At 42.9% G+C, this 115,343-nt stretch carries 114 protein-coding genes (2 of these 114 cut by a window edge); 44 read left to right on the forward strand and 70 right to left on the reverse strand.

The window, feature by feature from the left end:
• The 7 genes from fliF to LEP1GSC192_RS14075 form a co-directional block, all read left to right on the forward strand.
• On the forward strand, positions 1-169 hold the final stretch of the coding sequence (gene fliF / locus LEP1GSC192_RS14040) for a flagellar basal-body MS-ring/collar protein FliF (RefSeq protein ID WP_020770743.1). 1,532 nt of this gene lie to the left of the window's left edge; the window shows 169 of its 1,701 coding nt (coding positions 1,533-1,701); its start codon lies beyond the left edge, outside the window; the stop codon is at positions 167-169.
• Positions 169-1,137 (forward strand): FliG C-terminal domain-containing protein, encoded by a 969-nt coding sequence (locus LEP1GSC192_RS14045; protein WP_020770668.1) that lies wholly within the window; start codon positions 169-171, stop codon positions 1,135-1,137. The genes fliF and LEP1GSC192_RS14045 overlap by 1 nt, the downstream gene beginning before the upstream one ends.
• A 1-nt stretch (position 1,138) precedes the next feature.
• Positions 1,139-2,062 carry a flagellar assembly protein FliH gene (fliH, locus tag LEP1GSC192_RS14050; protein WP_008592071.1) on the forward strand — a complete coding sequence of 308 codons (924 nt, stop codon included), beginning with the start codon at positions 1,139-1,141 and terminating at the stop codon, positions 2,060-2,062.
• A 246-nt stretch (positions 2,063-2,308) separates the two neighbouring features.
• A complete protein-coding gene (locus tag LEP1GSC192_RS14055; protein ID WP_020770833.1) occupies positions 2,309-3,673 on the forward strand; it encodes a FliI/YscN family ATPase in 1,365 nt (454 codons plus the stop codon).
• Positions 3,674-3,676: 3 nt separating this feature from the next.
• Positions 3,677-4,249, forward strand: coding sequence for a flagellar export protein FliJ (gene fliJ, locus LEP1GSC192_RS14060; RefSeq protein WP_020770705.1), 573 nt, complete (start codon positions 3,677-3,679; stop codon positions 4,247-4,249).
• A 157-nt stretch (positions 4,250-4,406) separates the two neighbouring features.
• Positions 4,407-5,048: a periplasmic-type flagellar collar protein FlbB gene (locus tag LEP1GSC192_RS14070; protein ID WP_020770708.1), complete on the forward strand. Its 642-nt coding sequence runs from the start codon at positions 4,407-4,409 to the stop codon at positions 5,046-5,048.
• Positions 5,049-5,054: 6 nt separating this feature from the next.
• On the forward strand, positions 5,055-5,447 hold the full coding sequence (locus tag LEP1GSC192_RS14075; RefSeq protein ID WP_020770644.1) for a TOBE domain-containing protein: 393 nt from the start codon (positions 5,055-5,057) through the stop codon (positions 5,445-5,447).
• On the opposite strand, the gene LEP1GSC192_RS14080 is transcribed toward LEP1GSC192_RS14075, so the two are convergent.
• The 17 genes from LEP1GSC192_RS14080 to fliN all read right to left on the reverse strand — a co-directional run bounded on the left by LEP1GSC192_RS14080 (position 5,413) and on the right by fliN (position 22,140).
• The gene (locus LEP1GSC192_RS14080) at positions 5,413-6,516 is read right to left on the reverse strand and encodes a DUF3089 domain-containing protein (RefSeq protein ID WP_020770871.1); all 1,104 of its coding nucleotides are present in this window, start codon (positions 6,514-6,516) and stop codon (positions 5,413-5,415) included. The two genes, LEP1GSC192_RS14075 and LEP1GSC192_RS14080, sit on opposite strands and share 35 nt — an antisense overlap.
• A gap of 73 nt (positions 6,517-6,589) precedes the next feature.
• Positions 6,590-7,126, reverse strand: coding sequence for a guanylate kinase (gene gmk / locus LEP1GSC192_RS14085; RefSeq protein WP_020770680.1), 537 nt, complete (start codon positions 7,124-7,126; stop codon positions 6,590-6,592).
• An 11-nt stretch (positions 7,127-7,137) separates the two neighbouring features.
• On the reverse strand, positions 7,138-7,419 hold the full coding sequence (locus tag LEP1GSC192_RS14090) for a DUF370 domain-containing protein (protein WP_008597280.1): 282 nt from the start codon (positions 7,417-7,419) through the stop codon (positions 7,138-7,140).
• Complete coding sequence (locus tag LEP1GSC192_RS14095) at positions 7,419-8,627, reverse strand: hypothetical protein (protein WP_036090388.1); 1,209 nt, start codon at positions 8,625-8,627, stop codon at positions 7,419-7,421. The genes LEP1GSC192_RS14090 and LEP1GSC192_RS14095 overlap by 1 nt, the downstream gene beginning before the upstream one ends.
• 65 nt (positions 8,628-8,692) lie before the next feature.
• Positions 8,693-9,058 (reverse strand): hypothetical protein, encoded by a 366-nt coding sequence (locus LEP1GSC192_RS14100; protein ID WP_020770739.1) that lies wholly within the window; start codon positions 9,056-9,058, stop codon positions 8,693-8,695.
• A 5-nt stretch (positions 9,059-9,063) separates the two neighbouring features.
• A complete protein-coding gene (locus LEP1GSC192_RS14105) occupies positions 9,064-11,046 on the reverse strand; it encodes a FapA family protein (RefSeq protein ID WP_020770671.1) in 1,983 nt (660 codons plus the stop codon).
• Positions 11,047-11,199: 153 nt separating this feature from the next.
• On the reverse strand, positions 11,200-12,000 hold the full coding sequence (gene whiG / locus LEP1GSC192_RS14110; RefSeq protein ID WP_008592176.1) for an RNA polymerase sigma factor WhiG: 801 nt from the start codon (positions 11,998-12,000) through the stop codon (positions 11,200-11,202).
• 241 nt (positions 12,001-12,241) lie between these two features.
• On the reverse strand, positions 12,242-12,727 hold the full coding sequence (locus LEP1GSC192_RS14115) for a hypothetical protein (protein ID WP_020770674.1): 486 nt from the start codon (positions 12,725-12,727) through the stop codon (positions 12,242-12,244).
• Positions 12,724-13,629 carry a MinD/ParA family protein gene (locus tag LEP1GSC192_RS14120; protein ID WP_020770813.1) on the reverse strand — a complete coding sequence of 302 codons (906 nt, stop codon included), beginning with the start codon at positions 13,627-13,629 and terminating at the stop codon, positions 12,724-12,726. The genes LEP1GSC192_RS14115 and LEP1GSC192_RS14120 overlap by 4 nt, the downstream gene beginning before the upstream one ends.
• A gap of 40 nt (positions 13,630-13,669) precedes the next feature.
• Positions 13,670-14,944, reverse strand: a complete 1,275-nt coding sequence (flhF, locus tag LEP1GSC192_RS14125; protein WP_020770753.1) for a flagellar biosynthesis protein FlhF — start codon at positions 14,942-14,944, stop codon at positions 13,670-13,672.
• 39 nt (positions 14,945-14,983) lie between these two features.
• Positions 14,984-17,101: a flagellar biosynthesis protein FlhA gene (locus tag LEP1GSC192_RS14130; RefSeq protein WP_020770725.1), complete on the reverse strand. Its 2,118-nt coding sequence runs from the start codon at positions 17,099-17,101 to the stop codon at positions 14,984-14,986.
• A 15-nt stretch (positions 17,102-17,116) separates the two neighbouring features.
• Positions 17,117-18,382 carry an EscU/YscU/HrcU family type III secretion system export apparatus switch protein gene (locus LEP1GSC192_RS14135; RefSeq protein WP_157186913.1) on the reverse strand — a complete coding sequence of 422 codons (1,266 nt, stop codon included), beginning with the start codon at positions 18,380-18,382 and terminating at the stop codon, positions 17,117-17,119.
• Positions 18,382-19,161 carry a flagellar biosynthetic protein FliR gene (fliR, locus tag LEP1GSC192_RS14140; RefSeq protein ID WP_020770785.1) on the reverse strand — a complete coding sequence of 260 codons (780 nt, stop codon included), beginning with the start codon at positions 19,159-19,161 and terminating at the stop codon, positions 18,382-18,384. Before fliR ends, LEP1GSC192_RS14135 begins: the two co-directional genes overlap by 1 nt.
• Positions 19,162-19,170: 9 nt before the next feature.
• Positions 19,171-19,434 (reverse strand): flagellar biosynthesis protein FliQ, encoded by a 264-nt coding sequence (fliQ, locus tag LEP1GSC192_RS14145; protein ID WP_020770865.1) that lies wholly within the window; start codon positions 19,432-19,434, stop codon positions 19,171-19,173.
• Positions 19,431-20,225: a flagellar type III secretion system pore protein FliP gene (gene fliP / locus LEP1GSC192_RS14150; protein WP_052005236.1), complete on the reverse strand. Its 795-nt coding sequence runs from the start codon at positions 20,223-20,225 to the stop codon at positions 19,431-19,433. The genes fliQ and fliP overlap by 4 nt, the downstream gene beginning before the upstream one ends.
• A gap of 56 nt (positions 20,226-20,281) precedes the next feature.
• Entirely contained in the window at positions 20,282-21,070 is a 789-nt protein-coding gene (gene fliO, locus LEP1GSC192_RS14155; RefSeq protein ID WP_020770604.1) for a flagellar biosynthetic protein FliO, read from the reverse strand.
• On the reverse strand, positions 21,067-22,140 hold the full coding sequence (gene fliN / locus LEP1GSC192_RS14160) for a flagellar motor switch protein FliN (RefSeq protein ID WP_020770724.1): 1,074 nt from the start codon (positions 22,138-22,140) through the stop codon (positions 21,067-21,069). Before fliN ends, fliO begins: the two co-directional genes overlap by 4 nt.
• A 324-nt stretch (positions 22,141-22,464) precedes the next feature.
• On the opposite strand from fliN, the gene LEP1GSC192_RS14165 reads away from it, so the two are divergent.
• From LEP1GSC192_RS14165 to ilvA, 7 genes are all read left to right on the forward strand, one after another.
• The gene (locus LEP1GSC192_RS14165; protein WP_020770802.1) at positions 22,465-22,824 is read left to right on the forward strand and encodes a helix-turn-helix transcriptional regulator; all 360 of its coding nucleotides are present in this window, start codon (positions 22,465-22,467) and stop codon (positions 22,822-22,824) included.
• A 61-nt stretch (positions 22,825-22,885) separates the two neighbouring features.
• Positions 22,886-24,454 carry an MFS transporter gene (locus LEP1GSC192_RS14170; RefSeq protein WP_020770851.1) on the forward strand — a complete coding sequence of 523 codons (1,569 nt, stop codon included), beginning with the start codon at positions 22,886-22,888 and terminating at the stop codon, positions 24,452-24,454.
• Positions 24,455-24,568: 114 nt separating this feature from the next.
• Entirely contained in the window at positions 24,569-25,024 is a 456-nt protein-coding gene (locus LEP1GSC192_RS14175) for an SRPBCC family protein (RefSeq protein ID WP_020770596.1), read from the forward strand.
• A gap of 67 nt (positions 25,025-25,091) precedes the next feature.
• Positions 25,092-25,562, forward strand: a complete 471-nt coding sequence (locus tag LEP1GSC192_RS14180) for an SRPBCC domain-containing protein (protein ID WP_020770870.1) — start codon at positions 25,092-25,094, stop codon at positions 25,560-25,562.
• Positions 25,563-25,697: 135 nt separating this feature from the next.
• Positions 25,698-25,916 (forward strand): hypothetical protein, encoded by a 219-nt coding sequence (locus tag LEP1GSC192_RS14185; protein WP_020770842.1) that lies wholly within the window; start codon positions 25,698-25,700, stop codon positions 25,914-25,916.
• Positions 25,917-25,954: 38 nt separating this feature from the next.
• Complete coding sequence (locus tag LEP1GSC192_RS14190; protein WP_020770683.1) at positions 25,955-26,389, forward strand: DoxX family protein; 435 nt, start codon at positions 25,955-25,957, stop codon at positions 26,387-26,389.
• 47 nt (positions 26,390-26,436) lie between these two features.
• The gene (ilvA, locus tag LEP1GSC192_RS14195; RefSeq protein ID WP_020770844.1) at positions 26,437-27,954 is read left to right on the forward strand and encodes a threonine ammonia-lyase, biosynthetic; all 1,518 of its coding nucleotides are present in this window, start codon (positions 26,437-26,439) and stop codon (positions 27,952-27,954) included.
• A gap of 28 nt (positions 27,955-27,982) precedes the next feature.
• Here the strand turns inward: ilvA and LEP1GSC192_RS14200 are convergent, their stop codons facing one another.
• From LEP1GSC192_RS14200 to asd, 3 genes are read right to left on the reverse strand one after another with little or no spacing between them, the layout of a single operon-like run.
• On the reverse strand, positions 27,983-28,480 hold the full coding sequence (locus LEP1GSC192_RS14200) for a hypothetical protein (RefSeq protein ID WP_020770745.1): 498 nt from the start codon (positions 28,478-28,480) through the stop codon (positions 27,983-27,985).
• Positions 28,477-28,806 (reverse strand): DUF971 domain-containing protein, encoded by a 330-nt coding sequence (locus LEP1GSC192_RS14205; protein ID WP_020770703.1) that lies wholly within the window; start codon positions 28,804-28,806, stop codon positions 28,477-28,479. Before LEP1GSC192_RS14205 ends, LEP1GSC192_RS14200 begins: the two co-directional genes overlap by 4 nt.
• Position 28,807: 1 nt before the next feature.
• The gene (gene asd, locus LEP1GSC192_RS14210) at positions 28,808-31,030 is read right to left on the reverse strand and encodes an archaetidylserine decarboxylase (RefSeq protein ID WP_020770661.1); all 2,223 of its coding nucleotides are present in this window, start codon (positions 31,028-31,030) and stop codon (positions 28,808-28,810) included.
• A 138-nt stretch (positions 31,031-31,168) separates the two neighbouring features.
• On the opposite strand from asd, the gene LEP1GSC192_RS14215 reads away from it, so the two are divergent.
• Positions 31,169-32,029 carry a hypothetical protein gene (locus LEP1GSC192_RS14215; RefSeq protein ID WP_020770873.1) on the forward strand — a complete coding sequence of 287 codons (861 nt, stop codon included), beginning with the start codon at positions 31,169-31,171 and terminating at the stop codon, positions 32,027-32,029.
• A gap of 13 nt (positions 32,030-32,042) precedes the next feature.
• Here the strand turns inward: LEP1GSC192_RS14215 and LEP1GSC192_RS14220 are convergent, their stop codons facing one another.
• The 5 genes from LEP1GSC192_RS14220 to LEP1GSC192_RS14240 all read right to left on the reverse strand — a co-directional run bounded on the left by LEP1GSC192_RS14220 (position 32,043) and on the right by LEP1GSC192_RS14240 (position 38,543).
• Positions 32,043-32,681, reverse strand: coding sequence for an START domain-containing protein (locus LEP1GSC192_RS14220; RefSeq protein ID WP_036090397.1), 639 nt, complete (start codon positions 32,679-32,681; stop codon positions 32,043-32,045).
• Positions 32,682-32,959: 278 nt separating this feature from the next.
• Entirely contained in the window at positions 32,960-35,131 is a 2,172-nt protein-coding gene (locus tag LEP1GSC192_RS14225) for a 7TM diverse intracellular signaling domain-containing protein (protein WP_020770600.1), read from the reverse strand.
• Positions 35,132-35,219: 88 nt separating this feature from the next.
• On the reverse strand, positions 35,220-36,401 hold the full coding sequence (locus LEP1GSC192_RS14230; RefSeq protein ID WP_020770652.1) for an acyl-CoA dehydrogenase family protein: 1,182 nt from the start codon (positions 36,399-36,401) through the stop codon (positions 35,220-35,222).
• A gap of 156 nt (positions 36,402-36,557) precedes the next feature.
• Complete coding sequence (locus LEP1GSC192_RS14235) at positions 36,558-37,742, reverse strand: sterol desaturase family protein (RefSeq protein WP_020770727.1); 1,185 nt, start codon at positions 37,740-37,742, stop codon at positions 36,558-36,560.
• Positions 37,743-37,760: 18 nt separating this feature from the next.
• Complete coding sequence (locus tag LEP1GSC192_RS14240) at positions 37,761-38,543, reverse strand: SDR family oxidoreductase (RefSeq protein WP_020770808.1); 783 nt, start codon at positions 38,541-38,543, stop codon at positions 37,761-37,763.
• 177 nt (positions 38,544-38,720) lie between these two features.
• Between LEP1GSC192_RS14240 and LEP1GSC192_RS14245 the strand changes: the two genes are divergently transcribed.
• The gene (locus LEP1GSC192_RS14245; RefSeq protein ID WP_020770693.1) at positions 38,721-39,374 is read left to right on the forward strand and encodes a glutathione S-transferase family protein; all 654 of its coding nucleotides are present in this window, start codon (positions 38,721-38,723) and stop codon (positions 39,372-39,374) included.
• 120 nt (positions 39,375-39,494) lie between these two features.
• The gene (locus LEP1GSC192_RS14250; protein WP_020770757.1) at positions 39,495-39,731 is read left to right on the forward strand and encodes a hypothetical protein; all 237 of its coding nucleotides are present in this window, start codon (positions 39,495-39,497) and stop codon (positions 39,729-39,731) included.
• A 6-nt stretch (positions 39,732-39,737) separates the two neighbouring features.
• On the opposite strand, the gene LEP1GSC192_RS14255 is transcribed toward LEP1GSC192_RS14250, so the two are convergent.
• Positions 39,738-41,705, reverse strand: a complete 1,968-nt coding sequence (locus tag LEP1GSC192_RS14255; protein WP_306819198.1) for a M3 family metallopeptidase — start codon at positions 41,703-41,705, stop codon at positions 39,738-39,740.
• Positions 41,706-41,803: 98 nt separating this feature from the next.
• On the opposite strand from LEP1GSC192_RS14255, the gene LEP1GSC192_RS14260 reads away from it, so the two are divergent.
• Both LEP1GSC192_RS14260 and LEP1GSC192_RS14265 read left to right on the forward strand, forming a co-directional pair.
• Positions 41,804-42,403: a hypothetical protein gene (locus LEP1GSC192_RS14260; protein ID WP_020770681.1), complete on the forward strand. Its 600-nt coding sequence runs from the start codon at positions 41,804-41,806 to the stop codon at positions 42,401-42,403.
• Positions 42,404-42,477: 74 nt separating this feature from the next.
• On the forward strand, positions 42,478-43,653 hold the full coding sequence (locus LEP1GSC192_RS14265) for a MaoC family dehydratase (RefSeq protein WP_020770653.1): 1,176 nt from the start codon (positions 42,478-42,480) through the stop codon (positions 43,651-43,653).
• Between the two features lie 90 nt (positions 43,654-43,743).
• Here LEP1GSC192_RS14265 and LEP1GSC192_RS14270 read toward each other — a convergent pair whose 3' ends face one another.
• Genes LEP1GSC192_RS14270 through metK form a run of 3 tightly spaced genes read right to left on the reverse strand, consistent with a single transcriptional unit; the run spans position 43,744 to position 46,219 of the window.
• Complete coding sequence (locus LEP1GSC192_RS14270) at positions 43,744-44,058, reverse strand: ATP-dependent Clp protease adaptor ClpS (protein WP_036090316.1); 315 nt, start codon at positions 44,056-44,058, stop codon at positions 43,744-43,746.
• A 41-nt stretch (positions 44,059-44,099) separates the two neighbouring features.
• Entirely contained in the window at positions 44,100-45,059 is a 960-nt protein-coding gene (locus LEP1GSC192_RS14275) for a transketolase family protein (protein ID WP_020770684.1), read from the reverse strand.
• Positions 45,059-46,219: a methionine adenosyltransferase gene (metK, locus tag LEP1GSC192_RS14280; RefSeq protein WP_020770880.1), complete on the reverse strand. Its 1,161-nt coding sequence runs from the start codon at positions 46,217-46,219 to the stop codon at positions 45,059-45,061. Before metK ends, LEP1GSC192_RS14275 begins: the two co-directional genes overlap by 1 nt.
• Positions 46,220-46,414: 195 nt before the next feature.
• Here metK and LEP1GSC192_RS14285 point away from each other — a divergent pair, with 195 nt between their 5' ends.
• The 3 genes from LEP1GSC192_RS14285 to LEP1GSC192_RS14295 all read left to right on the forward strand — a co-directional run bounded on the left by LEP1GSC192_RS14285 (position 46,415) and on the right by LEP1GSC192_RS14295 (position 49,979).
• Positions 46,415-46,813 carry a ParB N-terminal domain-containing protein gene (locus LEP1GSC192_RS14285; protein WP_020770623.1) on the forward strand — a complete coding sequence of 133 codons (399 nt, stop codon included), beginning with the start codon at positions 46,415-46,417 and terminating at the stop codon, positions 46,811-46,813.
• A 262-nt stretch (positions 46,814-47,075) separates the two neighbouring features.
• Positions 47,076-47,882 carry a major surface lipoprotein LipL32 gene (gene lipL32, locus LEP1GSC192_RS14290; RefSeq protein ID WP_008592267.1) on the forward strand — a complete coding sequence of 269 codons (807 nt, stop codon included), beginning with the start codon at positions 47,076-47,078 and terminating at the stop codon, positions 47,880-47,882.
• A 342-nt stretch (positions 47,883-48,224) separates the two neighbouring features.
• Positions 48,225-49,979 carry an acyl-CoA dehydrogenase family protein gene (locus LEP1GSC192_RS14295; RefSeq protein WP_020770694.1) on the forward strand — a complete coding sequence of 585 codons (1,755 nt, stop codon included), beginning with the start codon at positions 48,225-48,227 and terminating at the stop codon, positions 49,977-49,979.
• A 98-nt stretch (positions 49,980-50,077) separates the two neighbouring features.
• On the opposite strand, the gene LEP1GSC192_RS14300 is transcribed toward LEP1GSC192_RS14295, so the two are convergent.
• The gene (locus LEP1GSC192_RS14300; protein WP_020770819.1) at positions 50,078-50,767 is read right to left on the reverse strand and encodes an oxidoreductase; all 690 of its coding nucleotides are present in this window, start codon (positions 50,765-50,767) and stop codon (positions 50,078-50,080) included.
• A 233-nt stretch (positions 50,768-51,000) separates the two neighbouring features.
• Here LEP1GSC192_RS14300 and LEP1GSC192_RS14305 point away from each other — a divergent pair, with 233 nt between their 5' ends.
• Entirely contained in the window at positions 51,001-52,278 is a 1,278-nt protein-coding gene (locus LEP1GSC192_RS14305) for an adenylate/guanylate cyclase domain-containing protein (protein WP_036090400.1), read from the forward strand.
• A gap of 5 nt (positions 52,279-52,283) precedes the next feature.
• Here LEP1GSC192_RS14305 and amt read toward each other — a convergent pair whose 3' ends face one another.
• The 3 genes from amt to LEP1GSC192_RS14320 all read right to left on the reverse strand — a co-directional run bounded on the left by amt (position 52,284) and on the right by LEP1GSC192_RS14320 (position 56,712).
• Positions 52,284-54,557: an ammonium transporter gene (amt, locus tag LEP1GSC192_RS14310; protein ID WP_020770741.1), complete on the reverse strand. Its 2,274-nt coding sequence runs from the start codon at positions 54,555-54,557 to the stop codon at positions 52,284-52,286.
• A gap of 228 nt (positions 54,558-54,785) precedes the next feature.
• Positions 54,786-55,121 carry a DUF962 domain-containing protein gene (locus LEP1GSC192_RS14315; RefSeq protein WP_020770677.1) on the reverse strand — a complete coding sequence of 112 codons (336 nt, stop codon included), beginning with the start codon at positions 55,119-55,121 and terminating at the stop codon, positions 54,786-54,788.
• Between the two features lie 103 nt (positions 55,122-55,224).
• Positions 55,225-56,712, reverse strand: coding sequence for a deoxyribodipyrimidine photo-lyase (locus LEP1GSC192_RS14320; RefSeq protein ID WP_020770715.1), 1,488 nt, complete (start codon positions 56,710-56,712; stop codon positions 55,225-55,227).
• Between the two features lie 236 nt (positions 56,713-56,948).
• Between LEP1GSC192_RS14320 and groES the strand changes: the two genes are divergently transcribed.
• Positions 56,949-57,236, forward strand: coding sequence for a co-chaperone GroES (gene groES, locus LEP1GSC192_RS14325; RefSeq protein WP_020770638.1), 288 nt, complete (start codon positions 56,949-56,951; stop codon positions 57,234-57,236).
• Between the two features lie 18 nt (positions 57,237-57,254).
• Positions 57,255-58,892: a chaperonin GroEL gene (gene groL, locus LEP1GSC192_RS14330; RefSeq protein ID WP_020770883.1), complete on the forward strand. Its 1,638-nt coding sequence runs from the start codon at positions 57,255-57,257 to the stop codon at positions 58,890-58,892.
• A gap of 54 nt (positions 58,893-58,946) precedes the next feature.
• Here groL and LEP1GSC192_RS14335 read toward each other — a convergent pair whose 3' ends face one another.
• The 6 genes from LEP1GSC192_RS14335 to lipB form a co-directional block, all read right to left on the reverse strand.
• Entirely contained in the window at positions 58,947-63,896 is a 4,950-nt protein-coding gene (locus tag LEP1GSC192_RS14335; protein ID WP_020770738.1) for a hypothetical protein, read from the reverse strand.
• Positions 63,889-64,110 carry a DUF167 domain-containing protein gene (locus LEP1GSC192_RS14340; protein WP_036090404.1) on the reverse strand — a complete coding sequence of 74 codons (222 nt, stop codon included), beginning with the start codon at positions 64,108-64,110 and terminating at the stop codon, positions 63,889-63,891. Before LEP1GSC192_RS14340 ends, LEP1GSC192_RS14335 begins: the two co-directional genes overlap by 8 nt.
• A gap of 20 nt (positions 64,111-64,130) precedes the next feature.
• Complete coding sequence (gene murJ, locus LEP1GSC192_RS14345; protein WP_020770700.1) at positions 64,131-65,720, reverse strand: murein biosynthesis integral membrane protein MurJ; 1,590 nt, start codon at positions 65,718-65,720, stop codon at positions 64,131-64,133.
• A 38-nt stretch (positions 65,721-65,758) separates the two neighbouring features.
• On the reverse strand, positions 65,759-66,463 hold the full coding sequence (locus LEP1GSC192_RS14350) for an STAS domain-containing protein (RefSeq protein ID WP_020770778.1): 705 nt from the start codon (positions 66,461-66,463) through the stop codon (positions 65,759-65,761).
• Positions 66,464-66,469: 6 nt separating this feature from the next.
• Entirely contained in the window at positions 66,470-67,486 is a 1,017-nt protein-coding gene (locus LEP1GSC192_RS14355) for a hypothetical protein (RefSeq protein ID WP_020770821.1), read from the reverse strand.
• A gap of 65 nt (positions 67,487-67,551) precedes the next feature.
• A complete protein-coding gene (gene lipB, locus LEP1GSC192_RS14360) occupies positions 67,552-68,205 on the reverse strand; it encodes a lipoyl(octanoyl) transferase LipB (RefSeq protein WP_020770878.1) in 654 nt (217 codons plus the stop codon).
• A gap of 14 nt (positions 68,206-68,219) precedes the next feature.
• On the opposite strand from lipB, the gene LEP1GSC192_RS14365 reads away from it, so the two are divergent.
• The 3 genes from LEP1GSC192_RS14365 to LEP1GSC192_RS14375 all read left to right on the forward strand — a co-directional run bounded on the left by LEP1GSC192_RS14365 (position 68,220) and on the right by LEP1GSC192_RS14375 (position 70,151).
• Positions 68,220-68,753 (forward strand): type II toxin-antitoxin system antitoxin SocA domain-containing protein, encoded by a 534-nt coding sequence (locus LEP1GSC192_RS14365; protein ID WP_036090410.1) that lies wholly within the window; start codon positions 68,220-68,222, stop codon positions 68,751-68,753.
• Positions 68,754-68,758: 5 nt separating this feature from the next.
• Positions 68,759-69,115 carry an aspartate 1-decarboxylase gene (gene panD, locus LEP1GSC192_RS14370; protein ID WP_020770793.1) on the forward strand — a complete coding sequence of 119 codons (357 nt, stop codon included), beginning with the start codon at positions 68,759-68,761 and terminating at the stop codon, positions 69,113-69,115.
• 187 nt (positions 69,116-69,302) lie between these two features.
• Positions 69,303-70,151: a hypothetical protein gene (locus LEP1GSC192_RS14375; protein WP_020770828.1), complete on the forward strand. Its 849-nt coding sequence runs from the start codon at positions 69,303-69,305 to the stop codon at positions 70,149-70,151.
• Positions 70,152-70,602: 451 nt separating this feature from the next.
• On the opposite strand, the gene LEP1GSC192_RS14380 is transcribed toward LEP1GSC192_RS14375, so the two are convergent.
• Both LEP1GSC192_RS14380 and LEP1GSC192_RS14385 read right to left on the reverse strand, forming a co-directional pair.
• Complete coding sequence (locus LEP1GSC192_RS14380) at positions 70,603-70,845, reverse strand: hypothetical protein (protein ID WP_020770807.1); 243 nt, start codon at positions 70,843-70,845, stop codon at positions 70,603-70,605.
• An 80-nt stretch (positions 70,846-70,925) separates the two neighbouring features.
• Complete coding sequence (locus LEP1GSC192_RS14385; RefSeq protein WP_020770764.1) at positions 70,926-71,213, reverse strand: hypothetical protein; 288 nt, start codon at positions 71,211-71,213, stop codon at positions 70,926-70,928.
• Positions 71,214-71,273: 60 nt separating this feature from the next.
• Here LEP1GSC192_RS14385 and LEP1GSC192_RS14390 point away from each other — a divergent pair, with 60 nt between their 5' ends.
• A complete protein-coding gene (locus LEP1GSC192_RS14390; protein ID WP_306819203.1) occupies positions 71,274-72,809 on the forward strand; it encodes an HDOD domain-containing protein in 1,536 nt (511 codons plus the stop codon).
• Positions 72,796-73,596 carry an ABC transporter ATP-binding protein gene (locus LEP1GSC192_RS14395; protein ID WP_020770812.1) on the forward strand — a complete coding sequence of 267 codons (801 nt, stop codon included), beginning with the start codon at positions 72,796-72,798 and terminating at the stop codon, positions 73,594-73,596. The genes LEP1GSC192_RS14390 and LEP1GSC192_RS14395 overlap by 14 nt, the downstream gene beginning before the upstream one ends.
• Before the next feature lie 89 nt (positions 73,597-73,685).
• Here the strand turns inward: LEP1GSC192_RS14395 and topA are convergent, their stop codons facing one another.
• From topA to LEP1GSC192_RS14420, 5 genes are all read right to left on the reverse strand, one after another.
• On the reverse strand, positions 73,686-75,530 hold the full coding sequence (gene topA, locus LEP1GSC192_RS14400; protein ID WP_020770795.1) for a type I DNA topoisomerase: 1,845 nt from the start codon (positions 75,528-75,530) through the stop codon (positions 73,686-73,688).
• A 38-nt stretch (positions 75,531-75,568) separates the two neighbouring features.
• Positions 75,569-76,417, reverse strand: a complete 849-nt coding sequence (locus LEP1GSC192_RS14405) for an oxygenase MpaB family protein (protein WP_020770746.1) — start codon at positions 76,415-76,417, stop codon at positions 75,569-75,571.
• A 323-nt stretch (positions 76,418-76,740) separates the two neighbouring features.
• Positions 76,741-77,670, reverse strand: a complete 930-nt coding sequence (cysK, locus tag LEP1GSC192_RS14410; protein ID WP_020770710.1) for a cysteine synthase A — start codon at positions 77,668-77,670, stop codon at positions 76,741-76,743.
• A 123-nt stretch (positions 77,671-77,793) separates the two neighbouring features.
• Positions 77,794-78,864: a hypothetical protein gene (locus LEP1GSC192_RS14415; RefSeq protein ID WP_020770756.1), complete on the reverse strand. Its 1,071-nt coding sequence runs from the start codon at positions 78,862-78,864 to the stop codon at positions 77,794-77,796.
• Between the two features lie 51 nt (positions 78,865-78,915).
• Entirely contained in the window at positions 78,916-79,473 is a 558-nt protein-coding gene (locus LEP1GSC192_RS14420; protein ID WP_020770852.1) for a gamma carbonic anhydrase family protein, read from the reverse strand.
• A gap of 249 nt (positions 79,474-79,722) precedes the next feature.
• On the opposite strand from LEP1GSC192_RS14420, the gene lepB reads away from it, so the two are divergent.
• The 9 genes from lepB to LEP1GSC192_RS14465 all read left to right on the forward strand — a co-directional run bounded on the left by lepB (position 79,723) and on the right by LEP1GSC192_RS14465 (position 88,039).
• Positions 79,723-80,280, forward strand: coding sequence for a signal peptidase I (gene lepB, locus LEP1GSC192_RS14425; RefSeq protein ID WP_020770648.1), 558 nt, complete (start codon positions 79,723-79,725; stop codon positions 80,278-80,280).
• A gap of 202 nt (positions 80,281-80,482) precedes the next feature.
• A complete protein-coding gene (gene gap / locus LEP1GSC192_RS14430; RefSeq protein WP_020770702.1) occupies positions 80,483-81,490 on the forward strand; it encodes a type I glyceraldehyde-3-phosphate dehydrogenase in 1,008 nt (335 codons plus the stop codon).
• A 3-nt stretch (positions 81,491-81,493) separates the two neighbouring features.
• Positions 81,494-82,681, forward strand: a complete 1,188-nt coding sequence (pgk, locus tag LEP1GSC192_RS14435) for a phosphoglycerate kinase (protein WP_020770774.1) — start codon at positions 81,494-81,496, stop codon at positions 82,679-82,681.
• Positions 82,682-82,702: 21 nt separating this feature from the next.
• Positions 82,703-83,455 (forward strand): triose-phosphate isomerase, encoded by a 753-nt coding sequence (gene tpiA / locus LEP1GSC192_RS14440; RefSeq protein WP_020770742.1) that lies wholly within the window; start codon positions 82,703-82,705, stop codon positions 83,453-83,455.
• A gap of 134 nt (positions 83,456-83,589) precedes the next feature.
• The gene (secG, locus tag LEP1GSC192_RS19590) at positions 83,590-83,970 is read left to right on the forward strand and encodes a preprotein translocase subunit SecG (RefSeq protein WP_020770695.1); all 381 of its coding nucleotides are present in this window, start codon (positions 83,590-83,592) and stop codon (positions 83,968-83,970) included.
• On the forward strand, positions 83,906-84,670 hold the full coding sequence (locus LEP1GSC192_RS14450) for a hypothetical protein (protein ID WP_232421028.1): 765 nt from the start codon (positions 83,906-83,908) through the stop codon (positions 84,668-84,670). The genes secG and LEP1GSC192_RS14450 overlap by 65 nt, the downstream gene beginning before the upstream one ends.
• A 5-nt stretch (positions 84,671-84,675) precedes the next feature.
• Positions 84,676-85,800, forward strand: coding sequence for a nitrogen regulation protein NR(II) (locus LEP1GSC192_RS14455; RefSeq protein ID WP_036090326.1), 1,125 nt, complete (start codon positions 84,676-84,678; stop codon positions 85,798-85,800).
• A 1-nt stretch (position 85,801) separates the two neighbouring features.
• Positions 85,802-86,797: a response regulator transcription factor gene (locus tag LEP1GSC192_RS14460; RefSeq protein WP_020770735.1), complete on the forward strand. Its 996-nt coding sequence runs from the start codon at positions 85,802-85,804 to the stop codon at positions 86,795-86,797.
• A gap of 231 nt (positions 86,798-87,028) precedes the next feature.
• Positions 87,029-88,039 carry a lipoprotein gene (locus LEP1GSC192_RS14465; RefSeq protein ID WP_020770800.1) on the forward strand — a complete coding sequence of 337 codons (1,011 nt, stop codon included), beginning with the start codon at positions 87,029-87,031 and terminating at the stop codon, positions 88,037-88,039.
• A 5-nt stretch (positions 88,040-88,044) separates the two neighbouring features.
• Here LEP1GSC192_RS14465 and LEP1GSC192_RS14470 read toward each other — a convergent pair whose 3' ends face one another.
• The 14 genes from LEP1GSC192_RS14470 to rpsF form a co-directional block, all read right to left on the reverse strand.
• Positions 88,045-89,133 carry a hypothetical protein gene (locus LEP1GSC192_RS14470; protein ID WP_020770609.1) on the reverse strand — a complete coding sequence of 363 codons (1,089 nt, stop codon included), beginning with the start codon at positions 89,131-89,133 and terminating at the stop codon, positions 88,045-88,047.
• Positions 89,130-90,386: a nicotinamide-nucleotide amidohydrolase family protein gene (locus tag LEP1GSC192_RS14475; RefSeq protein ID WP_020770657.1), complete on the reverse strand. Its 1,257-nt coding sequence runs from the start codon at positions 90,384-90,386 to the stop codon at positions 89,130-89,132. Before LEP1GSC192_RS14475 ends, LEP1GSC192_RS14470 begins: the two co-directional genes overlap by 4 nt.
• Complete coding sequence (gene argS, locus LEP1GSC192_RS14480; protein WP_020770766.1) at positions 90,383-92,149, reverse strand: arginine--tRNA ligase; 1,767 nt, start codon at positions 92,147-92,149, stop codon at positions 90,383-90,385. The genes LEP1GSC192_RS14475 and argS overlap by 4 nt, the downstream gene beginning before the upstream one ends.
• Positions 92,150-92,191: 42 nt before the next feature.
• The gene (locus LEP1GSC192_RS14485) at positions 92,192-92,422 is read right to left on the reverse strand and encodes a hypothetical protein (protein ID WP_020770787.1); all 231 of its coding nucleotides are present in this window, start codon (positions 92,420-92,422) and stop codon (positions 92,192-92,194) included.
• Positions 92,415-93,188, reverse strand: coding sequence for a DNA repair protein RecO (gene recO, locus LEP1GSC192_RS14490; protein ID WP_020770632.1), 774 nt, complete (start codon positions 93,186-93,188; stop codon positions 92,415-92,417). The genes LEP1GSC192_RS14485 and recO overlap by 8 nt, the downstream gene beginning before the upstream one ends.
• Positions 93,161-93,580 (reverse strand): rRNA maturation RNase YbeY, encoded by a 420-nt coding sequence (gene ybeY / locus LEP1GSC192_RS14495; RefSeq protein ID WP_306819219.1) that lies wholly within the window; start codon positions 93,578-93,580, stop codon positions 93,161-93,163. Before ybeY ends, recO begins: the two co-directional genes overlap by 28 nt.
• 64 nt (positions 93,581-93,644) lie before the next feature.
• Complete coding sequence (locus tag LEP1GSC192_RS14500) at positions 93,645-96,053, reverse strand: HD family phosphohydrolase (RefSeq protein WP_020770825.1); 2,409 nt, start codon at positions 96,051-96,053, stop codon at positions 93,645-93,647.
• The gene (locus LEP1GSC192_RS14505; RefSeq protein ID WP_036090330.1) at positions 96,053-97,021 is read right to left on the reverse strand and encodes a PhoH family protein; all 969 of its coding nucleotides are present in this window, start codon (positions 97,019-97,021) and stop codon (positions 96,053-96,055) included. The genes LEP1GSC192_RS14500 and LEP1GSC192_RS14505 overlap by 1 nt, the downstream gene beginning before the upstream one ends.
• Before the next feature lie 4 nt (positions 97,022-97,025).
• Positions 97,026-98,831, reverse strand: coding sequence for an aspartate--tRNA ligase (aspS, locus tag LEP1GSC192_RS14510; RefSeq protein ID WP_036090417.1), 1,806 nt, complete (start codon positions 98,829-98,831; stop codon positions 97,026-97,028).
• A 123-nt stretch (positions 98,832-98,954) separates the two neighbouring features.
• Positions 98,955-100,277 carry a replicative DNA helicase gene (gene dnaB / locus LEP1GSC192_RS14515; RefSeq protein ID WP_020770672.1) on the reverse strand — a complete coding sequence of 441 codons (1,323 nt, stop codon included), beginning with the start codon at positions 100,275-100,277 and terminating at the stop codon, positions 98,955-98,957.
• Between the two features lie 12 nt (positions 100,278-100,289).
• Entirely contained in the window at positions 100,290-100,754 is a 465-nt protein-coding gene (gene rplI, locus LEP1GSC192_RS14520) for a 50S ribosomal protein L9 (protein ID WP_020770849.1), read from the reverse strand.
• A 10-nt stretch (positions 100,755-100,764) separates the two neighbouring features.
• Complete coding sequence (gene rpsR / locus LEP1GSC192_RS14525) at positions 100,765-101,079, reverse strand: 30S ribosomal protein S18 (protein ID WP_020770767.1); 315 nt, start codon at positions 101,077-101,079, stop codon at positions 100,765-100,767.
• Positions 101,080-101,093: 14 nt separating this feature from the next.
• Positions 101,094-101,534 carry a single-stranded DNA-binding protein gene (locus LEP1GSC192_RS14530; protein WP_020770685.1) on the reverse strand — a complete coding sequence of 147 codons (441 nt, stop codon included), beginning with the start codon at positions 101,532-101,534 and terminating at the stop codon, positions 101,094-101,096.
• Positions 101,527-101,802 (reverse strand): 30S ribosomal protein S6, encoded by a 276-nt coding sequence (rpsF, locus tag LEP1GSC192_RS14535; RefSeq protein WP_036090335.1) that lies wholly within the window; start codon positions 101,800-101,802, stop codon positions 101,527-101,529. Before rpsF ends, LEP1GSC192_RS14530 begins: the two co-directional genes overlap by 8 nt.
• A gap of 316 nt (positions 101,803-102,118) precedes the next feature.
• On the opposite strand from rpsF, the gene LEP1GSC192_RS14540 reads away from it, so the two are divergent.
• Together LEP1GSC192_RS14540 and LEP1GSC192_RS14545 are read left to right on the forward strand one after the other, a co-directional pair.
• The gene (locus tag LEP1GSC192_RS14540; RefSeq protein WP_036090419.1) at positions 102,119-102,397 is read left to right on the forward strand and encodes an antitoxin; all 279 of its coding nucleotides are present in this window, start codon (positions 102,119-102,121) and stop codon (positions 102,395-102,397) included.
• Positions 102,381-102,785 (forward strand): type II toxin-antitoxin system VapC family toxin, encoded by a 405-nt coding sequence (locus LEP1GSC192_RS14545; RefSeq protein WP_020770747.1) that lies wholly within the window; start codon positions 102,381-102,383, stop codon positions 102,783-102,785. The genes LEP1GSC192_RS14540 and LEP1GSC192_RS14545 overlap by 17 nt, the downstream gene beginning before the upstream one ends.
• Here LEP1GSC192_RS14545 and LEP1GSC192_RS14550 read toward each other — a convergent pair.
• The 3 genes from LEP1GSC192_RS14550 to purU all read right to left on the reverse strand — a co-directional run bounded on the left by LEP1GSC192_RS14550 (position 102,782) and on the right by purU (position 106,467).
• Entirely contained in the window at positions 102,782-104,002 is a 1,221-nt protein-coding gene (locus LEP1GSC192_RS14550) for a CapA family protein (RefSeq protein ID WP_020770826.1), read from the reverse strand. The two genes, LEP1GSC192_RS14545 and LEP1GSC192_RS14550, sit on opposite strands and share 4 nt — an antisense overlap.
• A gap of 155 nt (positions 104,003-104,157) precedes the next feature.
• Entirely contained in the window at positions 104,158-105,564 is a 1,407-nt protein-coding gene (locus tag LEP1GSC192_RS14555; RefSeq protein WP_020770639.1) for a DASS family sodium-coupled anion symporter, read from the reverse strand.
• Between the two features lie 39 nt (positions 105,565-105,603).
• Complete coding sequence (gene purU / locus LEP1GSC192_RS14560) at positions 105,604-106,467, reverse strand: formyltetrahydrofolate deformylase (RefSeq protein ID WP_020770867.1); 864 nt, start codon at positions 106,465-106,467, stop codon at positions 105,604-105,606.
• Positions 106,468-106,734: 267 nt separating this feature from the next.
• Here purU and LEP1GSC192_RS14565 point away from each other — a divergent pair, with 267 nt between their 5' ends.
• The 3 genes from LEP1GSC192_RS14565 to LEP1GSC192_RS14575 all read left to right on the forward strand — a co-directional run bounded on the left by LEP1GSC192_RS14565 (position 106,735) and on the right by LEP1GSC192_RS14575 (position 107,981).
• Positions 106,735-107,142, forward strand: a complete 408-nt coding sequence (locus LEP1GSC192_RS14565) for an Hsp20/alpha crystallin family protein (RefSeq protein ID WP_020770722.1) — start codon at positions 106,735-106,737, stop codon at positions 107,140-107,142.
• Between the two features lie 10 nt (positions 107,143-107,152).
• On the forward strand, positions 107,153-107,548 hold the full coding sequence (locus LEP1GSC192_RS14570; RefSeq protein WP_020770811.1) for an Hsp20/alpha crystallin family protein: 396 nt from the start codon (positions 107,153-107,155) through the stop codon (positions 107,546-107,548).
• 91 nt (positions 107,549-107,639) lie between these two features.
• Positions 107,640-107,981, forward strand: a complete 342-nt coding sequence (locus tag LEP1GSC192_RS14575) for a DMT family protein (RefSeq protein ID WP_052005237.1) — start codon at positions 107,640-107,642, stop codon at positions 107,979-107,981.
• A 151-nt stretch (positions 107,982-108,132) separates the two neighbouring features.
• Here the strand turns inward: LEP1GSC192_RS14575 and LEP1GSC192_RS14580 are convergent, their stop codons facing one another.
• The 7 genes from LEP1GSC192_RS14580 to LEP1GSC192_RS14610 form a co-directional block, all read right to left on the reverse strand.
• Positions 108,133-108,741: an SCO family protein gene (locus LEP1GSC192_RS14580; RefSeq protein WP_020770758.1), complete on the reverse strand. Its 609-nt coding sequence runs from the start codon at positions 108,739-108,741 to the stop codon at positions 108,133-108,135.
• Complete coding sequence (locus tag LEP1GSC192_RS14585; RefSeq protein WP_020770599.1) at positions 108,738-109,772, reverse strand: multicopper oxidase domain-containing protein; 1,035 nt, start codon at positions 109,770-109,772, stop codon at positions 108,738-108,740. The genes LEP1GSC192_RS14580 and LEP1GSC192_RS14585 overlap by 4 nt, the downstream gene beginning before the upstream one ends.
• Before the next feature lie 16 nt (positions 109,773-109,788).
• Positions 109,789-110,103 (reverse strand): PLDc N-terminal domain-containing protein, encoded by a 315-nt coding sequence (locus tag LEP1GSC192_RS14590; RefSeq protein WP_020770698.1) that lies wholly within the window; start codon positions 110,101-110,103, stop codon positions 109,789-109,791.
• Between the two features lie 51 nt (positions 110,104-110,154).
• Entirely contained in the window at positions 110,155-112,161 is a 2,007-nt protein-coding gene (locus LEP1GSC192_RS14595) for a plastocyanin/azurin family copper-binding protein (RefSeq protein WP_020770866.1), read from the reverse strand.
• A gap of 188 nt (positions 112,162-112,349) precedes the next feature.
• A complete protein-coding gene (nhaC, locus tag LEP1GSC192_RS14600; protein WP_020770843.1) occupies positions 112,350-113,798 on the reverse strand; it encodes a Na+/H+ antiporter NhaC in 1,449 nt (482 codons plus the stop codon).
• Entirely contained in the window at positions 113,795-114,694 is a 900-nt protein-coding gene (locus LEP1GSC192_RS14605) for an RluA family pseudouridine synthase (RefSeq protein ID WP_020770801.1), read from the reverse strand. Before LEP1GSC192_RS14605 ends, nhaC begins: the two co-directional genes overlap by 4 nt.
• A gap of 64 nt (positions 114,695-114,758) precedes the next feature.
• Positions 114,759-115,343 carry the 3' portion of a PilZ domain-containing protein gene (locus LEP1GSC192_RS14610; RefSeq protein WP_020770876.1) on the reverse strand. Its footprint extends 627 nt past the window's final position, so the window shows 585 of its 1,212 coding nt (coding positions 628-1,212); its start codon lies beyond the right edge, outside the window; it ends in the stop codon at positions 114,759-114,761.

The raw sequence follows: 115,343 nt of genomic DNA on the forward strand, positions 1-115,343 counted from the left end.
AGAAGCTGCTCTCCGAGTCATGGACGACGGAAGCGCAGAAGTCGAACTCTCTCTGGACGAAAAACTCAGAAGAGAACTTCTCGAAAACGCGATCAACCTGGCCAGGGAAAAACCGGAAGAAGTGGCCCAACTTCTCCGCACCTGGCTCTCTGAAGAGGAAGCAACCTAATGAGTATCCTGTCCGGAAAAAGAAACCGGGCGGGACAGCTCCTCCGAATCTTGGGGGAGCATCTTCCCCCGGAAGTGTTTCGTCATCTTGGCCCTCAGGATACGTCCAAACTTTTAGAAAGTTTTCACAAGTCCGGAAAACTGGAAGCGAAACAAGAAAGAGAACTTTTAGGGTCCTTCTTAGAAGGACTCTCCAGCGTACCGAAAGAAGGGATCGATCGAGACACCTTGGCGTTGATCCAAGAACTCGAAACCATCTTAAAAGAAGATCTGGTTGCCGAACCGGAATGGTCCGAGGAACTTAAGTCCTATACCAAGGAAGAACTTTCCAAAATTGTAGCCGGAGAATCATCAGACAGGATCGCGCTCGTATTCTGCCATGCGGATCCGGATACTTCTGCCAGAGTATTGGAAGAATTCCCGGAAGAGACCCAAGAGGAGATCCTACTTTCCATCCGGAATTTGGACCTTTCATCTGCGGGACTTTTGGACTCCTTGGAAAGGTTCTTACGCTTCAAACGGGAAGTCCTGAAATCTCCCCAGTCTGGAGTTCCTACCAGGGACAAGGGCGGAAAGAGGGCCGCGGAACTTTTGGGCAAATTGGACCCCCAAGATTCCCAGAAATTATTCTCGCGGATACGCGAAAAGAGCCATTCGTTTGCCGAAAATATAAATAAGCATTTCTTCCGAATGGAAGACCTGATGGATCTGAGCCGAGATGCCCTAAACAAGTTTTTGTCCGAGATCCATCCGATCGTGACCGCGACCGCTTTTAAAGGCACCGAACCGGAAACGAAACAGGTCTTACTGGAGAGGTTGGACCCAACGCTCGCCTCCTCCATCCGATTGGAAGAAGATTCTATGGGACCGGTTTCCCTGGCAGAGATTGAAACCGCCCAGAACGGACTACTTGAAATTTTTAAGGAATCCGTAGAATCAGGAAGAATCAAGTTCCGGAGAAAGAACTAATATGGCAAAACTAGTCTTCAAACCTATCCAAATCGCGGATATGCAGGATCAAGTAGAGCTGCAGATCCCGGATAAATATAAAAAATTCCATAGGGACGAAGACGCTGAAGAGTTCGAAGTCGACCAAGAAGGAAATATAATCGAGCAATACCAAGGTCCTTCTATCGAAGAGATCGAGGCCGAGCTCAACCGTTATAAAGAAGAAACGGAAGAAAATATCAAAACCATGCTCGAGGACTCCCGCCGCAAGTCGGAGGAGATCGAGGAAGAAGGTCGTAAAAAAGCCTTCCAAATGATCCAGGATTCAAAAGAGAAGATCAAACTCGAAGAGGATTCCGGCAAAGCCAAAGCGGAACAGATCTTGGAAAGAGCCAAGATGGAAGCCGAAAGAATGATCAAAGAAGCCGAAATGAAAACGGCGGAGATCGAACATGAGGCCTACTTAAAAGGATTTGAAGCAGGACGAGAAGTTGGTTTCAGAAAAGGCCAAGGAGAAGTCCGACGCCTCATCGACCGTCTCGGGACCATCGTGGGTAAAGCGATCGATATCCGTGCGGAACTTATCCAAGCATCCGAGAAACAGATGGTGGAGATGATCCTGATCATCGCTCGTAAGATCATCAAAGACGAGATCATTGAACGTAAAGAAATCGTACTCAATAATATCAGAGAAGCCCTGAAACGGATCAAAGACAGGGACCGTGTGGATATCCGGGTCAACTTTGCGGACTTGGAGATCACCACGGCTCACAAAGACGAACTTATCAAACTTATGGAGTCTCTTCGCAAGGTCAATATCTACGAAGACTCCAGAGTCGACAGAGGTGGGGTCATCATCGAGACGGACGTTGGAGCCATCGATGCAAGGATCTCCACACAGCTCAAAGAAATCGAAGAAGCAATTCGAAATGCGGAGCCGATCTAATCCACCATTCACGTCCAAACTTAGTCTCCTACCCGGCCGCCGTTCCAGGCGGTCGGGTCAGGGGGGTTTTCTTTGTAGGCACTCAAACCCGACAATAGCTGACGGGAACTTTGGAAGGGGATTTTGTAGTAGCTTCGACGGATTTCTCTCTTCATTCAGATGTGACATAATTCAGTTATATTCTCATTATCACTTGACTCGGGGTAAAATCCTAGGGACAGTATCCGGTATCTAAGAGCCAAGATTATGATAGAGAAGAAGTTCCACGAAAAGGTAGACGTCATCTCCAAGTATTTCCTGATCTTGGACCGCACGGAGACCATCCGCAAATCCGGAAGGGTCGTTCGTGTCTCCGGAAACGTAATCTATTCGGAAGGACCTCCCGATTCTAAGATCGGAGAGATCATGGAAGTACAAAAAGCAGGAACGGAAGGGTACCTGCAATGTGAGATCGTAGGCTTCGAAAATCATGTATATACACTCATGCCTTTGGGTCCTGTAGAAGGTGTGTATCCTGACGCTTTTGTGTTTTCTTCGGGAAGAAGTTTGAATGTTCCCGTGGGAAGAGAACTTCTCGGCCGAGTTCTTAATGGTGTAGGACGTCCCATCGACAAAAAAGGACTCATCATCACTTCCGAAGAAAAATCGCCGGAGGGAGAAAGTATCAATCCTCTGGATCGACCTGTGATCCGGGACATTCTTCTTACAGGTGTTCGAGCCATAGATGGAATTTTAACGGTAGGTAGAGGACAAAGATTAGGGATCTTCTCCGGATCCGGTGTGGGAAAATCCAGCTTACTCGGTATGATCGCAAGATTTACGAATGCCGATGTTAACGTGATCGCACTCGTGGGAGAACGAGGCAGAGAGGTGAACGAATTTTTGGAAAGAGACCTCGGGAAAGAAGGTCTTGCCAAATCTGTCGTATTTGCCGCCACATCCGACGCGCCTAAGATGGAACAGATAAACTGCGCCCTACTCGCCACTTCCGTTGCGGAATATTTCAGAGAGCAAGGACTTCATGTAAACTTAATGATGGATTCCTTGACGAGATTCGCCCATGCAAATCGCGAGATCTCGGTTTCCAACCATGAGCCTCCTATCACCAGAGGTTTTAGTTCATCCGTTTTTACTAAATTAGCAAAACTTGTTGAACGTTCCGGTACCTCCAAATCCGGAGGAAGTATCACCGGATTTTATACGATCCTTACGGACACGGACGAAATGGAAGATCCCGTCGCGGATGCTGTCCGAGGTTATATAGACGGTCACATCGTTCTTTCTCGTAAATTAGCGGAAAGAAATCATTATCCTGCGATCGACATCCCCGCTTCTCTCTCCCGGGTAATGCAATTCATAGTGGAAGAAGACCAATTTATGCGAGCCGGAATGGTCCGAGAACTTATCTCCACTTATAACTCAGTGGAAGAATTGATCTTATTGAACGCTTATGTAAGAGGTTCGGATCCTAAAGTGGATCTTGCCATCCGGAAAAAAGATAAGATCGATTCTTATCTCAAACAAAAACTTATGGAAAGAAGCCTTTTTCCCCAAACAATCAGCGGCTTAAAGGATATCTTAAAAGAAGAAAGAGAAGAAGAGGAATTTTAATCAATGAAAAGATTCCAATTCAGACTCGATCCGGTGCTTCGTCTAAAAAAGATCAAAGAGGATCAAAAACTCAAAGAACTTTCGGAACTAGTGGCCCAAGTCAACCAGCGTAAATCCGAAATAGATTCCAACGAATCAAGGATACGTTCCCTATCTTCTACTGAACTCTCAGGAAGTACGGACCTTAGGGAGTATTCCTATTTGCAAACGTATATGAGACAACTTCTGACCCGGAACACGGAGTTAGAGACCGAGATCCGTTCCTTCGACGAACCCGTGGAGAAAAAAAGAACGGAAGTATCGGAGGCAAGAAAAGAGAAGAAGGTACTGGAACTTCTCAAGGAAAGCCGCTTTAAGGAGTATTTACATACCTATCGAAAGGCGGAAAAAATCCAGGCAGAAGAGCAGTTTTTAGCAGATCTTTATAGGAAAACTAGGGAGGAAATTTATGGGGATGATAGATCTAAACGGGATCCGAAAGTATTTACCTATGATACGGGAGGTATCGAGCGCACCGGTACAGAAGATGCGGGACTTTCTGAACTCAGAAAACTTTACGAGCGTTATAAAAAGTGACCTCCCCTTTTTAGAAGTACGTAAAACGGTAGAATCTTCCGATCCTTTAATCGGGAGCATGGCAAATCTCCAAGATAAGATTTCCCATTTAGAGAATAAGGCTGGGGAATTGGAAAAAAGAATTTCAGGATCCAGGCTGGACATTCGGGTATAAGAAGTGGCAAGTTTAACCGATAAAGCAAGAGCAGTATATTTAGTACTTCTGATCTTCTTCTTAGTGTTGATCGGATTTTTTGCGTTTCATTATTTTCAGATCATAGACGCTGCCGAAATTTTTCCTTTTTTAAGGACTGAACCCGGCTTAGTTAACCCCGATTCAGAATCTCCTTCCGAATTAGAGAAGTTGGAATTCCGTAAAGAAATGGAAAGACTCGCAAAAGACCGAGACGAGATCTCTCAAAGAGAAGAAGAGCTTAAAAAAGAAAAAGAACGTCTCGAAGCGGAATTGGAAAAGATCGAGGAACTGAAACGAGGTCTTACTTCCAAGGAGAATGAGCTCAAGTCCTCCGAATCCGAAAGAAATAGTAGAGGTAAATTGGTTAAGGTCATGGCAGAGAAGGTAGCGAATATGCCTCCGGACAATGCCGTGCAGATGTTGACCAATTGGCCTGACAAGGACATCATAGACGTATTTATCCAAATGGACAAGGACGCGGAACAGGACGGTAGACAAACGATCACTACTTACCTTCTCACCTTATTCCCAGCGGAACGTAGGGCGAATATTACGAATAAATGGTTGTCCAGATCCGACGTGATAAAGGCTCCCGAATCCAATTCCGAATCAGAAGAACTTTAAAATTTTATGAAGAAGAAAACCATCCTCTTTTTTTCTATACTAGTACTATCTTCAGGAGCCGTTTACTCTAAGAGTAAAAAAGCCGCTCCTGTAAAACCTAAATATGTTTCCGGCGAAGAACTGGTCAATAATCCGGGCAAAGCTGTAGGAGAAACCGTTCGAGTTGCCGGAACAGTGACCCATGTTTTGTACAAAGGAAATTCTATCCGATTTGTAGTCCATTTTTCCGGAAAACCGGTGGTCTTAGATTCAGACGATTATAGTTTAATGAACCGAGTCTCCGTAGGTTCCTATGTGGAAGTTTGCGGATTTTATCTAAAGAATAAGAAGTTGGATCTGGACGGCAAAAGAACGGATATGCCTTCTATCGTGATAGAACAGACTTACTGCACAAACTAGTATTTCGCACGAAGCAAACAGAGACTCCCTTAGAGTTTCGATTTTTTAAAAAAACTTCCAATCTCTCTTTTGCGTTTTTTCTAATATTCGAATAGAAAAAATGAAAATCTCCTGTGTGTAGATTCCCGTCCTTTCCTAAATTCGGCGTCCGAGAAATCTCAGGCTCGTGTATCCATAAAACTCCGGAATTACATTTTGCATCTGCAGTTCCAGGGATCAATTGATCAAAACTTCTGTTCACACTTCCTAAATTTTCGGACTTCGGAGAATATTCCTCGTCCTGCTTCCAACTCAACGGATTCACACAAACGGTATCTTTTCCATATCTGTCCAACAATCTGCCTGGCGAATATCCCCAAATATAGGAATTCCACCCCACCACACATCCCGTTTCTTTCGGACCGGAACACACCGGTAGACCTGTCTCTTCCTGTTTAAAAGGAAATCCGATCGAATAAGAGACAATCAAGTTTTTCTTATATTCGGGATTAGTAGATATCACTTCCTTTAGTAAACGGATAGAATGTCTGGTACCTTGGCTATGAGAAGCTATAATAAAGGGTCTTCCTTGATTCCAGTGTTTCATATAATACAAAAAGGAATTTTTCACGTCTTCGTAGGCAAAATCCAAAGCGGCCTGTCCTTCGGAAGCATCTTTTGTAAAAACAAAAAATGCAGCCTGTCTATACCGAGGAGCGTAAACTTTACAACATTCGTTAAACGCACTTGCCTGGGTCCGAACTGGATGTTTGTCCGTTCTTTCGTTTAAACTCTCATCCTTTAGATCTCCATTCCAGTATTTGGGTCGTAGGAGCAAGGTGGTTGGATGGATATAAAAAGTATCCGCCTCTGCGATAGACTGGTTTTCTTTTAAACCTGAATTTTCTGGAACAAGATCGGCATTATCTTTTTTGTCGGGATGTGCGGCCCAAAATTCCGACTTAGAATAGTCTGGAGCGAGTAAGTTCTTACTTTTTTCGAAATCTTTCCTGGGTTCGATCAGGAACATACATTGGAAGCTGAAAGTGGTTAGTAGCAGAATGAAGATAGAAGAAGGTAAGAATTTCATATTTATCCGATCCTTAGTCAACGAATAAGACAGGAGTAATTGATCCGGGTTTCCGGGATTTGTCCGAAATTTACTAAAATAGTATTTCTTCCAGACGGGACAACGCGAGTTCCAGTTTATCGTTTATAATGATATGATCGAATTCGTCTTTATGAGCTAATTCTTCCTTTCCGTTCTTGATCCTCTTCAGGATACTTTCCTCGGAGTCAGTCCCTCTACCGCGAAGTCTTTTTTCCCATTCTTCTTCGTTAGGCGGAAGTATGAAGATTGTGATCACTTCTTCCCCAAGCTTTCGTTTTAGCTGTGCGGCTCCCTGCACGTCTAGATCCATAATGACCGATTTGCCCGAAGACATACATAGGTTTACGAATTTGGCGGGAGTTCCGTAATAATTATCGTGGACCTTGGCCCATTCTAAAAATTCTCCCCGATCGATCCCGGACTCGAATTCTTCCTTCGTTAGAAAAAAATACGTTACACCTTCCTTGTCACCCGGACGTGGAGGCCGAGTAGTACAGGAAACTGAAAAAGCCAAATCCGGATGTTTGGCTCTTATCATTTGGATGAGTGTGGATTTGCCTCCTCCTGCTACGGAGGATAGAACGATCAACTTGGGAGATTTCAGTCCTTTTCTTCCTCTTCTTCAGCGATGGAATTATCTCTGCTTTCTATCCTTCTTGTGAGGGCTTCCACTCTTAAGTTGGAAAGGATCAGATGGTTAGAGTCCGTGATTATGATGGACCTGGTCTTTTTTCCCTGAGTCGCGTCTACCAAACTGTTATTACTTTTGGCTTCGTTTCGGATTCTTTTTGCGGAAGCTGAATCCGAATGAATGATACCCACGATCTTGGAAACCATAACTATATTTCCAAAACCAACGTTCAAGACGCTAAATTGGGACATTAGGTCCTCCTATTTCTCTCCAACCTAAATCTTTCGATAATGTCCACCTCACCGGTGGCGAGATCCAAGGCTTCTGAGATTTCCTCATGGGAGTATCCTTTTTTCAAGAGGAAAACGACCTTCTCTATTTTACTCGCCCCTTCTCCCAGGTCTTTTAGCGCAGTTTCGGATGAAATTTTTACGGAATCCGGTTTTTGAGGAGTGTAACCCGTCATCTTCCTTTCCAGGATTTTTCCGAAATTCTCTTCCACAGGAATTTTATTGTCGGTCCTTTTGGATTTAGAACTCGTTTTCTTAGGATCCAGTTCGGGCGTATACTCCGGCTCCGCTTTTAAAGATCCTCCGCTAATATTTTCCGGAAATTCGATTTTATTCTCTTCGAACGGATCTCCATCCAAAGAAATATCGAATGTAGAACTTGGGTTGTACATAGGTTGAGGAGTCCTTGTAGGAGAAATTTCGGACATCAATTCCTGAGCATCTTTCCAACCCATCACGTCCTTGATCTTCTTGCCGAAGGTTTTCAGAATTCCCAAAGTTCCTGAATCCACTTCGGAAACGGAAGATGGCTCTTTTTTCAGATTTTTTCTTTCCGGATCCAAGAAGGGTTTAGGATTTTCCGGAGAATAATTTTCTCTCAGATTCTGTTTATAGAGCCTTCCGACTCCTTCTCCCGCTTTTGCAGCGAGTTCTTGTTTTCTTTTCTCGAAGGATTCGGTCGGAGCGGCTTTTAATTCTTTTTGTTTTTCTCGAATTAGAGTCAGATACTCGTTCTTAAATTTTTCCTCATCGGAGCTTTGGACCTTTTCTTGGTGAGTAAGGATAGAAGGCTCTTCCGCTTCCAATTTTTCTTCGACACTCTCGAATTCCAAAATCGGTTCGGGAATTATATTCTGTTTTTCTAATTTTTGCCCTTCGGTAGAAAGTATTTTTTCCGGAAGTGATTCCAATTTTTGGAGAATGGATCTGTATTTTTCTTCCAAGGAATCGGAACGTTGTACCAATATTTTATAGGCTTGGATCTTGGAATTTAGAAGTTCTATCTGGCTTTCCGTTTCCGTCTGGATCTCGTCCACCAAGGTCCGTATCTCTTCGTTGATACGACGGATCATATGAGAACGGATCCTCTTTGTTACTTGCGCGGATATACCTACGTACAAGCCTACAGCTATAATAATGTTTAAGAATAGGACTGTGAATAATTCCATCGCACGAGCGTCCTTTTCGAGGATTTCCAACAACATTCCTCGGGAAAACCCGGTGCGAGTTTTTATTACGCTATATAGTCCACTGTAGAACGAGTAGGTGTCCGAATTTCGGTTTTTCTACCGCTCTTATCGTAGGAGAAAATTCTCTCCTTACCACCCTCGGGTTTTGGCCCTTTAAAAGAACGGATTTCCTTTTCTATTTCTCCGATCCTTTGGGTGTATGAATTGCGAAGTCTTTCCCTATATTCCGGAGATAAAGAGAAAGTTTCGGTGTACATCTGCACCGCATACTTTTTATCTATGGAATATTCACGGATCGATTTTTCGTTCTGAGCGATCACATTGGAAAGAGTATGTGGGTTCTCCACCATAGCCCTTCGGACGAGATCATTCGCCGCGCCGTATCCGGAAAGAGGTTCGTTCAGCCTCATATCCTTTATTTTCCTCTAGATCTGTTTTTTCTCCAGTCTTTTTTATCCGGTTCAGGATCTTGGAACGGCAATTGTCGGATCACCCCGTTTTCTTCCACAAAGGTCTTATGTTTGATCTCGTTACGAGTCTTGAAGTCCGCACTTTTAATCTTGATGGTGACCCCGCCATATAAGGTCTTTTCGACACTGATCTTGCCGTTTGCGGCCCTTTCCTCTATATATGTCTTAAGGTTTTGGATCTCGTTTTCGTATTCTCTGACCCGGATCTCCAGCTTTTCAGCGGCCTTACTGGTTTTAATCAACTGTTGCTCATGGTCCTGGGTAAAGGAAGCAGGGTCGTTCTCCTTTCTCGCCTTAAGCGTCTTAAGACTTTTAGAGATTTGTTCGAACTTGTCCTGATTTTCAGCCAGTTTTTCTTCGTATTCGGAGATCTGTTTTAATACCTTAGGATCTGTTCCTACAATCAGTTCCGTAGGTGGGTTGGCGGAGGATCCTATGACCTTTGCAGAGATCGTATCGGAAGCGCGAATTGTACCTCCTACAATCTGTCCCCTCTTACCATTTGAGATCACTTTTCCACCCGCGCTCACAAAGCAGTGAAGAATTCCCTCTTGGACCACCACGTCTTTTTCCGTAACTACGGTCGCGTTCTGGATAAACTTTGCGATTACGTTCCCACCTGTGGATTCAATACGGGCCTCGTCCCTTCCGGAAACCCCTTGGCGAATGATAATATCTCCGTCAGCTTCCACATTTGCTTTCTGGACTGTGCCGTAGATCTCTATATTTCCGGCAGCCTTAACTGAGTAATTGTCTTCTACGTTTCCTGTGATAATCACCGAACCTAAGAAAGTAACGTTACCGGTCTTGATTCCTACATCACCGTTGACCCTATACACGGTTTCCACAGAGAGTCTACCGCTTGCATAAACTACCTGACCGTTCACTTCCGCAGTGAGTTTGGTCCTGTCTTCGGAAAGGATGGTTCCTTTTCCTTGTTTGAGTTCCGTGTCTAATCCGTCTTTTGCGGGAAGAAGTTCGTTAAATAATGTGCGGCCGTATTTCCCTCTTTCCGCAGGAATTTTTTCCGCGAGAAGTTGTCCAACGACTACGTTCTCGATCAAGTCCATGTCTTTATAGTCCACTTTTCCGGATTCGTCTTCCCGGAAGACTACCTTCTTACTGATACGAACATGATAGATGACCTGTGCATTCTTTCCGTTTACAGGAGGATCTCCTTCGGCGGCGGTGAAAGGTTGGTTATAGAATTCGTCTTCCAACCTTTTTTGGATCTCTTCTTCTTTTACACCGTATTTGATCCCGGCGTTCTTGAGATAATTGACTACATCTTTTACTTCCAGATCTCTTCCGCCTGGTTTTGGAGGAATGAAAGTGATCTTGGCTTTCATCTTATCCGGAGCAATATCCAATACCATTTTCGCCTCGGCACCCTGCCTTGGTTTCATATTGGAAATATAGATGGGTTCACCCTTGGCCTCTTTTACGATCTTCTTGATCTGGCCGTCGTCTACTTCGTTTATTCCTCGAACGGAAAGTCTGCGAGAAACTTCCGAAAGTTCGATTGCTTTTCCATCACCGGAAGGCGGATAAATTGTGAGATATGTTCCGTTTCTGAAAATTTGAACGACAGCTCTTCCGTCTCTGTCCTTAGGCTGTAGGAACTCCTTCAGATCTTTGGAGACTAGCTTGCCTGAGCCACCCGTTAATTTTTTGTCTAATTCCGAAAGTTCGTCTAAGAAAGTATCTTCCGGTAGGATAGATGCTCTGATATGCCAAGGTTCGGAGCCGAAAAGTTTTTTCTTTCCGCGTTTAATTACTATATAGTCGATTTCGTGCGATTTTCTTTTGAGATGAGCGGCGGCTAGCTGAAGACATTTTTCCAATGTAGGAGCTATGACTTCTACCTGCTCATTTTCGAGCTTGTCTAGTTCTTTGGATTGGTCTTTTAGAAAGGATGTAAGACTCAAGAACCTTTGTCCTCCTACAAATCGGGTCCGGGTGTTTTGAAAATCAGATTCCCCGGAGAACGGGTGTATCGCGCCCCATAGGAAGCGATACATATTCCAAACTTCCCATTCCCTCCATTTATAAAAAACGAGGGTTCTTGCGCGTATAGTTTATTACTTTTTACTAATAACCGATTTCACCTTTCCTAATTTACTACGAAGTCTTGCCACGGCTCTCGTATGAAGTTGGGAAATCCTGGATTCGGTTACTTCTAATACTTCTCCGATCTCCTTTAAGGTTAGATCCTCGTAATAATAAAGAACGATTACTTTTTTTTCTTTGTCCGGAAGGGTTTTGATCGCTTCCACGATCACGTTTTTGATCTCTTCTTTTTCGATGATGGTGTCCGGGTTCATATTCATCGGAGATTCTAACGTCTCCATGAAAGAAACCTCGTCGTTCTCATCGCCAAGGAACCAAATATCATTTAAAGAGACGAGTGAGGTACCGCTGATCTTAGTAAGAAGCGAGTTGAACTCCTCGACGGAGATCCCCATTTCTTTTGCGATCGCTTCATCCTCAACATGAGCGCCTTCTTTGTTCTCGAGCATCCCGATAATTTGCTCCAACTGTTTCGCTTTTTGGCGAATGGAGCGAGGGATCCAGTCGATGGAACGAAGTTCGTCGAAGATAGAACCTCGGATCCGGGTCATCGCATAGGTTTTAAATTTGATCTGTCTTTCCGGATCGAATTTTTCGATCGCATCTAGAAGACCAAATACACCGTACGAAACAAGATCATCGAACTCAACGTTTTGAGGCATACCGATCGCAATACGACCGGCCACATGTTTGACTAGAGGAGAGTATTTTTCTACAAGATAACTGCGAATATTCTGGTCTTTAGAGTCTCTATAGGACTTCCAAAGCTCGGTTTCATCCGTATTATTGTATTTTTCGAAAAGTTTGGACATAACAACGGAATAGGGTGGTCCTCTGCTTAAGAGTGTCGTGGACCAAACCGATTTGCAATAGCATTTTTTGTCTCAAAAAAGGGAAATCAAGCAGTTTTTTGTCTCATTGGGTTTCTGTGCGGAAATCGGGTATTTTACTCGATGTAAGAGATCCTACATTCGGAGAATTTGATACTCGGTGGGTGGAAATCGTACCCTAGGAATTCCGGCCGAGGTAGGATCCCGGTCGGAAAGATTTTTACTATTTTTCCTGGTTACCGTCGTCTTTGGCGAGCATTGTCCGGATCGCTTCTGCCATCAACTTCGGCTCATTTTTGATCGCGATATTTTCTACGATAATATGATCTCCGAATTTATCCGCTTTTTTACGAGGGATTCCGCTTGCAGCGGCCCGGATCTCGTCTGCACTCGTCGGAGAATCAAAATGAGCGGTAGCAGTATCCATATCCGCATGCTCCGAATAGGAAGGGCGATTTCCGCCTTCGAGCCCATCCTCTTCTCCGCTGGCAGATGCACCGGTGAAATTTCCGAGTAGTTCTAAAAATTCAGGGACCTTGGAAGCTAAAACGGAATATACACCAAATCCGAAAACGGCCATTCCGACCGTGGACAAAAATGTAACGAGGGCAATATGGCCGAAGTAATTTCCGACCATGATTCCACAAACCAGACTTATGATGAGTCCTAAAAAGGAGAAAAAACCGAGAAAACCGATTTGCAGGTTCACTCTTCCTCGCTCTGTTGTTTTTCTCGAACGTCCACGAAATTGAAGAATTTTTTGAAGAAGCCGGTGATCCCGGAATCATCTCCACCATCCATTTCCTGGTTCAGAAGAGAATATGTGATACGATTCAAACAAGCTGCTGCTTTACTCTTAGGCGAATGAATGATATACGGTTTTTGTTCCCGGATACTTTTTTCCACCTCGTCGTCTTGGAAGATAAATCCTAAATTTTCAACTCTCACTTCCAGGAACTGACCGGAGATATCGATCACACGGTCCGCAACCTTCTTCCCTTCGATGGCGGAACGTACACGGTTCACCACCATCTTAAGATTTTTGTCTCTGCTTTGGGAAACGATCGCTTTGATGAGTCCGTATGAGTCTGTGATCGCCGTAGGTTCAGGTGTAGTAACTACGATCACATCATCCGCAGGAAGTGTGAGTCCGATCACGTTAGAGCTGATCCCTGCTCCCGTATCTATGATCATATAATCATAAGAATCCAGATCTGCGAATCCTTTGATCAAATTATTTCTTTGGGTATCATTTAGGTTCGCAAGTTGAGAATAGCCGCTTGCACCTGCGATAATATCCACCCCTTCCGGAGCTTGGATGATAATGTCCTTTAGGCTTTTATGTCCCTTGACTACGTGATATAAATTGTATTTAGGGATAATCCCTAAGATCACATTCACGTTAGCAAGTCCTAGGTCTCCGTCGAATACTAGGACCTTCTGTCCCGCCTTAGCCATGGAGATGGCGAGATTAACTGAGATAGTACTTTTACCGACCCCACCCTTTCCGGAAGCGATCGCTATAATCTTAGTCATAGGTTTGGTTGAAGACACGAGTTTTAAACTCGTATTACCCTCGGTAAGTTTCCGCAACTGAGTCGCTTGGTCCATCCTAACCTCTTTCTCTGGGACTTAGGTTTTTACCGAAACCCTAAGCGGAGAATACTTCTCCACGGATCTCGATTATTTTTTCCGGATTTACTGCGCATTCAGCGAGTTGGTGTTTTTCCGCTGGGATCATATCAAAGGGAACTTCTTGACCAACACTTAAATGGGTAAAACCCTTATTAAGTGTATCGGCTAGTTCCAGAAATCCACCCAAAAATTCCGCTTCGTCCAGTTTAGTTAATAAAATTCTACGGAATCCAAGGGGTTCGTAGGCTTTCATTACGGAGTGGGTGTGATGATACGAAGATGTGGCGGATAATACAAGGATATTTTCAACGTTGTCCCTTTCTCCGAAAGCCGAAAGGTATCCGTACATTTTACTCAGCTGGTCCACATTCCGATGGCTATAACCCGCAGTATCGATGAGGATCAACTCGGAGCCATCTCTTGCCAAGGTTTCCTGAAAACGTTTCAGATCTTTTACCGCATAAAAAGGCATTTCCATGGTATCCGCGTAGCGTTTCAGTTGCTCGATCGCCGCGATCCTATAATTGTCGGTTGTGTATAAAGACACGGATTTTCCCATATGAAGATGGTACTTAGCGGCTAGTTTTGCGATGCTTGTCGTCTTTCCGCTGCCTGTAGGTCCGACAAAAAAGACCACTTTTCTCTGTCCTCTTCTGGTTCCTTTAAAAATATCCGGCTCAACCTGCACTCTTTCGGACAGTACTTCTATAATTTTTTCCTGAACTGCCACCGTACGAGAACGATCCAAAGGAGAAAGTCTCTCTTCCACTTGGGAAATAATTTCTTCCGCGTATGCCCCGCTCATTCCATCTCGAACAAGCTTATCCCTCATTTTAAGGATATTGGAATCCTGCTCTTTACGGATCGGCCTTCCGATTTTAGGCTCGAACTCTTTGGAAAAAGAAAGACCTAAATCCTCATCCGATCTGGTTTCTTCGGAGGTGACTTCTATTAGTTCTTTTGGCAAAGAAGAAGTCCTCGGACGAGAAGTTCTTTCTTCCCAGCTCGGTAATTCTTCCAGACTTCTTCTTTTTTCGGAGCCCAGAGTGGACTTTTGTTTTAATAGTTCTTTTAGGTCTTGGAGTTTTTTCTCCACTTTCTCTCTGGAACTTGCCTTTTCCGGGATACCGACTTGGATCTCCACGACCTTACGGGCCATGAGTCCTGTCCCGAATACCCCACCTTCGGTCAAAATCCGATGCTCGATGACATGGGCTTCCGGGCCGTATTTCATCTTCATCTGCATTAGGCAATCCTGTAGATCCTTGCCCCTAATCTTTGCGAAATCCATGCTATCCTCCTGTTTTTTCGATTAAAATATTACGTTTTCTTAACTCACTTCCGCCGGTTCCGCCGCCTGGGCTTGTGTCACCTTAAGTTCCCCGGCAATCACGGTAGGAACGGAAGAATGAACCTCTTCTAATGCGAGTACCGCAAAGTTCCTAGGCGGAAATTCCTTCGCTAAAAAATAAGCGAAAGGCATTCTGACTTCTCTGTTCACCACATAGATCGGGAATCCTCTTCCTTCTTGGACCCTGCGATTCATATCCGCCACGGATTCCAAAAGTCTTCTTTGGAAATCGGGAGGGAGGACTAAAATATCCCTTCCTTCCAAACGATCCTGCGCAAGAGATTTGTTCAATCTGTCGAGCACACGACCTTCTACCACGATGACCTGAAGTTTTCCGTCCACCATATAATCTTTTACGATCGTATTGGAGATTGCCTGCCTTACGAATTCCGTAAGAACATAAGGGTTCGGATACTTGCTCATCTTGTTTGCGACCGTTTCCAAAATCGGGACAAGATTGCGGATGCCCAAACCTTCTCTGAGAAGATTTTGAAGAACTTGCTGTAACATTCCCAAATTCCCTGGTTTGTCCGCTTCCAATTCTTGGATAAGCGTCGGATATTGGGCTCTGTAATGATCCAGAAGTTTTTTGACTTCTTCTCTTCCGAGCAAACTGGAAGCATGAGTCGCAAGTAATTCTCTTAAGTATGTGATGATAACAGTAGAAGAATCCACTACGATAAAACCTTTGGATTCCGCATCTCCTTTGGAATCAGCAGAGATCCATTTTGCAGTCCTTCCGTAGGCAGGTTCCAAGAAAGATTCCCCTTCGATGGAAGAAAGGTCCTGGCTTTCCGCAGAAGGCATAGCCATAAGTTTTTCCGGACGGATCGTGCTGGAGCCGACTTCCACTCCGTTGATCTTGATCGTAAATTGATCCGGAGGTATTTCCAAATTATCTAATATACGAATAGGAGGAATGACGATCCCGCTTTCACGTGCAAACTTTCCTCTTAAGTTGGAAATCTGGTCCATCAATGTCCCGCCCTGGGAAGCATCCACTAAAGGCACCAGATGATAACCGAATTCGATCTCGATCGGCTCGATCCTAAGTTCATCGTAATAATCCCGAGGTTTGCGATCCCCGACAGCCTCTTTTTCCTTCTTCTCCAAAACCTCGAGTTGTTCCTGCACGGTTTTTTCTAGAGAATATGCTAAGTAAGCGAGTCCACCTGCAAGAAGTACCATCGGAATAAAAGGTAAACCGGGGATAAATGCGCCGAGTCCCATAGAGACCGCGACAACATATAGAACTTTGGAGTTCGCAAATAGTTGTGTCTTAAATTGTTTCGCTAGATCCGATTCGGATCCGGAGCGGGTGACGATGATACCCGTAGCTACAGTAGTGAGAAGTGCAGGGATCTGGGAAACAAGTCCGTCTCCGATGGTGAACTTTCCATACGTTTCGATCGCAGATATGAAAGATTCTCCGCGGATGCTTGCACCGATGACAACACCTCCGATCAGGTTGATCGCGGTGATGATAAGTCCTGCTCGCACATCACCTTGCACGAATTTACTCGCTCCATCCATGGAACCGTAAAAATCCACTTCTTGTTCTATCTTCTTTCTTCTTTTACGAGCTTCCGCCTCGTTTATATTTCCAGTGGAAAGTTCCATGTCGATTGCCATCTGTTTACCAGGCAATGCATCCAATGTGAACCTTGCTGCCACTTCGGATATACGGGTCGCTCCTTTAGTGATCACTAATACCTGAACGATCACTAAAATTAAGAAGATAATAAATCCGACCACATACTTACTTAAACCGGATTCGCTTCCCACGATGAAAGAACCGAACGCATCTATGATCGCACTATTTATTGCGGGACCCTTGGACAAAATTTGTCTAGTTGTGGAAACGTTCAGCGCCAGCCGATAGATAGTCGTGATCAATAATAAACTAGGAAAAATCGAAAATTCGGACGGCTCCTTGATGGACAAGGACGTCAAAACGATGAGTAGACTCAAAGCCAAGCTGAATAAGATCAGAATATCCAAAACAAATCCAGGCAAAGGAACAACGAGCATTCCAACCACTGCAACGGCTCCCGCACCCAGGATGAAGTCGGATTGTGTATACCATTTCTTATCCATAATATTCTCCTAGGTCTAAGAAGCGTTTCTGAACGCTCTCCGGAAAGATTCGAGTTTCGTAAAGATCACACTGAGTGCGGTATAGAATTTAGCCGGGACTTCCTGACCGATCTCCACCTCGTCGTAGAGTGTTCTTGCCATTGGGCGGTCTTCCACGGTGGCGATATCGTTCGCCTTTGCGACACGGATTATACGTAATGCGAAATCATCTACTCCTTTCGCTATAACGATAGGGGCCTTGTGTTTATTCGGTTTATATTCCAATGCTACCGCAAAGTGAGTGGGATTCGTAATGACAACGTCCGCTTTGGGAACTTCCGCCAGCATCTTGCTTTTTTTGATCTGATCTCTGGCCATTTGTCTTCTTCTGGCCTGCAAAGAAGGATCTCCGTCCTGCTCCTTCATTTCTCTTTTGGATTCCGAAGGAGTCATTTTAAGCGCTTCTTCATATTCGTATTTTTGGAAGAAGTAGTCCCCGATGCTGATCGCGAGCAACAGTATCCCTACTACGATAAAAATTTTGAATGCCGTATAAGTGATTAATGCAACGGATTCTTCGAGGCCCATATTCCCGAGCATCAGGATCTTGAAAAAGTCCTTCTCGATGACAAAATAAGAGACCCAAGCGATTGCGACAACTTTGACCAAGGACTTGATGAGTCCAAATAATGTTTGTCGGTTCGGAAGTACCTTTTTGAAATTCGGGCGGATCCTCCCGAAATTTAATGCAAGAGCCCTAGGAGCGAATAAAAACCCGGTCTGGACAACGTTACCCACAATTGCTGCAACCACTGTGATCCCCATCAAAGGAAGAAGTAACTGTGTAATATCCACAAGTGCGTTATTTAAAAGTTCGCTCACCGTTTCGGAACTGACCACATTCGCCGAACGTATTCCGAAGAAATATTTTCTTAAGAGATAATAAGATCTCATAAAAAAATACTCCCCCATAAGATACATGAGAACGATCCCTGCGAGAAGAACGATGGCGGAGGCAACCTCGGGACTTTTAGGAACATTTCCCTTTTCTCTTTCTTCTCTTCTTCTTCTTTCGCTGGCCGGTTGGGTACGTCCCTCATCTTCCGCTGCGAATAATTGTAGGTCGATGCGAAACGGGACAGCGGCGAGTTTTGGCTGTGTTTGTGGAGTTACGTGTAGGAACTCCACTATCGGATTAGAGTAGAATATTCCTAATTTTCGCAACTTCGCGTGTAGGAACTCCAACATGCGGACATACGACCGATGTAGGAGTTCCAACAGACTTTTCGAAAAGACTACCATCAGTTCGGCCATCCCTTCAACATCAGGTTCATCTTTTCGAAAGAAAGTTGGAAAGCATTGTCCATCTGAGTGATCAAGAATGGAACGATCAGGATCATCACGATTAGTCCGATCGCGATCTTGATCGGAAAACTCAGTTGTAGAATATTCAACTGAGGAGCTGCCTTTCCCATCAATGCTTCGGAAACAGTAACTAAAAATAAAACTCCGAGTATCGGTAGAGAAATTTTGAAAGCGACCAGGAACATCGCACCGACCGCTTCTTCCATCGCCTTGTAAAGTCCGTCTTGGATCTCAGGCACAAGTTTCAAAACCTGCACCTTCTCAAATGAATATACCAGACTTTCGAACAGAAAACGATATGCTCCCAAAGAGAGAAATAGAAGCATACCCAACATATTTTTAAGAGTACTGATCACAGGAAGACTCGTTTGCGAGATCGGGTCCAATATCTCCGCGTAACCGAAACCGAGTTGGACGTTAAAAAATTCTCCAGCCATTTGGAAGGAAGAGAATACCAAACTGACCAAAAATCCCATGAGGACTCCGATCAAGGTTTCCGCTACGGCAACTAAACCGTAATCAACCATATTGCCCGGGATCGGAGGAACAAACGAAGCGCTCACAGGAAATAAAATTACGGAGATCAGAAATCCAAGAGTCATCCTCTGCGGGAAGCTGATCGAGGCAAAGGAAAACACAGGAGCAACGGATAGAAGCCCCACGATCCTTGCCAGGATCAAAAGAAAAACTTGGAAATTTCCTACAAAGTATTCCATTTTTAAAATCTAAAACTTCTCTATCATCAGGAAAAGATCCCTGGTATAATCCGTCATCGTCTGAAGCATCCATCCCGCAAAGATCACGATTACGGCAAAAATGGATAATAACTTAGGAACAAAAGCAATCGTTGGCTCTTGGATGGAAGTTGTGGTCTGTAAAATTCCGATAACAAGTCCTACTACCATCGCAGTCAGCAAAATGGGAGAAGAAAGTTTGAGAGTCACAAACAGCGCGTCTCGGATCAGAGTGATTGCATCTACTTCCGTCATTTATAGCTCCTTACGAGCTCGTAGACGATTAAATTCCAACCATCCACAAGAACGAATAAGATCAATTTAAACGGCAAACTTACCATCACGGGAGGAAGCATGTTCAAACCCATGGAAAGAAGTGCGGAAGCAACCACAAGATCCACTACGATAAACGGAATAAATATGATGATACCGATCCAAAACGCCTTCTTGATTTCCGAAAGCATGAATGCGGGGATGAGAACGTAATTCGGGACATCGTCGAAGGATTCTACATTCTCCACTTTTCCGATCTTTAAAAATAAGGCCACGTCCTTGGCGCCGCTTGTCCCGATCTGTCTCATCATAAATTCTCTAAGCGGGACCATGGACTTATCAAAAAATTCGTTTGTATCGATCTTACCTTCCATGTACGGATTCAAACCTTTCTCGTACACAATATTCAAAGTAGGTGCCATGATAAAGAATGTCATAAATAACGCGAGTCCCACCATTACCTGGTTAGGCGGAAGGTTCTGGATAGAAAGAGCCCTTCTCACAAAATCCAAAACGATCACTATCTTGGTGAAAGAAGTCAGAGACATCACAATGGCAGGTGCTAAGGAAAGAATTGTGACTAAGAACAAGATCATGAGAGAAAGACTTGTCTCTCTCGGACCTTTCGCTTCGTTCACATTGATATTCAAATTCGGGATCGGGATCCTAGGGGCATTTGCCTGCGCGTAAGTTTCCTCCGGGATTGCCAAGATCAAAACGGCAAAAAGAAGAATGCACGAAAGTATCTTCCACATAACTCTATTATGTCTCATACTATCGGAAAACTTTTTCCCTGCCAGTGTAGCGAACCCCTCTCCCACTTTTCCCCCTAATTCGAATCGAATAATCCGTTTTCCAGATTATTCCTTTCCTTCTTAATTTCGTCTAACTTCTCTTTGAGTTTTCTCTGTTTCTCTTTTCTTTCTCCGGGAGTTTGGCGAAGAGTTTGTTCCTCTTCCTCCGACTTCCCGGTCAGACGAATATTCAAATCCTTTAACTGTTCCAGAGCTGTGACGAGAAAGCCGCCTTCCGGAGGTTTAAATTCGTCTCTCATTCTCTGCAGTCTTGCCTTGGTCTCCGTATCCGTAATTTCGGAGATTAGATTAATACCGTTATCTGCCACACCCAATACGAAAATTTGCCCGGTTACTTCTACGATCTGTAACTGTTTGTTCGTGCCTAAGCTCAAACTACCGAGAAGATTCATTTCTCCTCGAACGGGAAGGGAGCCTTCTCTGGATTTTGCGAGAGTCCTCAAGACCCAATACGCTGCTCCACAAAGAATTCCAAGTACTAGAACGATCCTAAAAAGTATTCCCGCAAGACTCGGCCCATCCGAAACAGGTTTGTATCTTTCTTCCACGGGGTTCGGTGTCGACTCCGGGACAGTTTCCTTCTTCTCTTCTTGTTTAGGAGTAGAAGGTGCCGTAGACTCGGAGGCCTTTTTATCAGCTGTGCCTAATTCTTTTTTGAGAACTTCGTCCATTTGTTCTCTTTCGGAACCTTGAGAGTATAATCCTCCGGCAATACCCGATAAAATACAAAAGACTCCGAACGCCAAAGCGAGGGAGCCGAATCCTGAAAAAAACGAATGGATCGTTTGAAAAATTCGGCTCATCCGCCTCCCGACTCCGGCTTGATCCTATCGGCCGGACTTACGATATCCGTTACACGTACACCGAAGTTTTCGTCGATGACCACGACCTCGCCCTTCGCGATCAACTTACCGTTTACCAAAAGATCCACAGGCTCACCTGCCAACTTGTCCAACTCGATGATGGAACCTTCCCCCAAACCTAAGATATCTTTAATATACATCTTGGTCCTTCCGAGTTCCACAGTCACAGACATCTGCACGTCCATGAGAAGGTTCAGGTTCGGAGTGCCTTGGGCGCCGCTTGCCGTCGCAAGATTCGGGAAAGAAACTCCCTTCATTCCGACTTGGGAAATTCCTCCGCCACCGCCCATTCCGCCTTGGTAGCCGCCGGAAGCATAATCGCCTCCCCCTCCTCCGGATCTTTTGGAAAGAGAGAGAATATCATTCGCCATAGATAAAGAAAGAATGAACTGAATTCTAAAAGAAGGAAGTCCTTCTATCGCTAAATTGAAGAAGGTCCGAACGAGAGGGTCTCCTTCCGGCAGAACTAATGCGGCAGGAGAAGTTACATGTCGAGTCTCTGCAGGAGAACCGTTCACTCCACCACCGGTTTTAGCAGCGATCTGCGATTGAAGCGCTCCCATGATGGGAGTTAAACTATCTCTGAGAGTCTGGAGTTGGCCTTCGTCCAGACCACCTGAATCAAATCCACCCATCATCATGTTCGCAATACGAGCCGCATTGTCCGCGGCCATCGCAAGCACAACTCTTCCGTTCAGATTTCCTGAATAGGTAGAATATAATAAAAACGTGTTGGACTTGAGTTCCGCTTCCACATCCTTCCGGGATTTGGCCTCGGAGGTAGGATTCATAAAATTGGAAGTTTTGGAAAGAATGGCTGCTAAAGTATTTCCCGCAGTCATAAAACAATGAGAAAGAAAATCGGACAGAAGGTCTCGATCTACCGGAGAAAGACCGGCAGCTTCCTTGGACCCGCCTCCGGCAGCCATGCTGCTGCCTGGATCGAATGTGTCATTTGCACCCGCTAAAAGGGCGTCTATTTCTTCCTGGGAAAGGGATCCTTCACCCATCTGGGGCACTCTCTCTTAGTTTTGGATTAGGAGACATAATAAAAAGAAATTTGTCGACCCTTTTTTTTCTTGCTCAGAAAATCGGTGGGAAAAGGCCGGGGAACTTAACCACTATTCCAGCTCGAATTTTTCCGATAGTCAATTCGTTTCCCAAAAAAATCTTACTCTCTGCGACTTTGCGCCTCTGTGATCTTCGTGCCTCTGTGCGCAACCCCCACCTTTCCCAGACCGGCATCCTATACCAGTTTTTTTCGAATTTTTATGTAGATTAGGCTTGACTGGCGATCTGATGTCCCGTATTTTACCAAACGGTAAATTAACTAAATGGTTAAATATGACACTGAATCCGATCGATTGAGCAATACCTTCTCCGCTTTGGCAGATCCAACTAGAAGGAAGATCCTTCTCTATTTGGTCTCCGGAGAGGCAACTGTTAAGGAATTGGCGGAACCTTTTAATATGAGCTTACCCGGAATTTCCAAACACCTGAAGGTTTTGGAAAAAGCCGGACTGATTGAAAGGGGAAGAGAGGCCCAATGGAGACCCTGCAAGATACGACCGGAGGGGCTAAAGGAAGCTTCCGGTTGGTTGGATCATTACCGCCATTTTTGGGAAGAAAGTTTGGATCGTTTGGATGCATATCTCCAGCAACTCCAAGGAAAAAACCTAGAGTCGGGAAAATAGGCCGTTATTTCCGAATTTGTCCCGGTGTTATATTAGAATTATATAAAAAGGTACGTTCAGAATGTCTGAAATAAAAACTGAAAACACTTCCAAAGCCACTAAAAAAGAGTGGATTGGCTTAGCGGTGATCGCACTGCCCTGCCTACTATATGCGATGGATTTAACGGTTCTTTATCTTGCGGCTCCTCAATTGTCGGCGGATCTTAACCCGACTCCTTCTCAACAATTATGGATCATGGATATCTACGGTTTTTTGGTCGCAGGTTTTCTTGTGATCATGGGGAATCTGGGAGATAGGATCGGTCGACGTAAACTTTTACTTTATGGGGCGGCAGCGTTCGGAGTAGCATCCGTGTTAGCGGCATTCTCTCCTAGTTCCGAAATTTTGATCCTGACCCGTGCGATCTTAGGGATTACCGCGGCTACTCTGGCTCCTTCTACTCTATCTTTAATTCGTAATATGTTTTTGGATCCCGAAGAGAGGACTTTTGCGATCGGTATCTGGGGAATGAGTTTCTCTCTCGGTGGAGCGATCGGTCCTCTTGTAGGCGGAGTCCTTCTGGAATATTTCTGGTGGGGTTCCGTATTTTTGATGAGCGTTCCGGTTATGGTACTTCTTCTGATCGTTGGGCCTAAACTTCTTCCTGAATTCAAAGATCCGAATGCGGGCAAAATGGATCTGCCAAGTGCCGTTCTATCCCTGATATCGGTACTTTCAATCATTTACGGTTTGAAACAGATCGCAGAGAACGGCTGGGGAATGATCCAGATTCTTACTATACTTGCCGGACTTTTAGTCGGAGCGATTTTTATCAAAAGACAAACCACTTTGGCCGATCCGATGATAGATCTTGAATTGTTCAAACTTCCCGCATTCAGCGCTGCGGTCGCAGGAAATACGATGACCATCTTCGTGGCATTGGGAACCTTCTTGTTCATATCCCAATATTTACAATTGGTTTTAGGACTTTCTCCTTTGGAAGCTGGACTTTGGACACTGCCTGGAGCTGTGGGCAACGTGATCGGTTCACTTACCATCCCTATCGTAGTTCGTTATATGCGTCCTTTATACGTAATGTTAAGCGGTTTACTATTACTTGCGATCGGAATGTTTTTATACACTCAGATTCATTCGGAAAACGGGATCTGGATGATCATTTTTGGATCTCTGATCATGTCTCTCGGGATCTGTGCAGTTGTGATCTTAGGAACGGATATCATCGTTAGTTCAGCACCTCCGGAAAGAGCGGGTGCAGCCGCTTCTATTTCGGAAACAGCAGCCGAATTCGGCGGCGTTCTTGGAATCGCAGTGCTTGGAAGTATAGGTGTAGCCATCTTTAAGTCCAGGATCAATTCCATTGATCTTCCGGGGTTGACTCCGCAACAATTCGAAAGTTCTCATAATACTCTGGCTTCTGCGGTAGCCGTGGCAAAAGAACTTCCGGAGCCGAGTAAACAGATACTGCTAAGTACGGCTCGAGGTGCATTTACCGACTCTTTACATTTTGTTTCATTACTGAGTGTGGGGATCTCGATCGTTTTGGCATTTACGATCTTTTACCTACTAAAAGACAAAAAAGAAGCCAAAGCGGTTATAGAACCGGCAGAATTGGAAAAATCAACCGGATAATATTATAATAAATTAATATAATGGCTCCAAAGATTTAGAACATTAAGACCCGTAACAGATTACACTTACGATAAAATTTGAGATTTGATACTGATAATAAATAAGGATACTAAAATGAAGGTAGAAATTTCCCTGGTTGGAAAAGAAATTATAGGGGTTAAAACTTTTGACGCCCCAAGAGAATTGGTTTGGGAAGCTTGGACAGACCCGAAACAAGTAGCGATATGGTGGGGACCGAACGGTTTTACGAATACCATCCACGAAATGGACGTAAAACCGGGAGGGATCTGGAGATTTATGATGCATGGTCCGGATGGAACGGATTATCCGAACCATATCCAGTATATCGAAGTAGTGAAACCTGAAAAACTGGTTTACGACCATGGAGACGATGCCAACCCGAAACAATTTCATGTTATCGTTCTTTTCGAGGAAGAGGGCTCCAAAACGAAACTTACCATGAGAACCATATTCCCAAGCGAAGAAGAAGCTAAAGAGATCTCCAAATACGCGGTGGATGGACTTGGCCAAACTCTCGGACGTCTACGAGAATTCCTGGAAAAGAAATAAGGAACTTCGGACCGATCCCGAAGTATTTTCGAATATAATAATTTTTTAAAAAGCGGAGGAGAAGCCAATGAGCGAGACCAAAGGATCTGAATTTAAAGAAATGATACTCACTAGGACGATCAACGCTCCTAGAGACCTGGTCTGGAAGGCTTGGACGGATCCGAATATGGTATCACAATGGTGGGGCCCGCATGGATTTACCGCTCCCCTTTGCCAACTGGATCTTCGTCCAGGTGGAAAAATGCTGATCCACATGAAAGATCCTGAAGGTGGGATCAATCCGATGAACGGGACCTATAAAGAGATCGTTCCTTTGGAAAAGATCGTGTTCTCCTCTTATATCGCATTCGAAATGGACGGGAAAAAACCTGCCGCTGAGATTTTGATAACAATTCTTTTCGCAGACAAGGGTTCAAAAACCGAACTTCAAGTGCGAGCACTTCCGATCAAAGTGGATCCGGAACTGATCCCTGCAGTGGAAGGTATGGAAGAAGGTTGGACCCAAACTCTGGAAAAACTTACGGCAATTTTCGAGTAATCCATCCGGATCGGCCATTCGTTAAAACGAAAGAAATATTAAGGAAATAGAATATGAAAGCAGGTCTGTTGCAAATACTGAATTTTTGGATCATCATTTTTCCTTTTCAAAAGAGGAAAAAAAATAGGATTTAAGATGGACGAAAAAGTGGGAGGTTACTCCCGCTATTTTCATAAACCGCCGAATTCGGAAGATATCCGGACTAAAGAAACGAAGAATGATATTTTTCGTAAAAAAAAGATCTTCTTTACTAGTTTGTTTTCGGTTCCGGACGAAAAAAAGGAGATAAACCAATTTTGGCAGGAGGCCTTGGACAAATTAGCGGAACTTCTCCGCAGGATCCAAGAATCTTAATACTTCAGAATATTACTAAAATTTAAAGGACATATTGGATGAATTTCGACATTTTTAAGAATGAGACTTTGAATATTAAAGCGGATATAGCCATTTTAATAGCAAGGGTTATCTGCGGTTACGCGTTTATATTACACGGTTGGGGAAAGATACAAGATCCTCTGCATTGGATGGGACCCGATTCTTCAGTCCCCTCTTTTTTCCAATTTTTAGCCGCACTCTCCGAATTCGGCGGAGGGATAGCATGGGTGATAGGACTTCTGACGAGGCTTGCTTCTTTCGGGATCGTATGCACAATGATCGTAGCTGCATATTTCCATTCGGTGATCTTAGGGGATTCTTTTATAAACCTGACAGGCGGGAGATCCTACGAATTGGCAGGAGTTTTTTTTACGATTGCATTGGTATTTTTGACCGTAGGAGCTGGAAGATTCTCTTTGGATCAAAAAATCTTTGGAAGTAAATCCAAGTAGGTTAAATTCTATCCCTAAGAGCTGTTTTTGCTCTTGGGGATTTTTTAGTGATAGATTATATCCGCAAAATTTTAGACGCAAGAGTTTACGATATCGCGGTCCATACTCCCTTGGACCCGATGATACGAATGAGCAGAAGATTAAACTCTTCGGTTTTTTTAAAAAGAGAGGATCTCCAGCCGATATTCTCCTTTAAGATCAGAGGAGCATATAATCTAATTTCCAGACTTTCTCCCCAGGAAAAAAGATCAGGAGTGATCTGCGCATCCGCCGGTAATCATGCACAAGGCGTTGCACTTTCCGCTCAAAAATTAGGGATCAAGGCAATCATAGTCATGCCGATCACTACTCCATCCATCAAAATAGAAGCGGTACAATATTTCGGAGCAGAGATCATTTTACACGGGGATACTTTCGACGAGGCATATTCTCATGCTAGAAAATTAGAAAGTGAAAAGAGCCTAAAATTTATCCATCCTTACGACGATCCGGATGTAATCGCAGGACAAGGTACCGTGGGTTTGGAAATTTTACAACAGTATCCGGGTCCGATAGAAGCTGTCTTTATCCCAGTGGGTGGAGGAGGTTTAGCGGCCGGAGTTGCCTCTTATATTAAATTTTTAAGACCTGAAATCAAGGTTATCGGGGTGGAACCGGCAGACGCAGCTTCCATGAAAGAAGCGATCTCTGCCGGTAAACGGGTGATCTTAGATCGAGTCGGTTTGTTTGCCGATGGAGTTGCAGTCAGACAAGCAGGAGAAGAAACATTCAAAGTTTGTAAAGAACTCTTGGACGACGTACTAGTAGCGAACACGGACGAGATCTGTGCGGCAGTTAAAGATATATTCGAGGATATGAGAGTGATCGCGGAACCGGCAGGCGCATTATCTTTAGCGGGATTAAAATTTTATGCCAACCAAAACACAAATCGCACAGGGGCACTAATCGCGATCAATAGCGGTGCCAATATGAATTTTGATAGGCTCAGACATGTAGCGGAAAGAGCGGAGATCGGAGAAGCCAGAGAAATTTTACTAGGAGTTACAATACCGGAAAAACCCGGAAGTTATCTAAAATTCGTCCAAACCTTGGGAAACAAGATCATCACAGAGTTCAATTATAGATATGCCACCGAGAAACAGGCACACGTGTTCGTAGGTTTAAAATTAAAAGACTCCCATTCCGAAAAAGAAAAAGTAATCTCCGAATTGGAATCCTTAGGGTATGAGGTCTTGGACATCAGCGCGAACGAGACCGCAAAGATCCATATCCGTTATATGGTAGGCGGAAGAGTTTCCGAGCTCAAAGATGAAATTATTCTTAGATGCGAGTTTCCGGAACGCCCGGGAGCCTTGCTTAAATTTTTGGAATCGGTAGGAAGCAACTGGAATATTACATTATTCCACTACAGGAATCATGGAGCAGATTACGGAAGGGTTTTAGTCGGATTTCAAGTACCTTCTCCCGATCGGGAAGGTTTCAGGGAAAGATTAAAAAGTTTAGGGTATCCCTATGAGGAAGAAACGGACAATCCCGCATACAGAATGTTTCTACACAATGTTTGATCGGGAGCCGGAACGAAATATTTAGGAATTAGGCATCTACTCTAAAATAGGCCTTTTTGACCATTTTCTGAACATCGTATCTTTTGCCTGGATCCGTGCCCATACAAAAAAACATAATGCCATACATTACATTTTCCTTAAATAAGGTGATATGTAAAATATGCAAATTGCTACCTTTGTCTTTATAATGTACTCGGAACGCGGGACGACTCGCCACTTCCGATTCTCCGAATTCCAAGATCCTACCGTTACCTTTTTTGATGGAATCTATGATGCCCATCTGTAATTCCTTATTTAAGGCGCCTTGATCGACGGGCTCTATTAATTCCTTTCGAGTGATTAGAACACTTGCAGATTCGTTATAGTTTTTTGCAGCAAATATCCCTCCGGCAAACGGTTCCATTGGGAACCAATCGAAAGGAATGATCAGATTAAGGGGAGAATGTGGTTCTTTTTTGTTCTCAGGCGAAGTCGAAAGAGAAGTAAAGACGGAAAATATCAAAAGGATAAAAAGGACCCGATTCATGGAATTCCCAGGTCCCCAGGTTCTCCCTGCCAATATAGTCGAAGAGAATCGAAGCTATAAATCCCGGTATTATGATAATCTCCCCAGACCAAGTTGATAGCATATCTTCCCACTTTAGAAAAAGATAATAATTTGGCCTCTTTGATCCCGCCGGTAGTAGCTCCAATCTTCCCTCCGTGGCCGCCCTTACAAACCACGCATGGGCATCTTTTTCTAAGTTCCAATAGAGGGAATTCGGAGATAACTCCGTCCTTCCATTCTATTTTTAGAATATTCTCGTCGAATTCGATCGTTTCGGGTGTGGTTGCTTTTAGACTGAGGCTCATATTATCTAGGAAGTTTTAAGACCTGTTTTCTAAAAGTTCCGATCGTGGTTCCGTAAGTCACTTTTTCGTTCAGAGGAAGGTCCGCAAAATCGAAAGTATCCCTTTCGAGGATCAGGATCACGGTGGAACCCATTTCGAATCTTCCGAGTTCGGCACCTTTTTCAATCATGATGGAAACGTCTTTATAATCTTCTTCCTTTGTTGTTCGGATCAGGGTATTCGTGATGATCTTCTTATCGTAAGTCACACGGATACGACCCACATTGGAAGCTCCCACTTTGATCACTGCAACTAGTCCGAATTCGGTCTGTAAGAACGTGATCAATCTTTCGTTTTTAGGAAAAAGTCCTCTGATCCCGAAAACCGCCAATTCGTTCACAGGGAAAAGTTTTCCAGGTTCATAATAATATCCTAATATTCTTCCGTATGCGGGAGAATGGATCCTATGATAATCCTGAGGAGAAAGATAGAATGTGATATATTTTCCGTTTTGGAATTTGGAAAGATATTTTTCTCCTCCGATCAATTCCTTCAAGTTATAGTCCACTCCCTTTGCCTGTAAGATCACCTGGTCGTTGATATCGCCGAAACCGGTGATCCTTGCGTCCACAGGAGAGACAAGCGCATTCTCCGCAGAATCGATGATCCTTGCTCCCGCTTTTAACGCTCTGGTGAAAAACTGATTTAGAGAATTGTATTCTTGTATCTCTAATTCGGCTTCGTTCAAATTGATCTTATACGCTTTTGCGAATGCCTTTAAGATCGGGATCATAATAAACCTCGGCAATCGTAAAGAAGCCAAGATCCCGAAGAGTAATGAAACCAGGTTTTTCGGCAGAATAGATAGGAGAAGAAGATAAAAGTCCTTAAAGATCTCGTAATGCGCCCCGCCTTCCAGGAATTTTCTGAGTTCCGCTTGGGCCACCTTAGCTAACAGTACCAAACTAATGAGAACCGGAACCGCAGTAATCAGCGCCAGTCCATATCCTATTCCGAATACTTGTAATAGGAATTCTTCCCCATATTGAACATACGCGTATGCGGAACCGAGTAAAGACGCTATGAATAAGATCCTATATACGTTTGCGAATTTTTCTCCGAAGATATATCTAGCGTTTTGTTCTCCCGTATAAAACCAGCCGGAGATCGCGACTATGGAAAACAGTAAAAAAGACGCAAACAATGCCAATCTTGAGGGATCCGTAGGACCTTTTACCAATACGGTTAAGAAATTTTTTACCGACTCAAGATCTTTTACCCCGAAGGAGAATAACGCATAGATCACAAGGGTAGAGATCACAAAACCTTCGAAGAAGGTGGCAAGCATACTTACGATCCCCTGTTTTGCGGCGGAATCAGTACGAACCACTCCTGCCACTCCCGCACTTTTTCCGATCCCGGTTTCAGTCGATAAGAAGAACATTCCAGTCCCGGTGCTAAAAATCCTTGCGAGAGAAAATCCTCCGCCTAATAATAAAGAGAACGGTTGCATCGCTTCTTTAAATACGGATTCTAAGAAAAAGTAAAAATTTCCTAAATGATCCTTGAACAATAGGATATAACTTAAGAAAAATAGAATGAGTCCTATCGGAGCCAGGTAAGCGGAAACTCTTCCGATCCTTCTAATCCCACCTAACACGACGAATACGACCACGATGGAGATCAAAAACGGAACGGTCATCCCTTGTATATCCAGTCCATTCTGCGCTAAAAAAGAAGCCCCTAAAATCGGAATAGCACTTCCCATGGAAAGTACCGTTAACAAACAGGCTAAAGAAAAAGCGATCGCAAGCCATCTAGCTCTAAGCGCTTTTTCTATAAAATACATCGGCCCTGAAAGATATCTTCCGCTTTCTAACTTGATCCTGAATCGGATCGCCAATGTGGAAGAAACAAAACGTAGCGGCATGATCAGAAAACTGGAAAGCCAGATCCAAACGAGGACCCCTGGACCTGCCAAGACCAATGCCAAGGCGGACCCCAATATAGCCCCAGGAAGTAAGGATGAACCTGTTCCTGCATAGAATGCCTGAGAATGAACCAAACGTCCTCGTGAACCTTTGTAGTCCATATTGCCGGAAAAAATTTTGATCGCTAAAAATAGGAATCGGACCTGGGGGAATTTTAAGCGGAAGGTAAGATATAAACCGATAAAAACTAAAAAGTAAAAATACGGTTTTAGAAGATCCAAATCCAAGAACGGAAATAGTTTAGTAGTCAGCATTCCAATCAATCTTTCCTTAAAATAAAGGCTTTTACAATTCTAGGCCCGGAAAATTCTGCTAGCATGCCGGGTTCCTACACAGTTTTCACGCATCCAGTCCCAAAACCACTCCTTTTTGAAACGCAGTCCGGACCCAAAATGAGAAGAGTAAGTCTCTATTCAATCGTAATTACCGGAATTCTGTTCGGAATGATTACCTTAGGAGCGGAAGAAACCAGCACAAGCTCGCCGAAACTGAAGGAAATGCCGGAAAACAGGGTTTCCGATGTCTCCGATACCTGGGAATTCGGTGCCAGATTCGGTTTTGGGATGAGAGGACCGAACAGATTCGATCAGAATTTAAACGGTTTTAGTTCCAACCTAAATCCACTTGTGGCCAGCCAAACAAAACAGGAAAACACAAGAGGAAGTATCCAAGGAGAATTTTTAGCTAGGACCAGACTGAGCGAAAGTTTTAAGATCGGAATGATAGGAGGATACAGATACTTCGATCCATTTCATCTCACGAATTTAACTTCAGAACCTTTTTATACCCAATTGAATTTCCAAATGGAAAATTTTTATATTTTAGGAATGGTCTGGCAGGAAGGAAGACTGAATAGATATCTCCGTTGGGAAACAGGGCTTGGACTCGGAATCACAAGAGCATTGTGGATAACAAAAGGTTATGCCACGGACGGAAGTGAATATTACCAACAAGATGGAAATATGAGAGGTAGCGGGTTGGAATTTAGACTGGAAGGTTCTCTCCTCCATCCGATTAATGAAAGAGTGAGTTTAAGTTTCGGGACCTACTTGGCTTGGATCAATATTACTTCTTTTGACGGTTCCTTTAACGGAGATACGTCGTCCTTTTATATCAGACAGGACGGAAGGCTTTCTCCTCTCACGGAGTCGGCCAACCAAGACAATATCCTTCTCTCCAACCAATATTCCAGAAAATTGGATATGCAATCCGCCTATGGCGGCTTATTTTTCGGGGTGAATTATAAATTATAAAAACTTAATTCAATTACTTTGGATCAGGAAGGATTAAATCCGGATGTTTAGGGGAATTGATGTATTTTGACTCGGTTACCTTTTCTTTCATTTTCCTTAAAGTTTCGTAAGGAATATCCACTACTACAAAATTCGCAATAGACGTGGGTACACGACCACCAGGCTCGCTAAGCAATTGATAGGTAACTTCCACCTCGTCCCCTACAGGAACAAATTTCCAAAATCCTTTAAGAGTACCTCTTACTATGCCATCTTTCTCCGCTACTATATTTGCAATAGGGCGAATCGTATAAGTCACTGCTCCGGTATTTTTGTCCTGACTGAAAATCGTATGGATCACAAAATCCCGATCATTCACAGGCCAAGGAGCCCCGTTCTGGATATAAATATACTTTTCTTTTGTATTTAAAACTTTTACGGCTTCCGCTTGTTTACAATTTTTCAGCCAAGTCACGTAATTCGGGTTGTCTTCCATTAATGAGATCACCGTACTCAGAGCCGCTTTGAGTTTCGTTTTTCCGCGGAATTCTTTTAACTCGGAACCTTCGACGGCTCTAGTATGAACAGTGATCCCGTTTTTCTCCTTTTCCAGATCCCAAGAAAATATCCGCATTGGGATCAATAGAAAAACGATAAAATAGAAATGTTTCATTAAAATACAACCTCTCGCCGAATACTCCGGATCGAAACAATGATCTAAGCCGATTAGAGATCGGATCAACCGTAAAATCGGATCTTGTTTAACAGGTCCGGAAAATAGATTAGAAACTATCTCAAAAATACTCACGAAACAATTTTTTGGAATGATTTATTTGCCTGAGAGCGAAGCCACGATGGCGAAGCTCCCCGGAGATCTGCACAGGATGTGCAGGCGGAGGGGGAGGCAAAAAGTTCACTCCAATATATTTTATAGTATTTTCGAAATACACATTAATCGAAATCCAAGGAACTTGGCTCTCTTTTGTATTTAAGAGGTTTTTGTAGGTATTTGATGAGAAGCACCTTATTTCCTTTTTCATTAAATTTTACCACATCGAAAACTTTTCGAGTCATCATGATCCCGCGTCCATGGGTATAACTTTCCTCGTTCAGTTTTTCACCGTCCAAATTTAAGATCTTCTTAAAATCAAAACCGTCACCCTCGTCCTCTATCTCGAAACCGATCCGTTTAGAATTGAGAGAATATGCGACTTTTACGTTCCTTGCCCCATAAAAAGCCTCTCTTTGTCTTTTTTGGATGAACTCCATATAATTTCCGGATCTCATTGCCTCCGTTTTTTCATCAAAACTGATTCCCAGGTTCCCATGTTCGATCGCATTGATCAAAACTTCTCTGAGACAAGTACGGATCGCTGTGATCACTTCTGAGCCTGCAAACTGGCTGAGATTAGAAGTAAGCTGCCTACTTAATATATCCGCATTTCTGAGATAATTGTTCACTGTAAAATGCATACTTTCCGAGACCAAAAAACGAGAGAGAATATCTTCGGAAATCTCCGAGACTTTACCTAACACTTTTCTTCCGGCCTCACTCTCGAAGGATTGGAGACGGATCTTTACCGGTTTAGGCTCCATTACATATTTCTGTTTGAACTCCGAATGAAATTCGACCGTTTTTCTGGTTCGCAAATGTTCTTCCAATTTTTCTTTCGCGAGTAGAAATACGATAGAATCTTCCTGCGTATCCGGAGTATAGATCAGATCTAAGAAGTTTTTACCTTCTGCTTCCGCAGGTTTATAACCGGTAAGTCTGGAAAGAGTACGGTTTGCATCCTTGATATTCCCCTCTTGATCCAAAGTAAGAAGAAGTTCTTCCGCTCCCTCGAACAAATTCCTAAATCTGAGCTCGGATTGTTCTATCGCTTGTTTTGCCTCGTTCAGATCTTCCACCTTGGAGGAAAGGTCTTTGGATAGACCGTTCACTCGATCCGCCAAAGACAAAGCTAACAGAAGAATATGCATCGCAGTCCCGATCTCCACTCCCCAATACGCCAATGAGATCGTATGAGGAATAATCCCGGAAAATCTTAAGACGAATACGAATGCACCCGCGACAAGTGCAAGCCAAGCTCCTAAAAAGAAAAGTGCGGGCCTTAAATTCCTGGAGAACCCCTGGAAACCCAGATACAGGATCGCAGCCAGCAGGATAGTGGATAAAAACACGTAAAGTGCCAGTGCAAAACCGAATGGAAAAAAATATCCGACAATTACAAGTATATAAGATAAAATTGATATTCCTTTTAAAACTTTGTTCGAATTCGTATAGTTATTAGGAGCGTCAAAATAAAGTCGTATAAAATCCGACGTGGTAGCGGAAACTAGGAACGTAAAAGAAGTGATGATATGACTTGCCCAAACCACAGAGTTCGGCCAGAAAAATTGAAAGGAGTAACCATGAAGGGACCATTGGGCCAAAACTCCTGCGCCAACATACCCGAAAAATGCCAGGTAAGTCTTTTCCTTTGTGGATAGGAACAGAAATAGATTATATAATGCCATGACTAAAAGAGACCCGAAATAGATCCCGAGTAGTATCTGATCATCGCTAATGTTTGAGAAAAAATCCTCGGACTTATATGCAAAGGCCGCGAAGTTCACCGAACTTTTGGTTTGGATCTTAAGATAGACCGTGTCCTTCTCTCCTGCCTTTAACTCTAAAGGAAAACTCGGAAATCTATATTGAATCGGTCTTTCTTCGAAGGGAATTCTATCTCCCCCACGGAATAAAACTTTGTCCCCTTTTGAGGCCAGAAATAATTCCACCTTATCCAACTGGCTATAATGGATCTCTAAAATCCAAGAAACGGAATGAGAAGATCTATTTTCTAGAGGGATCTTGAACCAATGAGTCAGATCGGAATAGCCTAAACTCGCGGAAGAAAGAGGATAAAACTCCTTCTTCTGCATTTTTTCAAAGTTCGAGTCCCCTTCCTCGTCTGCCCAAACCTCCGCATGGGGAACCAAAGAGACCCCCTCATAAGGCAATGAAGAAGGATCGAATGCTAAAAGAGGACTAAAAACGGCAATGGTCAAAAAAGTGAACGAGAGTTTACAAAAAACTCTCCAGGGTAAAAATTTCTGGATGTCTAAACGCCCTTTCACTCTATCTAAAAAACCGGAGGGAAAAGTTTGACTTCTGCCGGATCGGCAAGCAAGTCAAAATTCTCCCTTGGGAGACTAAAAGAGGATTTTAGCCTTTTTTGGTTTTGGAAGCCGCATCTTTTATGAGTCCTGCGGCAATTTCGTTCCTTTGGATTTGGCTTGTGCCTTCGTAAATCTGTAGGATTTTAGCGTCCCTGTAAAATTTTTCCACAGGATACTCTTTGGTGTACCCGTACCCGCCGAAAATTTGTACCGCATCAGAAGCAACCTGGACGGAAGAATCGGATGCATAACATTTTGCCATCGCGGAAAATTTCGCAGCGTCTTTGTGGAAGGTTTCCGCATACACGCCAGCTTTGTAAGTGAGGAGTCTGGAACCTTCTATCTTGATCGCCATATCCGCAAGCATGTGCTGGATGGCTTGGAAAGAAGCGATCGTAGTCCCGAACTGCTCTCTTTCTCTAGCGTATTCGATCGCCGCATCGAAAGCACCTTGCATCAAACCGACCGCTCCTGCCGCGACTGCCGGCCGGGAGAGGATCAACGTTTTGAACGCATGTAAGAATCCCATATTCTCTTTTCCGCCCAAAAGATTTTCTTCCGGGATCTCACAGTCTTCCATGATGAGCTGTCTTGTTTCAGAACATCTAATCCCTAACTTGTCTTCCTTCTTTCCGAAGGAAAATCCTTTGGTGCCTTTTTCGATGATAAAACAAGAGATCCCTCTTGGCCCCCTGTCCTTATCGGTCATTGCGAAAACAGTATAGATATCAGCTTGGCCGGCACTACTGATCCACTGTTTGGTTCCGTTCAAAACATAACGGTCCCCTTTTTTCACTGCAGTAGTCGCCATCGCCGGAACATCCGAACCTGCTCCCGGTTCCGATAGACCGAATGCGGCCGTTTTTTCGCCCGAGGCGAGAAGAGGAAGCCATTTGTCTTTTTGAGCCTTGGTCCCTCCCACATCGATCGGTAGAGCACCTAATTTTGTGGAAGTAAATGCGGTATTTACTCCCAAACATCCCCAGGAAACTTCTTCTGCGAGGACAATACCCCCCATCATTCCGTAACCTAAACCGCCGTGTTCTTCGTCGAACAATGCCTGGTATAATCCGGCTTCTTTAAATTTTTGTAAAATAGCTTTCGGATATTCGTTGTTTTCGTCGTAGTGCATTCTATTCGGAACGACTTCCTTTCTGACCACGTCCCTGACCAGTTCTCTAAGTTGTTGTAATTCCTCTGGTAATTCGAATTGAAGCGGTGAATTCAAGCTTGCCTCCCAATGATATTCTTTTTCAAATTCGGTTTTTGATCCCTGGGCAATCTTTAGGAGCAGGTGTGGAATGATCAAGCGAAGCTTTTTACTTCGCTCGCAAGAATAGATGGATTGTTTGTTATACGAACTAAAAGGAGGCGTTCTAAATTTTTATTTCAAATTCCAAACTAGAACACCTAATAAAGCAAACTTTAACACTTCCCATTTTTCCATCTTAGGTCTTCCGTTCCATACAAGACCTAAACTTAAAAATGCAAAGAAGAACCAAACACCGAAGCCCGAATATAAGGCCAGAGATATCTTACCTAGTTTCAAAAGTTTTAATAAATAAACGGAAAGTCCCGCAAGCACAAGAAACTGCAAAACTCCGTAAACTTTTCTGGAATTAGAAATGATCGGATCGAATTTTTTATAGGTGGACCTGTTTATTTCAGGGATTTTTTTCTCTCCCCCAAGAGAATCCGGCCTCCAATCCGGTTTTTTGACGAGAAGAAGAAGTTTATCTTTCCAACTAGGTGTGGCCTTCACTAAATTCCAAAGAGAAACATACACATGTAAATTTGCCCAGATCGGATTGAATGTAGGAAGAGGTTCCGTGAGTCCGTAGATCGGCTCCTTCTTCTCTTCCGCATACGTTCCGAACCATTTATCCCAGAGGATCAATATTCCACCGTGGTTCTTATCCAAATATTCAGGATCTCTTCCATGATGGACTCGATGATGAGAAGGTGTTAAAAGTAAATGTTCCATCCAACCCAATTTTCCGATCAGCCTTGTGTGGACCCAGAATTGGTAGATCTTTAAGATCCCGTGACAAATAAAGAACATCCACCACGGAATTCCCAAAAGGGCCAAAGGTAAATTAAAAGTATATTCAAAAATCCTTTGGAACATGGATTGGCGAAGCGCTACGGTTAGATTAAATTCTTCGCTGGAATGATGAGTGACGTGACAGGCCCAAAGAAAATGGATCTCATGTGTGGCCCTATGGAACCAGTAGTAGATAAAATCCACAGCGATCAAAACGAATGTCCATGCAAAAAACGCCTCCAGGTTAAATTCCCAACCGTTAGAGGTCTTCACCAAAGGAGCAGAAGACGGAAATTCCCCCAGATTAAACAGAGTCTGGACGGAATAGTATATTCTAATTTTATCATATAGAATAATGGCGCCTAAAGTGATCACTACCCCCGTAAAAGAGTATAAGATCCCTGTCGCCAGATCGGAAATTGAATCATTCCATCTGTAAACCGACTTCCTTCTTCCCCAAATAAATTCCACCAAAGCTAGTCCTAAAAAAAAAGGAACCGCCTTGTCCAAAATCGTTTCTTGCATATCCCACTCTCTTACTATCTAATTTACCGTATTTAAGATTTTTGCCAATTTGCGGACCAAAAACCTAGGAGTGATACGAACGGATTGAGCAAGTAACTTGTTCGCCACTCCGGAGATTACGACTGCTCTACCCGCCTTTACTCCTTGGTAACCGATCTTTGCCACGTAAGCTGCATCTGCCTTAGGAACCAAAGCGCTATTCAAGATAGGAGATTTATCCATTTCCGCTCTTTGGAAAAATTCCGTTTTTGTCGGTCCTGGGCAAAGACAGGTAACATTCACTCCGTCTTTACGAACTTCTTCCGCAAGACCTTCCGAGAAGAATAGAACATACGCTTTGGAAGCATAATAATTCGTCATCATTGGTCCCGGCTGGAAAGCGGCGGTAGAAGCTACGTTTAAAATTTTTCCCGCATGTCTTTCTCTCATATCTTGGACGAAAAGATAAGTTAACTCCACAAGGGAAGTCACATTGACTTGGATCAGATCCAATTCTTTTTTCAAATCTAATGAATGAAATTTTCCGTTCGTTCCAAAGCCTGCGTTATTCACCAGAAGATCCACGATCGCTTTTTTCTTTTTGGCGAAGTCGTAAATTTTTTTAGGAGACTTGGGATCGGACAGATCGGCGGAAAGAACTTCCACATTCGCCCCCAAACTTTCCATTTCCTTTTTTACGGAGTTTAAGGTTTTGAGATTTCTTGCGACTAGTATGAGATCGTAACCGTCTTTTGCGGCCAATTTGGAAATTTCATAACCGATGCCGACGCTTGCTCCGGTAATTAATGCTGTTTTTTTCATGATCGATAAGATTCCTTTTCAAAAGACTATAAACTCTTTTATCGCAGCCAATTTTAGATTTAGATTTCCTTTCAGGAAAGTAGAAATTAAAAATTCAACCGACTTCCCATTCTTTCCTATCTAATTTATGAAAAAGACTTTACCTTACTACTTGTATTTAGATGATCTTCAGCTCTTATGATAAAACTATACGGTTATCCGATCAGCAATTATACGAATAAGGTCAAATTGGCACTCCTGGAAAAAGGTTTGGAGTTCGAAGAAATTCGCACACCATTCTCCCAAGACGAGGAGTTCCTACAAAAAAGCCCAATGGGAAAAATTCCTTATCTCGAAGTGGATGGAAAGTATCTGGTAGAGTCCCAAGCAATCTTGGAATTTTTGGACGAAGCGTATCCAAATAGCAAACGTTTGATCCCGGCGGATCCGTTCGAAGCGGCTCAGGTTAGAACGATTATATCCTTCATAGAAAATTATATAGATATACCCGCCCGCAGATTGTACGAATCCATTGTGGAAGGGAAAACAATCTCACCTGAAACTGTGGAACTAACAAAACTTTCCCTCCAAAAAGGAGCGAGAGCGCTTTCCAGATTGGCGAAATTTTCTCCGTATATCGCAGGAAAGGAATTCACTGCAGCGGATTGTTCCGCCTTTGCCACCTTTCAGATCATAAACGATCATATCGCGGATTGGATCACTCCGAATCCGCTATTCGAAATTCCGGGACTACAAGCATATCTGGATATGATGATGCAAAATCCGAACGCAGCAAAAGTGGACAAACCGAAGTCAGTCGTGATGAAAGCTCTAAAAAGACTCCGCAAATAGATCGGATCTATAGTCGGATTTTGTGCGCTGCGTTTTTCTATGAGAAAAATTCGGATCAAACCTAGTTTCAAAAAATCTGGTTGACTGGTTCGCTTCGCAAATTAACCTGCTGGTGTCCTTATGGAAGCAGAGAAAGTCATTTCGGTCCCAATCAAAGAACTTCCTCACTTAAAAGTGATCCTAGCCGGATGGTACAATTTTTTAAAGGATAGTTACGATCAGAAAGCGATAGACGCAAACGCCTTTAAAGACTCCCTAAAGACCAATGTAGTCTATAATATCGACTCCGACCAGGTAGAATTACTACTTTCCGGCACCGAACAGTTACTTCAAAGTTTCCGCAAAAAACTTTCGTAAAGCTACTCAAGCCACTAAATCATAGAGTTTTAATAGAGCGTCCGGCTCCGGATCTCGTCCTAAAAAACGTTTGAATAGCACCATGGCGTTTTCTGATCCTCCTTTTTCTAAGATCTCAGTTCTATATTTTTCCGCCAGGTTTTCATCGAATATTCCTTTAGATCTAAACGCAAAAAATGCATCGGCTGCCAAAAGTTCCGCCCATTTATAACTATAATATCCTGCCGCATATCCTCCGGAGAAAATATGCCCGAATCCATTCTGGAACTTGTTATATTCGGGCGGAAAAAGTACACTTACATCTTTTCGAACCGTATCCAAAATATTCTGCACCTGTTCTTCCGAATATTTTTGGAGATGGATCCTTATATCAAAAATTCCGAATTCTAGCTGTCGAACCACTCCCATTGCGGCTAAGAAGTTTTTTGTATCCTTCAACTTTTGAGCAAGTTCCTTCGGCATTGGCTTTCCGGTTTCATAATGAAATGCGAAGAAGTCCAATACCTCAGGCTCATACGCGAAATTTTCCAAAAACTGGGAAGGAAATTCCACCGCGTCCCATTCCACTCCGTTGATCCCGCTGACAGGAGGTTCTTCTATTTTTGCACATAGGTGATGGAGTGCATGTCCCATCTCATGGAAAAATGTCACCACATCCGAATGATTTAAGAGAGAAGGAGCGGAATCTTTGGCAGGAGGGAAATTACAAACCACGAACGCGGAAGGTAAGATCGTTTTACCGGAAAGTTTATTGCGAGTTTCCCAATGATTCATCCAGGCCCCGCCCTGTTTGTCCTTTCTTGCCTCCAGATCCAAGTACAATCTTGCGATAATTTCTGAGCCGTTTTTTACATGATACACTTCGGTTTTTGGATCCCAGATCGGAGCGTCGGTTTTATCGAATTTTAATCCTAAAAGTTTTTCCAAAAAGGAGAAGGTACCCTTTACGACAGTATTCTTTTCGAAATAAGGACGTGTCTGTTCTTCATCAAAATCGTAATTTTTCTTTTTCAACTTCTCCGAAACATACGCGCTATCGAACGCTTGGAAGTCCGAAATACCCAAGTCCGAGGCAAATTTTTTGAGTTCGCTCATTTCTTTCTCTGCTATCGGTTTTGCGAGTTTTCCGATCCTTTCTAGGAAGTCCAACACCTGCTCGGGAGAATCCGCCACCTTCGTTGCAAGAGAAGCTTCGGCGTAATTTTTATAACCTAATAATCGAGCGGACTCGTCTCGAAGGGCCAAGATCTCTTCTAAAATTTTTCCGTTCCCGGGAGCGCGAGTTACGTATGCTTTATATAATTCTTCTCTTTTGGATCGATTGTTTCCATAAGTCATATAACAATTATAACTCGGGAACTGAAGTGTGAATGTATAAGTCCCGTCCTCGTTTTTATACAATGTTTTGTCCGATTCAGGGATCTCTTTAACGTCTTCTTCCGACTCGATTTTCATCTCGAAAGAGTTTGTGGAGTCCAAAAGATTTTGGGAGAATTGGTTGGAAAGATCGGATAGCCTGAGTTGAATTTCTTGCAGACGATTTTTTTTATCTTCAGGAAGTCCCACTCCACCTAGTTTGAATTGAAGGATCGCGTCTTCCAGAACCTTATTTTTAGGCCTGTCTAAAGAGGATTTTTCCTTCTCATAAATTTGAGAGTATAGTTTGAATAATTTTTCGTTTTGTCCGAGTTCGGTATAGAATTCGGTGATCTCCGGCAGGATCTCCGTATAATGTTCTTTAGTTTCTTCGCTATTCTTAACGCTATTTAGGTGAGAAAGTACCGTAAACTCTTCCTGTAATTCCTCCATAGAGTCGTTCAGAGGTCGTATTACGGACTCGTAATTTACAACATCTCTCTTCTCTAAAACTTCTTCCAAAACCTTTTTTGAGTTTTGGATCTTTTCTCTCACCCTTTGCTTTTGTACGGAAAGTGGGGTTTGGGGAAATTCTCTGAATAGAACTACTGGACTCATCGATTCCAGACTTTCTCTTCCCGAATGGAAAAGCACCTATTTTCCATCTTGACAAGATTGAAAAACTGATTCGAATTCCGGCATTCCGACATTATCTTATGAGATCTTATTTTTTTATCCCTATTTGCCTTCTTTACTTGGGCTGCACAAGCCCCCCTCTACCTGTATTCCAAACTACGGAAGGGATCTGCCCTAAATCGAATCTTTTCGTATTGTCCCAACCCGAGATAGATGTGCAGAGAGGCAATGACCTCGTAGGGGTCTACTGTAAGGCAAACATTACCCCTCATGGATTCGAGTGGGAAATTAGCTTAGTATTTCGGGACGAGATCCATCCAAGTTCTTGGAAGGATTTTTTTTATAGGATCTACAGAAAGTTTCGTTATGGTCGGACCTACGACATTGAGTCCTTTTTAGTCCGACTAGAACCGGATGGAAAAACATTTCAATTGGATTTGAAAAATGTTTATTCAGGAGACCAAATCTTCCAAGAAGACCCGGTGGTTCATAAGGATAGGATACTTTCTTCTTCTCTTTTGCAAAATCGGAACTCACTGCCCATTCTTTATGTGAATACCTGGAATCATATGTTTGGGGAGAAGGACAATAATCCGGGACTTTCCAAACAAGAGATCCAAGTTTCCGAGTTTCGTTTCGGAGCCAGAAGCCAATTGGATGCCTATTTCGGGACTTACTGAAGCCGAAAAAGCCTTTTCCGAGCGGAGGATCTCAAAATCCTGGAAGAAACTAAAAACTAAGCGGGAGTTCTCATATGGCTAAAATCCCTACTTCCCCCTTCGCGGAACTAGGTCCCAAAACTCCGGTGGAAACCGGAACCGTAAAACGGGGTATTTACGGTAGATATCTGGAAGAATTTACAGAAGGTGCAATTTTCGAACATCCGAGAGAACTGACCATCGATCGTTCTTTTGCACAAGAGTTTGCTACCACGTTTATGGAAGCAAACCCACTTTACCTTTCCGCTCCTTATGCACAAGCTCACGGATTTAAGGATCTATTAGTTTCTCCCTTGATGGTGTTCAACGTGGCACTTTCCTTAGGGGTACAAAACGATTCCGAAAAAGCGCTCGCAAACCTTGGATACTACGACGTCCAATTCCTAAAACCGGTATATCCTGGAGATACTCTTTCCGCTAAAACCAAAATTATCAAAATAGACGATAAGGGCGCGGATAAACCGGGGATTGTTCATGTTCGCACGATCTGTTTGAACCAAAACAAGGAATTAGTACTTCAATACGAAAGAAAGATCATGATCTATCACTCTAACGGAAAACCGAAAGGAACTCCGAAACCTGTGATCAAAGACGCTTTCTTCCCAGAAACTGACAGCCCGGTCATCGAACTCCCTGAGTTAAAATTCCCGAAAGGTTTCGAGACCGCTACCTGGACGGATACCTACTTCGAAAATTTCGCAGCGGGTCAGATCTATATCCACCAAAACGGAAGAACGATCACCGACGAACACTTCCCTTGGACCTACAGAGTCGGGAACACTCACCCGCTTCATTACGACAAACTTTACTCTTCCGGGATTTCCGGACCAATGGGCGGAGAACCTGTCGTTTACGGAGGACTCGTATTTGCATGGTTATGCGGACTTTCTTCCAGAGATGTGACTGAGAATGTTATCTGGGATCTGGGGTTCACGGAAGGATACCATACCCAACCTTCTTTCAGCGGCGACACTGTGACTGCGATCACTAGGGTCCTGGCTGTAAAAGATAGAGGAACCGAATTCGGTATTCCTGCGGGAGAAGTTCATCTTCAATTTATCGGCCTGAAAAATATCAAGGCAAACGATGCCTTCGAAAAATTCGGAGCGGATCTATTCTTAAAAGAGAACGATAAGAAAAAACACGGGAAAGAAAAACTTCCTGAGAAAATTTTCGAGATCGAAAGAAAGATTCTAGTTAAGAAGAAGTAATTCGTTTCGCACTGAGGGCACAGAGTTCACGGAGTTTTTTGATTTAGTAATTTTAAATCTCTCCGTGTTCTCAGTGATCTCTGTGCGAACTTATCCTTCCAACGTTGCGCTCATGGAGCCTTTGGATGCAGGCAAAAGTGGATCCGGTCCGTAATTCAGGATCAGATCCTGGATATGTTCTGCATGTTCCAATTCGCCTGCAAACACGACGGTCTTTTTTTGGGCGTCTACTTCTACGGCGTGACCGAAAGCTTGTTCCGGAGTCATCTTACAAACGTCCATGAGCATAGTGATCACATATTCGTAAGTGTGTTCGTTATCATCCCATAAAACCACTCTCCAGGGTCCTCCGATTTGCACCGGATCTTCTGTGGTGGTTTCTTCTATCGAGGGTGAGTTAGGCATGGCACGAAAAACTTATGCCCGGCAAAACACCGGGCTGTTTGTTATTTGGATTGGACTGCTTTTTTTGCGAGTTCTACAATGTTTTTGGATCTAAGACCGAAATAATCCAGAAGCCCTGACCAGGTTCCGGACTTACCGAAACTATCCTTCATTCCCAATTTGAGAACACGCACCGGATATTCTTCGGATAAAAATTCACTGACTGCGGAGCCGAGTCCACCGATCACATTATGTTCTTCGCATGTGACAACCGCACCGCAAAGTTTCGCATATTTGAATATTGCTTCTTTATCGATTGGCTTGATAGTCGCCATATTCAAAAGAGTGGCTTGGATACCTTCCGCTTCCAGTTCTTTTGCGGCGATCATTGCCTCGTTTACCAGAACTCCGTTTGCGATGATAAGGACGTCTTTACCCTCTCTCATCACTTCCGCCTTTCCGATCTCGAATTTATAATTTTCTCTTTCGATCAATGGAAGATTCGGACGGCCTACACGTACGTAAACCGGTCCTTTATAATCCGCAATCGCATGAATGATCTGTTTAGTTTCGTTATAGTCGGAAGGACAGATCACCACCATTTCAGGAATAGCTCTCATAGTGGCAAAATCTTCGATACATTGGTGAGAAGCTCCGTCCTCACCTACCGTAATTCCACCGTGAGAAGCGACTAATTTCACGTTTAAAAAAGGATAAACTACACTATTACGCACCACTTCCCAGGCTCTCCCGGATAAAAACATCGCGAAAGAAGAAGCGAATGGAACGTAACCTGCAAGAGCGAGTCCGGCAGCATGTCCCACTAAATTCTGCTCCGCAACCCCTACGTTAAAAAAACGGTCCGGAAATGCTTTTGCGAATTTATTGGTTTTAGTAGAACCGGAAAGATCCGCGTCTAGTACTACGATATCGGAACGTTGTGCACCTAATTCGTGCAAAGCGTCCCCGTAACCGTCTCTGGTTGCTTTTTGATCTGCGCTAGATGCGGATACTGCTCCCATTAACCTTTCAATGCTCCCGCTTTATCAGTTCTTTCCCAGGTAAACGTTTCCCCACTTCTTCCGAAATGTCCGTAAGCTGCGGTTTCCCTGTATTTTCTTCCCTTCTCTAATAATTGTAAGGACTCAGTGATCCCTCTTGGAGTCAGTTTGAAGTTTGCTCTGATCCTTTTAACGATCTCTTCCTCGGAAAATTTACCGGTTCCGAAAGTGTCCACGTGAACCGAAACAGGTTCTGCAACGCCGATCGCATAGGCCAACTGCACCTCACACTGAGAAGCAAGTCCTGCTGCTACCACGTTTTTTGCGATATATCTTCCCATATAGGCTGCGGAACGGTCCACTTTGGAAGGATCCTTTCCGGAGAATGCCCCTCCACCATGTCTTCCATAACCGCCATACGTATCCACGATGATCTTACGTCCGGTCAGACCGGTATCTCCGTGAGGTCCGCCGATAATGAACTGACCTGTCGGGTTGATAAAATATTTCGTATCTTTCAAGAAGTTTGCCGGGATTACCTTCTTGATACATTCTTCGATCACGGATTCCTCAATCTGCTTATGGGAAACTTCAGGAGAATGCTGGGTAGAAATTACCACGGTATCCACACGAGTCGGCTTTCCGTTTTTATACTCTACCGTTACCTGGGATTTTGCGTCCGGACGAAGCCATTTCAATTTTCCGTTATGACGTAATCCAGCCAGATGTTTAACTAACTCATGAGAGTAGTAGATAGGCATCGGCATCAGTTCAGGAGTTTCGTCGATCGCGAACCCGAACATCAAACCTTGGTCGCCGGCCCCTTGCTCTTTAAAAAGACCTTCGCCCTCTGTTACACCTTGAGAAATGTCAGGACTTTGGGCATGGATATGGGACGAAACTACCGCAAACTCGGCATCAAATCCGAGGGAAACATCGTTATATCCGATATCTTTGATTACATTTCTTGCGATCTCTACAGCGTCGATTTTTCCCTTGCTAGTTACCTCTCCGGCTACTACTACCAGGTTGGTAGTCACTAAAGTTTCGCAAGCTACCCTGGATTTCGGATCCTGAGCTAAATAAGCGTCCAGAATTGCGTCGGAAATTTGGTCGCAAACCTTGTCAGGATGTCCTTCCGATACGGATTCCGAGGTAAAGATGAAGTCTTGAAGGGACATTCGATTGTAATTCCTGTTAAAATTATTTCTATGGGGAGAATCTTCCCCGCTTAAAACTATAAACCTATACAAGTTGTCACTGTCAAGTGAATCCGACCTGAGGTTTTTCCAATCTTATGGGGTTCGGACGGAAATTTAGTCAAAACTTATGAAATTGATTTGTAGGATTTATACGGTAGAAAAAGCATTTCTTAGATGAAAATTCGGGTCTCCGATATTAAGGTAAAGAACCGCATTCGTAAAGATTTAGGCGACTTACACGGTCTGAAATCTTCCATACAAAACTTAGGGCTTTTGCATCCGATCATTATCGACCTGGACAATAAATTAGTCTCCGGCGAAAGACGCCTAGAATGTGTGAAACTTCTGGGTTGGGAATATGTAGATGTTCGGATCGTAGATGTACGAAGTAAAAAAGAAAGGGTTTTGATCGAAGCCGAGGAAAACAATGTACGGCTACCGTTTACCCCGGAAGAACAGGAAAGGGCTCAAAAACTATTAAGAAGATATTCCAATACGGGGATCCTGGGTAGATTATTCGCCTGGCTTATGGATCTTTGGGAATGGTTTTGGTCCTGGCTTTTTAAGAAATAATTGATAAGAGTCAACTCCATCTAAATCGAAACGTTTCCATTCGGAAATCTGGAAATTTTTTTCCACTCCAAATGGAACCCGTTATAAGATCCTGCTTAACTATAACAAGTCCGGAACATAAAACCCAATCCGACATTAGAAATCCTTTTTTTAAAATTTTTGCACTGCCACAAGACGCCAGGAAACAAAAATTTATTAATTAGATTTACAAAAAGGAATCTCTTCTCTATCTTGAGCAATCCATACCAAGGAGATCTCTCGAATGAAAAAATCTTCGATCCTTATAATCTCCACCGCTATAATGGTCAGCTTTGCTGCATGTATCGGTGGACTCCCCGGCCTACAAAGTAATTTCTCGGTCGGAGAGCAAGACATTCCAGGAGTAGGAGTTAAGAAGCTTTTCGCACCTTATTCCGAAACTGTGAACTATTGGGGATACATCAAACCAGGACAAGCCGCTGACGCAGTAGTAAACGGAAAGAAATCATATTTCCTTTATATTTGGGTTCCAGCAGCTATCGTTGAATTAGGTGTTCGCCTAATTTCCCCTACCGGAGAAATCGGTGAGCCATCTAGCGGCGACTTCGTGAGCGAGGCTTTCAAAGCTGCAACTCCGGAAGAAAAAAGCATGCCGAACTGGTTCGATACTTGGATTCGCGTAGAGCGCTTAGCAGCTATTATGCCGAACCAAATCGAAGGAGCAGCTAAAGGAAAAGCTCTTCAAAATCTTGGCGACAATGATGATGGAGACGATACTTACAATGAAGAGCGTCACAACAAGTACAACTCTTTACTTCGTATCCAAATTCCTAATATTCCAAAAAGCTTGGACGAACTGAAAAACATCGACACTAAAAAACTTTTAGTTCGCGGTTTATACAGAATTACCTTCACTACTTACAAAGTAGGCGAAGTTAAAGGTTCTTTCGTAGCTACTGTTGGAGTTCTTGGCCCTCCAGGTGTTCCAGGTCTTTCTCCTATTCTTCACGCAAACCCAGCTGAATTGCAAAAATTGGCTGTTGATGCAGAAGAAAAATTGAAAGCTGCAGTTGCTGGAGATAAGAAGTAATCCTTCTTTTTTCCCGCTTTGCTGAAAGCCGAAAGCCGTCGGGTCAAACCGGCGGCTTTTTTTATGTTCTAATATAAGCTCCGATCTCGCACAGAGAACACTGAGGTCACAGAGAAAGTTGTGTAGGAATTCCTATATATAGTCCACGTAAGCACCCAGCTTCTATTAAAAAATTTCTAATAACGCCTTCCCAGCTCGGTGAACTCCGTGGTCTCCGTGCGAACCCCAAAAATTCTACATTCACCTTCAATTTTCCCTTTCCATATAGAAATCATATCATAAGGCTTCCTTAAGGAACGTTATCACAATGAACAAAAGTTCATTTTTATTCGGAGAAACTCCATGATCGTAAATAATTATTTCTTAGAAAACGAAGACTTAAAACAATATTTCGAATCCTTAATAGACTGGGAAGAGATCGTAGAAGCGTTCGAACAAGGATTTTCAGACAAAAAAGAATACGAAAAGAACGGAAAAGAAGAATTGGCGTTAGCTCCGGGAAGTAAAGAAGAAGCTATCGAATTTTACAGATCCATATTGGAATCCGCGGGAGAGATCGCCGGAAAGGAAGTAGCACCTTTCGCGCAGAAAATGGATGCAGAAGGTTTAATATACGAAAAAGGTAAAGTTCACTTTCCTAAGGAAATGATAAACGCAGTCAATAAGGTCAAAGAAGCCGGCATTCTCCCTTACTCCATCGGACGTAAACATGGAGGACTAGGACTCCCTTGTACGGTACAGGCAATGCTAATGGAAATATTTTCCAGAGCGGACGGTTCGCTTGCAATCGCTTTAGGATGTATGAATTTAGCCGAGACCATAGAAAGATTCGGTTCCGAAGAAATGGTAGAAGTTTATGTTCCCAAAATGGCCGCTGGAGAACTATGCGGAGCCATGGCTCTTACTGAACCGAACTACGGATCCGATCTTCCTAACTTACAAACAAAAGCGATTCAGGGGGAAGACGGGGTCTGGAGAATCACCGGAACCAAAAGATTTATCACTCATGGTTGCGGTTTCGATGATAAACCTTCCATCATTCTTACATTAGCTAGGACCGGAAGCCCGACAAGCGGAGCAAGAGGTCTCTCTTTTTTCTTAGTCAAAAGTGAAGATGTAGAGATTGCAGGAATAGAAAAAAAAATGGGATTACATTGTTCTCCCACCTGCGAAGTAGTTTATGAAAACACTCCGGGTATATTGATCGGAGAAGAAGGTTACGGACTCGTAAAATACTCTATGGCAATGATGAACGGTGCAAGACTTTCCATCGCGGGACAGGCAATGGGGATCGGAGCCGCAGCGTATTACGAGGCTAAAAAATACGCAGATGAAAGAGAACAATTCGGCAAGAAGATCAAAAATATCCCGGCAGTGAAAAAGATGTTGGATCTGATGGATAGAGAGATCCTGGCGATGCGTTCCATTCTACAAGAAGCCTCCAGATCCATAGACCTTTACCATTGGAAATCCGAAAAAATGAAAGAGAATGGGATAGACGAAAGAGAGATCAAAAAGAACGAAAGTATCAAAAAATGGGAAAAACTCGCTAATCTATTCACCCCATTATCAAAATATTATATTACGGAACAGGCAAATAAAATCGCATTCGACGCATTACAGATCCACGGGGGAGCGGGATATACTTATGATTACGATATTTCCCGGATCTATAGAGACGTAAGGATCACAAATATCTATGAAGGAACCACACAATTGCAGGTCATTGCCGCAATTGGCGGAATTGTCACAGGTCTCGGCGCCAAAGGGATCTTGAGACAATACCTGGATGAAGAAATGAGCTCCTTCTCCCCTTCCGGAGAACTATTGGAAAACCGCAAAAAACTGGAAGAGTCCCATTCCATTTATACTTCCTTGGAAAACGGAATATCCAAGGACGAGGTTGCATTCGAACTAGTGGAATCCGCTACCAGGGTCATCATTGGAGTCGTTTTAGAAAGAGGCCTAAAAAAGCTAGATGGGGAAGCAAAGGCCCGAAGAGAAACTTTGATCCGCTCCTATAACTTGGACAGCAAAGCTCTATTAGAATATAATAAAATTAAGATCCAGAATAAGAAAGAAGTAGCTCTAGTCTAATTTCTCACAGAGACCACGGAGGACACAGAAAGAAGTGCGATGTAGGAGTTCCAACATTGCTTTACTCAGTGCTCTCTGTGAACTCTGTGCGCCAAAAATTAAAGAATAGAATCTAAATTCGCTCTCGCGGAAGAAGATCCTAATACCTGGATCTGATCCGATTCTATAATCTGCTTTCCTGTTTTGCCGAACCAGGCTAGGTTCAACATGGACTTAGCAACGGTTTTAGCATGAACGGATCTGTATTTTTTAAAAGGACCAATAAGTAAAGGATTGATCAAGAAGGCGAGTTTAGACCCGATCTTCTCTCCTAATCGGAATTCTTTTCGATCTCCTTCCAAAAGCGAAGGTCTAAAAATCCCAAGAGTCTCAAAACCAAGTTTAGAAATTTCCGCTTCTACCTCACCTTTCACTTGATTATAAAAAACGAAAGAATCACGATCCGCACCAAGAGCTGTCACAATAAAAAAAGATCTTACACCCTTATCCTTGCAGGCTTTAGCGAATTTGGACGGATACTCCAGATCCACTTTTTTAAAATTCTCCTTAGAACCTGCTTTGCCGATCGTAGTTCCTAAAGTACAAAATGCGTCCGTTATCCCAGGAGGAAACTCTAACGGCTTTTCCCAATCGGTAAGGATCAACTCTAATTTTGAATGTGTCCATTCCAAAGGTTTTCGGACCAGAAGATAAACCCTGTTCCAAGATGGATCTATCAATAATTCCTGAACAAGCTCACTGCCTACAAGACCCGTTCCGCCTGCCACGATCGCTACTCTATGATCCATTCTTCCATCCTGTTTATCGAAGGTCTGATTCGAACTTGATTTTGTATAAAAGTTCCACTGATTCGGAGATTTATTGAAGAATTAGTATAACCCTTTTGTTCGCCGAATCGGTCGAAAACAATAAGAAACGATTGAATCAAAAATGGAAAGGAGTATTTTGGGGAGCTATGCCTTTAAGAGATTATCTACCTAAGTTTCTTTGTAATATTTTGGAAATTACGGACCGGAAAAAAATGGATGATTCCGTTCGAAAAGTTTTGGAAAACGAGGAAACCTTAGGCGCCTATATCTCCAACGTATTTCGGTACGTTCTTCTCGTATTTTTCGCAATCCAGATCGTAGTGAATTGGAAAAACGGAAACTTTTTAGCGAATGGGATCGGATTCGGAGTATATGCAGCGATCACTGTCGCTCATACATACGTGATCCGGACCTGCACTCATTGGGCAATCAAAGGTTTTTCCTATTTGGCGTTAGTTGCGGATTTTATCATTATTACGGCGATATTATTATATTACACTCTTCACCAGGATAAGTTCGATTTGGGTTTCGCATTAAAGAATCCGATGCTGAATTTTTATCTTTTCCCTTTAGCATTTTCTTTGATCCAATTCCGACTCCGATACGTACTTTTAAGTGTGATCTTATTTTATGCTGTCTATTTCGGGATCTTTACTGCTGCGATCCTAACCGATAAAGTTGTTTTCGCCCAAGATTGGGGTGACTATGTGATGGGGCCTAACGTTCTGTTGACGGATATTCTTTTCGGCCGCCCAATTTTGTACATGATCCTGGCATTTTTCTTTTGTTTCGGTATTCTAAGGACACTGATCATGATCCGACGCATCGGAGAAGGAGAAGCGCAACGCTCCTTACTCTCTCGCTACTTCTCTCCCGGAATGGTGGAAGAAATGATGACAAACCCGAACGTCTTGGAAGGAAGAAGACAAACTGCCACCATATTATTTACCGATATCCGAAACTTCACCGCATTATCCGAAAATATGGATCCTTTAGAATTAAGCAGATTCCTTTCTTCCATTAGAGAAACATTAACCGATTGTGTTTTTGAATTCGGTGGAACCTTGGACAAATATATCGGCGACGCGGTTATGGCAACATTCGGAACTCCATATCCTTCTGCAGATCCTGCCTCTGACGCGATCCGCGCTTTACAATGTGGCCAGAAGATGTTGGAAAAATTAGGAGAATTTAATAAGGATAGAGAAACAAAAGGATTAGAACCCGTACGAATAGGGATCGGGATCCATACGGGAGAAGTTTTCTCCGGAAATATAGAAACCAGCAGAAGAGCCGAATTTACGGTTATCGGAGACGCAGTCAACACCGCATCCAGAATAGAATCTCTTACCAAAAATTTCGGAAAAGAACTTTTGGTCTCGGAAGAAACTTGGAAACTTGCAGGAGCAAATTTTATTGGAGAAACACTTCCACCAGTACAGGTCAAAGGAAGAGAAAAATTAGTAACCGTTGTCGCTGTGGGAGCTTGATGTTCCTAACCTACATTAGGTTCTATTTGAAAAATATCCACTACTCGATGCATTCGGATCGTTTGGCCGCTTAACATAAGACTCATCTTTTGTAAATCTTCTAGCAGTGTTCCGATCCGAACTGCACCGTCTTCAATTTCACAGAAAAAGTCCCTCATTCTATTCAGTTCGGAATAACGTTTTTCCATATCTCCAGCCACGGATTCGCTCATATGTGCCACTCCCTGTATGGAGGTTTCCAGATCCTCCGATCTGGAGGAATATTCACGGACGGATTCTAAAGCATCGTTCATAGTTTTTGAAAGTTTCGGGATCTGGATTAAGATCGCTTTAAAGGAATCGACTGTTTCGGATAAAGACTGCAAGGAACCGTTAACCGTTTCCCAAATCTCTTTTAGATATTTATTCGCCTGTTTCGCGTTGGATGCGGTTTTTTCCGAAAGGACCGAAATTTGTTCCGCTACAACTGCAAATCCCTTATCTCCTCCCCTTGCGGATTCAATCGCTGCGTTAATCGATAACATCCCGAGTTGTTCCGCAATTTTTTGGAGAATCCCTACAAGTTCTTCCACCTTCTTAGCGGAACCGTTTAAACCTTGCATACTCTTTACGGTTCTTTCCAAAGTTCTTTCACCGGTAAAGGCAATGGATTGTATGGATTCGCTGATCTGGCCGGAAGTCAGAATATCCGTTTGAAGTTCCTTCATACCTTGGGACATCTCTTCGGACATTCTTCTCATTTCGGAAGATCTACTTCTTTCCTCTCGGACCAGATCTAAAACAGCCTTTAAAGATGATTCCAATAAGTCGGATGTTTCCCGGATCAATATGGTCCTTTCCTTCTGTTTTTCGATCTCTTTAGTGATCATTAAAGTGGAATTTTCCAAAAGTTCCGATTCGTTTTCTATCTTATCCGAGTTTTCCTTTACCACTCCGATGATCTGAGTTAAGCTCAAAAGTAAACGATTGAATAATTCCGCAACTGCTCCCGATTCCACTCCCGGATCTACATCGATTCTTTTTCTCAAGTCCTTTGAATCTGCGACGTACTTCATTGCGTTCATCAAATCCAACCAAACGGTTTTGGCGCCGTGTTCCGATTCGTTTAATCCTCTCTCTTCTTCTTCCGAAGTGACTCGAATCGATATAGTAAATTTCATTAAGAAAAATAAGATCAGCCCCATACTGAAGGACCAAACAGCACAAACCGCCACACCGGTAAGTTGTGCCTGCCATTGGTTCCAACTACGGAGCGCTTCTTCTTGAGCGAATACGCTTACGGCCAGAGTTCCCCAGATCCCTCCGACCCCATGGACCGGGAATGCACTTACAACATCATCCACCTTTAGTATGTTTTCCAAAATCCAAGCGGCTACTTCCACTAGGACGCCTGCGATCAATCCTGTAAGTAAAGAAGCCCCCGGACTCATCACGTCGCAACCGGCAGTAATCGCAACCAATCCCCCAAGAACACCATTAATGGCCCCACTGACATGGGGTACACCTTTTGTGATATAATCGAACAGGATCGCAGCACTACATCCGGAGCAGGCAGCTAAGCTTGTATTAACTATAATTTTCGGAACCTCATCCGTTAGAGAAAGAGTGCTTCCTCCGTTAAATCCGAACCAACCGAACCATAAAATAAAAGTTCCTAAAACGGAAAAAGGTAAATTATGACCGTACAATTCCCTAGGTTTTCCCTCGGAATCGAACCGATCTTTTCTTGGTCCAAGAACGATCACTCCCGCAAGAGCCACCCATGCTCCAACGGAATGTACTACTGAACTTCCCGCAAAATCGTGAAAACCCGATTTAGAAAGCCAACCTCCCCCCCAAGCCCAATGACCAAACACGGGATAAATCAGTAGGGAAACAAAAATGGAACAAACTAAATAGGCTTGGAATCGTATCCTTTCCGCGACTGCACCGGATACGATCGTTGCCGCAGTTCCCATAAAAGTGACTTGAAATAAAAAGAACGCGAATTCTTTTCCCGTATTCAAACCTTCTAAAAAAAATAGATCCTTACCGATCCAACCGTCCAAGCTGGTTCCATACATAAATCCGTAACCGATCAGAAAAAAACAAATGGTTCCGAATACGTAATCGAGTAAATTTTTGATCGCAACATTGATCGAATTTTTAGAACGGACTAATCCGGATTCTAAGAGTAGAAAACCGGCTTGCATAAAAAAGACAAGAGCGGAGGCGAAAATCACCCATAAGATGTCTACATTCTTTGCTAATTCTTTGGCGGCGGGAAGAACGTGATCCAATGAGAGAACCTCTCTTCGTTCTAAGAATGAGCATTTATATCGATTGATCCTGGATTGAGAAAGAAAAAAACGTTAGTCTATAATAATTTATGACGTAGAGTTAATAAACGAACTAGACGTATTTCGGGGTCAGAAGCGAATCCCCCAATTGAGGTAAGAGATGCGAAATCGCAAGTAACGTTTTATCCTTTAAGGAAGGAACTCTTACGACTTCGCATCCGAGTAAAATTATTTTACGCCTGCCTTTTGCAGTTCCTTACCTAATTGCCCTGTGATTGTACAAAAATACATCCTCCAATCACTTACAAAGGATTTGAACGGATACGTAAATGTGGCAGGACGGTTTTTTTCTAGGAAAAAATGCCCTATCCATGCAAAAAAGTATCCGCTAAACAATGCCCCGAGTAAGTACCAAGCGTTTAGATAGAAGATTGCGGAAAGAATAAAGACCAGAGCGCATGAGGTTCCTATAAAATGGAATATCCGGTTCATTTTATTCGAATGTTCCCTCAGATAGAATGGCCAGAATTCCTGTAGGGTTTCATATTTTTTGTTTTCAGTCATCTTTGTCCCTCCGGAACTACATAATACGGCAGTGAAAAAGAATCCGCAACAACTTCTCTTTTATTTACAATAACGTTCGTTATTTAAAAAGTGGGAGATCCGATTACCCATCCAGAGACCGGATATACTCCAAATATGGTTTTAATTTGAATTTTTTAGATGCCGAATCCGAGGACATGCAGCGGATATTTCCAAGCACTGGCCTTTCCGGGAACCAAGGTCTATCGAATGCTCCAAAACACCAAAGAATACCCGTATAAGAATTAGGGTCCCGACCGTCATACGCATATTTATGATTCAAATCTTCTAATATACGAAATGCTTCTTCCGGTGAAGAAGACCATTCTATTACTTTTTTACCCCAAAGCATTCTGAGATAATTTTGGATGGTACCTGTTAAAACTAATTCTTTTTGAGCGGCATTCCAGATCGGGTCATGAGTGATCGCCTTCTCAAATTCTTCCTTGGTATAAATATATTCTCTCTTATCACCTCTATGAGTCTCCAAAGAAAGTTTTGCCCAATCCGGAAGAATGGAGAGGTCTTTTCTGAAACTAGGCTCCTTATAGAACAAAAGATAACCCAATTCTCTCCAAGTGAGGAGTTCATCCAAAAATGAATTTATATTTGGGTTTGGATGAAAAAATCCTTCGTTCTTCCCTCTATAAGAATGATTTAAAGTATCCGGACTCCAATTTACATTAGGATCCGACCCTAAAACCGCAGTGACAATCTCCTCCACTGAGATCATTCCGAAATGTAAGTAAGGCGATAAAGAAGAAGATTTGATCCTTTCCGGGGGTCTTGGCTCACTTCTCTCTTCCGAATAGAAAGGAAGTCCTTCCATAAGGAATTTTTTTAGAAGTTTCAATCCTTCCTTCCTTCCTCCCAACTTACCGGAAACGGGAAGAAGGTCCGGATACCGGGCATTCATTTTCTGCAAATAGGAGGGAATATCCTCTTTCTTCCCTGAAAATAGAAAATTCGGTTTTTTTAAAGTATCAGAACTTGGAATTCGATTCGGATTCGGTTTACGCTCTGATCTATGCACATAAGATTCCACGAACCTGTCATGAAGTTTCGGTCTCAAAACTCTGGCATAACCGAAAGATTTTTCATAAGAAGCCAATGGAGTAATCGAATTGGAATCCACAAGTAAAAGTTTGCAATTTAGGATCTCTCCGATCTTCTCCGCGTGTTCCGGCAGAAAGAAACAAGGGAAATCATCCGTAATCACAATGGATGCTTTTTCTAAAATCCCAGGAACTATCTCGGAAAGAGAATGATCTTTCGTTTCCACAAAAGGCCAATAAGTGAAACCGGCACGGGATGCATCTTCCGCAGTGTCACAAATCCCTTCTAAAAGAAATCGATGGAATCTTGGAGAACTCCACTCGAAATCCATCATGACGGATTCAAAAATGACCAGGGGTTTTTTAAATTTTTTAGCAAGGTGGATGGAATAATCCAAAGAATGATTCCAGGACATTCTTCGATTGGCACGGATCCAATAAAGAATGTATTCTCCTCCTTCTAAAACCGGCTTTTTATTTCCTTCCCGGACCCTGATTAAATTTCTCTCTGAGAACAAATACCTTAATCCTTTCTGAACTCTGTGGTCTCCGTGCGAAACTCTGCAACTTCCAATTCGCTCTTAGACTTCCCCCCGCAGAAAACGGGAAATGAAAAATTCCGGCCTTTAGACGGAATATAGACAATATTTTAGCACTCTTGACCTGAAAGTGCTTGACCGCCTGTCCCTGTTTCGGATTTCCTGGAATTTACATTCAAGCACTCATATAATTCAAGTGCTAAAAGGAGAAAGTCATGGCGATTAAACCGCTAGGTGACCGTGTTTTGGTAGAGCCTAAACAAGACGCTGAAGAAAAGATCGGCAGCATCTTCGTTCCTGATACGGCTAAAGAAAAACCGCAAGAGGGAAAAGTTGTAGAAGTAGGAAGCGGACGTTATGAAGACGGGAAGCTTGTACCTCTAGAAGTTAAACCCGGTGATGTCGTTCTTTACGGCAAATATTCCGGAACTGAAATCAAATCCGAAGGCAAAGAATACTTAATCATTCGCGAAAGCGACATTCTTGCCATCGTGAAAAAGTAATAGGCCGAGGAAAGAAAAATGGCAAAAGTTATCGAGTATGATGAAACAGCTAGACGCAAACTTTTAGAAGGCGTCAACAAACTTGCAAACGCTGTAAAAGTTACCCTAGGTCCTAAGGGAAGAAACGTAGTAATCGACAAAAAATTCGGATCTCCTACAATCACTAAGGACGGGGTTACCGTAGCAAAAGAAATCGAACTAGAAGACGCCATCGAGAACATGGGCGCTCAGATGGTAAAAGAAGTTTCCACAAAGACAAATGACGTTGCTGGAGATGGAACTACCACCGCTACTATTCTCGCTCAATCCATCATTAACGAGGGATTGAAAAACGTTACAGCGGGTGCAAATCCTATGGCACTCAAACACGGGATCGACAAAGCGGTTACCGCAGCTGTAGATAGCATCAAAAAACGTTCCGTAAAGATCGAAAATAAAAAAGACATCGCTAACGTTGCGACTATTTCCGCTAACAACGATAAAGAGATCGGAAATCTGATCGCTGACGCAATGGACAAAGTCGGAAAAGACGGAGTTATCACCGTAGAAGAAGCAAAGTCCATCGAAACTACGTTAGACGTGGTAGAAGGTATGCAATTCGACCGCGGATACGTTTCCCCTTATATGGTAACCGATCCGGAAGCGATGATCGCAACCTTAAGCGACCCTTACATTCTCATCTATGATAAAAAGATCTCCTCTATGAGAGACCTTCTTCCTGTATTGGAAAAAGTAGCTCAAGCCGGAAGGCCTTTAGTTATCATCGCGGAAGAAGTAGAAGGTGAAGCATTAGCTACTATCGTAGTAAACACTCTTCGTAAAACCATCTCCTGCGTGGCTGTTAAAGCTCCTGGATTCGGAGATCGTCGTAAAGCGATGTTGGAAGATATAGCGATCCTTACCGGTGGACAAGTGATTTCCGAAGATCTCGGAATGAAACTGGAAAACGCAACCGTTCAACAACTGGGACGCGCTAAAAAAGTTACCGTAGATAAAGAGAACACCACCATCATCGAAGGACAAGGTGCTTCTAAAGACATCCAAGGCCGTGTAGGTCAGATCAAAAAACAGATCGAAGATACTACTTCCGAGTACGATCGTGAAAAATTACAAGAACGTTTGGCAAAACTTGCCGGAGGAGTTGCGGTAATTCACGTAGGTGCAGCCACAGAAGTGGAAATGAAAGAAAAGAAAACCCGTGTGGAAGACGCTCTTTCCGCTACTCGCGCTGCGGTAGAAGAAGGAATCGTTCCAGGTGGCGGACTCACTCTTCTAAAAGCACAAGAAGCCGTAGGCGCGCTGAAACTCGAAGGAGACGAGGCTACCGGAGCAAAAATTATCTTCCGCGCTTTGGAAGAGCCAATCCGTATGATCACTTCTAATGCCGGCTTGGAAGGATCCGTGATCGTAGAGCATGCAAAAGGTAAAAAAGGAAACGAAGGTTTTAACGCACTTACTATGGTGTGGGAAGACCTACTCCAAGCGGGAGTTGTAGACCCTGCGAAAGTGGTTCGTTCCGCTCTCCAAAATGCGGCTTCTATCGGTTCCATGATCCTGACTACGGAAGTTACGATCACCGACAAACCTGAAAAAGAAGGCGCAATGCCTCCTATGGGTGGAATGGGCGGTATGGGAGGAATGGGCGGCATGATGTAATGCCTGCTCTTCCTTTCGGAAAGTAAAAGGCCGAGGAGTAATCCTCGGCTTTTTTTATAGTTTGATACCGAGGACTCGATCGATCTCTTTTCCATCCTTGGTAATCGTGTGGCTATATAATAAATTTAGAATAGAGTATTTACTATATTTGGTCTTGGTCTCGTATTCCCAGTCCCAGAGAAGGCCTCCCATTATAGGAATTGCCAAAATTCCCATCGCATGCAAGCCGTTCATACTATTCCCATATTGTTTATAGTAAAATAATCCGGGACCTACAAGCATCAGATCTTCTTCTTTGGAAATTTTTTGATTTCTATAATATAAAAGTCCTAATCCGAGCATATCGAATCTTCCGTCCTTTTCAGAAGAGAAATATCCTAAAATCGGCGGGATCAAAGTTGCTGTTCCGGCTGGATCCGAATGATAATAATAGACCGGTAGGAAATTCGCAAGGGTCTCTCCCGGAACCGATTTCCAACGTAACCAAAGGAAATTCGTATCCGAATAATCGGGACGTCTTTCATATCCTCCGAGTAGTCCACCGAAGACCGCTACCTTCGTTCTTTGGTCCTCCAATTCCGTATGGATCAAACCTAAAAAGAAATTTAGATTTCTCCTTTTGTAAGCGGATTCGTAATAAGTATCAAAAACCCCCGCAAATCCCCAACGGGACCAATCCTTATCCTTATAACCGTAGGCCCCTAAGAAGAACCATAATATAGAATCATTCTCTTTCCAAGTAAAAGCAAGTGGAGCCAAGCCAAACGCCGTACGACTCGAATTATTCAGGTAAAAAGCCGGTCCGATTACTAATCTTTCTAAGCCCGAATTTCCGGATTTATAATCGGTAATTAACAAAAAGTTTAAGTGTTTTTCCTTTTTAAAAGGATCGTTCTCCGATTCGAATCTATATACCGGAAAAAGATAAGACTTAAAATAAGAACTAGTCGTTTCTTCTTTTTTTAGATCTTTAACGGTGTGTAACGTATTCGAAAAAAGGAAAAATGCGGTAAAATCCCTCCATTGGTCCACAACCTTCTCCGTGCTACCTTCTTTTGAGGAAACGGTTTCGTATTTGGAATAATCGATCAATTTCAGAAAGGTCACATCCCTTTTGAAATATTCCCGGTTTTCCGAATTCTGTTTTTCGGAAAATGAATATAACATTGGGATCGGCAAAAAGTAAAAGGAAGAACTAGTTTCCAAACCTTTACTCCCGGAAGAAGAAAAGATCCCGATAGGATTTGCGTTGAACGAATTCCAACTTCCTTCTTGGAATTCTGTTCTACCCGAATAATACAAAAGTCCCCAGGTAACTCTTTCTTTATAAAAATTAGGAACGTTTTTTTCCCTATTGGAATAGAAAGGATAAATTGCAAAAGAACTTTCCTGATCGGAACCGGAGCCGTTCAGTATTCCTAGTACATTCCATCCGGAACCGTTCCCTTTGTTATAACCGTAATAAAGGATCGGCACGGTAGTATAAGATTCGACGACCTTCTCCCCTTCCTTCTCCGAACCGGAAAAATAAAAGGGAAATATATGAAAACGATTGGAGACCCTATCTCCATTTCTCTCAGTCGAAGAAGATACCAGACCCAGAAAATTCCCCTTAGAAACGGAAGCGGATGATTCGCTATAATAACCGAGCAAAAAGAATTTACTTTCGGAAAGATTTCTTTTCCAATAAAAACCCGGGATCGGAAGAAAATCCACCTTAGTGGATTGCTCCGAAGTTTCTCCAGCCCCCTTTGATCTATTAGAATAATAGAATGGAGTAAACAATGAAGTCGACTCACCGCCGTTCAATTCTTTCTTACTGGAATATGCCGATAATAAAGTATAAAAGTTGGATTCGTAGGAATCTCCGGATGAGGACTGCACCTTAGAACCGAAACTTAAATAGATCGGTATTAAGAGGTGATAAGACTTTTCTTGGAATAGATCCTGGTTTTGGCTAGACTCCGAACCGGAATGAAACAGAGGCAAAAGTAAAGAATGAAAAGACCTGGTGGTAGTAGTACCTTCCACGATCCGTTTTCTATAATACAAAGGAGAAATCGTGCGAGAATGATCTTTTGATTGGTCGTGTGCGACCAAAGGAAAGATCCGAAATCCCCAGGCATCCGGAGAAAAATATAAACGTGTAAAAGGCCAAAGAACCGAATAATCCCTTACCTCCCCTTGTTTTCCCCTTAGGAAACCTAAAAGAAGATAGGATTCTTGGAAATTTTCCTTTTGTTCCTGCCTTCCATAAAAGGGAAAAAGAACGAAATATGATTCGTCCCCGATCCGACTCCAGAAGAATAACGGAGCCGCATACACTTTATCCGAAGTTTTTTCGGACCAAGAAAACCAACTCAAAGGAAGAAGTCGGAAATGTCGCCTATCGTCTCCCTTCTCATAACTAAAAATCCCAAAGAGAGCGCTGACTCCCCAGAATGACCGGACCTTATCTCTGGTTAATCTATTATATTGACCAAGACCGTCTTTCTGCTGCGAATTATTCTCTTGAACTTGCTCAAGAATGATCTTAGAGGAAGATTCCGCCGGGTGAGTTTCCTTCCAAAATTGTACTTCTTCTTTTCCGACCGACGTTCTGCTAGATATACTGAACAAATTATAGAACAAAGAGATATCCGCGTCTAAATAATAATCCTTTTCATTCGCTCCGATGGATCCGGTCGCGGAACTTGTAAAACTTCCTAAAGTTTTGGAAGAAGAATAAGCTAATTTTAATTCTAAGGACTTATCCGCTTCGTAATAGTTTAACCAAAGAGGAAGGAACATATCCCCTTTGGACCTGGGATTATCCCAATTCCAGTATAATGGAAACCAAGTGGTAAACTCTTCCTTACGGACCTTATCCACATTCGAAAACCATAATAAAGGCCAGATCCACGTATTGTCTTTTTCTGCCGAACGATTCCAATAATGAAAAAGTCCGAAATGAGTATAAATATCTTGATCCTTCCCGAAACGGAAATAAAAAGGCAGGACTAAACGAAAACTATCCCGTTTATAAAAATAGAACGGAAATGCGTAACTATACTTTGCATCTCCCGCCTTATCAAAACCTCTTCCGAAAAGTCCGAGTACATTCCAATAAGAATACTCGTTTGTACTATTGGAAAAATAAAAAGGATAGACCCGTCTTCTGGATTCCTGGTCGGTGTCGTATCGTTCATACAATGTAACTAACGAATATTTTTCGAACTTTGTCTTATATTCTTTTGAATAGGACAGAGGGGTTATGAGTTCCTTGTATTCCGAAGTGTCGTTCCACTGGAAGATCGGCAGAAGTGTGTAACTTTCGGATTTATTTCCCTGCCAAGAATCCCTGTAAAAATACCAGAACGGAAATAGGATCCATCTGTCGAATTGATCTCCGGCCTCGTTCCTCCTGGAATAGAATGGACCTACCCAAGTCCTAGTCTTATTCCAATAAGTGAATAACGGAATGATCCAAGTATATTCATTCCCAGCTTGATTTCCCTTCGCCCATAAAGGAAGAAAGTGAAAATACTCCTGTGATTTATAAAACCAAAGAGGAAAGAAAAATCCGCGCTGAAATTTCCCCTGATCGTTCCAAGAAAGATAAGTATTGATAAAATAATTCTGAGAGGCTTCTTTTTCCTTATGTCGATAAAAAAGAAACCAAGGAAATAGAGTCGTAGTTTTGGAAATATCCGAAGAATAGTAAAAAATCGGAGTCATCACTTTTGACTCATCCGGTTTAAACGAATGATAATAGAGCGGGAAAAACAAAAACTTGGACGATCCTCTCCAATCCTTCGTATAATATAAATTTAAAGCATAAAAGTCCAGATCCGTTGCGGTCCGACTATAGTAGAACGGAGGAATTATACCGAATTTTTCCGTGCCGTTGTCGAAATAAGCGGGAAACAGGTAAAAGTAATCGTTCTTTTTGTGAAACATCAAAGGAAACAAGTAAGAAGAAGAATAATCCCCCTTCTCGTTCGCACTCCAACCGCCGATCAATAATACGTTTGTATCCGATTTCCCTCCTTTCTCCCATTTTCTATTGAATACGATCGGAATATTAGCATTATAATTTTGTAATTCTCCATTATGATAGCTTCGATTTAAGAACAATAGCAGATAATAGGAAAATTTTTCCTCGTTCTTTCCCCCTCCTCCCAATTGAGGGGTTTCTTTCCAAGTCTGACCGAAAAGTGGGGTCAAGAAGGAACCTTCCTCTCCGCCATCCCAAGAATTATAAGAGAACAACGGAAAGACGGTTAAATGAAAATTCTCTTTATCGGAATAAGAATTATAGAGTGTATTATAGAAGAAGATAGGGAAAAAACTAAAATGGAATTTTCTTTTACCGGAACCCCAATACACCAAGGGAAGAATGGAACCGTAAGAAGATTCCCTATCTTCTCCCCAATGAAAGATCAGAAAATGGTTCCAATCGTCATTTAAGTTCCGATTCCGAAAAAATAGAAAGGGAACCGCAAAGTAAAAGGATTCCTCTTTGCCGCTTTCAATCGTTTTACTTCTGCCGAACAAAGGAAAAAAAGAAGGAAAGGATACCCAACTCTCCGAAATTTTTTCTCCCCTTGATTCGTACGAGTTATAATGAAATAAGGAAAAGTTCACACCCGAATCGGACTGAGGCTCCTGAATACGTTGTGCGTAATAGAAGGGAAAAAAATAAGAGCGAAAGGATTCATTTTCCTTTGCGGATAGATGATCGATGAGAGGAAAAAAACTGGTCTGGGTGAACTTAGGATAATTCGTTCGGGTATAAAGAACCAAAATATTCAGGGAATAATGTGGGCCCCAATATTCTTCACTTGCAAAAGGAGGCAGCCTGAACCGATACTTATCCTCTTTATCGCTTCCTAAGATCGGTTTTTTTTCAGCAGTCAATGTGTCGAAGTAATCGACTGCGCCCAACTCCCAGGAATGAAAACAAACTAGAAGAACGGAAATTAAGAATGAAATTTGCCTAAGTTTCGATAAATTCCTAATCATAAACTTCCAGAAGTTTTAACTTACTCTTTTCTCCCTTTAGAATTTTTACCTTAGAAGGAGCTAGTCCAAATTCTTCCGCGACAGCTCGGACCACAGCATCATTCGCCTTACCTTCGATGGCAGGCTCTTTGACTGCGATGACCCAAACACCGTCTTCCCCTTTCGTTACGGACGGTTTTTTAGAATTCGGTTTTACCCTGATCTGAATTTTCACCGCGGATCTTCCGGGCAAAATTACTTCTTACGAAATATTTTTCCAGCTATTAACCGTATCTCTTCCAGGCCCAAAAGCAGACTGATCGAGAAAAAAATTGCCATTCCAGGAAATATTGCGGCGCAGAGGGAGACCCGAGAGGAATTCGCATAACTTAAGCCCTTTTCCGCTAAATAGTCTAGGGCCCTAGGATGTATCATTTCTTTGTAAAAGAATAAAAATACAGCCATGCCTAAAAGTGGTAGGATCAATTTTGCGATTTTAGAAAGAAATCCTTCCCAAGGAAAAGCGACATCATGCTTTTTCAGGTTACTAGAAAGCACGGTCCAAGTTACGACGGTAGATACGGCGGAAGATAATGCGATTGCGGAATGTTTTAATAAAAAAATGAGGGAAAAGTTCAAGATCAGGTTCAGAACAAATGTAAATGCTTGGACTCGCAACGGAGTTTTAGTATCTTGAAAGGCATAATAAGTGGAGATCAAAACCTTATTCATGCTGTAGAAAGGTACAGCTAAGGAATAAAAGATCAAAGGTAAGATCGTAGTTTCCGTCGCGATATGATCCCATCTCCCCCCGTAATATATGGAATCCAAGATAGGACCGGCCAAAATCCCGATTCCAAGAGCTGCCGGTGCGGTCAAAAATCCCGCAAATCCTAAAACTCCCAACATTTCCTTAGGGACCTCGGAATGTTTATCCTCTTTCAAGGAAGAAAGTAATGAAGGCAAAGTTGTGGTCGCAAGCGCGACTCCAATGATCCCGGTAGGAAGTTGCACTAGCCTTTGTGCATAATCCAAACTAACTACGGCTCCTAAACCGGGGTTCGTATTCTGCACATAGTTAGCTAAAAATATATCCACCAAAAGCCCGAGTTGGTAAAAACCGCCTCCGACAGCGGCAGGTAACATCAGTTTAAATATTTTTAAAATAGCGGGATGTTTATAATTCCAGGAAAAAATCGGGCCTTCTCCGTTTTTGGAAACGTACCAAGCCTGAACACTTAACTGTATGATCCCACCTCCCACGATCGCAAAACATAAAACTCTTACTTTGGTCAAAAGTTCCCATTCTACAAAAGGAAAAATTCCCAAAAATACGGTGAGATAACTTAAGTTCAGAATGATAGGAGAAAGAGAAGGAACGAAAAATCGATTTTTGACGTTGGAGATCGCCATATAGATCGAAGAGAGACTTGCCGTAACGATTAAGAAAAATAGAATATAGGTAAGCTCTACCACAAGACCCGAATATTCGGGAGATCCCCCTACCAGGATGGGAAGAGCAAAGGGAGAAAATGTAAAAACGATTACTACAATACTTAATAGGATTACAAAAAGAAAACTTAATACGGCCCCGCTCATCTTACGAGCAGCCATTACTCCTTCCTTCTCCGCATCGGAATACAACGGCATAAATGATTGAGAAAGAGTTCCTTCCGCCAATAAATTACGGAACATATTCGGCAATCTATAAGCGACTGAAAATGCGGAGGCCACCGTACCTGTCCCGAAAGACACGGCCATAAAATGGTCTCGGAACACTCCTAAAATTCTGGAAACGAGGGTGTAAAAGGAAAGAGCAAAACTTCTTCTGGCTGCTTGGGACAAGAGATCCTACATGTTCGGTGTTTCCGAACAATTCGAAACTAACTGAATAGTTTCTCCATGTATCGAACTCCACCGGTGCGACTCACGTCAAACTGAATTCCGCAATTAGGACATTGATGACGACCAAGAGTTTTGATCCGAAGTCTTGCTCGACAAGACTCACAGTACAAGATCCTTTCTTGGACATTTCTTGCCTGTTCCAAGGAACGGTCCATATCCTTTCCGATCTTAGACTTCTCTGTAGGTTCTTGTCCCGAGATAGGAACAGTACTGATCTCAGGAACATATACATCGGACTTGCTCAAACCGGAAGATGGACTAGAATAAAACTGGATCGGCTTCGTTTGCCTGAGAGAAGAGACAGTTTCCGACTTATCGGATCTTGTCCTTCTATCCTCGATTTTCAAAGAAGAGAGCCAGACTTCCGCGTCCTTTTCATGTGCGAAAAAGTTCTGCTTCTTGTTCAGACCGAATAATCCTAAAACGAGTAGACCTTCTTCATTCCAATCGCTGAACGCAATGTTGCCGCCGAATTTTTCGAAGAAGTTTTTTAATTCCACAAGTGCGGAGATCCCGTCTTCTTCTATATAATCCACAAAACGAGAATTGACTAGCACAAGTCTCTCCCCTTCTTCCCAGCGTGTTTTGATAAATCGCACCAGGTCGAACGCGGAATAGGAATCCAGCACTCCCTTAGGAGTTACCTTCAATATATGTCCCAGTTTTGTAGTATGAATTTCCAAAAAAGTTTATCCTAGATATATAGCGTCTATTATTTCCGCTTTCTCCCGATTGACTGCCTGCACAGCAGATGGGGCAGACATCGTTTGAGTCGGAGTCGTTGCTACAGGGCTCGGTGTCGCGACCACCGGTGCCGCCGGAACATGGCTCTGGGAGACAGGCGCCGGACTCTGGTAAGAAGGAGAAGGAGAAGAACTCTCTCTCCAACGAATAGGTCCTTGTGTTTGGGCAAAGTCCACCTTCTCCCATAAAGGAGGAGAAGAAGGATCGGCAATATACCTTCCGTCCTGAGTAAAAGAAGTGCGAACGCTCTTAATGAGTAAATGAGCAAATCCTAATATAAGAGCGCAGATAAGAGCGATGATCGCATTATTCTGCAGAGTCCACCAGAAAAGTTCCGTTTGGATCTTCACAAAATGAGCAAAGTTCCCTCTTTCATATTTCATGTGAAGAGAAGCCACTCTTTCCAATTTTTCGGGATGGTATACCGCCATAGATAGAAGAACACTTGGTTCGGAAATTTCCGGGAAATAAGGAGAAACGATCTGCATCAGTTTGTCGCTTTGAAATGTATTTTTTTCTCCCAAAAGGATCGGAGTACCGATCTGCCATTTTCTCAAGTGATGAGCGGCAGTATAACTTGGAGATAAAAACTTAGGTTCCGGTTTTCTTTTTGCTCTCGGATCGGACACATAGTCTTCGTTAGAAGATGCAAGAACGATCCCTGAATCGTCGGTCATGCTGATCTCGGAAATGATAAATCCTTCCTTGTCGCCTGAGGTCACTTTTACGAGTCGAGTGAATGCAAAATTCAAATCGTCCAATCTGTCCTTGCTTAATTTTCCTTCACTGGACTTGGAGATAGCGCCGATCGTATCTCTGGCTCTTTGGTCCGAAAGATTTTTGATCTGCTCGAAAGAAGCAAGAGAAGATTCTAAATAAGACCAAGCAGAGGCTCCGGCAGCGATTCCTTCGCAAACCAAAAGTGCTAAAAGGAAAAATAGAATATGTTTAAAAATTTGCACCTGAGGACCTCTCTTCTTTTAAAAATCGGCCGATTTCGGCTTTTTTCTAAAGAATAAAATCCCTTTTAGGCGCGGATTTCCTCTTTTACGGGTTTTAAATTTCTTAGAAATCCGGACCGAAAAGCCAGGATCCATTCCTTCTTTTTTTCTTCTCCGCTCGGAAGTCCCAGTTGAGACACGGAAATCATAGATTTCCAATCCTGGCCGCAAGGATGGATACACTGAAAAGCCGAAAAATCATTAGAAACGTTCAGAGCGATCCCGTAACTAGTGAACCAGGACTTAAACAAAACTCCCATAGAAAGAATTTTACGATTCGGAGAATCGGAAAGATAAAGCCCGGGAGCATTCGGATTTTTTACCAGATCCAAACCCCAAACTTTCTTTGTGGAATAAATTGCGGCTTCCAAGACCCCGTCCAGAAATTCCGAGATGGAAATTTCTCTTTTTTTTAAGTCCAAATGTACATAGGTAACGATCTGTCCGGGCTCGTGAGCGGTATAATCCCCACCTCTTTTTATGTATTGAAGAGAGATCCCGTGCTCGGAAAGGAAGTCTTCATTTCGGAGAAGATTGTCGATATTATAATTGATCCCCCCGGTAATCGTAAGAGGGTGTTCTAAAAATAGAATCGATTCCCTCCGATTTTCCCGGGACTTTTCCTGGAAGCGGACGTAATCTTCGTATGGAAGGGGATTTTTCAGGGAAAAAGCCTGCACAACTCGTATTATTTATGGAAAAGCTGCTCGAAGTCATCTCCTTTATACTCCAAAGATCCCCGAAAGGAAGAAACCGTCAGGAACTTGCAAAATTGATCTATCTTTCTGACGGAGTATTCTTCCAAAAATACGCCAAAGTGATTACGGAACAAAAATATATCCATTTGGAAGATTCTCCTTATCCGATGGAATTGAATCAGGCGCTTCTTCACCTAAAAGAAAATCGTCTAATAGATGTGACCCCAAAATTGACCGAGACCGGGATCTCGGGTTATTTATTAACTTGGGTCGGAACCGAGCATGAGGATGAAATTGACTTGAATCGTCAGGAAAAAAGGATTCTTCGCAAGGTGTTGGAAAATTTCAAAGGAAGTGTTTACGACGAAAATAGAGTGTATCCGAATTTATATGAGAATTACGTGATTACTCCCCTTTTCTCGGAAATAAAGTTTAGCAAAGAAACTATTAACACTAAAATACATTTCTTTAAGAGAAAAACGCTTTTGAATATCTCGGGCAAAATATTTAAGGTACTTTTTAGCGAGTAAACCAAATGCTCATCACTGTTTGCAAAGGTAAGATCCATAGAGCCACCGTAACCGACGCGGACCTTAATTATGAGGGAAGCCTGACGGTTGATATGGATTTAGTAGACGCCGCCGGAATGTTCCCTTACGAAAAAGTTTCCGTTGTAAACGTGAACAATGGGTCCAGATTCGAGACATATCTGATCGAAGGCAAAAGAGGTTCCGGAGAGATCTGTTTGAACGGCGCTGCTGCCCGTCTTGGAATGAAAGGAGACAAAGTAATCATCATCTCCTACGGCTCCCTGGAAGAAAAGGACCTGCCAAAAGGTTACAAACCCCAAGTCGTTCTCGTTGACGAAAAGAACCATATCAAAAAAGCCTAATTCCCTAGGCTTTTCTCCCCAACTTTAAACCGCTGGACTAAATTTGTACCCCGGATAGAATCTGATCCGTTTTCTATCATTCTGGGAATTCTTCTCATTTTTTGAGGAAAAACAAGAAGTAACGGCTAAGTTTCGGGGCTGAGAAGTCGATATTCAATATGAAGAACCGTACTGGGACAATAAACGCATGAAATCCGTCGCAAAATTTTCTTTTATCCTATTATTCGTCCTTTTTGGAAATGGCATCTCCGGCCAAAACAACGCAGAAAAGGAAAGTAAAGGTTCCGAAGGAGTGGAATACTATCCACTCGCATATTACGACGATAGACTCTTAGTCAAAGAAGTTTCCTTCTTCCGTAGACATGCGGATAACGGAAAAGGCGAGTTCATGGACGTAATGGTGGAACTCGAGAATAGAGACTTCGATGCGGCAAACTTCTCCGTTTATATTTTAGCGGTAAACGAAACTCCTCTTTCGAAAGTGGACGATCGCAGAGAATTAGTCCCCTTCCCTAAATGGAGACAATACGATGCGGAAGAAAACACAAAAGTGGTGAACTTCCATAACTTAGTTCCTGCAAAACTGGATAATAAGAATGTTTGGGGGGAGAAGAGATTCGGAGATATCAAGAAGAGCTACGACGAAAAGATCGCGAGAGGAGAAAAAGTAAAATTCCCAAACCCGAATCTGGACGAGTTAGTTCATTACCTTACCAACAATCCAAAGGATGCACTTCCTATCGTTCTTTACGGCGAAGAAGGTCCTACGAAGGATAAAGTACTGATGAGTAATTTTGTGCCTCAAACTGCGGAAGATCTGCAAAAACAAAAGCACGATACTTTAAGTAAACACACTTATACTATTTACAATGCTAAATACAAATCCACGATCTTCTCTCATCATTACACGGAGTATCGTCCCGGATATTTTACTTTTAACAAGGTTGTTGTTTTGATCTTCAATCCTCAAAAAGAGAAGAACAAATTAGTCTATCGTAAGATCATAGACATCAACGGCTTGAAATTGGTGAACTAAGGCTAATTTCTTAACGATAATCTCAGTATGAAAAGAAGGATCCGAAAGGGTCCTTTTTTATTTTAGGTTCGCACGGAGAACCCAGAGATCACGAGAGAAAATGTATATTTGATTTCCTAGAAAACCGCTCCTCTGTGTGCTTCGTGCCCTCTGTGCGAAACTTTCTAATTTTTTAGGCACGCCAAGGCACAAAGAACGCAAAGATCCTTATTTCTAAATTTATAACTACTTTCCTTAGGGCTTCGCGTGAAATCTAAATATGAAAATAGCACTGGACAGGCTTGCGTTGCGGTCGGAGAAACAGAAGAAGAAGTTACAAAACGAATCAAAGAAGCAATAGAGTTTCATTTAGAAGGATTGAGAATAGACGGAGAACCAATACCCGTCCCATCGAGAGTTACTCTCGTATCTGTATAATAAAAAAGGACCCGAAAAAGGATCCTTTTTGTGCTCAGGGACTTTGACCAGATCCTGGCCTTTGGTAACGGTCAATACTGCCCGGAACGAATCTTGTGGTCCACTGTCCTCGGTCGATGTTTTTCTCCACCCAACCTTTTCCATGATCCCATCTACCATCGGATATAAAATCGAAAAAGTAAGAGGAGTTCATGTACCGATAGGAGTCCATGATATCTAAGATATCTCGACTCTCCGAGTCCTCAGGAGCCTCTTCGAAGAAGAAGTCGCTATCCATTCGCCTCTACCATGAATCGTTCCATCCAAATGTCCATCTTTATTTGGCTAATGAGAAAATAATCTGGGGAAGCTTCCATTTCAAGACTCATCCCCTGATACTTTAGACTCCGGCTCCTCCCGGTTCCCCTCCCGCCTATTCGAAATGGAATAAAGAAATGGCAAAAATCCCTGGTTTTTTTCGGGATTGAATTCCTTTCTCAAAAACTTGGATCGGGTCTTACTGTACGATTGTTTGGTCTGCCGAAACTTCTCCGCCTCGTCCAAAAGCCCATCCAATCGATTTTCCAGAAAAAATCTCAGTTCTTCCTGTAAATCCTCTCCGATCTTTTCGGATCCTTGTTCTGAATTTTTCGGCTCCTTCTCCATTTCCGGCCCCCATCTAATATTTTAGGTTATCCCCGGACAAACAGGTGCCCAATCCGAAGAATGGAGCGCATTTTTTTTCTTGCGACAAGGGAGTTTAGACCCAAATTTGAGGGAATGCTGAATCCGACCGAACTCACAGAAACCCTCGTATCCGGAAAAGATATCGAACTGGAATATAGATTTATTTCGGACGAGGATCACCAGCAGATCTATCTTCTGCTACTTCAGGTTTTGGGGAACTTGGATAGGTTGTTCCTCACGGAAGTGGTTTCTACCATTCTGAAAGAACTTTTGATGAACGCAAATAAAGCGAACGCCAAAAGGCTTTTTTTTCTAACTGAGGGGCTGAATATCAACGAACCATCTCATTATAATAAAGGGATGAAACGTTTTCTGGAAGATATCATTCATAAATGGGATGAACAGGAGAAGGTGCTCAAAGGTTCCAATCTCTCCGTTCGTCTCCGAGCAAAGATCATGAACCAAAACCTGATCTTTTTGATAGAGAATGATGTGGCACTTCTGCCTCAAGAATCCGAAAGGATCAAAGCAAGATTAGAATCCGCAAGCAAGTTCAATGATCTTTCCGATGCATTTCTTTCTATGGCGGATAGCCAAGAAAGTGCGGGCCTCGGTTTAGTTCTCATACAGTTATTATTAAAAAACTCAGGCATAGGTTCAGATAAGTTTAAGATAGAGACAGACGGCAAGATCACAAGAGCGACCTTAGTGATCCCGAAACAGATCGTTCCAATAGATGTGGCCACCAAGCTCAAGGACAAGATTTTGGCGGAAGTAGATGGACTTCCCCCACTACCTCATACTCTAACAAGGATCATCAATCTTTGTAATAATCCTGACTCGGATCTGGGAGTGATTGCAAACGAAATAGAAAGAAACCCTGCTATTAGCGCTGACCTTCTAAAACTTTCCAACTCTGCGGGTTTCGCGAGTAGGAATAAGGTAAATACAATCGTCCAAGCCGTTAAGGTTGTGGGACTGAAGAACGTCCGAAATCTTTTGTATGTCTCAGGTGTGCGAAAAATCATGGAAGGCAGATATTCCAAACTACAGGAAGTATGGAATCATTCCAACCTCGCGAGTTATTTCGCAAGACAGGTTTCTCAAAGAGCGGGACTCGGAAAACTTTCCGATATCGCAGCAGTCGGTGCCTTACTCCATGATCTAGGAAAATTTATTTTGCTTTCATTGGATCCTACATTATTCAAACGTCTGGCGTCTTACCAAAAGCATCGGGACCTTTCCAACTCCACCATCTTAGAGGAAATTTCCACTGGTATTTCTCATCCCACTTTGGGAGCAATGCTTGCTAGAAAATGGGATTTTCCACCGGACCTTGTACATATGATCGAATTCCATCATAGAGCCTTCATGGCGACTAACACGATTTATACGGATTTAGTTGATTCCGTATACGTGGCAAATATGATGTGCGATTATCTGGATAAGAAAGCTAGCTATTATGCAGCCGATTCGAGTATACTAAAAAAATTCCAGTTAGACGATAAGGCAAAGTTCGAAGAAACCTGCGAAAAATTGGCAAAAGCCTACGAGATCGCGAATGAAGAAAACTGAATCCAATAATCTACTCAATTTACACGGAATTAAGTTTTATAGATCCGGGACACCTATTCTGGATGGGATCGATTTTCAGATCAATTCAGGAGAACATTGGGTGCTCTTGGGTCGTAACGGTGCCGGAAAAACAACTCTCGTAAATTTGATCTATGGATCTGTTTGGCCCACCGCAGGTAGGATCAATCTTTTCGGTGAGACGTTCGGAGAAACTCCTCTGCAGATCTTGCGGAATAAGATAGGTATCCTGGATTCTTCCCAGCAAGAAAGCGCACTCCAAAAAAGTCTTACCGTTTACGACGTACTTCTTACCGGTTTTTTTCATACCATCGGTTTCTATAGAGAATCCAATGCTTGGGAAGAAAAAGAAGCGGAACGAATTTTAGAAGAAAACGGTTTCGGCGCTAAACGAAATCAGCTATTTCGAACATTATCGTCCGGAGAAAAGAAGAAGGTACTTTTCTTAAGAGCAATGTGCACTTCTCCCGAATTTGTGATCTTAGATGAGCCTTGCTCAGGATTAGATCTGACCGCCAGGGAGGAATTTATAGATTTTTTGGACGAATATAAGAAAAATCGAAACTTCACTTCTATTTATATCACACACAGGATCGACGAGATCCCGCCCTTTTACGAGCACGCAGCCCTTTTGAAATCGGGGAAAATTCTGTTTTCAGGAGAGATCAAGGAAGCATTCAGTTCAGCGAGACTTTCCGAGCTATACGACCGAAAGGTAGAAGCGGAAAACCGGAACGGCACTTGGGTAGCAGTAACTGAAAGGAAATAGCAAGACTTTCACACGGAGATCACAAAGAACACGGAGCTCTTTGTGAACGACATTTATTCTCTGTGAACTCGGTCTGCTCTGTGCGAACGCTATAAATATTCCGCGTAATCGCATTGCGGAAATCTAGAACATATATAATATTCTTTTTTCTTTGAGGATTTTTTTCGAACCCTCTCCCCTTCTTTACATACTGGGCAAATACCGTATTTGGGTGTCTTCGGTCTTTCCTTTAGCTGCTTATTGATCTCAATTATATTCGTTTTTTTTAATTGAGAATCCAGGATGGAATAAAATTCGGAAAGAACCTTGGATCTACTTTCTTCACCGGACGCGATAGAATCCAATTTTTGTTCCATTTCGGAAGTGAATTTTTCCCGGAAAAGATCTGCAAAGGCAGCCTGCAAGAAAGCATTCACTTTTTCTCCTAGAGTCTCCGAATATAATTTTCCTTTTTCGGAATATACGTATTTTCTTTTATATAACGTTTCCAGGATAGAAGCGAATGTGGAAGGTCTTCCTATTCCTTCTTTTTCCAGCTTGGAGACAAGACTTGCCTCCGTAAATCTGGGAGGCGGTTCCGTCGTTTTTTCTTGGATCTCCCATGAATCAGGAGTTAGAGTTTCTCCTTTTTTCCAAGTCGGAAGAAGGTCCGCACTTACATTATAGATTTTTTTATAACCTGGATCTATACTAAAAAGTTTTCCTCCTTCCCAAACTTCTCCACCGCCGTTTGCTACAAATTCTAATCTTTTCCAAGCCTCCGGTTTCATTTGCGAAGCGACTGCTCTTTTCCAGATCAGTTCGTATAATTTTTTGGAATCCTTACTGAGATTTCGATCTGTAATTTCGAATACGGAAGAAGGTTCTAAAAATATATCTACAGGTCGGATCGCTTCATGAGCATCCTGCGTTTTCCCTTTTGTTTTTTTGAGCCTATAAGTTTGGGCCTTATCCGATACGAATTCTGGACCGAATTTGGAGCCGATCTTTTTACGGATGGCTCCGATTGCTTCTTCTCCGATCCGGACCGAGTCAGTCCTCATATAAGTGATGAGTCCTTGGGATTTTCCTTTTCCAAGATCCGTTCCCTCATACAATTCCTGGGCGAGTTTCATTGTTTTGGAAGCGGCAAATTTTAAGACCCGAAAGGCTTCTTGCTGTAAAGTTGCGGTCGTGAAAGGTGGAGGAGGAAGTGTTTCTCCTAGCTTTTCCTTTCTTTCGGTGATCCGCAAAATTTTCGTTTTTGTTAATATAGAATTTAGGAATTCGGAAGCTTCTTTTTGAGTGGCAAATGCCTCTCTTTTCGGATAAAAAACGACTTTTTCATTTTCTCCGGATCCATAAAACGCGGTTGCGGAAACAAGCCAGGTAGTGACCGGAATAAAGTTACGGATCTCTTCCTCTCTTTCGCAGATCCATTTGAGTGCGACCGATTGTACTCTTCCTGCGGAAAGACCTTCTCCGCCGACTGCCCTCCACAAAAATGGACTGATCTTGTATCCGATCAACCTATCTAAGATCCTCCTGGCTTTTTGGGAATCCACCAAGTATAGATCGATCTCATCCGGTTCAGAGATTGCCTGTAAAATTTTTTCCTTCTGTATTTCTTGGAAGCGGATCCGGGAGATTTTTACCTTCTTCCCTAATTTTTGGGCCAGAATATATCCGATAAATTCTCCCTCTCGATCCGGGTCGGTTGCGATGAGTATAGAGGAATGCGACTTTGCTTCTTTTAAAATGGAAGATAAAACTTTCTTTTTCCCCTTAAGTGGCACATACTCAGGTTCGAAATCCTTTTCAATTTTGATCCCGATACGATCCGGTGGAAGATCCAAAATATGTCCGTAGGTGGCGAGCACCTTGTATTCTTTGCCTAAATAGGAAGAGATAGTTTTTACTTTGGTAGGAGATTCTACAAGTACGAGGACTGACATTTGGGAACAGACCGGAATTCCGGTCCTTCCGTATTTTTCTAATGTGGTCCTAACTCTTCAATCAAATATCCGTTCGGATAGGTAGGGTTATTTCGTTTGGTCACGTAATAAGGTGTTTTTCGTGGCGGCCAAAAATATCGTAAGAAGAATGCCCTGAATTTCAAAACCGCAAAGGTAAAAGCGGCAACGATCGGGTTCGGTTTGGGAAATCCCATTGCGTCTCTGAGCGGTTTGTCCATAAGAGAATAAACCGCATGATAGACTAAATATTCCAAACCGGGGATCTTAGGAATTCTGGCGGAAGCAATCTTCATAGTCGCAAGCGCAACTTGTTCCGAGTCAGGAGTGCGGCGGAAATTTTTCTTTTCGAAATTTAGATTAAACTCCAACATTTCTTCGTAAGTTTCCGGAATATTTTTGATATTCATCATTTTTCCGATCCGCTTCCAAAGATAAAAATTGGCTAACCTTTCTTTTTCAGTACTCTTTCTCCAACCGAACTTTCGATTCCAACGATCCGGTTCAAAAATAAAAGTTGTGAGAGTGTATAAAAAGTCCTCATTCTTGATATCGTATTCTTTATGGATCTGGTTCAGCCTTCTCATGGCTTCTCTCCCTCTTTCGCTGTCCAGTCCGTTTTCTATAAATTCAGCGAGGATCAATGCGGTATCATCGTATCTTTTTTGTCCTGCTAGTTCGAATCGTTTGGTGGTATTTAATATTTTAGAAATAGAAGGGATCGCGAATGTCCTAAAAAATGAAATAGCGAGCGAGATCTCCACATCCTGAGGAAAATCGTAACTCCCCGAAAGGAATACGATCTTTTGTGCATCCTTCTCTGCATCTAACCTATTAATTTGTTTTAATATTCTCAAACGGTTGAACATCTGTTTATTTTTTTCCTTTGATACCGAACTTTTTATTTTCCCGCTTTTTCGCACAGATGTTCGGTTTAATTTGAAACGCAAGTAATTAATTTAGATACTTTTATCTCAAACGATAAGAGTTCGCACGGAGGACACAGAGGCCACGGAGAGTTTTAAGATACGAGATTTCATCCAGAGACACAAGGCTGCAGAGGTATTGTACGAACTCACTCTTACAAACCTCTCTGTGAACTCCGTGCGCTCTGTGCGATATGTTCTGTGAAAATAAAAAATCCCGACGTTTTACCGCCGGGATCTTAAAAGAGATAGATTGTATTCTATTCTTAACCGTTGGAAGGAACTGGGAAAAGTCCTTCTATAGAAAGATATCTTTCACCGGTATCATAGTTGAAGGTAAGAACCGTAGATCCTTCCGGAAGTTCAGGAAGTTTTTTAGCGACCGCCGCTAAAGCCGCACCGGAGGATACTCCTAAAAAAATTCCTTCTTCTTTTGCTGCACGTAATGCGTATTGGAAAGCCTCGTCCTTAGAAACTTGGATTACTCCGTCGAGTAGATCGGTATGTAAGTTTTTAGGAATGAATCCTGCTCCAATTCCCTGGATTGGGTGTGGTCCCGGTTTTCCTCCGGAAATTACAGGGGAAGCTTCCGGCTCGACTGCGAATACTTTGGTTTTAGGGAACTTCTCCTTTAAAACCTTAGCAACTCCAGTGATATGTCCGCCTGTTCCTACTCCTGTAATAAGAGCATCTACTCCGTTCGGGAAATCTTTCAGGATCTCTGCTGCAGTAGTTTCGATGTGAACTTGAATATTTGCTTCGTTCTCGAACTGTTGTGGCATCCAAGCTTTTGGATTTTCCGCAACTAATTGTTTCGCTCTTTCGATTGCTCCAGGCATTCCTTTTTCACGAGGAGTGAGGTCGAATTCGGCGCCGTAAGCTGCCATAATTCTTCTTCTTTCCACACTCATAGACTCGGGCATAACCAGGATCAAACGGTATCCTTTTACAGCTGCGACCAGAGCCAAACCGATACCTGTGTTACCGGAAGTCGGCTCGATAATTACCGTATCCTTAGTGAGTTTTCCGCTTTTTTCAGCGTCCTCGATCATAGAAAGCGCGATACGATCCTTGATAGAACCGCCTGGATTGCTACGCTCTAATTTAGAATATACATTGTATTTAGATCCAAAGAGTCGGTTGATTTTTACATGGGGAGTATTACCGATCGTCTCTAAGATATTATTTGCTTTCATTAGGAATTCCTACCTTTTCAGCTGGATTTTTGTGAACTTGTCAATATATTAAACATCTTTTTCACTATATCAAATGCGATCAATGAAAAAAGATCAAAACTGTGCGGATATTTCTATGATGGCTTAAACTTCTTTCAAGACAATTCCTGCTAAAAAGGCCTCTGTTTCCGGCCCCCAGGAAAGCCCTAAACCTTTATAAACCGCATAGATGCTGGAAATATGTACGTTAGAGTCTCCAGGCGTGGCCGCATATCCTCGCACTTCTTTGCCGTTCACTTCCAAGGCAGAAAGTGGAAATACTGCATGAGAGAATATTCGTCCGTACAATCCGCGATCTCTTCCGGATGAGAAAATGGAGTTCGTGGAAACAAGCTCGGTTGTGCTTAAAAACGGATCGTTGTCTATCTTGGAAACCAACCATTCTTTCGTGATCTCCCTCTTTAAGCGGAGGTGAAAACGGATCAAGTGCATATAGGGAGAATTGATCGTTACGGAAGAAGATCCCAATTTAATCTTAAACCCAAGATCCGCATATACTTCGTTCAATAATCTTCCATGATGTGTACCTGTTTCCGATTCGGGAAGAACCAACAATGGCCCGGTAACGTGAGGATCGTTCTTAGCCATGTCTGCATCCCTTCGGATCACAAAAAAATCGGCTTCTTCTAAGATATTTTTCAGCTCTTGGGGTTTATCGGAGTAGAATGGCCTAAGTATTCCGGCTAATGTGTGAGTATTGCAGGTAGAAACATGGATGAACTTTGGAGGATTTTTTTCCAGGATCGGAGAACTTTCCGGATACAAAAATTGAGGTCCAAAAGAATGTTCACTCCCCTGAGCGATAAAAAGTTGGATCCGATCATAAATTGATTCGGAGTATTCCGATTTTCTTTTGTCTGCGACTCCAGGGGGAGAAGAATCGCATACGACATGAGACTGGGATAGCGCGTCCCCTTTGGAGATCCATTCCGGAAAAAAATCCCGGACCCCGTTTATTCCATCGTCTACGATGACCCCACCTTTTTCGAGCAGAGAAAGTATCTGAGGAATTTCGGATTTTTGTAATTTGTATGGTTCTACAAATACTTGGAAGCCGCCAAATTTATTCTTTAATAATAATAACAAAGAAGCTAGAGGCCAACCGATAACCCCTGTTCCTCTTAGATAAACTCCCGGAGCTTTTGTTTCGATCACATAGTAAAGTATTCCGCAAGTTCCCGAAACGTATAGGAAAATTTTTGGAAATTAAACTCCACTGATCCTATAGAATGGATCTTGCAGGTAATTATTTTTATACGTGACGTAATTTGCAGCGGTTCTTTCGATCAGATTTCTTTCGTCTTCGGTTATATCTCTTACGATCTTTGCAGGAGATCCCATCACCATCACTCCCGGTGGAATAATTTTACCCGGAGTTACCATGGCCCCCGCCGCCACAAATGAGTATTCTCCCAACTCTACCCCGTCCATTATGATTGCACCCATTCCCACAAAAGAATGATCCTTTAGTTTACATCCGTGAAGAACCGCTCTATGCCCCACGGAAACATGATTACCTATCTCAACAGGATGAGTGTTTCTGGAAACGTGGACCACTGTCATGTCCTGTATATTTACGTTTTCTCCGATCCGAATATAATTTACGTCTCCTCGTACCAAAGTTTGGAACCAGATAGAGGAATCTTTTCCGATCACCACATCTCCCACTACCAAAGAGCCAGGCGCTAGAAAAACTCCCTCTCGTAACGAGGGATGTTTGCCCATATATTCTAAAATATTTCCGGCCAAATGAACTTCTTGCATATATTTTTCCTAAATCGAAATCCTATCTTATCGTATTCCAAGAACTGCACAAGTGCAAATTACGGATCTTATTCCGAAGATATCGCTGAGACTAGCAGCGAGTTTTCTCTTTATATGAGTTATACAACTTTTTCTATTTCCGGGATCTAAGGAGAGTAATTAAACAAAAAAATCTTTTTATCATATAGGCCTTGACCTGAATAAAATCTACTTTGACCTTTTTTTGCACATTCATACCTTAGCCTTATAATGTTCCCGCTGAAAAAAGAGTTCGGAGAGAAGGAAAAAAAATTCGATAGAAAGAAATTCGTTCAGATACTTTCAATCTCTCTTGTGGTTGGATTTTTATTTGCGACCGCCGTTCGGATCTGGTTCATATTTCCCTTCGTCCCGGAAACGGAAGAGATGTCTCCTGCCTTTCCGAAAGGAAAAAGAATTTATATCTCCCGCTTCGTCAGGGATTCCTCCCTGTTTTTAGGCGATGTGATCTTAGTGGCACATCCGACACAAAAAGGAAAAGTGGTCCTGGCCCGGATCATGGGAAAATCGGGAGACCAGATCTCCATTAAGGACAAGGTACTTTACAGAAACGGAATCTCCGAGGATCAGGAAAAGTCCACATTCTCCTTACAATTCAAGGACGCAAGACCGGCCTTCTCAGGCACGTATTCTACTAGAGACAATCTTTCCAACCTAACGGTAGAAGATCGAAATTACTTTTTACTTTGCGATAACCGTGATGACTGTGTGGATTCCAGAGATTTCGGCCCTTTGCCATTCGAAAAGATCATAGGCAAGGTATTTTAACCCCAAGTCCCCTCTTTTCGTACGGAGCACACGGAGTACACAGAGTTAAAAAATGAACTCTCTCCGTGATCTCAGTGCCCTCTGTGCGAACCAAAACACCAAAAAAACGGATTTTCAGGATGGTTTTGTTATAAAAACATGTATTTGAAGAGCCAAAGGCTCCTGTTTTATCAAATAACATTAAGGAAATAAAGGGAAGAAAATGACAAGAATCGCTATCAACGGTTTTGGCCGAATCGGCCGATTGGTTTTCCGTTCCGGGATCAAGGACCCAAATATTGAATTTGTAGCAATCAACGACCTAGTAACTCCGGACAACCTAGGATATCTTTTAAAATACGATTCTACTCATGGCCGTTTTAACGGAACCGTTTCGCATACTGACGACGCACTTATCGTAGATGGTAAAAAAGTTCTCTGCGTATCCGAAAGAGATCCTGAAAAACTCCCTTGGAAAGATCTGAAAGTGGACTATGTGATCGAATCCACAGGTTTATTTACCGATCGTATAGGCGCTGAAAAACATATTAAAGCCGGAGCGAAAAAAGTGGTGATCTCCGCTCCTGCAAAAGACAAGGACATCCCTACTTTCGTTATGGGAGTAAACAACGAGAAATACGATCCAAGTAAGGATCATGTGGTTTCCAACGCTTCCTGTACTACGAACTGTCTTGCTCCGATCACTAAAGTCGTTCTGGACAATTTCGGAATTGAAGAAGGTCTGATGACCACGATCCACGCAACTACCGCTACTCAACCTACCGTCGACGGTCCATCTAAAAAAGACTGGAGAGGCGGAAGAGGCGCTATGCAAAATATCATCCCAGCCTCTACAGGAGCAGCAAAAGCGGTCGGCCTTTGTATTCCTGAAGTGAACGGAAAACTTACCGGTATGTCTTTCAGAGTTCCTACACCGGACGTTTCCGTTGTGGATCTGACCGTTAGAACTACCAAAGAGACTAGCCTAAAAGAAATTTCCGCAAAAATGAAAGAAGCTTCCGAAGGTTCCATGAAAGGAATTTTAGGTTATACGGACGAGATGGTTGTTTCTAACGATTTCTTAAGCTCCACTCTTTCTTCTATTTTTGATGCGGATGCTTGTATCGAATTGAATTCCAGGTTCTTCAAATTAGTTTCCTGGTATGATAACGAGATGGGCTACTCTAATAGAGTTTTAGACCTGATCCGTTATATGGCTAAAAAAGGTTAATCGATGCAATTACCCAGACTCGAAAACGAGGACGTCAAGGGGAAACGAGTTTTTCTGAGGGTCGATTTTAACGTCCCTCTGGAAAACGGTAAAGTTTCCGACAAGACTAGAATTGAAAAAACACTTCCTACAATAGAACTATTGGTAAAAAAAGGCGCTCGCGTAGTGATCGCAAGTCACCTCGGACGCCCTAAAGGTAAACCGGATCCGCAATATTCTATGGAACCTGTTTACGAAGTTTTTAAAGGACTAGTTCAAACTTCCGTAATATTCTCCAAAGATGTAATCGGAGAGAATGCGGTAAAACTTTCCAAAGAACTAAAGGATGGCGAGATCCTAGTCCTGGAAAATTTACGTTTTCATAAAGAAGAGGAGGAAAACGATCCGGCTTTTGCAAAAAGCCTGGCTGCTCTTGCTGATGTTTATGTAAACGACGCATTCGGTGCGGCTCATAGAGCCCACGCTTCTACGGAAGGAATTGCACATCTTCTGCCTGCTTTCGCAGGTTTGTTGATGTATAAAGAGATCACCGAACTTTCTTCTCTTCTTTCCCGCCCTGCAAAACCTTTCGTGGCAATCATCGGAGGTTCTAAAGTCTCTTCTAAGATCAGCGTGATCAAAAACCTGATCGAAAAAGTGGATCATATTTTGATCGGCGGAGGAATGGCGTATACCTTCCTAAAATCCAGAGCGATCCCGGTAGGAAATTCCCTAGTAGAAAAAGATTTCGAAGTGGAAGCTTTCCAACTGATAGAAAGAGCCGGAGTCGCAGGCGTGGATTTCCAACTTCCTGTGGATCATGTGATCGCAGATAAATTCGATGCGAATGCAAAGACCAAAACCGTGGACAAGATGGGAATTTTAGACGGTTGGATGGGAATGGATATCGGTCCTAAAACGATCGCAAATTACGAAAAAGTAATTAAGAATGCGGCTACGATCGTTTGGAACGGTCCAATGGGAGTTTTCGAATTCGACAAATTCGCACCAGGTACCATGGCGATCGCAAAAGCGGTTTCTAAGTCCAAAGCTAGAACGGTAGTTGGTGGTGGAGATTCCATCGCAGCGATCAATAAGGCGAAAGTGGAAGATAAGATCACTCACGTTTCTACCGGAGGAGGAGCCTCCTTGGAATTTTTAGAAGGAAAAAAACTCCCTGGAGTTGTGGCTCTTCTGAAAGAAAAAACCTAAAACGAATCAAAGGAAATATATATGCGCCCTAAAATTATCGCAGGTAACTGGAAAATGAATCTTTCCGAAAAGGAGGCTATTGCTCTTGCAAGCGGCCTAAAGGAAAAGTCCTCTTCTCTCCCGGATAATAAAAAGGCGGTTGTATTTCCTTCTTCCATTCATCTGGCTTCAGTTGCCAGAATATTAGAAAATTCGAAAATTTCCGTCGGGGCCCAAAATATCTACCCTGCTCCATTGACTGCTATGACAGGTGAGACAGGTCCGGACCAACTTTCCGAACTCGGTATTAAATTTGCTCTTGTAGGCCATTCCGAAAGAAGACAATTTTTAGGAGAGACCAGCTTATTCTGTAACCAAAAGATCTCTTATCTTGCAAAACACGGTTTTACTGCCGTGTATTGTGTGGGAGAAACCTTGGCGGAAAGAGAGTCCGGAAAAACTTTCGAGGTCCTGAAAAAACAGATCCAAGAAGGTTTAGGTTCGATTGAAAGCGACCAATTCTCTCGCATTTGGGTGGCTTACGAACCTGTTTGGGCAATCGGAACAGGAAAGGTTGCAACTCCTGCTCAAGCTCAAGAAGCCCACTCATTTATTAGAAAAGAAATTTCGGGATTATTCCAAAATGGGAAAACAATCTCGGATGCTATGCCTATTCTGTATGGAGGTTCCGTAAAAGCCGATAACGTGAAGGAACTCCTCTCCCAAGCAGACATAGATGGAGGGCTCGTAGGCGGGGCCAGCCAGAAACTGGAAAGCTTCTTAGCTTTATTCTAATTACTGCCGGCTAGCTTAGAAGCCGCTTAGGAAACTACTAAACGGCTTGTCAGCCTAGGGCTTGGCGGTAATTTGGATCTAAAGCGGTTTATTTCGCCAAAAAACATACCTTTTTACCTTTAGGAATTCGACTTATGGGATTTATCACCGGAACCATCCTTGTTCTTTTTGTTTTTGTCAGTCTATTTCTGATCCTTCTTGTTATGATCCAAACAGGCAAAGGAGGAATGGGTGGAGTTCTAGGTGGAGGCGCAAGCCAATCCGTTTTTGGTTCCTCTACTGCGGACGTTTTGACTAAAGCAACGCGAGTTGCCGGACTCACTTTTTTAGCATTGTCCCTGATTCTTTCTTTCCTTTTTGCGAAGTCTAGTGGATACAATACCACTCCAACGCCTGAGATCCTTCCTCCACCTGGTGCGGAAGAGGCACAGGGCAACCAAGGAGGGACCAATGCCCAAGATACTGCGCCTACTACCGCTCCAAGTACCGAAACTCCAGCGCAACCTAAACCGTAATATTGATTCTTCTACGAAGGCGGCTCCTAAAGCCGTCTTCCTTCTAGTCCTTCTTCTTTCCTTTCTTTCCATAAACGCCCAAAACCAGGATGGGACAAAATCCCAGGCAAATTCCAACGCTTCTTCTACCCAAATGTTGAACCAACGCATCTTGCGCGCCTATGAAAGTTTGAGTGTTGCCAGAGAACTTTTAAAATTCGAAAGAATGGATGCCCTCCCCATCGGGACCTTGGTAACATGGGTGGGAAATTATCCGAACCGTAAAGGTGTGAAGATCACGAAATTCTCAGTCACCCAATCCCCTAACCCGGGTGGGATAGAAAGAGCGGAAGAAAAATCAATTCTTCTGGAATTTAACGGATCCACCCTTTCCAAGGTGGTATCGGAAATCAAAACCGCAAATTATTCCGCAGAAGACACCATCATGATCCGAATGACCGATAATACTCCTTTGGATAATAATGTGGATGATCTTGTGATTTATGCGGACCGGAACGGTAAAGAGGCGGAATATCCTCTAAATTTTCTACCTGATGAGGGGGTAAACCGGGATAGATCCGAGTTTAAGAAAGAATTTTACTTAAAACTGATCGAAGATTTTTTTGTGCACGTTCTAAGGCTTCAGGAAATGCAGGCCCAACATTCTTCCAGAAATCAAAAAAAATTACTGCAAAGTTATAAAGAATCCCTAGAATATTGATCCGGATGTCATCCCTAATGGAAAACCTCCACGAAAGAGCGGAGGAACTCCAAGCAATTCTGGACGGAATCACGGAGCCCCTAGTTCTGATAGACTCGGGCTTTAGGGTCCGTCGTGTAAACAAGGCCACTCTTGAATTTTCTAGAGAGCCTGATTTTCCTTCTACCTTGGGCAGAAAATGTTACGAGGTTCTATACAATCGTACTGCAGTTTGTCCTTACTGTCCAATGAAGGATCATCATGAGAATGAATCCGACTTCGACGCACAATTTGAAGGAAAGGGAGAAGTTGGGCGCGAGATCTTTCATGTGGCGAACGACCAAAAAGAAACGTTATACCTGGATTTTTTCCCGATCCGAAAGGACGGAAGTATAGTTTCGATTGTAGAGAAGATCAGTAATATCACTCGTATCAAAGAAAAAGATGAGGAAAATCTGAGGATCCGTAACCTTGCTTCTTTAGGAATTTTCATCTCCGGTGTGGCCCATGAGTTGAATAACCCACTCACAGGAATGAGCCTCACTCTCCAGAATTTAATGAATAATTTGTCCAGCATGGATCCTGCTTTTTTTCGGAAAAGATTAGAGATGATAAAAGAGGATCTTACCCGTGCCGCAATGATCGTTTTGGATGTGATCAGTTTTGCTAAACCGGATAAACTAGTCACAACCAATGCAGATATTCATGAAACCATCATGAAGGCCAAGGACTCGGTCACCTGGGTCTACCCTGTTCTTTCGAAAAACACCGAATGGGAAATTTTAAGCGAACCGGGTATGACCTTCCAATTCAATCCGGTTAAGATGGAAAGATTGTTTATTAATCTTTTCAAAAACTCCCTACAAGCTTACGATTATGGAGAAGGTAAGATCAAAGTAGAGGTTAGACGCACTCGTAATATGATGCATATTTTTGTGGAAGATACCGCGGGCGGGATTCCGGAAGATATGCTGGATAAAATTTTCTCTCCATTCTTCTCCAAAAATAAGTCGGGAATCGGAACAGGCCTCGGACTTTCTATCTGTCATTCCATCGTTAGGGAACATTCCGGAGAATTAACAGTTCGTTCTTACGATAGAAAGACCAGATTTAAAATTTCTCTTCCCTTAGTACAACCAAAAGGAAACTAAATTGTCCCATCATCGTATCTTAGTAGTAGAAGATATACATTCCATCCGGGAAGCGGTTAAAGATATCCTGGTCCGAGATTACGAAGTTTTCGATGCAGAAAATTACGATGAAGCGGTCAAAATACTTTCTAACGAACATATAGATCTTGTCATCACGGATATACGTATGCCTGGGAAATCGGGGTTGGATCTGATCAAGACCATCCAAAAGGAATATCCTAACGTCCAGTATTCCTTAATGACTGCTTATAATATTAACGACTATATCAATTTCGCTTACCAACACGATATCTGGAATATTATACCTAAATATTCCTTCTTGGACATCAATCTGATCACGATCATGGTCAAAAAACTTCTCTACAAGGACATCTTCGGAGTAGAAAAATATTTTGGTCCGGATTTCAAGATCTTGGAAGGAGATAGAGAAGAGGAATTTTTAGTCCCTCCGGAAAACGGCATCGTGTTCCGCAAGATCAGTTCCGACAAGGATCGGAATTATATCTGCAACCGTGTAGGTAAATTCCTGATCGAAAAAGGAGCGCCTAACGCTGTACAACAAATTTTAGAAGAACTCACTTCCAACGCCATGATCCGCGCTCCAAGAGACTCCAAGGGAAATTCTAAATACCAGTATGAACTTCCTTCTCGCGATCTTCTCGTTCCTTTAGAACATATACAACTCGCAGAGACGGATTATTTTGAGATAGGTTATGGGATAGCAGAAAATTCTTATATTGTAGTAGTCCGCGATCATTTCGGCTCCTTGAACAAAAAAGAAATCCTAAAACGTTTAGACAGGCATATCACTGTGGACAGTCCTTCGGGTTTGCCAGCAGGTCTTGCGGATTCTCACGGTCGTGGTTTATATATTTGTAGAGAGATCTCGGACCAGTTGATCTTTAATATAGAGAAGGACAGACGAACTGAAATTATCGCGTTATTAGACAAGCAAACAAATAAGGGTTATAAGTCGCTTTCGATTTATGAGGTTTGAGTTTTTCGCACGGAGAACACTGAGTCCACGGAGTTAAGAAAAAGCGCAGGGTAATTTCACACAGAGATGAGAACCATTTGGGAAATAATTAATTCTATTTATAGTCAGGGTTAAATTAAATAATATATTCTTCCGAACTTTAGGGCTTGATTTTATCCGTTCTATTTTAATCCTAATACGATACACTATATCGTCGTAATTCATTAATAACTCAAGTAGCGAACTTTAAACATGAAAAAATCCTTATATATAACTCGAGTAATAATTTTCAGCTTATTTTTGAACACACTTACCGTTTCCTGCAGCAACGATAAGGATAATAACAACCTATTATTAGCGGCTTTATTGCTCACAAATAACAATTGCGAAATCCACCCCGAAAATTGTAAACTAGGTGAATTCATAAGCGCCTCTGCAACGGAAGCAAATGTATGGGCGGCAATTACCTTTGCTCGGAATCAATTTGTTGCAGTATCTCAAGACGGCACGAATCGAGTAATGACTTCTTCCAATGGCAAAGTTTGGACATCTAGGACGGCTGCCCAGGCAAATCAATGGTTATCGATAACTTACGCGAATAACCTATATGTGGCAGTTGCGAATTCAGGCACAAACCGCGTCATGACTTCCCCCGACGGGATATCCTGGACGAGCAGAACGATACCTGCGCTAGATTACAATTGGGTGACCTATGGCAAGGGACTCTTCGTTGCGGTGGCTCAAGGGACAACGTTTCAAACTTCTCCGGACGGGATCAATTGGACCCCAAGGACGGCGCCTACGAGTGAATCGTGGAGAAGCATTGTGTTCGCTAATGGTAAGTTCGTGGCAGTCGGCTCGAGCGGCGGGGTAGCCACCTCTTCGGACGGGATCAACTGGACATTGCGCACGGCAGCAGAACCGAACGATTGGCGTTCTGTTACTTTCGGGCATAATCTTTTTGTAGCGGTTGCTTTGACCGGCACGAATAGAGTAATGACTTCACAGGATGGGATCAATTGGGCTGCTCGCTCCGCTTCGGAACAAAATGAATGGTACGAGGTGTATTACGCGAACGGGCTATTTATGGCAGCGGCCGCTACCGGAACAAATCGAATTATGACCTCGACTGACGGTATTAACTGGACAGCTCGCCAACAAACTGAAAACAATTTTTGGAAGGGGATCGCTTATGGAAATGATAAATTCGTGGTCGTTGCTGTAGACGGTACGAATCGAGTCCAATATGCAACTTGGAAATAACTTTTCTATCTTACCAATTCCCTATAAAGCACGATATCGTTCCCACCTTCTAAGAATGCTTCTCCTTTGCGGCCAGAAGAATAAAAACGAAACGGCTTTTCTCCGGTGCGGATCTTCTCTTCTTTCAGGATATGGCCTTCTTCATCTAAGAAGAATAAGTTTCCTTCCCATTCACCCGCAAACCATGTTCCAGAATGGAATACAGTTTGGTAAACGGATTGAGCCTTGTTGCGTTTTTTTTCGAAAAGTATTTTTCCCGATTTGGAATATAATGTCAGTTTATCGGAAAAACCCGCTAACACTCCACCATCATCCGAAACCGCAAGATTCACTTTGTATGGTATCACTCTACCTAGATTCCATTCCTCCGATTCGGAACCGTCTCTGTCATACACTCGGATAAAGTCTCTATTGTTTTTCAGGAAATGAACTGCGAGTTTTTGACCATTCGCTGAGATAGAAAGGCTTTTTGCAAAAACAGGTTCCTTCTCCCCTAACTTAGCTTCAAAAAGTTTTTCTCCCTTTCCGTCCAAAAGGAATAATTCTCCTCCGGAAAATAAGACAGCAGTTTCTCCATTAGAAATTCCTTTAGGAGCAAAAGAGATATCGGTCAAAAATCTACCATCCAATTTTTTAGCGCCCAAAGAATTTCCGTTAATATCGGAAACCAAAACTTGGTTATTATCTCCCGACAAAAATAGGACCAAATTTCCGTCCGGATGAATACGAGGATAACTTTTATATTCTTTGGTCCAAAGAAGTTCTCCTGATTCGGAAAAGAACTCTACAGAATTTCCAATCTTTTTATACGCTAAATATCCTTTGGCTCTCAGTGGATATTCTATTCGGATGGAATCATCTGTCGGAATGGATTCACCCCAAGGAATTCTTATATATGAAGATTTCGTTTTGTATCCGTTAAGAGTTCTCTCCGCATCAAAATCGCTGCGTGGATCAGGAAAACTAGCTAACTTAGATTCTTTATTCCAATACCAAGTTTTTTGTACCGTTCTCGCAGGCTCATACGGATTTCCTAAAAAATAATAAAACCCTAAAAATAGCACAAAACTTAAGGCCAAAATTTTAGAGATCATACAAGTTTCCTCAATCGATTGTACATTAGATAAAGAGAAGTAGCGGCCACTACTTCTCGGAATAATTCTCTCTTAAAAGGGAGAAAGAGTTCCTTCACTTCCGTTTTTTCACCCTTGATATGGGTTCCTATAAATACTGTACCTACTTTTTTTGTAGGAGTTTCACCACCAGGGCCGGCGATCCCCGTGATGCTAATCGCAAGGTCTGTCCCGAGAAGCATTGCTCCCTTATCCGCCATCTCTGTTGCAGTTTCCTCACTCACCGCGCCGTGTGCCTCTAGAGTTTCCTTTTTGACCCCTACTAGATTTTCTTTGATCAAATTGGAATAGCTGACCACGGAACCTAAAAAGTATTCCGAAGAACCTGCACGGTCTGTAAGTATTTTCGCAGCGAGTCCGCCCGTACAACTTTCGATCGTTCCGATGGTGAGTTTTTTTTCCGAGAGGAGTTTAGGAAATTCCTCGAATAAGTCCCCCGTACAAAGTCCACGATATTTCTCTTTGGTCTTTTGGATGAGTTCTTGGACTAAATTTTTGTCTTCAGACTGATAAGTAACTCGTATAAATCCTTTTTTGGCGGCAACGCCCCAGACTGCTTTTCCATTCTTCAAAGGCTCGATATCTATTATAAATTCCTGTTGGAATAAGGACTCGCTCATTCCCCAGATAAATAAAAAATCGGAATATAGTTCACCAGAATGGAATTGTTTCTGGATCAGGGGAACTAATTCCTCTTTGAACATGGTCACCATCTCGGATGGGACTCCGGGCATGCAGGCCAGGTACGCTCCCGGTTGGAGCTCCGACCAAAATCCCGGAGCAATTCCTACGGAGTTATTCAGAGCGGTGGAATTAGAAGGAATGGAAACCTGGCGTAATGCCGTGGTTAACGCCTCTTGGAATCCTTTTCCGCGAAGACGATATAATGCTTGGAGCCTATCATGGGCCTTTTCATTTAGCACTGGTTGAGAAGAAGTAAGTTCGCATACTACTTCTAAAGTATAATCGTCTTCAGTAGGTCCAAGACCACCGGTCATCACAAGAAGGACCGGATTTTCTTTCGAAGCTCCAAGAGCCAAATTTTGTAATTCTTTTCGGATCAGTTTAGGATCGTCGGGTAATACCAGGAATTTTTCAGTAGAATATCCGAGTCCAAAGAGTTCGTTTGCGATCCAGGACGAATTCGTATCTTGGCTTCTTCCTGCAGTCAGCTCCGAACCCGTGGAAATGACAGTGACCCTAGGAGAATTCACTCTTCTTTCTCCAATCTTTCGGGGGCGGAAACTCCAAGTAGAGCCAAACCTTCGGCCAGTACGACACGCACAGCTTGGCAAATCCTTGCCAGTCCGAGTCTTGTAGACTCATCGGCATCTTTCAGCCTATTGTTCTTTGCGATATAGAATTGCGTAAAAGCTCTTGCTAGATTTTGGAGATAATTCGCGATCCGATGCGGTTCCAAGGTGGCCGCGGCATCCAAAACCTCTTCCGGAAAACGAGAGATCCAGAAAAGAAGTCGTTTTCTCTCTTCCGTCATTTCAAGATTTTCTAATGCGTTTGCATCCGAGTTATTCCCTACTTCCCTGAAGATGGAACAAACTCTCGCATGAGCATATTGTAAATAAAATACGGGATTTTTATCCGATTCGTCCTTTGCCAGATCTAGATCGAAATCCAACGGGGAATCCAAGGATCTCATCGTGAAAAAATAGCGTGCAACATCCTTGGCATGTTTTCCCAAATATCCGAGCAGATCTTCCATTGTTTGGAATTCTCCCGCACGTTTGCTCATCTTCATCTTCTGGCCGGCCATAAGAAGATTCACTTGTTGGGCGATGATCACTTGGAAATTTTCCTTAGGATAACCTAACGCCTGAACAGCACCCGCAAGTCTTGCGATATATCCGTGATGGTCCGGTCCCCATATATCTATGATCTTCTCGTAACCTCTGGAAATTTTATCATTATGATAAGCTATGTCTGCGAGAAGGTATGTAGGACGTCCATCATCCCGAACAACCACACGATTTTTATCGTCTCCATAATCCTCTGATTTAAAGACCTGTTTCCCTTCTTGTTCAAAAACTTTGCCGGACTTTTTTAGGTTTTCGAGCACTCCTAAAACTTTTCCAGATTCGTGAAGTGTGGTTTCCGAAAAAAATCGATCGAAGTTTACTCCGAATAGATCCAGATCTTTTTTTTGCCAGACCAAATTAGATTCGACTGTCCAACGGGAACATTTTTCCGCAAGAGCGGAATATTCCTTTTTTTCCAGATGGGACTTGATCTCTTTTTCCCTATGGCGATTTTCTAATAATTGTTTAGCGATGATCTTAAGGTAATCTCCCCTATATCCCTCCGCTGGGATCACATTGTCGGAAAGTAACTCTTCAATGGATCTTCCATCCTCAGCATTCTCTTGGATGGAAGAAGATTCTCCCAGAGCCTCTCTAATACGCACCATTGTGGAAACACCAAGCAAAAACACCTGGTTCCCGTAATCGTTCACGTAAAATTCCTTATCCACCGAATGTCCGACTGCTTTAAGCAGATTGGCGAAGGCTTCTCCGGTAGCCGCAGCTCTTGCGGATACGATATTCAAAGGTCCGGTCGGATTCGCGCTTACGAATTCCAAATTTATTTTTTTCGGATTTTTTAATTTAGGAAATAGTTCTTTTTTCTGGACCGTGTTTTCTAGGAAACGGATGAGGAAGGAAGGAGAGATCCTAAAATTCACGAAGCCCGGAGGAGTAAAATCCACCTTCTCGAATAGATCCGTTCTTGTTTGCAGATAACCTACCAGAAGTGCTGCCGAATCCAAAGGTTTTTTAGCTAAAAGTTTGGAATTTTCCAAAGCAAAAGAAGTGGAATAATCTCCAAAGGATTCCTCTCTGGAATATTCTATTCGGATCCTAAGATCGGAAAAAGAAACGTTAGACGCTTCCTTTTCGCAATAGAGTTTTACTCCTTCCTTTAAAGCTTCTAAAACGAGTTGTTTAAGAGTATCCGTTTCTTTCATTCTATCTTTTGCAGTAGTTCCTATTTTTTAGGGGACATCATCTCAATCCGGAAACAATCTCTTGCTTCCGATCAATTTCCAACTTTTATCCAGGGCCCCAAGGACCAGATTTTTCTCCCTGAGGATACATTCAAGATATTGGCACCTGGAAACCTCGGTTATTACGGGACGAGGTGGAAAATCCTTTTTCCCCCATCTTTCCTGAAGAACGATCAGAAAAATCAGACCCACAGTATAGATCATTAAAAATGCGGTTTTAAAAAGTTTATCCAAGATTTTCCCCTAAGGATTCGTACAACATAGGTTCCGATTTGAGTCTTTTTCCAAGAAGCGGTTTTAAGGCCCGGTTGCTTAAGCTATCCGCCTCCTTCAGGAGTTCAAGGGAAATCTTTTTGTCCTTTAGGTCCCTGTATCTTAAGGCAAGGCAATCTTGGACGAATAATACGAGTCCAAACTTGTCCGGTTTAGGAGTTCCGCATTCCCCGCATACGATCTCGAAATGTGTCTCGTCCAAACTGCAGGATTGTATCTCCGAGAGATTTTTTCCACAGCTTGCACATTCCATCTCCTTTGATAAAAACCCGCCCACATACAATAGTTTGAGCTTGAAAAAAGGCAAAAACACTGGTTTATAACCGTCTTCATCCAATTCTTTTAAGGCACCCAGAAGAAGTTTATATTCCATCGGGTGAGAGCCTCCTTCCGTTAAAAAAGAAGAAACTAATTCCACTAGATACGAAACCAAAACGGTTCCTGAATACCCTGTTTTTGCCTTATCGAATCTTCTGACTAAACCAATCTCTTTTACGTTAAAGGTCTCCCGTCCTTGTGTGAAATAATAATCTAAGACCGTTAATGATCCTGGTTCCACTGCTGCAATGGGTCTTGTTTTACTTTTTTTGATCCCTTTGACTCGAAAACTTCCCACTTCTCCATCTTCCGGCAGAAGTCTCAAGAATGCGTCTCCTTCGGGGAGGATACGGCTTTCCATGACGATACCGGTGGTTTTTCTTAAGGCCCCAGGATTAGATCCAGACATAGATCCTCTTTCTCCTTCATTAGAGCCTCGTCTTTTTCTCCTCGTTCATGATCGTAACCGATCAAATGTAAAAAACCATGCACGAATAATCTGAAAAATTCATCTTCTTCACTATGACCTATACTTTTTGCTTGGGTCTTACAAGTATCCCAAGAGATCACGATCTCTCCTAGGCTTAAGATAGGACCGAAGTTTTCTTTTTTCCGGGGGGGAAGTTCCCAAGGAGTCAGATCAAAAGTTAATGGGAACGAAAGAACGTCCGTTGCGTAATCTTTTCCTCTGCGGACCCGATTTAATTCGCGAATCGATTCGTCATCGGTCAAAACCAAGGAAAGATCGGTATTTACATTAGGAAAAGAGAATGCACTTAAAATTTTCCAACGAGATTCCAATGCGGGTTTAGATAACCAAGAAGGAAGCGAATTCGGATCGAAATCCGAAGAGAACTCGAACAAATTAGTGGCTCTTTGGGGCCTGTTTCCCCAAGATATTTTTATTCTTCTCCTCTAAGGCTTTTGTATCCTCAGGTTTAGGATATTTAGGTCGAGAGTGAAGACTAGAAAGAAGAACTTCCTTAAAGGAAGATTTTACAACTTCCAGATCTCCTAATGTAAGTCCGCATTCGTCCAATTGGTTTTCCGCCAACTTGCCGTTTACGATCTTAGTGATAAGAGCGTCTAAAGATTCGGGTGTCACTTCTTCCAAGGATCTACTCGCAGCCTCCAAGCTGTCCGCAATCATGACGATCGCAGTTTCTTTTCTCTGAGGTTTCGGTCCCGGATATTGAAAGTCCGCTTTTTTGAGTTTCTTCTTCTGAGAGGGAGAAAGTTCCGCAAGCGCCTTATGATAAAAGAAAGCCATGGTAGAAGTTCCATGATGTTCCGGAATAAAATCGATCACTTCCCGCGGAAGCCTAGCCTTCTTAGCCATCTCGATGCCGTCCAAAACATGATCAATGACTATCTTTGCCGCTTTTGCAGGATTATTCTTATCGATGTTTTCCTTTTTAGGGATCAAATGCTGGTTCTCTACGAAAAATCCTGCATTCGGGATCTTACCTATATCGTGAAAATACACACCCACTCTAGTCAATAGCCAATCTAATTCCAAGTTTTGAGCCGCTCTTTCCGACATAGCAGCCACTAAAAAAGTATGAGTATAAGTAGAAGGTGCCTTGGTCAGTAAATCCTGCAGTAACGGGTGTCCTGTATCCGCAAGTTCCATCAGCTTAAATCTTGTAGGTATATTGAATACATACTCGTAAATAGGAAGAAGCAGCTGGGTCAATGTGGAACAGACAAACCCATTCACTAAACATAATAAATATAACCTGAATATATTCGATTCCCAAAGATCTCTCAAATGAGAGCCGGAAGGAACCGCTACCCAATAATTCCTGGAATCGAACAGGTACCCGGAAGATGAGATGAGCATCTGGACCAAGGCCATATAGAACCCGGCCTTGATAAAATCGATCCTCTTTCTCATCTTTCTTCCGTAAGTGGCGGCAACCACTGTCATTACGAAAGCAAGAATGAAAGAAGTAGGATTATATCTCGAAGCGGCAAACACAAAGAACGAAAGGAAAAACCCGATCGCGATCGATAATTGTTCGTCATAGATCATGGATAGGATCAAACAAACCATTCCTGTCGGTATCACCAGCGCGAAATAAAAGACGGAATCGTAACTATTCTCAAAACTAAAAAAAGCCTTGGAAGCTAAATACGTCCAGAGCACCAAAGACCAGATTAACGTGAACACGATCACGTTACTCGATACGTCGTTCAATCGTTTCGGATTGTATTTCTTCAAAAACGCGTATACGATAATTACAAAAATGGATTGAATGAGAAGAATAGAAATGATGGACGCAATGTTTGCTCGAGTGGCGTATCTATTCACTATCAGCAATTTCTTATAAATATCCGGAGTAATGATCTCCCCGGCCTTGACGATGGTTTCTCCCGCATTGATCCTACTACTCACAGGCTCGGTTCTGTCCATAACGGCTTGTTTTTGGTTTTTGGTTTCTTCCGCGTTGTAAGTACAAGCGGGGTTCGAATACACATAAGTCAGCGCGAGTTTTTGGATAACGGAAAGAAGCTGAGGATCCGTGGCCTGTAATTTTTCCGCGGCCAAACGGTTGAGAATTTCTACCGTAGCGCTGTCTCTATAGAGATACATACGAGGAATTACAAGAGTTCCTTCTACCGAAGAGATCTGCTCCTTATTCCCGCTTGCGCCTGAATTGCGGATCCGAGCTTCTGCGGAACGGATAGCGGAATAATCCGCCGGTTGGTCTCTTAAAATACAAAAATTAGAAAAAACTAAATTACTATATTGTTGGACTAGATCCCTGACCCTTGACTTGCCCGGGGTTTTGAGCAGAAGTTCCAGCTCTTCTTTGGATCTATTCTTCCATCTAGGAACCGCGGCCAATAATTCCGCGGAAGTTTTCACTTCTCCCGTTGGCTTCGGTTCCCTATATTTCTCCATATCCTCTTGGATCGCAGGGCGAATTACATCGGTTAAAACCCGATAATCTCGATCAAAAAAATTCGGAGCGGATTGAAAGGCTTTCAGCCTTTTTGCTCTCGTTTTTTCTTCGTCTTCATAAACTATATCTTTGGTGGAAACTACCTTATCCAAAGCATTCTTGCCTTCCGAATAAGGACCATCCTGAGAAAGATTAATTTTGTCCTGACCGAAAAACGGGATCGCAAGCATCCAGGTCACGATGATCAAAGTGATCGCCGTGAGAATTACCTGGAATTTTCTCACGAAAGAAATCGGACGGATCTTGGTCAGGGTATCCGTGATCCAAGCCATTCCTCTTTCTAAAAGTGATCCCAAGGGAAACATTACAATTCCTCGAACTTCCTCACGATGGTTTCAACCAGAGGGTGTCTCGTGATATCTTCTTTTCCGAAAAACACCTGGCCAATTCCTTCGGTCTGTCTGAACAAGCTTACCACACGATCGAATCCGGATCTACCATGTTCTAAGTCGATTTGGGTCACATCCCCCGAGATACACATCCTAGAATTGCGGCCCAAACGGGTCATAATCATCTTTAACTGAGCAAGAGTACAGTTTTGGGCCTCGTCCAAAATGATAAAACTTTTGGAGAGAGTCCTTCCTCTCATAAATGCGACCGGTGCAATCTCTATTTTAGTAAGTGCGATATACTCTTGGGTCTTTTCGAAACCGATACATTCGTTCAAAGCATCATAAACGGGACGAAGATACGGATCCACCTTTTGGTTCAAATCCCCAGGTAAAAAACCGAGATTTTCTCCCGCTTCGACCGCCGGCCTTGTTAAAACGATCTTATCCACGATCCCATTCTGTAAAAACCTGCAAGCCATTGCTACTGATAGGAATGTTTTACCTGTTCCCGCAGGACCGATCCCGAAAGTGATCAGATTATTTAAGAAAGATTGAATATACTTTTCCTGGTTTTTAGTCCTGGAATAAAGATGTTTTCCCTTGTAAGTGGTAAGTATCTTTTCAGTGGGTTTGAAAGGCTCGTCGTCGGATTTACGCTCTTCCTTCTTTTTTTCCCGAGTGGCTTGTTTAAGAAGATAACCGAAATCGAAGGAATCCGTAAAATCCCGATCCGGTCTGTCCCGATAATTGGTTTCCAATAATCTGAAAAAATCCAGAGCGAAATCCACCTTTGTAGGGATTCCTTCCACTTGGAAACCGTTGCCCCTTGGGATCAGATCGATCTCCAATTGTTTTTCCAAATTTCTGACACCCGTATCGTTGATCCCGCAGATCTTACGATACAAGTCCTGGTTTTCGAAAGTAAATTGTTCTTTCCTGATATGATTAAACCTTTATCAACCTAAGCTTCAATTCTTGGAGCTGTTTCTCTTCCACTTCAGACGGACATTCGCTCATTAAACAAACGCCCTTCTGGGTTTTAGGGAATGCAATCACGTCTCGGATGGACTTTCCGCCGGTCAAGAGCATCAAGATCCGGTCTATTCCGAAAGCAATCCCTCCATGAGGAGGAGCCCCATATTCCAGGGCCTCTAATAAGAAGCCGAATTTTTCTTTAGCTTCCTCCGGCCCAATCCCTAAAGTGGAGAAGACTCGATTCTGCACATCTTTGGAATGGATACGAATGGAACCTCCACCGATCTCCACACCATTTAGCACCAGATCGTATGCCTTTGCGAGCGCATTTCCCGCTTCTTTTTGGAGTCTTTCCTCGGAAGAAAAAATTTCCAAACTAGAATCTCCCGGAGAAGTGAACGGGTGATGTAAGGAATCCCAGCGTTTGCTGTCCTTGTTCCACTCGAACATCGGAAAGTCCACGATCCAGGAAATATGAAAGCTTCCTTCTGCAGGTTTGTCAAATCTTTCCGAAAGTTTCAAACGTAATGCGCCTAAAGAATGGTTTACGATCTCCCTTTCGTCCGCTCCGAAAAAGACCATATCCCCCTCTTTCGAACCGACTGCGCTTGCGATCTTGGAAAGAGCTTCCGGAGTAAATCGTTTTGTAATCGTGGATTCTAGTCCTTCTGCCCCGTGTTTCATGTAGGCAAGGCCTTTCGCTTTATAATCTCTGTTCAACCAAGCAGTCAGGTCTTCGATCTCTTTTCTGGAGATCACCGAACCTCCCGGAACACAAACCGCCTTTACGACTCCACCGTTCGCAACCGCTCCTGCAAACACCTGGAAATCGGAATCTTTTACGATCTCGGAAACATCTACCAGTTTCATTCCGAAACGGAGGTCCGGTTTGTCGGAACCGTATTCTTCCATAGCTTGTCTATAAGGCATTCTGGAAAATGGACCCTTGAGATCTAGACTGAACACATCCTTCATCACTTGGGAAAAAAGACCTTCTATTTCGGAAAGGATCTCTTCTTGGGAAACAAAGGAGAATTCCATATCCAACTGAGTGAATTCAGGTTGTCTGTCCGCCCTCAAGTCCTCGTCACGGAAACATTTTACGATCTGGAAATATCTCTCCATTCCTCCCACCATCAGGATCTGTTTGAAGATCTGAGGAGATTGAGGAAGAGCATAGAATGAATTCGGGTTTAAGCGAGAAGGTACCAAAAAGTCGCGTGCACCCTCCGGAGTCGACTTGTTCAGGATCGGAGTCTCGATCTCCACAAATTTACGTGAGTTTAGATAATTACGAATTGCAAATACGAACTCATGGCGTTTTAACATTCTGTTTTTAAGTTCGTCTCTTCTGAAATCCAGGTATCTGTATTTGAGTCGGTTCTCTTCCGAGATCTCTTCGAACTCATCCAAGGAAAATGGAGGAGTTTTTGCTTGGTTCAGAATAATCAGATGTTCCGCTACGAGCTCGATCGTCCCGGTTTTCATCTTGGGGTTGATACTTTCCGCATCACGTTTTTTCAATTTTCCTTGGACAGCAATCACATATTCGGAGCGGATCCTTTCCGCTGCCGCAAAGTTTTCTCCCAAGATTTCTTTACGTAGCACTACTTGGAGTATTCCGGTCCTGTCTCGGAGATCCACGAAGATGACCCCGCCTTGGTCCCGGAATCGGAAAGACCAGCCAAATAGAGTGAGAGTTTTTCCTTCTTGTGCTTCGGACGTTTCTCCCGCCCAGGCTCTTGCTTTATAACCTTCTAAAATCCAATCTTCCAAAGAATCCAGTTCCTTAATTTGTATTATAAAAGCTCGTTCCAAAACTTCTTTCCGGAACGGACAAAATCCGAGCCATCATTTCGATTAATAAAGACGGCCCAGTAGAAATCCGGCCTTGCCGGACTACACGTTATCAAATCTGGAAAGTTCAGGTCGGAAGGCAAGTGGAAAAGAACCGGTTGGACCGGACCTGTTTTTAGCGATGATGATCTCCGCCATCCCTTTCATTCTAGGATCTTCCTCTTCGTCCTTTCCTTTCTCTCCCCGGTAGATGAATGTAACAATATCCGCATCCTGCTCGATCGCGCCGGACTCCCTTAAGTCGGCAAGCTGAGGTCTTTGGTCCTTGGATCTCTGTTCGATGGATCGGTTCATCTGAGAAAGTGCGATCACGGGACATCTTGCTTCTTTTGCCATCTGCTTGAGTGCCCTGGAAATCGAAGACACCTCTTGTTGCCTTCCCCCGTCCCTGTTTTTGGGATCGTTCATGAGCTGCAGGTAGTCCACGATGATAAGGCCAAGAGTTTCATTGGTGAGAAGTTTACGTACCCGTCCCTTAAAATCGTCCACACTCAAGGCTCCGGAGTCATCGATATATAGGGGAGAAGAAGTTACCTTGATAATTGCATCGATTAGTTTGGGGGCATCCGACTTGGTCACTTCGGAACGTTTTAATTTATTGGATTCCACCTGAGCATAAGAACAAACCAGTTTGAGTAGAAGTTCCATTCGACTCATTTCTAAGGAGAAGATGACCACAGGTCGGTTATGGATCAAAGCCACATTGGATGCGATATTCAAGGCCAAGGTAGTCTTACCGTTACCCGGCCTCGCGGCTAGGACCATCATCTCGTATTCTTTTAAGCCGGAAGTCATCTCATCGAACTGGGTAAAATTCGTCCGGAGGCCTTTGATCTGACCTCTACTCTCCATGATATCTTTGATATATTCGGAAAGTGCGGCCTTATCCTGAGAAACAGGAAGAAGTCCTTTTACATCCGCAGATCTGGAGACCTCGGTAAGGCTCTGTTCGATTTGGTTGAAAACGGATTCGTTTTCGCCCGGTTCTTTCTGGATCAGCTCCAGGGCGTTCATTAATAATTTAGAATATTTTCTTCTTTCGGAAAGACGTTTGATCCTTTCCGCATAATAACCCAAAGGATGGGAAACTACGGAATCCTTATAGAGGGAGTAAATATATTCGTATTCCCTTTCAGGATCTTTGAGAAGAGAGTTTTCTTTTAAGAAGTTTAGAACGGAGACCGGATCGACAGCGGTCCTTTTGTCCACAAGGTCCAGAATTGCCTTGTAAATCCTTCTATTTGTATCTTGGTAAAAATCCTCAGGAACGAGGGGAATATCGATTAGATTATCCGCTCCTTTAAGAAGCAGAAACCCGAGAAAAGATTTCTCGGATTCCAATTCAAACAAGGAGTCGGATTGCATTCTTGTTCCGGGTTACGCTTCGGTAGAAACGACTTCCTCTTTCTTCACATGTACAGTGATAGTCGGGAGGATACCTTCTGCAAGACGCACTTTTAATTTATAGGAACCTAGGTTACGGATAGGCTCTGGGAATTCGATCTTACGCTTGTCTACTTCGAATCCCGCGGTTTTTAACAAAGCTGCCACATCAGCAGGAGTTACCGCTCCAAAAAGTTTATCCCCGCCTCCGGTTTTAACGGAAATTTCGAATTCTTTTCCGTTCAATCCGCTCGATACGGATTCCATATCTTTTTTGCGTTTTTCTTTTTTGAGATCCGCAAGTTTCTTCTGGTGAAGAGCCATTTTGGTCTTTCCTTCGGAAGCTCTTACAGCGAGTCTTTGAGGGAAAAGAAAATTACGAGCGAAACCGTCGGCAACTTCCTTTACATCTCCCGCATCTCCTAAGTTAGAAACATCTTTTTGTAATATTACTCTCATTTGTTTCTCCTTAGTTTACTTTGAACGGTAGAAGACCGATGCTGCGCGCCTTGCGGATTTCTCTTGCAAGGATCCTTTGATACTTTGCAGAAGTCCCGGTGATCCTTCTTGGAATGATCTTACCGCGGTTGGTGATGAATCTTTCCAAAAGTTCGGTGTTCTTATAATTGATCTGCTTAGCAAGTTCAGGGTCTGCTGTGAAACGGCAAACTTTCTTCTTGTACTTGTTTTGTTTTTTTGGAGGGCGTCCTCCTTCTTGGTCTAGAGGTATGCCCTCAGCAGTCATTTCCTGCTTTAATTCTTCTTGTATTTCGTTATCTGACATGATTGTTGTCCTCGTTAAAAAGGTATATCGTCGTCCATTCCCGGGCTTCCCATATCATCTTGTGCAGATGAATAAGAAGAAGCTCCGCTACTTGCGGAAGAGCCGTACTCCCCGCCTCCATTCTCCCTAGCACCGCCTATCATCTGAAAATTTTCCACGACGATACGAATGCGGGAAGCCTTCTTGCCTTCCATGGTTTCCCAGGTATCCTGCTTCAGGCGTCCCTCGATCACGAGTTGTTTTCCTTTCTTGCAGTATTGCTGGATGATATCCGCGCCTTTTCCCCAAGCCTCGCAGTCGAAAAAATGAGTTTCCTCTTTTTTCTCTCCGCCGGTTACATACGTGCGACCGTTCGCTAAAGAAAAATTCACAAGGGAAGTCCCGTTTACGGTTTTAAATTCCGGATCACGGGTCAGGCGCCCAACAAGGGTCACCCGATTGATATCGTTAGCCATTGAGGCGGACGATCATAGAGCGAAGTAAATTTTGGTTCAGACCAAAGTCCCGCTCTACCTTTTCTAAGGCGGATTGTTCTGCATTCACTTTGAAGTGAGTGAATATTCCGTAGTCTTGGTGTTGGATCGGATGCCAAAGTTTTTTTTGACCCCAATCTTCTTCTGCGGTCACGTTGATGGAATGCTTCTTGAAGATCTCAAGGACTTCAGTTTTAGCAATATCCTTCGCGGTAGAACGCGTGATTGTAGTAATCTCGTAGTTTCTCAAAAGTTTCTCCTATGGGAAATGCCCGTCTGCGTTGTTGCGGCGAGCAGAAGAACCGGATTTTGTCCTATTTTCGGCTTTAGGGGCAAGGGGTCAAGTGGAATAGAATTGGGCGTCTTAGCTCCCAAAAATGTGCTAAGGCGTAATTGGAATGAATATTCCAAAGTCTTTCTCTATTTCTAATTTTCATCTTCTGAATGCATTCTTTGATTCTCCAAAACACGAAGGAATCTATTTTCTACCATATGACTCTATATTTCATGAATTTTGCTTGCGATTTCATGAAACTAAACCTACCATTTTCTGGGAGGTCCAGAATATGGCAAACTTACAAGTCAGGGACATAGACGATAGGCTCTACGAAGCATTAAAAAGGAGAGCAGAAATGGAACACAGATCCGTAAGCCAAGAAGTAGTTCTTATGATCGAAAACTATCTAGCACATGACAATAAAGAATCGGAACGTAAGACCTTAGGTTTCTTAGAGCTATCAGGTTCCTGGATGGATGATAGAAGTCCCGACCAGATCGTTCAGGACATACGTTCCTCTAGAACCAAGAACAGCTTAGGAAAGGATGCAGATGAGCTATTTGATTGATACGGATATCATCATTTATAGCTTAAAGGAAGATCCGATTGTTCTGCAAAATTTTTTGAACCGCAAAAACTCCATCAAATCGATCTCTGTAATCACCTATGGGGAATTGATTTTTGGAGCCCAGAAATCCTCCTATAAGGAAAAAAATCTAGCTACAGTTCGAAGGATTGCGGAACTTTTTCCGGTGATCCAATTGACCGAAGGAATCATGGAAACGTACGGAGAACTCAAAGCTATCCAACAGAAAAAAGGAAACTCCATAGAGGATTTTGACCTGCTCATCGGTTCCACAGCCTTGTATTTGAATTATTCCTTAGTTACGAATAACGAAAAACATTTCCAAAAAATTCCAGGACTGAGGATCGAAAACTGGGCCTACCTAGCTTAGTCCAGTTCCACCCAACCTCTGTCTTCTTCGATCCGAACCCTAGTGCCCAGGTCTTGGGAAAGGACCGCGATTTCTTTTAAAAAATCCTGAGCTTCTTTTCCTTCTAACGGTCTGACTAAATGGTCCTCGTTTTGGAATTTTCCGAAAATAGGAACAAGCTCAATATTGATCAATTTATTTCTTTTGATATGGAGTATTACGATTAAGTTATGATTTAAGTAGGCGTTCCTACTTCCGAAGATCAGATTTCCCAAAGAATAGAATACGATCGTATTTCCTATCTTTTCGATACCTTGAGGAATATGCGGATGATGCCCTACGATAATATCCAATCCCCCGTCGGCCAAGGTCTTTGCGATCTTTCTCTGCTCGATCGTCGGAAAAGGAGAATATTCCACTCCCCAATGGAGAGAAAGTATCCTAAATTGTTTTCCGGGAGAAACAGGTTTCGATTTTTTATCTCCTTTAGAATTTTTAGATCCGTTCCGCACTGAATTCGGTTGGGATTTTTCTAGCTGGAACTTTTTCAAGATCAGCTCCGGATCCAAAGGCATAACACCTGGGCTTTGACCGGCGTAATGGGATCTGCCTTCCGCTACATTAGTGGCGGAATAAATTCTGAGATTCGTATCCTTCCCTTCCCAAATCCAAGGACGAAACGCGAATTCTAAATTTTTTCCGGCACCAATAGAAGCGATTTTTCTTTCCCCTAAAAATTTAAGAGTTTCTTCCAAACCTTCAGGACCATGATCCATTGCGTGATTATTCCCAAGGGAAACAAGATCCACTCCTAAAAAGCTCATACTTTCGAGATCGGATTCTTTTGCTTGGAAGACGTAAGCCTTACCATGGTCCCAACTTTTTTCGGAAACCACCGGTGTTTCTAAATTTAAAATTCTTAGGTCTGCACTTTCAAAAACGGATTTTAAACCTTTTACCGGAGCCAATTCTCCTTTCGCCTTGATCGTGTCCCGGATCCCCCAGTTAAACATCACATCCCCGCCTATGAGGACTTTTACTATTTCGGGATCTTCTTCTTTTCCGAAAAATTTTCCTATTCGGGTTTCGATCGTATCTACGATGTTTGATTGTATTTCAGGAGGTTTTTCGGAGCCGGAAGGACTTTCCGGAACTCCTGCACAGTAAAGCGAGAGTAAAAACGGAATACGGAAAAGGACCCGAATCGAGAGAACGAAGTGTTTTCGAAAAAACCGCATCTTTCCAGACAGTTTTTAGATATGTTTTTATTTAGGAAATAAATAATAAAAAAGAAAGAAAACTTTCAAGGTGTAGAACGGATAAAAATCCAAAGACAAAATAGTAAATATTTGATCCGAATTCGGAACATTTTACAGGTACTTTTTAAGATCTATTATTTGAAAATTAAAAATCCAAAAAGGACCAAAACAAGTCCCAAGATCCCTATCTTCACCCCGACTCCGGCCATGTCCTTGATCTCAAAACCTCCCACTGCGTAGGCAACGGCATTCGGAGGAGTGGAGACAGGTAAGGACATTGCCAAAGAAGCGCCTAACGCAGACCCTAAAACCAATTGAATCGTATAGGATTCATTTCCGGGAAGTAACAAATTGGCAACCGGAAGCGCTAAAGGAACCAGAAGATTTGCGGTAGCGGTATTGGATAGGAATGTGGAAAGAAAAAGCCCGACAGAGAAGAAGATCCCTAATACCCAGAGACTTTCTCCAGGTCCGGCTTGATTGCCAATCAATTCCCCGAACCAAATCCCTGCTCCACTTTTTTCTATCCCGGTTCCGAGAGCAATCCCGCCGGCTACTAAGATCAACACATCCCATTCCAAAGATCGTAAATCATTGGTTTCTAATATTCCGAACGCGGTAAAAAGAAGGAGTGGGATTAGTGCCACTACCCCAGCCGGGATCCCATGAAAAGACTCCGTCAACCATAGAAACACCGTTGCCAAAAATCCGAACAAAACGAATCTCAATCTTTTTTCGGCCCCTTCTTCCGAGATTGTTTCGTAACGAAGAGAAAGACTTAAACCCTCACTCGCCGGAAAAGTCCGAAGAAGCCAAAACCATGCCGCAAAAAGTAGAATGATCAAAAGTGGGACCGCAACTAGCATCCAAGTCCCGAAAGAAATATATTCTCCGTATCCTTGGTTCTTTAAATTTGCAAATGCGATCACGTTCGGAGGGGAACCGATCGGAGTTCCGATCCCCCCTAAGTTCGCGGCAAACGGAATTCCGATCAATACCGCTTTTCTAAATTTTTCGTCCTTGTCCAAAACCATGAGCAAAGGAAATACCAATGCGATCATCAAAGATGCAGTGGCGGTATTACTCATCCAAAGCGAGATAGTTGCGGTTATACACATTAGCCCGAGTAAAACATATTTTGGAGAAGTCCCAAAATAAGGAAGGACACGATTTGCCAACCAACGATCCACCCCTACTTTTACACAGGCCTTAGCTAAAGCAAAACTTCCCAAGAACAAGATCACTGCCGAATCCGCAAGAGATGCCAAAAATACGCTCGGAGTGGTCGGTTTTCCCGGACCTGAATATTCTTTTAAAAATTCCCATTTACCCGGATTGGAAAAAAGAATGATCTCGGAAAATATGATCAAAATAGAGGTCGCATGCCCAGGAATTATTTCAAAGATCCATAATCCTGCCGCGATCAGAAAAATAGAAAACATTCCAGCGACCGAAGGCGGAACATATCCGTAGAATGAAAATAGGATAGGAACAAAGGAAAGTAGTATGGAAAAAATAATGCCGACGTATTTTAACTTCATATATATTCTAAATAATTAATATTCAGGACCGGATCCGTTTTATTCGAAAATAATAGTCCTGTTCTGGAAGATCATAACCCTGTCTTCCAAAAGTAAACGTAAAGCCTTGGACAAAACCACCTTCTCCAGATCCCTCCCGTACAAGACCAGACGTTCCGGAGAATAACCATGGTCCACATGACAAACGTCTTGGACTAGGATCGGACCCTCGTCCAAATTTTCGGTCACAATATGAGCGGTTCCTCCTATAATCTTGACTCCGCGCTTATATGCTTGCTCGTACGGCTTTGCTCCTACGAATGCAGGCAAGAACGAATGATGGATATTTAATATACGATGTTCCCATTTTTTTACGAATTCCGGAGTGAGTATCCTCATATATTTCGCAAGTACGATCCAATCCGGTTGAAGTCTCTTTAAATAAGAATCCAATTCTTTTTCATGTTCTTCTCGACTAACTGCTTCGCTGGAAATATGATAAAATGGAAGTTTAAAGTCCCGGACCAGATCCCCTAAAATTTCGTGATTAGAAACCACACCCAAAAGTTCCATGGGTAATTCCCCGTATCTCCAGCGTAGAAGAATATCCCCCAAACAATGAGGCTCTTTCGTGGCAAGTAAAACCACTTTAGGAAGTTTAGGATTAGATAGAGTAAGTTCCGAATCTTTCGGAAGTATTTTTGCAAGTTCGGAGAGTAACCCCTCTTCTTGATTGCTGTCCTCGAGAGAGTATTCCGTTCTCATAAAAAATACTTTTTCCAGCGGCTCTACGAATTCCTGGTTTCCGACAATATTGGCTCCAATATTTGCCAAAAATCCCGTGATCCTATGGATCAACCCCGCCTCGTCTTTACAGCGGATCAAAAGTACTCTATTTTTTTTCAGAATGGGCTCCGAGTTCAAAATTTCTCCTTTCCGGATCGAAAGAATCGTCTAGGACGTCTAAAACTTCGGCTAATCTTTCTTCCAAACCGGAAAAGGAATATCTTCTTTTTTCCTCTAAGAATGCTGTTTTGGACCAAAATTGCCCTGGGCTTTAAGGAGAAAGGCCCTTCCCCCCTCATTAGCACTCAGGATAAAAAAGTGCTAATTTTCCCAAAAAATAATTGAAACTTTTTACGATTTTGGCACTCTATATATGTAAGTGCTAAATAAGCCCAGGAGGCAAAAATGAGACACCCAAACTTTTTTAGCGAAGTAAGAAGAATTCAAAATAGATTCCATAATTTATTCGATCCAGTCTGGGAAGGCGGGCAAGTATATCCTGCGTTAAATGTTTATACGGACCAGGACAAGATCACCGTAACTGCCGAGGTTCCAGGCCTTTCTCCGGAAGATCTGGACATCACTGTGGCTCATAACCTTCTCACAATCTCAGGTGAATGGAAGGAATACACACAAGACAAACCTCGCCGGATAGAAAGAGCAAAAGGCAAATTCCAACGTAGACTGGAACTGCCGGTTGCAGTAGACTCCGAGAAGGTAGAGGCGACCGTAAAAGACGGAGTTTTAACCTTAGTTCTTCCAATTCTCGAGAGTGAAAAACCAAGAAAGATAAGGATCGAAGCAAAAGCTTAAGGAGAAAAAGATGAGCATCTCAGAATTACTAAAAACAGAAGATAAAGCGGTCACAGAACAGGAAAAAAACCAAAGACCTAGACCGACCTTCACTCCTTCTACGGATCTATATTCGAATGAAGAGGCACATACGTTGGTCTTGGATCTTCCAGGCGTAAAGGAATCCGACCTGGAAATTTCCTTGGAGAAGGACGAGCTCAGAATCTCTGCGAAGACTAGCGTTTCCGAACCGAATGGAAACTTAAGATATTCGGAATATGGGACCGGAGATTATAAAAGGACCTTCGTATTATCCGAACCCGTGGACGAAGATAAAATTTCTGCAGTCCTTCAAAACGGTGTTTTGAGGCTAAAACTGCCTAGAAAGAAACCTTTGAGCAAAAAGATAGAAGTAAAAACTCAATAATTGTTTTTCAGCAAATCCTTACTTGTCAGCCGGACTCTTTCAGTCCGGTTTTTTTTTGCCTCCATTCATCCGTTCGGTTTTTCTGGACTTTATGAGGACTTTTTTATTACTCACATTCTCCAATTTATTCATGACCTTTGCCTGGTACGGTCATTTAAAATTTTTCAAGGACTTCCCCATTTGGAAAACAATCCTGATCTCTTGGGCGATTGCGTTTTTGGAATATTGTCTCATGGTCCCGGCAAATCGTATAGGCTATGCGGAAGACGGTTTAAGCGGTTTCCAACTTAAGATATTACAAGAGGTGATCACGATCACAATTTTTGTGGGATTTGCGATTTTGGTGTTAAAAGAAAGAATGAAATGGAATCACGCAGTCAGCTTCTCCCTAGTAATCCTTGCAGTTGTATTCGCTTTTTATGATAAAGAATAATTGTTTCGCAGAGACGCCACCGAGAACACAGAAAATACTATTCTATTTTATTAATAAACCGGAATAGAATCTATAGTCCGTCCCAAAACTTGGACTAACTTTTAATACCTGACTTCAGGCTTAAAGAGCCTGGCCATTTGGGGACAAGCTTTTATAATAACTCACTGATTTCCTTGGCTAATTCTTCTCCTTTGATCCCGGTTGGGTAAGCTCTTAGGATATTTCCGGTTCTATCAACGAGATATATAAATAAGGTATGATCCATTCCATATTCACCGTTCCCTTGCGGAATTTGGGTCTTCTGGGAGAATACTCCAAAACCTTTCTGCAAAGTACTGATCTGGTCTTTTCCGCCGGTTAAAGCTACGAGTTCTTTTCCGGGAAAATGAGAAATATATTTTCGTAAAACTTCCGGAGTATCCCTTTCCGGATCGATCGTGATAAAGACTGGAGTAATGTCTTTAGAATCTTCTTTTAAAACCGTAAATGCGTTCTCTATATCATTCAAAGCCATAGGACACATATCGGGACAATGGGAAAATCCGAAATAAACAACGAACAATTTCCCGGGCAATTCGGATGGCCTGACAGAATTTCCTTCCGTATCTTTTAGAATGGCGGTTTTCCATTCCACAACAGGAGCCTCGGATGCGAATCGAGAAGAAGGTTTCTTCTTCATATAAAAACCCACACCAAAACCGACCCCAAGGATAAATAAAGAATAAATTATGTTTTTATAATTCGTTTTAAAAAAATTCATACCGCTACGATCCAACCCATTGCCCCTCTGTCAGCCATATGGGTCTGGTGAGGATGGAACATATACCTTCCCCTTTTAGTGAGAGTAAATTCCACGATCGCTCTTTCCGTCTGCCCCAGAGTGATCACATCGGTATGTTCATCCGGCACAAGTTTAGTCCCGGTCCTATACACATCGAATGTTTGGGAATGAAGATGAAAAGAAGCTATAGGATCATGTTCCGTCATATTCGCGATGTACAATCTTACTTTTTTTCCCACGGGGACCTTGATCGGAAAACGGTCATAAAATCCAGCAATACCGTTCCAAGCATAGATATCGTTTCTTCCGGACTCGTTCAGATCCCAACCAGCAAGGATCAACATGAACTCCAAAGCAGGAGGTCTTCCACCTGGAGGATCGACTATAAATCCTCCATAAAGGCCCTTCGACATATGGCTCGCTAAAGGAGGAACGTGACAATGATACGGATGAAAACCGATCGGACCTGCAGTAATTTTATACACTCTTTCCGCACCCGGAGCGATCGGCTCCCAACCGTCTTGCCCGGGATCATGCGTCCCATGAAAATGGACGGAGTGAGGATGATTGGAATGATTCCTAAAGAGCAATTCCATTTCCTGACCAAGTCTTGCACGGATCACTTTCCCCGGAACAACGCCGTCGAAAGTCCAAGCGTCCACCACAGTGTTATGAGCGACAGTCAATGGCATTTCTATAATATTCACTTCGGAACGAAATTTGGGACCGGAAGGAGCTTGCGGGATCGAACTATGTAATTCCATCCGAGATAAGAACGTGTAGTCCGCGAACATTGGTGGGTGGATCATACTTCCGTAGGAATTCCCCCCTATGGATCCAGGAAGCCGGATAGAAGGATTCGGTGAAGTGGATGCCGGTCCCGGAACGGAAGCCCCGGTCCTACAAAGCGGATCTTCTTTTTTACCCGAGGTAATTCCGGCAATCCCGGTCCCCGCAGCGAGTCCGGCACCGCCAATTCCTAACCAACGAAGGAATTCCTTCCGATTCATATTAAATTCCCGTTTATTAGAATCTTGCGATGGTAGAGATCAGAAGTGTTAAGACCAAAAGACCGATCCCCCCATATACAAGGCTGTTCTTCGCCCAAGAAGGGATCTTAGAACCGCCGACCAAGTGGTACGCCCCTGCCCCGAACAAAGGGACAAGAATGATCGCAGCGGTCCAAAGACTTCCTTTTTTAGGATCCACATCGTCTCTTTTAGACAGATCGATCAGGGCCAGCGGCGCCCAAAGAGCGAATAAAATGTAGAAAATATAGTATCCGTAAAAGTTGAAAAGTAAGGTAAAAAATCCCGGATCGTAAAATTGAGCAGTTTCCATAAATAACTCCTTATTATATTCTAAAATTCTAATGTATTAAGTTTCCTAAGATCAACCCGCTCCTACGTTCCCTACTATGGTGAAACCAAGGTAGAAAATGAAGGCCAAGGAGGCTCCAAATCCTGCAAAGACAAGAGTGAACCTCAAGTATTTAGGATAAGAAGATTTGCCCGAAAGAAGATACGCTCCTCCTCCGATGTACGGCACTAAGGAAACAAATGCCAACCAAACGTATTTACCGACGCTTGTTTCCGCTTTAGAAACCAGGTCATAAACACTCAAACTGACCAAACATACGTAAAGAAGAAGTGGAAGTAAATATCCAAACCAACGGAAGATCACGATTTGGATATCCAATGGTTTAGGTACCGAAAACCCGCCTAAAACGTCCCCGAATTTCGGTTTTCTTTCCGCGAGAATTTTAGCCGCTTCCTCCGGAAGTTTCACCTTATCCAAATCTAAACCGAAGTCTTCGAAAGGATGGATTGCAGGTTTGATAGGTGCGGAAACTCCGCCAGGTAAATTCGTTTGAGGAGGAGGGACCGGTTGGTTCTTCCAATCTCCGCTCGGATAATTCCCGTGAGTAGCATCCACCATCAAAGAAAGTGCGTTATACGCAGTGAAAATTTCTCCTCCCATCGGGAATCTAATGCCGGAAGCACAAGAATTCGTTTTTTCCAACAAAGGAGGAACGGAGGTTTGGAATTTGTTATTAGAGAAACAGTTCCCGATACTGATCGGTCCTGCAAGTGTCAAGTCCCCAAAACCGGAAGAATGTACTATGTTTCCTTCGACGATATTCCTATGCGAGAACCAGAAATTTTCGTCCAGATTCGGAAAGATCGCGATCCCGTAATTATCGTGACCGATCACTACGTTATTTTTGATCACATTATTAATACCGCCTGCGATCAGGATCCCCGTTCCGTAAGTAGGATATTCCAGAGGTTTGATCGGAGCCGACAGGTTATTATTATCATAGATCAAATTCCCGATAATCGTAGTCTCTCTTTCCGGAGGAAGAAGTTCCCTATCCAACGAATTCGGTCCGAGACCTACGATATTATTTCTCCAGATTGAACTCAGGATGTATAATTCTCCACCGGCGTTCGTTCCGGAATAACCTAATGCGCTGTTCTCCGAGATCACATCATAAAGGATAGCTTTACAAGGATAACATTGACCCACATAAATTCCCGCATCAGGAGAACCGGATGCATAAGAATGTTCTAATACTCCGTTCACCGAGTCGAAAGCGTAAATTCCATAGTCTCCATTATTATAGGCGGTAAGATAAGAACCTCTATATCCTTTTACGCCGGTCCAAAAGAAACCGTTTAAGGTGGAGTTCCTTGCAGTCATGTTTTCCACTGCTACACCGTTCGCGCCTACCACGATCACACCGTTCGCCCTTTGGAATTGACCGTCTAAGATGACTTTATTTCTATCCGTTCCTCTTAAGGTAATCGAAGGAGTGGTGACCACAACTTCTTCGTAATATACACCTTCGTCGATCAGGATCAGATCTCCAGGAGAGGCAGCATCCACTGCGTTTTGGATAGTAGGATACATTTGTGGAACCTTACGTGTGGTTCCCGAAAATTTTTCAGCAACCTTCCAATCTTTACCGGCTCTTGCCGCAGGATTGTAAGCCGCGTTTCCCACCACTATATCCCCAACCATTCCGCTCTTTCCATCCGGAGATGCGTGAAAGCTACAATAGTAAGGAAAAACGCCTTCCTTCGGATAAGTGATCTTTACCTTTGCCCCTCTTGGCATTACGATATTACCGAAACTCTTTTCGGTAGACCAGGATTTATCCACTGCTATCGCATTGTGAGGATTGGCCCCTGAATTGACAAATTCGATCTGACCGCCGACAGGGATCTTTTGCATAGGGGGAGAAAATGCATTATCCACCATGACCACATGGGCAAAACCTTCCGTCGTTTCTCCTTCTTTGCTGCTGCAAGAAGAAGCGAAGGCCCCCATCAAAATTCCCAAAACTAATAGTCCTAGAACGGGAATATACCTTTCTTTTAAATGGAATTTAGGCATCGGAACTCCTCTCCTATATATTCGAAGTACTCGGGAATTTCACCCGAGATATGCCTTTTTAAAATGTGAGCTTTTGCTCACTTTTTTAGTATTTTCGCATATCGCCGTGATGACACAAGCATTTTTCTAAGATTTATAATCGAGCAAATGTTATAGAAAGCGGATTCTTCTTAAAAGCTAAAAAGATATCAGATATAATCTTTTTTAGATTCAGGATCTTTTCCCGCCAATCCCCAACCTGTCCATCCGGTGACTAAGGAGAATAATGGAGAAAGTAAATTTAAGAATGCGTAGGGAAGATACACAAGTGTAGGAACTCCTAAAGCTGTCGCCATAAAGGAACCGCAGGAATTCCAAGGAACCAAAGCGGAAGTCATTGTTCCCGAATCCTCTAAACATCTGGAAAGATTTCTAGGATCCAATCCTTTTTTGGAATACGCTTCTTTGAACATTTTACCTGAGACCACGATCGCTAGATATTGGTCCGCGCAGAAAAGATTGGTGCCTACACAGGTAAATACCGTGGCAGTGAATAAGGAACCTCTCGCTTTCGCCCAATTTAACATCTTTTCCGCTAAAACTTGGGTCATTCCCCCTCCTTCCATGATCCCTGCATAAAACATAGCGGAGATAATCAGCCAAACTGTGGAAAGCATCGAGGACATTCCTCCTCTGGATAATAATCCGTCCACGACCGCATGTCCGGTTTTCACCTTTGTGCCTACTGAAGCGGCTGAAACTAAATTTTTAAAAGCGGAAGAAGTTGCATCTTGCAAGTTTAAAGAATTTGCATATATATTGGATTGTGTCAGAACAAAACAAACTCCACCGCTCAAGATCCCTATAAATATGGAAGGAATTGCGGAAACCCTAAAGTAGATGAGAAAGAAAGTAAGAAGAGGTGGAAAAAGTAAAACCCAAGAAATCTGGAATTCCGCTTTTAGTGCGGAGATCACCGGCTCTGTAGCTGTTTCCGTTTCCCCCTGGCCGCTACCCCAGCCTAAAAATCCGAACGCTAAAAGACAGATCCCGAATGCAGGTAACGTCGTCCTAGCCATATTACGGATATGTGATAGAAGGGAGACCCCTGTTATGGAGGATGCAAGATTTGTCGTTTCCGAAAAAGGAGAAAGTTTATCTCCGAAATAGGCACCCGAAACAACCGCCCCGGCTACCATCCCCAAAGGTTTCCCAAGGCCGGCCCCCACTCCGATCAATGCGACTCCGATGGTTCCCGCAGTGGACCAGGAACTTCCTGTGGCTAAAGAAACCACGGAAGATAAGATGAGCGCTGAGGGTAAAAAAATCTCCGGTTTTAATAATTCTAAACCCCAGACAATGAGTGCCGGCACGATCCCGGAACGGATCCAAATCCCGATCAATGCCCCTATCAAAAGTAAGATGAGTATCGGCTGCAAAACGTTTCTAAGAGAATCCAAAACGGTGTCCTCTATTTCCTCCCAAGAGATGCCCCTGAGCCTGGAAATTCCCGCGGAAATCGCACCCGCACTGAATAATAAAATTTGGGCCGGTCCTTCTGCGATCCCACTTCCGAATAAAAATCCCGCCGTACTTAACGAAAATACCAAAAATCCCAGCGGAAATAAGGAGATCCAAAATCCAGGTTTTTCGTTCATTCAGGAAAATCCTGCGGTAAACCGGATCGGATCTTCGTTATTAATCCCGTAAACGGATGAATGAACGTAAGAGAAATCGAATGTAATGCCTGCCTTTCCATTCCGAGTTTTTGGATTAAATCCGGATCTTTCCCTTCAATAAATTCCAGGAAGGTTCTCTCATCTTTGCCGTAAATTTTATCTCCGATTAACGGAAATCCTAAAGAATACAATGTAGCACGAATTTGGTGAAGCCTTCCGGTTTTAGGAAAACAATATACTTTAGAAAAAGATAATCCCTGAAAGATACCTTCTCCAATTTTCCTAAAAGCGGTTTCGCAGGTTTCCGAATCTTGTTCCGGTATTTCTAATTTCTGAAACGAAGTTTCGGAAAGAAACCTTCTTTTTTTGCGGATTAAAGAAGAAGGATCCGATGTCAAAAATCCTTTTGCCCGAAGGCGAGTAGGGAAATTTCCCCAAACATAGGATACGTACGTTTTATTTACTTTTCTTTTGGAAAATAGATCGGCTAATTTTGAAGCGGCTTCCGGATCTTTTGCGAAAACGACCACTCCGGACGTTTCTCTATCCAATCTATGGATCGTATATATTTTTTCGAAACGAGGATCTTCTTCTAAAAGATCCGTGAGATTGTTTTTCCTGTATCTTCCGGCGCTATGGATCGGAATATCACCCGGTTTTTCCACCGCAATATAACGTGTATCTTCGTATAAAATTTTAAAGTCCGTTTGGATGGGAGGTTCGAAACTGTCTCCCGGAAGATAAAGTATCTCGTCTCCTTCCTTGATGGAGTAAGAAGGTTTTGCAGGCTTTCCTTGGACGAGTATTTTACCTTCTTCTAATATTTTTCGCCAATTGGACCTGGATTGGTATGTGAATCTGGAAGCGAGAAACACGTCAAGTCTGGAACCGGCCTCTTCTTTCCCGATCTTTGTTCTAAGACCTTCCTGTACAAGAGAATTAGACAGACTCTTCTTCTCCTTCGAATCCCATATCAGGTATATCTTCCGATACCGTTTCCATCTCGGAAGCAGACTCTCCTTCCACGGGAGTATCCGACTCTTGTTCTGTCGATTCAGGCGCTTGAGAACCTTCTCCCGGGCCTAATCTGGAATCCACAAATCGGTTCAACATCTCTTCTTCCTTAGAATTCAAATTAAAGAATTGTAAACCGATACGGAACATTTTGTCCGTGTTCGTGATATTTCGGATAACGGCCCGATAAGTCCCTTTCAGTTCCTGATTCATTTGCAGATCGAATAACAAAATTTCTCCCACTGCAAAACTTCTGGAAAAGAAAATGGATTGCGCGTGGAAAAACCCGAGTCCACTCCTACTGATATCCTCTGCGATACATCTTTCTTTGGACTCCTGGAAAAACCCGGAAGCGATCACATCCCTGGAAATTGCAGCGGCAAATAATGTGATCTTATTATAATCTTCCGTATCCATAGGTTTGTCGGAAAGCACCTGAACATAACCGAGAGGTGTATAATTTTTATAACGGATCAGTACCGAAATTTCGGAAATAAATCTGGATTCTAA

It is taken from the genome of Leptospira sp. B5-022 (assembly GCF_000347035.1).
GTDB classification, from domain to species: domain Bacteria; phylum Spirochaetota; class Leptospiria; order Leptospirales; family Leptospiraceae; genus Leptospira_B; species Leptospira_B cinconiae.

Coding starts and splice junctions, on each gene's coding strand:
- lepB (WP_020770648.1), top strand. CDS start 79,723: ATGTTCCCGCTGAAAAAAGAGTTCGGAGAGAAGGAAAAAAAATTCGAT.
- fliR (WP_020770785.1), bottom strand. CDS start 19,161: ATGGAATACTTTGTAGGAAATTTCCAAGTTTTTCTTTTGATCCTGGCA.
- asd (WP_020770661.1), bottom strand. CDS start 31,030: ATGCTGACTACTAAACTATTTCCGTTCTTGGATTTGGATCTTCTAAAA.
- LEP1GSC192_RS14530 (WP_020770685.1), bottom strand. CDS start 101,534: ATGGCTAACGATATCAATCGGGTGACCCTTGTTGGGCGCCTGACCCGT.
- LEP1GSC192_RS14540 (WP_036090419.1), top strand. CDS start 102,119: ATGGCAAACTTACAAGTCAGGGACATAGACGATAGGCTCTACGAAGCA.
- fliO (WP_020770604.1), bottom strand. CDS start 21,070: ATGAGCCGAATTTTTCAAACGATCCATTCGTTTTTTTCAGGATTCGGC.
- whiG (WP_008592176.1), bottom strand. CDS start 12,000: ATGTCCAAACTTTTCGAAAAATACAATAATACGGATGAAACCGAGCTT.
- LEP1GSC192_RS14575 (WP_052005237.1), top strand. CDS start 107,640: ATGAGGACTTTTTTATTACTCACATTCTCCAATTTATTCATGACCTTT.
- LEP1GSC192_RS14380 (WP_020770807.1), bottom strand. CDS start 70,845: ATGGATAGCGACTTCTTCTTCGAAGAGGCTCCTGAGGACTCGGAGAGT.
- LEP1GSC192_RS14090 (WP_008597280.1), bottom strand. CDS start 7,419: ATGTCCCAATTTAGCGTCTTGAACGTTGGTTTTGGAAATATAGTTATG.
- LEP1GSC192_RS14450 (WP_232421028.1), top strand. CDS start 83,906: ATGCCCAAGATACTGCGCCTACTACCGCTCCAAGTACCGAAACTCCAG.
- LEP1GSC192_RS14165 (WP_020770802.1), top strand. CDS start 22,465: ATGGTTAAATATGACACTGAATCCGATCGATTGAGCAATACCTTCTCC.
- argS (WP_020770766.1), bottom strand. CDS start 92,149: ATGAAAGAAACGGATACTCTTAAACAACTCGTTTTAGAAGCTTTAAAG.
- LEP1GSC192_RS14315 (WP_020770677.1), bottom strand. CDS start 55,121: ATGACTGAAAACAAAAAATATGAAACCCTACAGGAATTCTGGCCATTC.
- groES (WP_020770638.1), top strand. CDS start 56,949: ATGGCGATTAAACCGCTAGGTGACCGTGTTTTGGTAGAGCCTAAACAA.
- LEP1GSC192_RS14270 (WP_036090316.1), bottom strand. CDS start 44,058: ATGCCTAACTCACCCTCGATAGAAGAAACCACCACAGAAGATCCGGTG.
- LEP1GSC192_RS14305 (WP_036090400.1), top strand. CDS start 51,001: ATGGATGATTCCGTTCGAAAAGTTTTGGAAAACGAGGAAACCTTAGGC.
- LEP1GSC192_RS14580 (WP_020770758.1), bottom strand. CDS start 108,741: ATGAATTTTTTTAAAACGAATTATAAAAACATAATTTATTCTTTATTT.
- LEP1GSC192_RS14585 (WP_020770599.1), bottom strand. CDS start 109,772: ATGAATCGGAAGGAATTCCTTCGTTGGTTAGGAATTGGCGGTGCCGGA.
- LEP1GSC192_RS14245 (WP_020770693.1), top strand. CDS start 38,721: ATGATAAAACTATACGGTTATCCGATCAGCAATTATACGAATAAGGTC.
- LEP1GSC192_RS14260 (WP_020770681.1), top strand. CDS start 41,804: ATGAGATCTTATTTTTTTATCCCTATTTGCCTTCTTTACTTGGGCTGC.
- LEP1GSC192_RS14170 (WP_020770851.1), top strand. CDS start 22,886: ATGTCTGAAATAAAAACTGAAAACACTTCCAAAGCCACTAAAAAAGAG.
- LEP1GSC192_RS14240 (WP_020770808.1), bottom strand. CDS start 38,543: ATGAAAAAAACAGCATTAATTACCGGAGCAAGCGTCGGCATCGGTTAT.
- LEP1GSC192_RS14385 (WP_020770764.1), bottom strand. CDS start 71,213: ATGGAGAAGGAGCCGAAAAATTCAGAACAAGGATCCGAAAAGATCGGA.
- LEP1GSC192_RS14295 (WP_020770694.1), top strand. CDS start 48,225: ATGATCGTAAATAATTATTTCTTAGAAAACGAAGACTTAAAACAATAT.
- LEP1GSC192_RS14180 (WP_020770870.1), top strand. CDS start 25,092: ATGAGCGAGACCAAAGGATCTGAATTTAAAGAAATGATACTCACTAGG.
- LEP1GSC192_RS14190 (WP_020770683.1), top strand. CDS start 25,955: ATGAATTTCGACATTTTTAAGAATGAGACTTTGAATATTAAAGCGGAT.
- LEP1GSC192_RS14395 (WP_020770812.1), top strand. CDS start 72,796: ATGAAGAAAACTGAATCCAATAATCTACTCAATTTACACGGAATTAAG.
- panD (WP_020770793.1), top strand. CDS start 68,759: ATGCTCATCACTGTTTGCAAAGGTAAGATCCATAGAGCCACCGTAACC.
- rplI (WP_020770849.1), bottom strand. CDS start 100,754: ATGAGAGTAATATTACAAAAAGATGTTTCTAACTTAGGAGATGCGGGA.
- LEP1GSC192_RS14335 (WP_020770738.1), bottom strand. CDS start 63,896: ATGATTAGGAATTTATCGAAACTTAGGCAAATTTCATTCTTAATTTCC.
- LEP1GSC192_RS14265 (WP_020770653.1), top strand. CDS start 42,478: ATGGCTAAAATCCCTACTTCCCCCTTCGCGGAACTAGGTCCCAAAACT.
- LEP1GSC192_RS14420 (WP_020770852.1), bottom strand. CDS start 79,473: ATGCAAGAAGTTCATTTGGCCGGAAATATTTTAGAATATATGGGCAAA.
- LEP1GSC192_RS14235 (WP_020770727.1), bottom strand. CDS start 37,742: ATGCAAGAAACGATTTTGGACAAGGCGGTTCCTTTTTTTTTAGGACTA.
- LEP1GSC192_RS14135 (WP_157186913.1), bottom strand. CDS start 18,382: ATGGTAGTCTTTTCGAAAAGTCTGTTGGAACTCCTACATCGGTCGTAT.
- LEP1GSC192_RS14465 (WP_020770800.1), top strand. CDS start 87,029: ATGAAAAAATCCTTATATATAACTCGAGTAATAATTTTCAGCTTATTT.
- LEP1GSC192_RS14205 (WP_020770703.1), bottom strand. CDS start 28,806: ATGAGCCTCAGTCTAAAAGCAACCACACCCGAAACGATCGAATTCGAC.
- LEP1GSC192_RS14500 (WP_020770825.1), bottom strand. CDS start 96,053: ATGTTTCCCTTGGGATCACTTTTAGAAAGAGGAATGGCTTGGATCACG.
- LEP1GSC192_RS14405 (WP_020770746.1), bottom strand. CDS start 76,417: ATGTTCAACCGTTTGAGAATATTAAAACAAATTAATAGGTTAGATGCA.
- LEP1GSC192_RS14100 (WP_020770739.1), bottom strand. CDS start 9,058: ATGAGGCTGAACGAACCTCTTTCCGGATACGGCGCGGCGAATGATCTC.
- LEP1GSC192_RS14590 (WP_020770698.1), bottom strand. CDS start 110,103: ATGGAAACTGCTCAATTTTACGATCCGGGATTTTTTACCTTACTTTTC.
- LEP1GSC192_RS14595 (WP_020770866.1), bottom strand. CDS start 112,161: ATGCCTAAATTCCATTTAAAAGAAAGGTATATTCCCGTTCTAGGACTA.
- LEP1GSC192_RS14570 (WP_020770811.1), top strand. CDS start 107,153: ATGAGCATCTCAGAATTACTAAAAACAGAAGATAAAGCGGTCACAGAA.
- lipL32 (WP_008592267.1), top strand. CDS start 47,076: ATGAAAAAATCTTCGATCCTTATAATCTCCACCGCTATAATGGTCAGC.
- LEP1GSC192_RS14455 (WP_036090326.1), top strand. CDS start 84,676: ATGTCATCCCTAATGGAAAACCTCCACGAAAGAGCGGAGGAACTCCAA.
- rpsR (WP_020770767.1), bottom strand. CDS start 101,079: ATGTCAGATAACGAAATACAAGAAGAATTAAAGCAGGAAATGACTGCT.
- gap (WP_020770702.1), top strand. CDS start 80,483: ATGACAAGAATCGCTATCAACGGTTTTGGCCGAATCGGCCGATTGGTT.
- fliJ (WP_020770705.1), top strand. CDS start 3,677: ATGAAAAGATTCCAATTCAGACTCGATCCGGTGCTTCGTCTAAAAAAG.
- LEP1GSC192_RS14130 (WP_020770725.1), bottom strand. CDS start 17,101: ATGGATAAGAAATGGTATACACAATCCGACTTCATCCTGGGTGCGGGA.
- LEP1GSC192_RS14250 (WP_020770757.1), top strand. CDS start 39,495: ATGGAAGCAGAGAAAGTCATTTCGGTCCCAATCAAAGAACTTCCTCAC.
- secG (WP_020770695.1), top strand. CDS start 83,590: ATGGGATTTATCACCGGAACCATCCTTGTTCTTTTTGTTTTTGTCAGT.
- LEP1GSC192_RS14075 (WP_020770644.1), top strand. CDS start 5,055: ATGAAGAAGAAAACCATCCTCTTTTTTTCTATACTAGTACTATCTTCA.
- topA (WP_020770795.1), bottom strand. CDS start 75,530: ATGTCAGTCCTCGTACTTGTAGAATCTCCTACCAAAGTAAAAACTATC.
- recO (WP_020770632.1), bottom strand. CDS start 93,188: ATGTCTGGATCTAATCCTGGGGCCTTAAGAAAAACCACCGGTATCGTC.
- LEP1GSC192_RS14275 (WP_020770684.1), bottom strand. CDS start 45,059: ATGGGAGCAGTATCCGCATCTAGCGCAGATCAAAAAGCAACCAGAGAC.
- metK (WP_020770880.1), bottom strand. CDS start 46,219: ATGTCCCTTCAAGACTTCATCTTTACCTCGGAATCCGTATCGGAAGGA.
- groL (WP_020770883.1), top strand. CDS start 57,255: ATGGCAAAAGTTATCGAGTATGATGAAACAGCTAGACGCAAACTTTTA.
- LEP1GSC192_RS14565 (WP_020770722.1), top strand. CDS start 106,735: ATGAGACACCCAAACTTTTTTAGCGAAGTAAGAAGAATTCAAAATAGA.
- LEP1GSC192_RS14185 (WP_020770842.1), top strand. CDS start 25,698: ATGGACGAAAAAGTGGGAGGTTACTCCCGCTATTTTCATAAACCGCCG.
- LEP1GSC192_RS14220 (WP_036090397.1), bottom strand. CDS start 32,681: ATGAAACATTTCTATTTTATCGTTTTTCTATTGATCCCAATGCGGATA.
- LEP1GSC192_RS14120 (WP_020770813.1), bottom strand. CDS start 13,629: ATGGACCAAGCGACTCAGTTGCGGAAACTTACCGAGGGTAATACGAGT.
- dnaB (WP_020770672.1), bottom strand. CDS start 100,277: ATGCAATCCGACTCCTTGTTTGAATTGGAATCCGAGAAATCTTTTCTC.
- pgk (WP_020770774.1), top strand. CDS start 81,494: ATGCAATTACCCAGACTCGAAAACGAGGACGTCAAGGGGAAACGAGTT.
- LEP1GSC192_RS14095 (WP_036090388.1), bottom strand. CDS start 8,627: ATGGAATTATTCACAGTCCTATTCTTAAACATTATTATAGCTGTAGGC.
- LEP1GSC192_RS14555 (WP_020770639.1), bottom strand. CDS start 105,564: ATGAAGTTAAAATACGTCGGCATTATTTTTTCCATACTACTTTCCTTT.
- LEP1GSC192_RS14375 (WP_020770828.1), top strand. CDS start 69,303: ATGAAATCCGTCGCAAAATTTTCTTTTATCCTATTATTCGTCCTTTTT.
- LEP1GSC192_RS14285 (WP_020770623.1), top strand. CDS start 46,415: ATGAAAATTCGGGTCTCCGATATTAAGGTAAAGAACCGCATTCGTAAA.
- fliP (WP_052005236.1), bottom strand. CDS start 20,225: ATGAGACATAATAGAGTTATGTGGAAGATACTTTCGTGCATTCTTCTT.
- fliQ (WP_020770865.1), bottom strand. CDS start 19,434: ATGACGGAAGTAGATGCAATCACTCTGATCCGAGACGCGCTGTTTGTG.
- LEP1GSC192_RS14255 (WP_306819198.1), bottom strand. CDS start 41,705: ATGAGTCCAGTAGTTCTATTCAGAGAATTTCCCCAAACCCCACTTTCC.
- LEP1GSC192_RS14200 (WP_020770745.1), bottom strand. CDS start 28,480: ATGAATCGGGTCCTTTTTATCCTTTTGATATTTTCCGTCTTTACTTCT.
- LEP1GSC192_RS14550 (WP_020770826.1), bottom strand. CDS start 104,002: ATGCGGTTTTTTCGAAAACACTTCGTTCTCTCGATTCGGGTCCTTTTC.
- fliH (WP_008592071.1), top strand. CDS start 1,139: ATGGCAAAACTAGTCTTCAAACCTATCCAAATCGCGGATATGCAGGAT.
- fliN (WP_020770724.1), bottom strand. CDS start 22,140: ATGGGTGAAGGATCCCTTTCCCAGGAAGAAATAGACGCCCTTTTAGCG.
- LEP1GSC192_RS14545 (WP_020770747.1), top strand. CDS start 102,381: ATGAGCTATTTGATTGATACGGATATCATCATTTATAGCTTAAAGGAA.
- LEP1GSC192_RS14045 (WP_020770668.1), top strand. CDS start 169: ATGAGTATCCTGTCCGGAAAAAGAAACCGGGCGGGACAGCTCCTCCGA.
- nhaC (WP_020770843.1), bottom strand. CDS start 113,798: ATGAACGAAAAACCTGGATTTTGGATCTCCTTATTTCCGCTGGGATTT.
- LEP1GSC192_RS14470 (WP_020770609.1), bottom strand. CDS start 89,133: ATGATCTCTAAAATTTTGGCCTTAAGTTTTGTGCTATTTTTAGGGTTT.
- LEP1GSC192_RS14215 (WP_020770873.1), top strand. CDS start 31,169: ATGAGAAGAGTAAGTCTCTATTCAATCGTAATTACCGGAATTCTGTTC.
- cysK (WP_020770710.1), bottom strand. CDS start 77,670: ATGAAAGCAAATAATATCTTAGAGACGATCGGTAATACTCCCCATGTA.
- LEP1GSC192_RS14175 (WP_020770596.1), top strand. CDS start 24,569: ATGAAGGTAGAAATTTCCCTGGTTGGAAAAGAAATTATAGGGGTTAAA.
- tpiA (WP_020770742.1), top strand. CDS start 82,703: ATGCGCCCTAAAATTATCGCAGGTAACTGGAAAATGAATCTTTCCGAA.
- LEP1GSC192_RS14300 (WP_020770819.1), bottom strand. CDS start 50,767: ATGGATCATAGAGTAGCGATCGTGGCAGGCGGAACGGGTCTTGTAGGC.
- LEP1GSC192_RS14080 (WP_020770871.1), bottom strand. CDS start 6,516: ATGAAATTCTTACCTTCTTCTATCTTCATTCTGCTACTAACCACTTTC.
- LEP1GSC192_RS14055 (WP_020770833.1), top strand. CDS start 2,309: ATGATAGAGAAGAAGTTCCACGAAAAGGTAGACGTCATCTCCAAGTAT.
- LEP1GSC192_RS14365 (WP_036090410.1), top strand. CDS start 68,220: ATGGAAAAGCTGCTCGAAGTCATCTCCTTTATACTCCAAAGATCCCCG.
- flhF (WP_020770753.1), bottom strand. CDS start 14,944: ATGGATTTCGCAAAGATTAGGGGCAAGGATCTACAGGATTGCCTAATG.
- LEP1GSC192_RS14390 (WP_306819203.1), top strand. CDS start 71,274: ATGGAGCGCATTTTTTTTCTTGCGACAAGGGAGTTTAGACCCAAATTT.